Source organism: Kribbella sp. WER1, assembly GCF_054189145.1.
Genome location: NZ_CM135186.1, coordinates 3,884,291 through 3,996,239 on the forward strand (window position 1 = coordinate 3,884,291; position 111,949 = coordinate 3,996,239).

General features: G+C 69.3%; 110 protein-coding genes, 3 tRNA genes and 3 riboswitches (2 of these 116 cut by a window edge). Of the genes, 54 read left to right on the forward strand and 59 right to left on the reverse strand.

Translation table 11 applies throughout. From position 1 onward, the window contains the following. The 6 genes in view from aceB to ACXJJ3_RS18680 are tightly spaced (at most 10 nt apart) and all read right to left on the reverse strand, a layout consistent with a single transcriptional unit that may run on beyond the window. Window positions 1-212 carry the 5' end (the start) of a malate synthase A gene (gene aceB / locus ACXJJ3_RS18655; protein ID WP_458171455.1) on the reverse strand. The gene continues 1,354 nt to the left of window position 1, outside the view, so 212 of the gene's 1,566 nt are visible here — the first part of the coding sequence; it begins with the start codon at window positions 210-212; its stop codon lies beyond the left edge, outside the window. 10 nt (window positions 213-222) lie between these two features. Further along, window positions 223-2,256 carry a beta-galactosidase gene (locus ACXJJ3_RS18660; RefSeq protein ID WP_458171456.1) on the reverse strand — a complete coding sequence of 678 codons (2,034 nt, stop codon included), beginning with the start codon at window positions 2,254-2,256 and terminating at the stop codon, window positions 223-225. Further along, a complete protein-coding gene (locus ACXJJ3_RS18665; protein ID WP_458171457.1) occupies window positions 2,253-3,716 on the reverse strand; it encodes a hypothetical protein in 1,464 nt (487 codons plus the stop codon). Before ACXJJ3_RS18665 ends, ACXJJ3_RS18660 begins: the two co-directional genes overlap by 4 nt. Beyond that, on the reverse strand, window positions 3,713-4,528 hold the full coding sequence (locus ACXJJ3_RS18670) for a carbohydrate ABC transporter permease (protein ID WP_458171458.1): 816 nt from the start codon (window positions 4,526-4,528) through the stop codon (window positions 3,713-3,715). The genes ACXJJ3_RS18665 and ACXJJ3_RS18670 overlap by 4 nt, the downstream gene beginning before the upstream one ends. Next, window positions 4,525-5,460: a carbohydrate ABC transporter permease gene (locus ACXJJ3_RS18675; protein WP_458171459.1), complete on the reverse strand. Its 936-nt coding sequence runs from the start codon at window positions 5,458-5,460 to the stop codon at window positions 4,525-4,527. The genes ACXJJ3_RS18670 and ACXJJ3_RS18675 overlap by 4 nt, the downstream gene beginning before the upstream one ends. A gap of 5 nt (window positions 5,461-5,465) precedes the next feature. Then, window positions 5,466-6,767, reverse strand: a complete 1,302-nt coding sequence (locus tag ACXJJ3_RS18680) for an extracellular solute-binding protein (RefSeq protein WP_458171460.1) — start codon at window positions 6,765-6,767, stop codon at window positions 5,466-5,468. A gap of 138 nt (window positions 6,768-6,905) precedes the next feature. Between ACXJJ3_RS18680 and ACXJJ3_RS18685 the strand changes: the two genes are divergently transcribed. Together ACXJJ3_RS18685 and ACXJJ3_RS18690 are read left to right on the forward strand one after the other, a co-directional pair. After that, entirely contained in the window at window positions 6,906-7,910 is a 1,005-nt protein-coding gene (locus tag ACXJJ3_RS18685) for a LacI family DNA-binding transcriptional regulator (RefSeq protein ID WP_458171462.1), read from the forward strand. A gap of 5 nt (window positions 7,911-7,915) precedes the next feature. Then, window positions 7,916-8,491, forward strand: coding sequence for an NAD(P)H-dependent oxidoreductase (locus tag ACXJJ3_RS18690; RefSeq protein ID WP_458171463.1), 576 nt, complete (start codon window positions 7,916-7,918; stop codon window positions 8,489-8,491). Window positions 8,492-8,495: 4 nt separating this feature from the next. On the opposite strand, the gene ACXJJ3_RS18695 is transcribed toward ACXJJ3_RS18690, so the two are convergent. Genes ACXJJ3_RS18695 through ACXJJ3_RS18705 form a run of 3 tightly spaced genes read right to left on the reverse strand, consistent with a single transcriptional unit; the run spans window position 8,496 to window position 10,072 of the window. Continuing rightward, a complete protein-coding gene (locus ACXJJ3_RS18695; protein ID WP_458171464.1) occupies window positions 8,496-9,320 on the reverse strand; it encodes an LLM class F420-dependent oxidoreductase in 825 nt (274 codons plus the stop codon). Between the two features lie 60 nt (window positions 9,321-9,380). Further along, on the reverse strand, window positions 9,381-9,518 hold the full coding sequence (locus ACXJJ3_RS18700) for a hypothetical protein (RefSeq protein WP_458171465.1): 138 nt from the start codon (window positions 9,516-9,518) through the stop codon (window positions 9,381-9,383). Continuing rightward, the gene (locus ACXJJ3_RS18705; protein ID WP_458171466.1) at window positions 9,515-10,072 is read right to left on the reverse strand and encodes a TetR/AcrR family transcriptional regulator; all 558 of its coding nucleotides are present in this window, start codon (window positions 10,070-10,072) and stop codon (window positions 9,515-9,517) included. Before ACXJJ3_RS18705 ends, ACXJJ3_RS18700 begins: the two co-directional genes overlap by 4 nt. An 87-nt stretch (window positions 10,073-10,159) precedes the next feature. On the opposite strand from ACXJJ3_RS18705, the gene ACXJJ3_RS18710 reads away from it, so the two are divergent. Continuing rightward, window positions 10,160-10,657, forward strand: coding sequence for a SigE family RNA polymerase sigma factor (locus tag ACXJJ3_RS18710; protein WP_458171467.1), 498 nt, complete (start codon window positions 10,160-10,162; stop codon window positions 10,655-10,657). Next, entirely contained in the window at window positions 10,654-11,319 is a 666-nt protein-coding gene (locus ACXJJ3_RS18715) for a hypothetical protein (RefSeq protein WP_458171468.1), read from the forward strand. Before ACXJJ3_RS18710 ends, ACXJJ3_RS18715 begins: the two co-directional genes overlap by 4 nt. A gap of 39 nt (window positions 11,320-11,358) precedes the next feature. Here the strand turns inward: ACXJJ3_RS18715 and ACXJJ3_RS18720 are convergent, their stop codons facing one another. Continuing rightward, window positions 11,359-14,232 (reverse strand): S8 family serine peptidase, encoded by a 2,874-nt coding sequence (locus ACXJJ3_RS18720; RefSeq protein WP_458171470.1) that lies wholly within the window; start codon window positions 14,230-14,232, stop codon window positions 11,359-11,361. Between the two features lie 139 nt (window positions 14,233-14,371). Between ACXJJ3_RS18720 and ACXJJ3_RS18725 the strand changes: the two genes are divergently transcribed. The 6 genes from ACXJJ3_RS18725 to ACXJJ3_RS18750 all read left to right on the forward strand — a co-directional run bounded on the left by ACXJJ3_RS18725 (window position 14,372) and on the right by ACXJJ3_RS18750 (window position 19,356). Beyond that, window positions 14,372-15,037, forward strand: a complete 666-nt coding sequence (locus tag ACXJJ3_RS18725; protein ID WP_458171471.1) for a Pr6Pr family membrane protein — start codon at window positions 14,372-14,374, stop codon at window positions 15,035-15,037. Further along, entirely contained in the window at window positions 15,034-15,570 is a 537-nt protein-coding gene (locus ACXJJ3_RS18730) for a GrpB family protein (RefSeq protein ID WP_458171472.1), read from the forward strand. Before ACXJJ3_RS18725 ends, ACXJJ3_RS18730 begins: the two co-directional genes overlap by 4 nt. Window positions 15,571-15,775: 205 nt before the next feature. Next, window positions 15,776-16,828 carry a glycosyltransferase gene (locus ACXJJ3_RS18735; RefSeq protein WP_458171473.1) on the forward strand — a complete coding sequence of 351 codons (1,053 nt, stop codon included), beginning with the start codon at window positions 15,776-15,778 and terminating at the stop codon, window positions 16,826-16,828. After that, entirely contained in the window at window positions 16,812-17,945 is a 1,134-nt protein-coding gene (locus ACXJJ3_RS18740) for a hypothetical protein (protein WP_458171909.1), read from the forward strand. The genes ACXJJ3_RS18735 and ACXJJ3_RS18740 overlap by 17 nt, the downstream gene beginning before the upstream one ends. Before the next feature lie 128 nt (window positions 17,946-18,073). Continuing rightward, on the forward strand, window positions 18,074-19,015 hold the full coding sequence (locus tag ACXJJ3_RS18745) for an aldo/keto reductase (protein WP_458171474.1): 942 nt from the start codon (window positions 18,074-18,076) through the stop codon (window positions 19,013-19,015). Next, complete coding sequence (locus tag ACXJJ3_RS18750) at window positions 19,012-19,356, forward strand: YciI family protein (protein ID WP_458171475.1); 345 nt, start codon at window positions 19,012-19,014, stop codon at window positions 19,354-19,356. Before ACXJJ3_RS18745 ends, ACXJJ3_RS18750 begins: the two co-directional genes overlap by 4 nt. A 12-nt stretch (window positions 19,357-19,368) precedes the next feature. Here ACXJJ3_RS18750 and ACXJJ3_RS18755 read toward each other — a convergent pair whose 3' ends face one another. From ACXJJ3_RS18755 to ACXJJ3_RS18790, 8 genes are all read right to left on the reverse strand, one after another. Further along, window positions 19,369-19,797: a GNAT family N-acetyltransferase gene (locus ACXJJ3_RS18755; protein WP_458171476.1), complete on the reverse strand. Its 429-nt coding sequence runs from the start codon at window positions 19,795-19,797 to the stop codon at window positions 19,369-19,371. Window positions 19,798-19,808: 11 nt separating this feature from the next. Beyond that, window positions 19,809-20,957 (reverse strand): VWA domain-containing protein, encoded by a 1,149-nt coding sequence (locus tag ACXJJ3_RS18760; RefSeq protein ID WP_458171477.1) that lies wholly within the window; start codon window positions 20,955-20,957, stop codon window positions 19,809-19,811. Further along, window positions 20,954-23,125: a DUF5682 family protein gene (locus tag ACXJJ3_RS18765; protein ID WP_458171478.1), complete on the reverse strand. Its 2,172-nt coding sequence runs from the start codon at window positions 23,123-23,125 to the stop codon at window positions 20,954-20,956. Before ACXJJ3_RS18765 ends, ACXJJ3_RS18760 begins: the two co-directional genes overlap by 4 nt. After that, window positions 23,122-24,201, reverse strand: a complete 1,080-nt coding sequence (locus ACXJJ3_RS18770) for an ATP-binding protein (RefSeq protein WP_458171479.1) — start codon at window positions 24,199-24,201, stop codon at window positions 23,122-23,124. The genes ACXJJ3_RS18765 and ACXJJ3_RS18770 overlap by 4 nt, the downstream gene beginning before the upstream one ends. Then, window positions 24,198-25,601, reverse strand: a complete 1,404-nt coding sequence (locus tag ACXJJ3_RS18775; protein WP_458171480.1) for a DUF5691 domain-containing protein — start codon at window positions 25,599-25,601, stop codon at window positions 24,198-24,200. Before ACXJJ3_RS18775 ends, ACXJJ3_RS18770 begins: the two co-directional genes overlap by 4 nt. After that, window positions 25,598-26,863, reverse strand: coding sequence for an SWIM zinc finger family protein (locus ACXJJ3_RS18780; protein ID WP_458171910.1), 1,266 nt, complete (start codon window positions 26,861-26,863; stop codon window positions 25,598-25,600). Before ACXJJ3_RS18780 ends, ACXJJ3_RS18775 begins: the two co-directional genes overlap by 4 nt. 191 nt (window positions 26,864-27,054) lie before the next feature. Next, window positions 27,055-29,451, reverse strand: a complete 2,397-nt coding sequence (locus ACXJJ3_RS18785; protein WP_458171481.1) for an MFS transporter — start codon at window positions 29,449-29,451, stop codon at window positions 27,055-27,057. A 299-nt stretch (window positions 29,452-29,750) separates the two neighbouring features. Further along, on the reverse strand, window positions 29,751-30,593 hold the full coding sequence (locus ACXJJ3_RS18790; protein WP_458171482.1) for a LysR family transcriptional regulator: 843 nt from the start codon (window positions 30,591-30,593) through the stop codon (window positions 29,751-29,753). A gap of 77 nt (window positions 30,594-30,670) precedes the next feature. On the opposite strand from ACXJJ3_RS18790, the gene ACXJJ3_RS18795 reads away from it, so the two are divergent. Further along, window positions 30,671-31,570, forward strand: a complete 900-nt coding sequence (locus ACXJJ3_RS18795; protein ID WP_458171484.1) for a TIGR03564 family F420-dependent LLM class oxidoreductase — start codon at window positions 30,671-30,673, stop codon at window positions 31,568-31,570. A gap of 30 nt (window positions 31,571-31,600) precedes the next feature. Further along, window positions 31,601-32,662 carry a serine hydrolase domain-containing protein gene (locus tag ACXJJ3_RS18800; protein WP_458171485.1) on the forward strand — a complete coding sequence of 354 codons (1,062 nt, stop codon included), beginning with the start codon at window positions 31,601-31,603 and terminating at the stop codon, window positions 32,660-32,662. A gap of 22 nt (window positions 32,663-32,684) precedes the next feature. On the opposite strand, the gene ACXJJ3_RS18805 is transcribed toward ACXJJ3_RS18800, so the two are convergent. Continuing rightward, on the reverse strand, window positions 32,685-32,861 hold the full coding sequence (locus ACXJJ3_RS18805) for a hypothetical protein (RefSeq protein ID WP_458171486.1): 177 nt from the start codon (window positions 32,859-32,861) through the stop codon (window positions 32,685-32,687). 126 nt (window positions 32,862-32,987) lie between these two features. On the opposite strand from ACXJJ3_RS18805, the gene ACXJJ3_RS18810 reads away from it, so the two are divergent. Next, complete coding sequence (locus ACXJJ3_RS18810) at window positions 32,988-33,479, forward strand: DNA polymerase ligase N-terminal domain-containing protein (RefSeq protein ID WP_458171487.1); 492 nt, start codon at window positions 32,988-32,990, stop codon at window positions 33,477-33,479. 205 nt (window positions 33,480-33,684) lie between these two features. Next, the gene (locus ACXJJ3_RS18815; RefSeq protein ID WP_458171488.1) at window positions 33,685-36,807 is read left to right on the forward strand and encodes a discoidin domain-containing protein; all 3,123 of its coding nucleotides are present in this window, start codon (window positions 33,685-33,687) and stop codon (window positions 36,805-36,807) included. Window position 36,808: 1 nt separating this feature from the next. Here the strand turns inward: ACXJJ3_RS18815 and ACXJJ3_RS18820 are convergent, their stop codons facing one another. Beyond that, window positions 36,809-37,456 (reverse strand): nitroreductase family protein, encoded by a 648-nt coding sequence (locus ACXJJ3_RS18820; RefSeq protein ID WP_458171489.1) that lies wholly within the window; start codon window positions 37,454-37,456, stop codon window positions 36,809-36,811. A gap of 178 nt (window positions 37,457-37,634) precedes the next feature. Between ACXJJ3_RS18820 and ACXJJ3_RS18825 the strand changes: the two genes are divergently transcribed. Beyond that, the gene (locus ACXJJ3_RS18825) at window positions 37,635-37,913 is read left to right on the forward strand and encodes a hypothetical protein (protein ID WP_458171490.1); all 279 of its coding nucleotides are present in this window, start codon (window positions 37,635-37,637) and stop codon (window positions 37,911-37,913) included. 2 nt (window positions 37,914-37,915) lie between these two features. Here the strand turns inward: ACXJJ3_RS18825 and ACXJJ3_RS18830 are convergent, their stop codons facing one another. The 3 genes from ACXJJ3_RS18830 to ACXJJ3_RS18840 are packed head-to-tail and all read right to left on the reverse strand — an operon-like array spanning window position 37,916 to window position 40,019. Continuing rightward, on the reverse strand, window positions 37,916-38,533 hold the full coding sequence (locus ACXJJ3_RS18830; RefSeq protein WP_458171492.1) for an L-threonylcarbamoyladenylate synthase: 618 nt from the start codon (window positions 38,531-38,533) through the stop codon (window positions 37,916-37,918). An 11-nt stretch (window positions 38,534-38,544) separates the two neighbouring features. After that, window positions 38,545-39,183, reverse strand: a complete 639-nt coding sequence (locus ACXJJ3_RS18835; protein WP_458171493.1) for a class F sortase — start codon at window positions 39,181-39,183, stop codon at window positions 38,545-38,547. Between the two features lie 5 nt (window positions 39,184-39,188). Beyond that, window positions 39,189-40,019 (reverse strand): DUF4397 domain-containing protein, encoded by an 831-nt coding sequence (locus ACXJJ3_RS18840; protein ID WP_458171494.1) that lies wholly within the window; start codon window positions 40,017-40,019, stop codon window positions 39,189-39,191. A gap of 226 nt (window positions 40,020-40,245) precedes the next feature. Between ACXJJ3_RS18840 and ACXJJ3_RS18845 the strand changes: the two genes are divergently transcribed. The 3 genes from ACXJJ3_RS18845 to ACXJJ3_RS18855 are packed head-to-tail and all read left to right on the forward strand — an operon-like array spanning window position 40,246 to window position 43,244. Beyond that, window positions 40,246-40,950 carry a hypothetical protein gene (locus tag ACXJJ3_RS18845; protein ID WP_458171496.1) on the forward strand — a complete coding sequence of 235 codons (705 nt, stop codon included), beginning with the start codon at window positions 40,246-40,248 and terminating at the stop codon, window positions 40,948-40,950. Window positions 40,951-40,954: 4 nt separating this feature from the next. Further along, window positions 40,955-42,418, forward strand: a complete 1,464-nt coding sequence (locus tag ACXJJ3_RS18850; protein ID WP_458171498.1) for an MFS transporter — start codon at window positions 40,955-40,957, stop codon at window positions 42,416-42,418. Window positions 42,419-42,455: 37 nt separating this feature from the next. After that, complete coding sequence (locus ACXJJ3_RS18855; RefSeq protein WP_458171499.1) at window positions 42,456-43,244, forward strand: CPBP family glutamic-type intramembrane protease; 789 nt, start codon at window positions 42,456-42,458, stop codon at window positions 43,242-43,244. Here the strand turns inward: ACXJJ3_RS18855 and ACXJJ3_RS18860 are convergent. Then, window positions 43,217-43,999 carry a DNA alkylation repair protein gene (locus ACXJJ3_RS18860; RefSeq protein WP_458171912.1) on the reverse strand — a complete coding sequence of 261 codons (783 nt, stop codon included), beginning with the start codon at window positions 43,997-43,999 and terminating at the stop codon, window positions 43,217-43,219. The genes ACXJJ3_RS18855 and ACXJJ3_RS18860 overlap by 28 nt on opposite strands. Further along, the gene (locus ACXJJ3_RS18865) at window positions 43,951-44,694 is read right to left on the reverse strand and encodes an SDR family oxidoreductase (RefSeq protein ID WP_458171500.1); all 744 of its coding nucleotides are present in this window, start codon (window positions 44,692-44,694) and stop codon (window positions 43,951-43,953) included. Before ACXJJ3_RS18865 ends, ACXJJ3_RS18860 begins: the two co-directional genes overlap by 49 nt. Window positions 44,695-44,861: 167 nt before the next feature. On the opposite strand from ACXJJ3_RS18865, the gene ACXJJ3_RS18870 reads away from it, so the two are divergent. Continuing rightward, window positions 44,862-45,245, forward strand: coding sequence for an STAS domain-containing protein (locus ACXJJ3_RS18870; RefSeq protein WP_458171502.1), 384 nt, complete (start codon window positions 44,862-44,864; stop codon window positions 45,243-45,245). Window positions 45,246-45,308: 63 nt separating this feature from the next. Then, window positions 45,309-46,037, forward strand: coding sequence for a polyprenol monophosphomannose synthase (locus ACXJJ3_RS18875; protein ID WP_458171503.1), 729 nt, complete (start codon window positions 45,309-45,311; stop codon window positions 46,035-46,037). A 68-nt stretch (window positions 46,038-46,105) separates the two neighbouring features. On the opposite strand, the gene ACXJJ3_RS18880 is transcribed toward ACXJJ3_RS18875, so the two are convergent. Beyond that, window positions 46,106-46,456: a metallopeptidase family protein gene (locus tag ACXJJ3_RS18880; protein WP_458171504.1), complete on the reverse strand. Its 351-nt coding sequence runs from the start codon at window positions 46,454-46,456 to the stop codon at window positions 46,106-46,108. A gap of 84 nt (window positions 46,457-46,540) precedes the next feature. On the opposite strand from ACXJJ3_RS18880, the gene ACXJJ3_RS18885 reads away from it, so the two are divergent. The 3 genes from ACXJJ3_RS18885 to ACXJJ3_RS18895 all read left to right on the forward strand — a co-directional run bounded on the left by ACXJJ3_RS18885 (window position 46,541) and on the right by ACXJJ3_RS18895 (window position 46,870). Then, window positions 46,541-46,613 (forward strand) — tRNA-Glu (locus ACXJJ3_RS18885). A 59-nt stretch (window positions 46,614-46,672) separates the two neighbouring features. Continuing rightward, window positions 46,673-46,749 (forward strand) — tRNA-Asp (locus tag ACXJJ3_RS18890). Between the two features lie 45 nt (window positions 46,750-46,794). Then, window positions 46,795-46,870, forward strand: a tRNA-Phe gene (locus ACXJJ3_RS18895). Between the two features lie 102 nt (window positions 46,871-46,972). Here the strand turns inward: ACXJJ3_RS18895 and ACXJJ3_RS18900 are convergent. Further along, window positions 46,973-47,719, reverse strand: coding sequence for a phosphotransferase family protein (locus ACXJJ3_RS18900; RefSeq protein ID WP_458171505.1), 747 nt, complete (start codon window positions 47,717-47,719; stop codon window positions 46,973-46,975). 297 nt (window positions 47,720-48,016) lie between these two features. Further along, window positions 48,017-48,210, forward strand: a riboswitch (cyclic di-AMP (ydaO/yuaA leader). Window positions 48,211-48,301: 91 nt separating this feature from the next. On the opposite strand from ACXJJ3_RS18900, the gene ACXJJ3_RS18905 reads away from it, so the two are divergent. From ACXJJ3_RS18905 to ACXJJ3_RS18915, 3 genes are all read left to right on the forward strand, one after another. Then, window positions 48,302-49,816 (forward strand): CBM96 family carbohydrate-binding protein, encoded by a 1,515-nt coding sequence (locus tag ACXJJ3_RS18905; RefSeq protein WP_458171506.1) that lies wholly within the window; start codon window positions 48,302-48,304, stop codon window positions 49,814-49,816. 339 nt (window positions 49,817-50,155) lie between these two features. Beyond that, a complete protein-coding gene (locus tag ACXJJ3_RS18910) occupies window positions 50,156-51,289 on the forward strand; it encodes a hypothetical protein (protein WP_458171507.1) in 1,134 nt (377 codons plus the stop codon). Then, window positions 51,286-52,482, forward strand: a complete 1,197-nt coding sequence (locus ACXJJ3_RS18915) for a hypothetical protein (protein WP_458171508.1) — start codon at window positions 51,286-51,288, stop codon at window positions 52,480-52,482. The genes ACXJJ3_RS18910 and ACXJJ3_RS18915 overlap by 4 nt, the downstream gene beginning before the upstream one ends. Here ACXJJ3_RS18915 and ACXJJ3_RS18920 read toward each other — a convergent pair. The 3 genes from ACXJJ3_RS18920 to ACXJJ3_RS18930 form a co-directional block, all read right to left on the reverse strand. Next, window positions 52,432-52,905 (reverse strand): GNAT family N-acetyltransferase, encoded by a 474-nt coding sequence (locus tag ACXJJ3_RS18920; protein ID WP_458171509.1) that lies wholly within the window; start codon window positions 52,903-52,905, stop codon window positions 52,432-52,434. The genes ACXJJ3_RS18915 and ACXJJ3_RS18920 overlap by 51 nt on opposite strands. Before the next feature lie 123 nt (window positions 52,906-53,028). After that, window positions 53,029-54,066, reverse strand: a complete 1,038-nt coding sequence (locus ACXJJ3_RS18925) for a serine hydrolase domain-containing protein (RefSeq protein WP_458171511.1) — start codon at window positions 54,064-54,066, stop codon at window positions 53,029-53,031. Window positions 54,067-54,201: 135 nt separating this feature from the next. Beyond that, window positions 54,202-55,626, reverse strand: a complete 1,425-nt coding sequence (locus ACXJJ3_RS18930; protein WP_458171512.1) for an MFS transporter — start codon at window positions 55,624-55,626, stop codon at window positions 54,202-54,204. A gap of 95 nt (window positions 55,627-55,721) precedes the next feature. Here ACXJJ3_RS18930 and ACXJJ3_RS18935 point away from each other — a divergent pair, with 95 nt between their 5' ends. Both ACXJJ3_RS18935 and ACXJJ3_RS18940 read left to right on the forward strand, forming a co-directional pair. Continuing rightward, complete coding sequence (locus ACXJJ3_RS18935; RefSeq protein WP_458171514.1) at window positions 55,722-56,387, forward strand: TetR/AcrR family transcriptional regulator; 666 nt, start codon at window positions 55,722-55,724, stop codon at window positions 56,385-56,387. A gap of 81 nt (window positions 56,388-56,468) precedes the next feature. Next, on the forward strand, window positions 56,469-56,654 hold the full coding sequence (locus tag ACXJJ3_RS18940) for a YegP family protein (RefSeq protein ID WP_458171515.1): 186 nt from the start codon (window positions 56,469-56,471) through the stop codon (window positions 56,652-56,654). A gap of 58 nt (window positions 56,655-56,712) precedes the next feature. Here the strand turns inward: ACXJJ3_RS18940 and ACXJJ3_RS18945 are convergent, their stop codons facing one another. After that, window positions 56,713-57,075: a YciI family protein gene (locus ACXJJ3_RS18945; protein ID WP_458171516.1), complete on the reverse strand. Its 363-nt coding sequence runs from the start codon at window positions 57,073-57,075 to the stop codon at window positions 56,713-56,715. Window positions 57,076-57,170: 95 nt separating this feature from the next. Here ACXJJ3_RS18945 and ACXJJ3_RS18950 point away from each other — a divergent pair, with 95 nt between their 5' ends. From ACXJJ3_RS18950 to ACXJJ3_RS18960, 3 genes are all read left to right on the forward strand, one after another. Continuing rightward, window positions 57,171-58,139: a threo-3-hydroxy-L-aspartate ammonia-lyase gene (locus ACXJJ3_RS18950; RefSeq protein ID WP_458171518.1), complete on the forward strand. Its 969-nt coding sequence runs from the start codon at window positions 57,171-57,173 to the stop codon at window positions 58,137-58,139. Between the two features lie 277 nt (window positions 58,140-58,416). Beyond that, a riboswitch (cyclic di-AMP (ydaO/yuaA leader) is annotated at window positions 58,417-58,585 on the forward strand. Continuing rightward, the gene (locus ACXJJ3_RS18955; RefSeq protein WP_458171519.1) at window positions 58,585-59,439 is read left to right on the forward strand and encodes a C40 family peptidase; all 855 of its coding nucleotides are present in this window, start codon (window positions 58,585-58,587) and stop codon (window positions 59,437-59,439) included. It overlaps the preceding riboswitch by 1 nt. Before the next feature lie 183 nt (window positions 59,440-59,622). Beyond that, window positions 59,623-59,859 carry a hypothetical protein gene (locus ACXJJ3_RS18960; protein WP_458171521.1) on the forward strand — a complete coding sequence of 79 codons (237 nt, stop codon included), beginning with the start codon at window positions 59,623-59,625 and terminating at the stop codon, window positions 59,857-59,859. Here ACXJJ3_RS18960 and ACXJJ3_RS18965 read toward each other — a convergent pair. Then, window positions 59,856-60,512 carry a response regulator gene (locus ACXJJ3_RS18965; RefSeq protein ID WP_458171522.1) on the reverse strand — a complete coding sequence of 219 codons (657 nt, stop codon included), beginning with the start codon at window positions 60,510-60,512 and terminating at the stop codon, window positions 59,856-59,858. The two genes, ACXJJ3_RS18960 and ACXJJ3_RS18965, sit on opposite strands and share 4 nt — an antisense overlap. After that, entirely contained in the window at window positions 60,509-61,699 is a 1,191-nt protein-coding gene (locus tag ACXJJ3_RS18970) for a sensor histidine kinase (protein ID WP_458171523.1), read from the reverse strand. The genes ACXJJ3_RS18965 and ACXJJ3_RS18970 overlap by 4 nt, the downstream gene beginning before the upstream one ends. Window positions 61,700-61,841: 142 nt before the next feature. Here ACXJJ3_RS18970 and ACXJJ3_RS18975 point away from each other — a divergent pair, with 142 nt between their 5' ends. The 3 genes from ACXJJ3_RS18975 (at window position 61,842) to ACXJJ3_RS18985 (ending at window position 63,951) form a co-directional block, all read left to right on the forward strand. Continuing rightward, window positions 61,842-62,726: an ABC transporter ATP-binding protein gene (locus tag ACXJJ3_RS18975; protein WP_458171524.1), complete on the forward strand. Its 885-nt coding sequence runs from the start codon at window positions 61,842-61,844 to the stop codon at window positions 62,724-62,726. Window positions 62,727-62,753: 27 nt separating this feature from the next. Beyond that, window positions 62,754-63,560 (forward strand): ABC transporter permease, encoded by an 807-nt coding sequence (locus ACXJJ3_RS18980; RefSeq protein WP_458171525.1) that lies wholly within the window; start codon window positions 62,754-62,756, stop codon window positions 63,558-63,560. A gap of 205 nt (window positions 63,561-63,765) precedes the next feature. Continuing rightward, window positions 63,766-63,951 (forward strand): DUF3073 domain-containing protein, encoded by a 186-nt coding sequence (locus ACXJJ3_RS18985; RefSeq protein WP_131293116.1) that lies wholly within the window; start codon window positions 63,766-63,768, stop codon window positions 63,949-63,951. 334 nt (window positions 63,952-64,285) lie between these two features. Here the strand turns inward: ACXJJ3_RS18985 and purM are convergent, their stop codons facing one another. Together purM and purF are read right to left on the reverse strand one after the other, a co-directional pair. Then, window positions 64,286-65,359 carry a phosphoribosylformylglycinamidine cyclo-ligase gene (purM, locus tag ACXJJ3_RS18990; RefSeq protein ID WP_458171526.1) on the reverse strand — a complete coding sequence of 358 codons (1,074 nt, stop codon included), beginning with the start codon at window positions 65,357-65,359 and terminating at the stop codon, window positions 64,286-64,288. A gap of 40 nt (window positions 65,360-65,399) precedes the next feature. Beyond that, window positions 65,400-66,962: an amidophosphoribosyltransferase gene (gene purF, locus ACXJJ3_RS18995; RefSeq protein WP_458171527.1), complete on the reverse strand. Its 1,563-nt coding sequence runs from the start codon at window positions 66,960-66,962 to the stop codon at window positions 65,400-65,402. A 264-nt stretch (window positions 66,963-67,226) separates the two neighbouring features. Here purF and ACXJJ3_RS19000 point away from each other — a divergent pair, with 264 nt between their 5' ends. Both ACXJJ3_RS19000 and ACXJJ3_RS19005 read left to right on the forward strand, forming a co-directional pair. After that, window positions 67,227-68,210, forward strand: a complete 984-nt coding sequence (locus ACXJJ3_RS19000) for a helix-turn-helix transcriptional regulator (RefSeq protein WP_458171528.1) — start codon at window positions 67,227-67,229, stop codon at window positions 68,208-68,210. A gap of 5 nt (window positions 68,211-68,215) precedes the next feature. Then, a complete protein-coding gene (locus ACXJJ3_RS19005; protein WP_458171529.1) occupies window positions 68,216-69,202 on the forward strand; it encodes a helix-turn-helix transcriptional regulator in 987 nt (328 codons plus the stop codon). A 444-nt stretch (window positions 69,203-69,646) separates the two neighbouring features. Here the strand turns inward: ACXJJ3_RS19005 and ACXJJ3_RS19010 are convergent, their stop codons facing one another. Genes ACXJJ3_RS19010 through ACXJJ3_RS19025 form a run of 4 tightly spaced genes read right to left on the reverse strand, consistent with a single transcriptional unit; the run spans window position 69,647 to window position 73,818 of the window. After that, on the reverse strand, window positions 69,647-71,017 hold the full coding sequence (locus ACXJJ3_RS19010; RefSeq protein ID WP_458171530.1) for an NAD(P)(+) transhydrogenase (Re/Si-specific) subunit beta: 1,371 nt from the start codon (window positions 71,015-71,017) through the stop codon (window positions 69,647-69,649). Further along, complete coding sequence (locus ACXJJ3_RS19015) at window positions 71,014-71,319, reverse strand: NAD(P) transhydrogenase subunit alpha part 2 (RefSeq protein WP_344188631.1); 306 nt, start codon at window positions 71,317-71,319, stop codon at window positions 71,014-71,016. The genes ACXJJ3_RS19010 and ACXJJ3_RS19015 overlap by 4 nt, the downstream gene beginning before the upstream one ends. Next, window positions 71,316-72,440, reverse strand: a complete 1,125-nt coding sequence (locus tag ACXJJ3_RS19020) for an NAD(P) transhydrogenase subunit alpha (protein WP_458171532.1) — start codon at window positions 72,438-72,440, stop codon at window positions 71,316-71,318. Before ACXJJ3_RS19020 ends, ACXJJ3_RS19015 begins: the two co-directional genes overlap by 4 nt. A 43-nt stretch (window positions 72,441-72,483) precedes the next feature. Next, window positions 72,484-73,818 carry a M20/M25/M40 family metallo-hydrolase gene (locus tag ACXJJ3_RS19025; protein ID WP_458171533.1) on the reverse strand — a complete coding sequence of 445 codons (1,335 nt, stop codon included), beginning with the start codon at window positions 73,816-73,818 and terminating at the stop codon, window positions 72,484-72,486. A gap of 116 nt (window positions 73,819-73,934) precedes the next feature. Between ACXJJ3_RS19025 and ACXJJ3_RS19030 the strand changes: the two genes are divergently transcribed. After that, window positions 73,935-74,864 (forward strand): hypothetical protein, encoded by a 930-nt coding sequence (locus ACXJJ3_RS19030; RefSeq protein WP_458171534.1) that lies wholly within the window; start codon window positions 73,935-73,937, stop codon window positions 74,862-74,864. Here ACXJJ3_RS19030 and ACXJJ3_RS19035 read toward each other — a convergent pair. Beyond that, entirely contained in the window at window positions 74,861-76,270 is a 1,410-nt protein-coding gene (locus ACXJJ3_RS19035; RefSeq protein WP_458171535.1) for a serine/threonine-protein kinase, read from the reverse strand. The genes ACXJJ3_RS19030 and ACXJJ3_RS19035 overlap by 4 nt on opposite strands. Before the next feature lie 171 nt (window positions 76,271-76,441). Between ACXJJ3_RS19035 and ACXJJ3_RS19040 the strand changes: the two genes are divergently transcribed. The 10 genes from ACXJJ3_RS19040 (at window position 76,442) to ACXJJ3_RS19085 (ending at window position 86,020) form a co-directional block, all read left to right on the forward strand. Then, entirely contained in the window at window positions 76,442-77,602 is a 1,161-nt protein-coding gene (locus tag ACXJJ3_RS19040) for a hypothetical protein (RefSeq protein ID WP_458171536.1), read from the forward strand. 56 nt (window positions 77,603-77,658) lie between these two features. Next, window positions 77,659-78,396: a metallophosphoesterase family protein gene (locus tag ACXJJ3_RS19045; protein WP_458171538.1), complete on the forward strand. Its 738-nt coding sequence runs from the start codon at window positions 77,659-77,661 to the stop codon at window positions 78,394-78,396. A gap of 17 nt (window positions 78,397-78,413) precedes the next feature. After that, the gene (locus ACXJJ3_RS19050; protein WP_458171539.1) at window positions 78,414-79,544 is read left to right on the forward strand and encodes a sensor histidine kinase; all 1,131 of its coding nucleotides are present in this window, start codon (window positions 78,414-78,416) and stop codon (window positions 79,542-79,544) included. A 198-nt stretch (window positions 79,545-79,742) separates the two neighbouring features. After that, window positions 79,743-80,939, forward strand: coding sequence for a formaldehyde dehydrogenase, glutathione-independent (fdhA, locus tag ACXJJ3_RS19055; protein WP_458171913.1), 1,197 nt, complete (start codon window positions 79,743-79,745; stop codon window positions 80,937-80,939). A 68-nt stretch (window positions 80,940-81,007) separates the two neighbouring features. After that, window positions 81,008-81,199 carry a hypothetical protein gene (locus ACXJJ3_RS19060; RefSeq protein ID WP_458171540.1) on the forward strand — a complete coding sequence of 64 codons (192 nt, stop codon included), beginning with the start codon at window positions 81,008-81,010 and terminating at the stop codon, window positions 81,197-81,199. A 17-nt stretch (window positions 81,200-81,216) separates the two neighbouring features. Then, the gene (locus tag ACXJJ3_RS19065; protein ID WP_458171541.1) at window positions 81,217-81,951 is read left to right on the forward strand and encodes a LytR/AlgR family response regulator transcription factor; all 735 of its coding nucleotides are present in this window, start codon (window positions 81,217-81,219) and stop codon (window positions 81,949-81,951) included. Continuing rightward, the gene (locus ACXJJ3_RS19070; protein WP_458171542.1) at window positions 81,948-82,328 is read left to right on the forward strand and encodes a hypothetical protein; all 381 of its coding nucleotides are present in this window, start codon (window positions 81,948-81,950) and stop codon (window positions 82,326-82,328) included. Before ACXJJ3_RS19065 ends, ACXJJ3_RS19070 begins: the two co-directional genes overlap by 4 nt. Further along, window positions 82,329-83,870 carry a sodium/solute symporter gene (locus tag ACXJJ3_RS19075; protein ID WP_458171543.1) on the forward strand — a complete coding sequence of 514 codons (1,542 nt, stop codon included), beginning with the start codon at window positions 82,329-82,331 and terminating at the stop codon, window positions 83,868-83,870. Window positions 83,871-84,044: 174 nt separating this feature from the next. Then, window positions 84,045-84,380, forward strand: a complete 336-nt coding sequence (locus ACXJJ3_RS19080) for a DUF485 domain-containing protein (protein ID WP_458171544.1) — start codon at window positions 84,045-84,047, stop codon at window positions 84,378-84,380. Window positions 84,381-84,391: 11 nt separating this feature from the next. Then, window positions 84,392-86,020 (forward strand): solute symporter family protein, encoded by a 1,629-nt coding sequence (locus ACXJJ3_RS19085; RefSeq protein WP_458171914.1) that lies wholly within the window; start codon window positions 84,392-84,394, stop codon window positions 86,018-86,020. A 639-nt stretch (window positions 86,021-86,659) separates the two neighbouring features. Here ACXJJ3_RS19085 and ACXJJ3_RS19090 read toward each other — a convergent pair. Both ACXJJ3_RS19090 and ACXJJ3_RS19095 read right to left on the reverse strand, forming a co-directional pair. Continuing rightward, window positions 86,660-87,532, reverse strand: a complete 873-nt coding sequence (locus tag ACXJJ3_RS19090) for a hypothetical protein (protein WP_458171545.1) — start codon at window positions 87,530-87,532, stop codon at window positions 86,660-86,662. A gap of 225 nt (window positions 87,533-87,757) precedes the next feature. Then, window positions 87,758-88,504 carry an SDR family NAD(P)-dependent oxidoreductase gene (locus tag ACXJJ3_RS19095; protein ID WP_458171546.1) on the reverse strand — a complete coding sequence of 249 codons (747 nt, stop codon included), beginning with the start codon at window positions 88,502-88,504 and terminating at the stop codon, window positions 87,758-87,760. A gap of 100 nt (window positions 88,505-88,604) precedes the next feature. Here ACXJJ3_RS19095 and cutA point away from each other — a divergent pair, with 100 nt between their 5' ends. Beyond that, window positions 88,605-88,922: a divalent cation tolerance protein CutA gene (gene cutA, locus ACXJJ3_RS19100; RefSeq protein ID WP_458171548.1), complete on the forward strand. Its 318-nt coding sequence runs from the start codon at window positions 88,605-88,607 to the stop codon at window positions 88,920-88,922. 30 nt (window positions 88,923-88,952) lie between these two features. Here cutA and ACXJJ3_RS19105 read toward each other — a convergent pair whose 3' ends face one another. Both ACXJJ3_RS19105 and ACXJJ3_RS19110 read right to left on the reverse strand, forming a co-directional pair. Then, window positions 88,953-89,237 (reverse strand): hypothetical protein, encoded by a 285-nt coding sequence (locus tag ACXJJ3_RS19105; RefSeq protein WP_458171549.1) that lies wholly within the window; start codon window positions 89,235-89,237, stop codon window positions 88,953-88,955. After that, on the reverse strand, window positions 89,230-90,633 hold the full coding sequence (locus tag ACXJJ3_RS19110; RefSeq protein ID WP_458171550.1) for a hypothetical protein: 1,404 nt from the start codon (window positions 90,631-90,633) through the stop codon (window positions 89,230-89,232). The genes ACXJJ3_RS19105 and ACXJJ3_RS19110 overlap by 8 nt, the downstream gene beginning before the upstream one ends. A gap of 653 nt (window positions 90,634-91,286) precedes the next feature. Between ACXJJ3_RS19110 and ACXJJ3_RS19115 the strand changes: the two genes are divergently transcribed. From ACXJJ3_RS19115 to ACXJJ3_RS19125, 3 genes are read left to right on the forward strand one after another with little or no spacing between them, the layout of a single operon-like run. Continuing rightward, the gene (locus ACXJJ3_RS19115; protein ID WP_458171551.1) at window positions 91,287-91,556 is read left to right on the forward strand and encodes a hypothetical protein; all 270 of its coding nucleotides are present in this window, start codon (window positions 91,287-91,289) and stop codon (window positions 91,554-91,556) included. Continuing rightward, window positions 91,553-91,792, forward strand: a complete 240-nt coding sequence (locus tag ACXJJ3_RS19120) for a hypothetical protein (protein ID WP_458171552.1) — start codon at window positions 91,553-91,555, stop codon at window positions 91,790-91,792. The genes ACXJJ3_RS19115 and ACXJJ3_RS19120 overlap by 4 nt, the downstream gene beginning before the upstream one ends. Before the next feature lie 21 nt (window positions 91,793-91,813). Then, window positions 91,814-92,344: a hypothetical protein gene (locus tag ACXJJ3_RS19125; RefSeq protein WP_458171554.1), complete on the forward strand. Its 531-nt coding sequence runs from the start codon at window positions 91,814-91,816 to the stop codon at window positions 92,342-92,344. Window positions 92,345-92,536: 192 nt separating this feature from the next. Here the strand turns inward: ACXJJ3_RS19125 and ACXJJ3_RS19130 are convergent, their stop codons facing one another. Next, on the reverse strand, window positions 92,537-94,027 hold the full coding sequence (locus tag ACXJJ3_RS19130; RefSeq protein WP_458171556.1) for a CYTH and CHAD domain-containing protein: 1,491 nt from the start codon (window positions 94,025-94,027) through the stop codon (window positions 92,537-92,539). 20 nt (window positions 94,028-94,047) lie between these two features. Continuing rightward, the gene (locus ACXJJ3_RS19135; protein ID WP_458171557.1) at window positions 94,048-94,188 is read right to left on the reverse strand and encodes a hypothetical protein; all 141 of its coding nucleotides are present in this window, start codon (window positions 94,186-94,188) and stop codon (window positions 94,048-94,050) included. Window positions 94,189-94,251: 63 nt separating this feature from the next. On the opposite strand from ACXJJ3_RS19135, the gene pdxR reads away from it, so the two are divergent. Then, complete coding sequence (gene pdxR, locus ACXJJ3_RS19140; protein WP_458171558.1) at window positions 94,252-95,784, forward strand: MocR-like pyridoxine biosynthesis transcription factor PdxR; 1,533 nt, start codon at window positions 94,252-94,254, stop codon at window positions 95,782-95,784. Here pdxR and ACXJJ3_RS19145 read toward each other — a convergent pair. The 5 genes from ACXJJ3_RS19145 to ACXJJ3_RS19165 all read right to left on the reverse strand — a co-directional run bounded on the left by ACXJJ3_RS19145 (window position 95,777) and on the right by ACXJJ3_RS19165 (window position 101,287). Beyond that, window positions 95,777-96,727 (reverse strand): FecCD family ABC transporter permease, encoded by a 951-nt coding sequence (locus tag ACXJJ3_RS19145; RefSeq protein WP_458171559.1) that lies wholly within the window; start codon window positions 96,725-96,727, stop codon window positions 95,777-95,779. The two genes, pdxR and ACXJJ3_RS19145, sit on opposite strands and share 8 nt — an antisense overlap. Beyond that, entirely contained in the window at window positions 96,724-97,698 is a 975-nt protein-coding gene (locus ACXJJ3_RS19150; protein WP_458171560.1) for a FecCD family ABC transporter permease, read from the reverse strand. The genes ACXJJ3_RS19145 and ACXJJ3_RS19150 overlap by 4 nt, the downstream gene beginning before the upstream one ends. A gap of 76 nt (window positions 97,699-97,774) precedes the next feature. After that, on the reverse strand, window positions 97,775-98,800 hold the full coding sequence (locus ACXJJ3_RS19155; RefSeq protein ID WP_458171561.1) for an ABC transporter substrate-binding protein: 1,026 nt from the start codon (window positions 98,798-98,800) through the stop codon (window positions 97,775-97,777). Window positions 98,801-98,827: 27 nt separating this feature from the next. Then, a riboswitch (cobalamin riboswitch) is annotated at window positions 98,828-99,015 on the reverse strand. A gap of 9 nt (window positions 99,016-99,024) precedes the next feature. Continuing rightward, window positions 99,025-99,987: a hypothetical protein gene (locus ACXJJ3_RS19160; protein ID WP_458171563.1), complete on the reverse strand. Its 963-nt coding sequence runs from the start codon at window positions 99,985-99,987 to the stop codon at window positions 99,025-99,027. Window positions 99,988-100,000: 13 nt separating this feature from the next. Continuing rightward, window positions 100,001-101,287, reverse strand: coding sequence for an MFS transporter (locus ACXJJ3_RS19165; RefSeq protein WP_458171564.1), 1,287 nt, complete (start codon window positions 101,285-101,287; stop codon window positions 100,001-100,003). 186 nt (window positions 101,288-101,473) lie between these two features. Here ACXJJ3_RS19165 and ACXJJ3_RS19170 point away from each other — a divergent pair, with 186 nt between their 5' ends. Beyond that, window positions 101,474-102,280 (forward strand): hypothetical protein, encoded by an 807-nt coding sequence (locus ACXJJ3_RS19170; protein WP_458171565.1) that lies wholly within the window; start codon window positions 101,474-101,476, stop codon window positions 102,278-102,280. A 48-nt stretch (window positions 102,281-102,328) separates the two neighbouring features. Here ACXJJ3_RS19170 and ACXJJ3_RS19175 read toward each other — a convergent pair whose 3' ends face one another. Further along, window positions 102,329-102,673 carry a sterol carrier family protein gene (locus ACXJJ3_RS19175; RefSeq protein WP_458171915.1) on the reverse strand — a complete coding sequence of 115 codons (345 nt, stop codon included), beginning with the start codon at window positions 102,671-102,673 and terminating at the stop codon, window positions 102,329-102,331. A gap of 89 nt (window positions 102,674-102,762) precedes the next feature. On the opposite strand from ACXJJ3_RS19175, the gene ACXJJ3_RS19180 reads away from it, so the two are divergent. After that, window positions 102,763-103,392, forward strand: a complete 630-nt coding sequence (locus ACXJJ3_RS19180; RefSeq protein WP_458171566.1) for a hypothetical protein — start codon at window positions 102,763-102,765, stop codon at window positions 103,390-103,392. A 31-nt stretch (window positions 103,393-103,423) separates the two neighbouring features. Here the strand turns inward: ACXJJ3_RS19180 and ACXJJ3_RS19185 are convergent, their stop codons facing one another. The 7 genes from ACXJJ3_RS19185 to ACXJJ3_RS19215 form a co-directional block, all read right to left on the reverse strand. Beyond that, on the reverse strand, window positions 103,424-104,899 hold the full coding sequence (locus tag ACXJJ3_RS19185) for an alpha/beta hydrolase (RefSeq protein WP_458171567.1): 1,476 nt from the start codon (window positions 104,897-104,899) through the stop codon (window positions 103,424-103,426). 89 nt (window positions 104,900-104,988) lie between these two features. Further along, entirely contained in the window at window positions 104,989-105,942 is a 954-nt protein-coding gene (locus ACXJJ3_RS19190; RefSeq protein WP_458171916.1) for a PSP1 domain-containing protein, read from the reverse strand. A 180-nt stretch (window positions 105,943-106,122) separates the two neighbouring features. Next, complete coding sequence (locus tag ACXJJ3_RS19195) at window positions 106,123-107,043, reverse strand: DUF4190 domain-containing protein (protein WP_458171568.1); 921 nt, start codon at window positions 107,041-107,043, stop codon at window positions 106,123-106,125. Between the two features lie 25 nt (window positions 107,044-107,068). Further along, window positions 107,069-107,734 carry a DUF4190 domain-containing protein gene (locus ACXJJ3_RS19200; protein WP_458171569.1) on the reverse strand — a complete coding sequence of 222 codons (666 nt, stop codon included), beginning with the start codon at window positions 107,732-107,734 and terminating at the stop codon, window positions 107,069-107,071. A gap of 123 nt (window positions 107,735-107,857) precedes the next feature. Beyond that, window positions 107,858-109,066, reverse strand: coding sequence for a DNA polymerase III subunit delta' (locus tag ACXJJ3_RS19205; RefSeq protein ID WP_458171570.1), 1,209 nt, complete (start codon window positions 109,064-109,066; stop codon window positions 107,858-107,860). Then, window positions 109,063-111,048 (reverse strand): dTMP kinase, encoded by a 1,986-nt coding sequence (tmk, locus tag ACXJJ3_RS19210; protein WP_458171572.1) that lies wholly within the window; start codon window positions 111,046-111,048, stop codon window positions 109,063-109,065. The genes ACXJJ3_RS19205 and tmk overlap by 4 nt, the downstream gene beginning before the upstream one ends. Before the next feature lie 275 nt (window positions 111,049-111,323). Next, window positions 111,324-111,949, reverse strand: partial view of a pyridoxal phosphate-dependent aminotransferase gene (locus ACXJJ3_RS19215; protein WP_458171573.1) — the 3' portion only. 469 nt of this gene lie beyond the right edge of the window; the window shows 626 of its 1,095 coding nt (coding positions 470-1,095); its start codon lies beyond the right edge, outside the window; the stop codon is at window positions 111,324-111,326.

The window sequence follows — 111,949 nt, forward strand, 5'->3', positions numbered from 1 at the left end:
CACTCCGGGTCGTCGCGGATCTGCTGCGTCTCGGGCAGGAACCCCAGCTCCGTCCCGGCCGCGATCGCCGCGATCCGCTCGGCACGCCGCCCCAGCAGTTCCCGCCGGCGCGCGTCGTACGCCCGGTGCAGTGTCTCGATCAGGCCGAGCGCCCGCTCGCTGAGGATCTCGTCGTACCGCTCGTGCAGCGGGCCGGTGACGTCGACTGACACTGGGGGCTCCTTACTCCAGAACTACGATCTCGTGGTCGGTGATTCGGTATACCAGCACCGTAATCCAGCCGTCGTGCTGCTGCACGTCCGCCGTCCGCCGTGAGACGAGCAGGCGGGCGCGGGACGCGTTCACCCTGAGCGACACCGCGAACGGACCTGCGGGCGTGAGCTCCTCCAGCCGGCCGCGCCAGGCGCCGCCCTGGTCGAGGTTGACCAGGTGCAGGACGTGCCGGTCGCCCTGCCGGTACAGCTGGCAGTCGAGTACGCCGGGACCGTCGACGCGCAGCGGGATCCCGTCGTGGCGGACCAGGCTCGCCAGCAACCGCCCGTGGTCCGGGTGGTGGTGCTTCGCGTACAGCCGGTCGACGTCGGCCGCCAGGTACGCCGTCCGCTCGCCGAGCACCAGCGCCGGTACGTCGGTCCGCGGCTCCGCCATCCAGGACTTCTCCGGCGGGTAGATCGGGAACGGCGGGATCCAGGTGAGCGCCTTCCGGGCATCGGTCTCCACCACCTCCAACTGCCCGCCGAACGGCAGCACATCGGTGTCCCCGTCGAACACGTCGCGGTCCTCGATCCGCAGGTAGCTGTGCGAGTCGTACGTCTCCCAGTCGCCCACCGATCCGTCCCCGAACCGCTTGCCCTGGTGCCGTACTCCGAGCAACTCGCCCAAGGCCCAGCGATCCCGCCGATCGCCCCACGCGTCGTACAGCCCCGACTCCCCACTCACGACCAGCTTCTTGCCGGCCGCGACGTACGCCTCCAACTGCGCGCACTGCTCGTCCGTCAACACCCCGACGTTGGGCACCACCAGAACGTCGAACCGCTCATCCACCTCAGCTGTCGGCAAGTATGGAATCCGCGCCCTGATCAGCGCATCCGCCCACCCTTGATAGGGCAGCTGGCTCACCTCGACCGGCTCGTCCTTCCCATGGAAGTCGACGCTCAGCTGACTCCACAGCAGCCCGACCGTCGCCACCGGCTCCCGATCGACCAGGAACTCCTCGTACGCCGCGTGCTCCGCGAACAGCGGCCCCGCCGTCGCGTACTGCCGCCGGTCCTCGTGCACCGACCCGATGTGATGCCACCACGGCTGGATGCCGCCGGCCCAGCCCTCGAGCGCCCACATCCGCGCCTCCGGCTCCGGCTTGCTCCCGAGCCGGAACGTCGGCGTGCCCGCGTCGTACATCGCCGTGCTCTCCGGGATCAGCGTGTCCCAGCCGAGCATCCCGTGCAGCCGTTTGCCGGAGTCGGCGTTCGCCTGGAAACCGGATTCCTCGTGCCGCCATTGGGAGTCCAGCATGAAGATCTGCGCGCGGTTGCAGATCTCCGCGTCGTTCCGCAGGCGTTTGCTCTGGGAGACCAGGTCACCGCCGTTCATGCCGATCCACAGGCAGTCCGGTCCGCCCACCGTCGTCGTCACGGAGTTGTTCAGGTCCCAGACGTCGAGCCGGCGTTCGTAGCTCCAGCGGATCCACTGCTTGTACACCGGATCAGACCAGGAAACCGTGTTCGGAAGTTTCTGACCGAAGCTTTCCCGGCAGTTCGCGCAGTAGCAGATCGACTCCCGGCCGAGGCCGCTCCAGCTGTTGTCGGTGAGCCCGTCCGGCGCGGTCCGCTCGATGATCTCCTCGAGGATCCCGGTCAGGAACTCCCGGTAGTACGGTCCGGTGACGCAGGCGACGTACAGCTCGCCGGCCCGGTACGGGTTGCCGTCGGCATCGATCGCGAACCAGTCCGGGTGTGCGTCGTACAACGGTTGATGCGCGCGGTTGGAGTCCATCCGGGCGAGCACGGTCAGCCCGTCTTCCTTGGCGAGGCCAACGATCTCGCCGTACAGGTCGCGGTCCCCGAGGTACTCCGCGCGGTGCTGCAGCTCGTACCTGCTCGGGTAGTAAGCGACGATCCCGCCGGCGTTGACGATCACGCCCTGCACGTTCGTCCGCCGCCACTGCTCGCGCCACCACTCGGCGTCGTACCGAGCGGGGTCCTTCTCGGTGAGGTTGGTCTGCGCCCAGCGCAAGGTCCTGCGGTACCAGGGCTTCACGCGATGCCCCGGACCGCGTCACCGGCGCCGGAAAGGTTTTCCAGCAGCATTTCCGAGTATTTCCGGCTCAGGACGACGCCCTCGGCGCCGCCGGCGAACGCGGCCAGCGTCGCGTCCCGCACAGACTCGCGGGTGCACCGGGTCAGCTCACCCTCGTTGTCGTCCCAGTTGATCTTGGTCCCGAGGTCCCGCGGCGACTCCAGCCCGCGCTGCTTCGCGACCCCGACCGGGATGTCGATGTCGATGCCCGGGTAGATCCGGCTCTGCCCGCCGACCCCGGCGACCGCCCGCGCGGTCTCCCGCCGTACGTACTCCGAGGTGAAACCGGCCTGCGGCAGCTTCTCGTAGTCGCCCTCGTCGAGCTGCAGGAGCTTCATCATCAACGGGTACACGTCCTCGGGTTCGGCGTCCGCGAACAGCGCGCCGCAGATGCTCTTCACCCAGGTGAAGAACCGCGGCCCGGCGCAGTTGTTGTAGATCACCACCTTGATGAAGTCGGAGAACTTCGCCATCTCCGCGTAGTCCTGGTCGGCGCGATAGAACGGGCTGAACGAGATGTTGTGGTAGACGTGCCAGCCGACCTGCACCTCCGGGGAAATCGCTTTCGTCACGCCGTAGATGTCCCGGTACAGCTGCCGCTGACTCTCGGTCCAGAGCGTCTGCCAGGCCAGCACCTCGGGGAAGGTCAGCAGGATCCGCCAGAACGCCACGAACGCGCCGTCCACCGGCCGCTCGCCGGCACCGACCCGCTGGTTCCAGTCGACGAGTTCGCGGTACCCCTGCATCGCCCGGTTCACGTCGATCCCGCGTTCGGTCCCGATCGCGCGGCAGTGCCGGCAGAAGCAGCCGATCTCGGCGACGTCCGGCGTACTCTGCATCAGCAGGTTGAGCGGACCGGGCCGCTCCGAACACCAGGCGAGCCCGTCCAGCTCGTAGCTCTGCACGTAGTCCTCGACGAAGCCGAGATGCCAGTTCCGGTAGTCCGGGTTGTTGAAGCACGGCCGGCGGCCGGGCCGGTTCCAGGCGTCCACCTCGAGCACCTTGGCGAAGTTCGGGTAGGTCCGCAGCTGCCGGGCGCCGCCGCTCTCCTCCATCCACGCGAACGACTGCATGCCGCGCTCGCGGGCCTTCGGGATCACCTCCGCGAGCAGGTCCAGCTCCGGGTGTTCGGGCGCCCGGCCGGCCGAGCCGAGGACGGTGTTGCCGTAGTACTCCGGGTGCGGCGTCGCGTAGTTCCCGCCGACCCAGCCGAGGTCGTACTCCTGGCCGCCGTGGTCCGGGATCGGGTGCCCGGGGATCTGCCGGCCGCCGGTCCCCCGGGTCCAGGTCGGCGTGGCCAGGAACAGCGCGTTCACCGCGCCGCGTTCGGCCAGGATGTCGAGCGTCCGGTCGACACCTTCGTCGACGAACGAGATGGCTCCGATCTGCATGGCAACGAGCCGGTCCGGCACGGTGCTCACCCCTTCATTCCTGTCATCGTGATGCCCTGGATGAAATAGCGCTGCGCAAAGAGGAAGACAGCGATCACCGGTACGACGGACACCGTCGCACCGCACATCAGCAGACTGATCTGGGTGAAGTACTCGCCCTGGAACTGGGCGAGCGCCACCGGCAATGTCTGCAGGTTCTCGGAGTTGATGTAGATCAGCGGGCCGAACAGGTCGTTCCAGGACTCCAGGAACGTGAACACCCCGATCGCGGCCAGCGCCGGCTTGGTCTGCGGCAGCATGATCCGCCAGTAGATGCCGAACGTCGACGCGCCGTCGATCTTGCCCGCGTCCTCGAGCTCCTGCGGCACGGTCAGGAAGGACTGCCGCATCAGGAACGTCGCGAACACCGGCGTCAGCACCTTCGGCACCCACAGCGGGTACTGCGTGTCCACCCACCCGATCTGCCGGAAAACGATGTACTGCGGGATCAAATAGGCGATTCCGGGGATGATCGAGGTGGCCAGCAGCACCATGAACGCGGCGTCCCGGCCGGCGAACCTCAGCCGCGCGAACGCGTAGCCGGCCATCGACGCGACGATCAGGATGCCGATCACGTTCAGCCCGGCGAGCTTCACGCTGTTCCAGAGGAACACCGGGATCAGCTCGAACACCTGCCGGTAGTTGTCCCAGTGCGCGTCGGTCGGCAGGAACTTCGGCGGCACGCTCAGCACCTTCGCCTCCGGCCGCAGCGACGCGCTGATCATCCACACCAGCGGCGCGAGGAAAACGACGGCGAACAAGGACATCACGACGTACTGCGATGTCTTCGAGACGATTCTCATGTGTAGAACACCCACCTCTTCTGCAGCTTCCACTGCAGGTAGGTGACGGCCGCGATCACCACGAACAGGATCCACGCCATCGCCGAGGCGTAGCCGACCTTCCCGTAGCTGAACGCGTTCTGGTAAATGTTGAAGATGTAGACGCTGGTCGCATGCCCGGGCCCGCCCTTGGTCATCACGTAGATCAGGCCGAACACCTGGAACGACGTGATGAACTGCGTGATCAGCAGGAACAGGAAGTGCGGCGTCAGCAGCGGCAGCGTGACGAACCGGAACCGTTGCCAGTTTCCCGCACCGTCGATCTTCGCGGACTCGTAGTACTCGTTCGGCAGGCCCTGCAGGCCGGCCAGCAGGATGATCATCGGGTAGCCGATGCCCTGCCAGACGCTGACCATGATCACCGCCGGCATCGCCCAGCTCGAGCTCGACAGCCATTGCGGGCCGTGGATCCCGAGCTGGCCGAGCAGCCCGTTGATCACGCCGTTGTCGGGCTGGAAGAACCAGAACCAGACGAACCCGATCGCCACCACGTTCGTCACGTACGGCGCGAAGTACGCGGTCCGGAAGAACGCGACACCCTTGATCGGGCGGGCGCACAGCATCGCCAGCACCAGGCCGATCCCGATCGTCAGCGGGATGCTCGCTAGCGTGAAGTAGACGGTGTTCTTGAACGTCTGCAGGAACAGCGGATCGTCGCTGAACATCTCGGTGAAGTTCTTCAGCCCGACGAACTTCGGTGCCGAGATGCCGTTCCAGTCGGTCAGCGAGGCGCCGATCGAGACCAGGATCGGGAAGAACTGGAACGCCACCACGCCGACCACGATCGGGCTGATGAACAGCCAGCCGGTGAGGTTCCGCTTGCGCCGCGCCCGCCGGAGGTCGGCCTGCTGCACCGTGCGGGCGGTGTCGCGCGCCATCGTGATGGTTGCCATCGACCTCAACCCTTCAAGGCGTTCTCCACCTGTGGCTTGATCTGCTGGAGCACGTCGGCGACCGGCTTCTCGCAGTTGTAGGCCGTGTCCAGCGCGGGCCTGTACAGCTCGCGCGCGCCGATCGTGTTCTTGGTCTGGTTGGTCGCGGTCAGGTGCTTGGCCGCCTCGGCGAACAAGCCGATGTGCGCCGGGGACTTGCCGTTCGGCGCCAGCTCGGCGGCGGCCTTCAGGTTGATCGGCGTGAACGCGCCGCCCTGGAGCAGGATCTTGCCGCCGTCCTCACTGGCGAGGTACTTCAGCAGGTTCCAGGCCGCGTCCGGGTTCTTCGCCTTCTTCGGGACGCAGAACACGATCACGCTGGACTCGGTCTTCTGCTCCACGTCACCAGGCGGTGGAGCGACGTCCCAGGTGAAGTCCTTGATCGTCTGCCGCATGTACGGCACCGTGCCGAACGTCGCGAACATCATCGCGATCTTGCCCTGCGCGAACATCTGGTTCTGCACGTTGTCCTGCTGCAGCACGGACCACGGCGGCTGCACCTTGTCCTTGCAGGTCAGGTCGGTCGCCCACTGCAGCGCCTCGGACTCCTTCTGGCCCGGCAGCGTGAACTGCGTACCGTCCTGGGAGAAGATGCCCGTCTGGCTGCCGTGGTTCACCGTGAACGTCTGCTCGTAGCCGGTGTCCAGGTAGACGAGCGCGCCGTACTGCTGCTTCGCCGGGTCGGTGAGCTTCTTCGCCTTCGCCTCGAAGTCGGACCAGGTCCAGCCGTCCGACGACCAGGTGGTCGGCGGTAGCGGTACGCCGGCCGCCTTGAACAGGTCGACGTTGTAGAAGATCAGCCGCGGCTCGTACCCGAGGACCCACGCGGTGTGCGAGCCGTCCGGCTGCTTCGGGAACTCGAACGTCTCCTTGGCGAACTGGGACGTGTCCAGCTTGTCCTTGTCGATGTACGGCTGCAGGTCGAGCAGCGCGCCCTGCTCCGAGAAGCCGCGGACGAAGTCGTCGTTGATCCGCATCACGTCCGGCGGACTGCCGCCGGCGATCAGCGTGCGCATCTTGGTGTCGTACTCCTGGGTGACCGCGGGCTGGATCGTCACCTGCGTCCCGGACTGCTTCTCGAACGCCTGGATCGCCTGCTCCAGCGGGTTGCCCTTGACCTGCTCCCAGTTGAGGAACGTCAGGCCTTTCTTGCCACCACTGCTTGCGTTGCCGTTACCACCACAGCCGGCCAGGAGGCCGGCAGCTGTGAGTCCCGTCAGTCCGGCGAGAAACCTGCGGCGGTTCAGGTACGGAAGATGTGTCTGCACCGGAATCTCCCATCCACGGAGGGATGAATACGTATACACTCAGGCATTGAATACGTATACACACCGGTTCCGGCGTGGTCAACGGGCTGTGGTAACACTCTTCAGTAGTGTTCACACCTCGGACGAGGGGAGGCGGAGATGTCACGACCACCGACGAGCCGCGATCTGGCACGGCTGGCTGGGGTGTCGCAGGCGACCGTGTCGCGGGTGCTGACCAACAACCCGAAGGTCAACGCCGAGACCCGGGCACGGGTCCTGCAGGTGCTGAAGGACGCGAACTACAAGCCGAACGCACTGGCCCGGGCGATGAAGACCGGGCGCACCGACACCATCGGCGTGTTCATGACCCGGGTGACCAGCCCGTTCCACGCGGAGCTGCTGGACGAGATCGGCCGGGTGCTGAGCTCGATGGGCCAGCACATGATCCTGTGGAACATCGAGCACGACCCGGAGGAGGCGATCGCCGAGGTCCTCCAGCAACGGCTCGTCGACGGGTTCCTGCTCACGTCGGCGACGTACGACTCGACGCTGCACACGATGGCGCTCGCCTCCGGGACACCGACGGTGCTGCTGCACCGCGGCATCGACGGACTCGACTGCGACCAGGTCGTCGGCGACAACTACCAGGGCGCGTACGACGCCGGCCAGTACCTGGTCGGCCACGGGCACACGGACATCGGCCTGGTGACACTCACCCACACCGGGAGCACGTCCCGCGACCGCGACCTCGGCTTCCGGGCCGCGCTCGCCGACGCCGGCGTGAAGATCAAGCCGAGCAACGTCGTCTCGGTCGACGTACCGCACTCCGCCGGCCACGCGGCCGCGGTCAAGCTGCTGTCCCGGAAGAAGCCGCCGACGGCGATCTACACCGTCACGGACCTGCTCGCGTTCGGCATCCTGGACGGTGCTCGCGCGTGTGGGGCCCGGGTCCCCGACGACGTCTGGGTGGTCGGCTTCGACAATACCGAGATGGCCGCCTGGGAGTCGTTCGACCTGACCTCGGTGGACCAACCCGTCCACAGCATCGTCGAGAAGGGCATCCAGCTCCTCCGCCACCGCATCGCCGACCCCGACCGCCCCACCGAGGTGATCACGCTCCCCTGCCCACTGGCCATCCGCGGTACCACCGCCAACCGCCACTGACTCGCATGTCCCAGGTCCACCTCGTCTACGCGCACCCCAGCGCGCAAAGCTTCACCCGCGAGATCTTCGACGCCTTCGTGGCCGGCCTCCACTCTGCCGGCCACACGTACACAGTCTCGGACCTCTACGCGATGGAGTTTCGCTCCGAGCTCACACTGGCGGAGTACGAGCGGGAAACCGGCCGCGCACCGGACGCCCGCGTGCCGGACGACGTCGCCGCCGAGCAGGCCAAGCTCGCCGCCGCGGACGTCTGGGCGTGCCTCTATCCGGTGTGGTGGGCCGACTGCCCCGCCCGGCTGAAGGGCTGGTTCGACCGGGTGTGGACGGTCGGCTTCGCCCACAAGCCGACCGGCGTACGCCCGGCCCGGAAGGCACTGGTGATGTGCACGGCCGGGTACACCGTCGACGAACTGGCCGCGTCTGGGTGCTACCAGGCGATGAAGACCACGATGCTGACCGACCGCATCGGCCGGCGGGCGCAGTCGAGCGAGTTCGTCGTCTTCGGCGGTACTGTCCTGCGCGACGACGCTCTCCAGGCCGAGCACCTGGCGCAGGCGGCCGCGCTCGCGCACTCGATCTGAACCGCTAGGTGAGTTTCGGCAGGACCTCACGGAGGACTCGGGCGTGGTCCTCGGGCTTCGCGAGGCCCATGTTCATCGTGTTGACGCACAGGTGGGTCGCGCCCAGTTCGCGCCAGGCGTCCGCGAACGCGCGCCAGTCCTGCTCGGGTACGGCGCCGAGCGTCAGGCGGGCCTCGATGCCGACGGATTGTGGATCGCGGCCGGCGTCCTCGGCCGCTTGCCGAATCAGCGCGATCTGCCGGCGGGCGGTGTCGTCCGGCGCGGACTGCGGCATCCACCCGTCGCCGATCCGCCCGGTGCGCCGCAGTACGGCGTCCGCGCCGCCGCCGAACCAGATCGGGATCCGCCGGCCCGGCAACGGATTCAGGCCCGCCTCCTCGACGTGGTCGAACGTTCCGTCGTACGAGATGACCGGCTCGGCCCACAGCTTCCGCAACAGGTCGACCTGCTGACTCAGGCGGGCCCCACGCTTCTCGAACGGTACGCCGAGCGCGTCGTACTCGACCTGGTTCCACCCGATCCCGACACCGAGCCGCAACCGGCCGCCGCTCAGCAGGTCGACCTCCGCGGCCTGCTTCGCGACCAGCGCGGTCTGCCGCTGCGGGAGGACGAGGACGCCAGTGACCAGTTCGAGCGTCGTGGTGATCGCGGCCATGTACCCGAACAGCACGAAAACCTCGTGGAACAAGGACTTGTCGGTGTACCCGGTCCACCCCGGCCGGTTCGCCGGGTCCGCGCCTAGGACCTGTCTGGTAGTCCAGCGCCGTAGCGAGGAGGTGCTCGGTGCGGTAGCTCGGCGCGCGGGGGCGAAGGGGTCGATGCGGAGCATCGTTCCCTTTGCACCCGTGCGCCGAGCTGCCGTGCCGAGCGCCCCGCAGTAGGCGCTGGACTACCAGACAGGTCCTGGCACGTGGTCGTACGCGAGCGCATGGTTGTACCCGGCCGCCTCGACCGTCGTCGTCCACTCCCGGACGACCGCCGGATCCGCCCCGATCTCGAGCTGCGGGAACACCGCACCGATCTTCATTTCGCCTCCAGCAGGTCGATCAGTCCCTGAACGGCACGGTCGAACGGCTCCCGCGAACCGGCCGCACGGGCGAGCACGTACCCACCCTGCAGTACGGCGGCGATCGTCGCCGCGGTCCGCTCCGGGTCGAGCGACTCCGGATACTCGCCATCACGTTTGCCCTCGGCAACCACCTCGGCCAGCCGCTGCTGCAGCCACGCGAACGTCTCCGCGACCGGTTCCCGCAGTACCGGATCCGCCACCACCTCCGGATCCGCCGCGAGCCGCCCGATCCGGCACCCCTTGAGCACGTCCCGCTCGCGGGTCAGATACCCCACGATCCGCGCCTCCGCCGTACCGTCGCTCCCCAACTGCCCCTCGGCGGCCTCCCGCAACTCCGCCCCGGACCGCTCGATCGCCACCTTCGCCAACTCGGCCTTCCCCGCGAAGTGGTGATACATGCTCCCTTGCCCGGCCCCCGCCAGCCGCTGCACCGCCTTCGGCGAGGTCCCGACGTACCCCCGCTCCCAGAGCAACTCCTGAGTACTGCGAATCAACCGCTCGACCGTCTCCACCCCCACACTGTACCGAGAGGTACAGGAACCCCGGCTCAACGTTTCGGTCGCGCCGATCGTCCTGGGTGTGGAGGAAGGACGGTGCCGATGACCGGCTGGGAACAGGACCTGCGGGAGTTGCTGGCGGCGCGGGGCGGCGCACTGCGCGCGTACGCGTACCTGCTGACCAGCGACGCGAGTACGGCGAGCGACCTGCTGCAGGACGCATTGGTCCGGGTGCTGGGGCGACTGCGGAGCGGCGGCGACATCGACCAACTCGAGGGGTACGTTCGGCGCTCGATGCTCAACCAGTACGTCGACGGGCGCCGACGGCTACTGCGATGGAACGCGACCAGGCACCTGCTGGTCGACCCGCCGATCCACGACGACGACCGGTTCGCCGTCGCGGACGAAGTACGGCGAGCACTCGGCACGTTGGCGCCGAGACAGCGGGCCTGTGTCGTCCTGCGGTACTACGAGGACCTCACCGTGCCCGAGATCGCCGACCAACTCGGGTGCACCGAAGGAACCGTGAAGCGCCACCTGTCCGACGCGAGAGCGAACCTCGCCGGTCTGCTCGGCACGAGTGAGGAGAGTGTCCGATGACTTCTGACGACCTACGCGACCTGCTACGCAGCGCAGCCGCCGAAGGGAGCGAGACGGTCGATCTCGCCGAGGAGGCGGTCGTGCGCCGTATCGCCCGGCGCCGTACCCGGGCGGTCCGGATCGCCGCCGTCGCGGGCGCGGTGAGCGCAGTGGCCGTGGTGTCCGCGCTCGTCTGGGCGGTCCGCCCCGGCGATGCGCCGGCCGCGACCGCCCCGGTGACGAACGCCCCGGTGCCGTTCCCGAAGGACTGCGGCGCGGCTCTGACCGGTCAGCATCCGGCCGAGTCGCCGCTGCGGGTGACCATCGCCGAGCAGCGGATCGTGCGGGCGGGCCCGTACGGGCGGGTGTCCGGCGTACTGACCAACGAGTCGCGCACCGCTGTCAACGGGTCCACCGCGAGCGCGGTCCGCGTGATCGTCGTCAAGCACGGCACCGTGGTCGCCAAGACGGGGGCGATCACCGCCAACGCCCTCCAGTTGGTACTCGCGGCCGGCGCCCGCGAGACGCTGGCCATCCCGGTGCCGCTCCAGCACTGCGGCACCGCCCAGACCCCGCTGACGCCGGGCGACTACCAGCTCTACACGGAGTTCACCGTCGCCCTGAGCCCCACCGCGAACTGGACCGTCCTCCGCAGTGGGCCCTGGACGGTCGAACTGAAATAGCAACCGGCTGGGGAGGCAGCCCTCCCCAGCCGGTCGTGATCAGCTGACGGTGACGATCTTGTTCACCGTGTACGCCGTCGCGTGGTCGGCGTCGGCCGGGAACCAGACGCGGTAGGCGATCTTGCCGCGGAGGGCCGGACGGATGCCGAACGCGTACTTGCCGGACGAGCTCAGCTTCACCGACGCGATCGACTTCCACACCTTGTTGCCGTACTGCTGCAGGTAGACCGGCTTGCCCGCGTGCGCCGGTGCGACGTATCCGCTGAACGCGGTCGTCTTCCCGAGCTTGATCGCCGCCGGCGACAGCACCGCGGACATCGACGGAGCCACCTGGACGGTGATGTCGGCGGTCCGCGTCCCCATCAGGTCGGCGTTCCCCGGGAACGTCAGCATGTACACCGACGACACGGCCGGCTTCGTCACCACGGACAACGTCCCGGTCGACGTCGTCTTCGCCGCCGCCAGCAACGTGAACTTCGACGACGTCTTGGGCCGCACGTACACGTTCACCGGCAACCCGGCGTACGCCTTGTTGTCGATCCGCAGGGTGCTCCCCTTGATCGTGATCGCCCCGCCGTACGTCACCAACGTCGACGTCGTCGCAATCCCCGACTTCATCCCCAGAAGCTGCTTCACCGCGATCGGACTGTAGTGCCCCGTCCGGTCGAGCACCCAGGCGCCGTACGTGTACGTCGTGTTCTGCGCCAGCCCGGTGTTCTTCACCGACGTCCCGGTCCCGGCGTACACCAACGTCCCGGTCGTCGGCGTCGGCGCCTTGCTCCCGACGTTCCGCCGCACGATCACCTGGTCGAGATCCGGCGTCGGCGGAATCGTCCACGCCAGATTCGCCGCGAGGTAAGCACCACTACCACTGAACGCAGTCAGCTTCTGCGGCACCAGATCAACCGTCGAGAACACACTGCTCCACTGCGGAAGGTCGGCACTGGCGCTGAACTCCCGGACACCCTTGACCAGCACGCGGTACGGCGTTGCCTCCAGCAACGGCGCCGTCGACTTGATGGTGACGCTCTGGGTGTCCGCGTCGTACGCCGTCAGCGTGCTCGGAACCACCGCTCCGGTCTTCCCGTTCAGCAGCTGGACGGTGCTCGCTGTGATCGTGTCGGGGTTCATCGCGTGCGCGAACGTCACGGTTGGGGTGGCCGTCGCCGTCGCGTTCACGCTGAGGTCGGCGGGCACCACGTCCCGGACCGGATACAGCGGAAGCGGACCCGGGTTGACGGTGCCGCCGAGGCTGACGTTCAGCGTGTACGGCCGGGTGACCCGCGCCCCGTTGGTGTTGCGGACCGCGATGTAGACGTCGCCGTCCACGGACGGCGTCGCGGTGGTGGTCTTGGCCACCTGCGCGGCCCAGATCGGCCGGTCGGTTCTCGGATCGATGTCGGGGTACGGCTTCGAGGCGGAGCCGATCCCGTAGAGGTTCGCGTCGTACAGCTCGATCTGCGGGCCGAAGTTCGCCGAGTACGCGTCCCCGTTGAACTCGGGCCCGGTCAGGATCACCTGGACCGCCTGGGCGGGCGTCGGCACCCGGTACCAGTCCGTCTCGCCTTCGGTGCCGATCGTGCCGCTGACCGTGGTACCGGGGGTCAGCGTGGTCGCCCGCGCGGGCTGGTCGTTGCCGTCCGGGGCGGCGACCGGGAAGTCCGCGGTCCACTTGCCGCCGAGGGCGGCGTACGCGTCGACGATGCCGTGGCCGTAGTACGGGTCGATGCCGCGGGGGCCGGCGTCGCGGGCGAGGGTCTCGAGGCGCTGGGCTACCTGGGCGGGGGTGAAGGTCGGCCACTTGTTCCGTACCAGCGCGGCGATGCCCGCGACGATCGGCGCGGAGCAGGACGTGCCGGTGCAGTACCAGTACGGCTCATACCCGGGCGGGGTCAGCGCGCGGGAGCCGGTGCTCAGGATGTCCCAGCCCGGCGCCGCGATGTCGACCCAGTCGCCGTACGAGCTGAAGTCGGTCAACGCACCGGCGGCGTCGGTCGCGCCGACCGCGATCGCCTCGGGGTACGCCGCCGGGTACTGCAGGGCGTCGTTCCCGTCGTTGCCTGCGGCGACGACCACGGTGACACCCTTGGCGTACGCGCGCTTGACCGCGTCGTGCAGCACCGCGTTGTCGTCCGGGCCGCCGAGGGACATGTTGATCACCTTGGCGCCGTGGGCAACCGCCCAGTCGATGCCTTCGGCAATGTCGGCGTCGTACCCGCCGCCGTCGGAGGCGAGGACCTTGACCGGCATCGCCTTCACGTTCCAGCCGACGCCCGCGACGCCGACGCCGTTGTTCGCGGCCGCGGCGATGATGCCGAGCGTCATGGTGCCGTGCCCGTGGTCGTCGACCGGGTTCGGCCGGGTGCTGGAGACCGCGTTGTACCCCGGCACCAGGTGCCCGGCGAGGTCCGGATGCCCGGCGTCCACGCCCGTGTCGAGGACCGCGACGATCTGGCTCCCGGTCGACTTCGACAGGTCCCACGCCTGCGGGACGCGGACGGTGTTCAGGTATGTCTTCTGGTCGCTGGCGTAGTACTCGTCGTTCGGGACGGCCGAGATGTAACGCTTGTAGTTCAGCGAGGCGAGCTCGACCGTCGGGTCGGCCTTGACCTTCTTGAGCAGGTCAGTCGCCGGCAGGTCGCTGGTCAGCTTCACCGCATTCGACGCCACTGGGTCCTCGGCGGTCGCGCCGTACCGCGACACCGCGGCCCGCCGGTTCGCCGCCGTCGCCTTCGGCTTGAACTTCACCATCACGGAGTGCGCGTCGTACTCCCCCGCATGCTTCCCCGCCGCGAACGGCGGCCGATAAGGCCGCGGCTGCACCGCCGACCCACTCGACCCGGTGACCACCACCACGCCACCCGCAATCATCGCCGCAGGCAGCACCAGCCGCAGCAAACGCTTACTGAACACCACAAACCCCCAGGACCTCGACAGGGCGGAAAGACCACAATCGGTCTGGTCCTAAATCGTTGGGAGGCCCTCCGGCGTTACAGAACCGACCGGCCTGTCGTCCCGCCGTGACCGATTCGAGGCCTGCACACTGGGGAAGGTGGCGGATCGATCCAGAACTGCAGCAGTCTCACGGTGGTGGCACGGAGCGATCGCGGCGGTGATCCTGGCCTCGCTGGTCATCCAACTGGTGCTGATCTTCACCGGCGGCGCGGACGCGAACTCCGGCGACAGCGGCGCCGCGGTCGGGCTCGGAACGCGGCTGTGGCGGCTGTTCAGCTTCTTCACGATCCAGAGCAACCTGATCGTGCTCGCGGTAGCTGCCGGCCTGGTGCTGCGCCCTACCCGGGACGGCGCGTTCTGGGGCGTGGCCCGCCTGGACTCGCTGCTCGGGATCGTCATCACCGGCCTGGTGTTCGCAATCGTCCTCGCGCCGCAGGTCCACCTCACCGGCTGGGCGCTGGCGGCAACGATCGGTTTCCACTACATCTCCCCGTGGACAACACTCGCCGCCTGGCTCGTCCTGGGACCACGCCCGCGCTTGACTTGGCGGGCGGTCGGTCTGGCGTTCGTGTGGCCGCTCGCCTGGCTCGTCTACATCTTCACGCAGGGCGCATTCACCCACTGGTACCCGTACCCGTTCCTGGACGTGACGGACCTCGGCCTACCCACCGCCCTCCGCAATGCCACCCTCGTACTGGTCCTCGGCCTCCTGCTCGCCGCCCTCCTCAAGACCCTCGACACGAGGCTCCCCGCCCGCTCGTGATCACCATCGAGCCGTACGACGAGGCCTGGCCCCAGCGCTTCGCCGAGCTCGGCCGGGTACTGCGGGCTGCCCTCGGCGATGTCGCGCTGCGGATCGACCACATCGGCTCCACCGCCGTACCGGATCTCGCCGCGAAGCCGGTCATCGACCTCCAGATCTCGGTCGCCGCACTGGAACCGGTAGCGCCGTTCCGGGACCCGCTGCTGGCACTCGGCTACGTCTACCGCCCCGACAACCCCGAACGCACCAAGCGCTACTTCCGCGAACCACCCGGCAGCCCGCGCACCCACATCCACGTCCGGAAGCTGGGCAGCTTCTCCCAACAGTTCCCACTGCTGCTCCGCGACTACCTACGCACCCACCCCGCCGAACTCCCGCCGTACGAACACCTGAAACGCGAACTGGCCGCCGCCCACCCCACCAACCGCGCGGCGTACACCGACGGCAAGCTGCCCTGGTTCTGGCAAACCATCCAACGGGCCGACGCCTGGGCCCAGCACACCGGCTGGGAGCCGGGGCCGTCCGACGCCTGACCGACGCTGCGCTGGTCGGGTTGTTCGGCCTCGGCTGCTTGGGGAGGATTTTGGCCCGGAGCGGGACAGGATCCTCCCCAACCTGGGTATACGCGCGCGCCCGCGGCCCTCCGGCGGTTGGGTCGCGTGGGGAAGCACACATGGGAGGGGGCGGCACGCTTGGTGACTGGGTGGATGCTGGTGGGGACCGATAGTCTCGGGCGCCATGAGCACCTGCGTCGCCATTGCGGTGATTACCTTCAGGCGACCTGCTCTGTTGCGGGGGTTGTTGACGAGTTTGCAGGCGCAGGAGTTGCCGGCGGGCGGAGATTACGCGATCCGGATCGTGGTGGTGGACAACGACGCGGACGGGTCGGCGGCGCGGGTGCTGGAGGAGTTCGGGGAGGGTACGCCGTACCCGATCGAGTCGGTGGTGGAAGCGGAGCCGGGGATCCCCTTCGCGCGGGAGCGGTCCGTGGAGTTGTGCTGGAACGACGACGCGCTGATCTTCGTGGACGACGACGAGGTGGCCCCGCCGGGGTGGCTGGCGACGCTGCTGAAGGCGTGGGAGACGACCGGTGCCGACGTCGTCACCGGTCCGGTGAAGGGCAATCTCCCGGACGGCGCCCCACCGTGGAACCAGTACAGCGACGTCCACGACTCGACCGGCCGGCACACCACCGGCGAGGAGTTGAAGAAGGCGTACACGAACAACACGCTGGTCAGCCGCCGGGTGTACCACGCGGTCACGCCCGGGTTCCATCCCGCGTTCCGCTACACCGGCTCCAGCGACCTGCACTTCTTCCTGCGGGTGCACCGCGCGGGGTTCCGGATCGTGTGGTGCGAGGAGGCGTGGATCGCCGAGGACGTCCCGGCGGGGCGGACCACGTTGCGCTGGCTGGTCCGGCGGGCGTTCCGGTCGGGGAGCGGCGACACGATCAGCCGGTTGCTGATCCGCCCGGGCGCGGTCAGCTACGTACTCGTGCTGGCCTATGCTTCGGCCCGGGTGGTCTCGGCGTTCGGGCTCGCCCTCGCCGGGCTGTTGCTCGGGCGGAAGACGCACCTGCTGAAGGCAGTCCGCCGGTTCTTCTCGGGCGTCGGTAGTCTCGCCGGGATAGTTGGGATCAACCATGACGAGTACCGGGAACGGCACGGTTCGGCCGACGGTGGCGGAGCTGTGCCGGGCGATCTGGACGGTGGAGAGCGACCTGGGGCTGCTGACCTGGCAGCTGAGGGGGATGCATCCCTGGCCGATCATCCGGATGCGCGTCTTCCATGAGCTGACCCGCCGCAGCGGCATCCACGGCGCTCCGCATCCGGTACGCCGGACCCGGTACGACAAGGCGGCCCTGGTCGCGCGGCACGTGGCCGGCGTGGTGACCCGGAACCCGTTCCCCGGCCGGTACGACGCGCTGGTCGTCCCGCACCCGCGGAAACCGAACGGTGTCGAGATCTACACCGACGAGCTCCGGGCGCTGCTCGGCGACCGCGCGCTGATCCTGGACTCCGGGATCAACGGCGTACCGCTGGACGGCAGCAAGAACCTGGACTTCTTCACGTCGGCGGCGGGCGCGGTGCACGGCCGGACCGCCGACGACCGCGGCGTCCAGAAGGCGCTGGAGAAACTCACCGGTATCCGGGTCCCGATCGGCGCACTGCTGAGCCGTGAGGTGCCGAAACACCAACGGCTGCGGGCGCTCTACCGCGCGCTGCTGAAGAAGCACCGGATCGAGACCGTGTATTGCGTGGTCGCGTACTTCCACCAGCACATCGTTGGCGCGGCCCGCGATCTCGGGATCCGGGTGGTCGAGCTGCAGCACGGCGCGATCAGCCCGTTCCACCTCGGGTACAGCTATCCGGGCCGGCCGGAGGTCGCGGATCAGCCGGACGAGCTGTGGTGCTTCGGGTCGTACTGGACCGAGGTCGCGGACCTGCCCGCCGGGATGCGTACGAAGGTCACCGGCGCCCCGTTCCTCCCGGCGCCCGGGCCGAAGACGAACCGGGTGGTCGTGCTTTCCCAGGGCACGATCGGCGCCGAGCTCGTCCGCACGGCCGGGGCGATCGCGCAGCAGCATCCGGAGCTGGAGGTCCTGTACCGCCTGCACCCGAGCGAACGCCCCGCCGACTACACGGTCCCGCCCGGCGTCCAGCTGTCGACCGGCGGAAGCACGCTCGACCTGCTCGCGACCGCGACGTACCAGGTCGGCGTGTCGACGACGGCGCTCTTCGAGGGGATGGCGCTCGGCTGCCGTACGGCGGTCGCCGACCTGCCCGGCCACGAGTACCTCGAGCCCGCGATCGCCAAGGGTCACGCCATCCTGCTGGGCGACCTCACCGACGCGCCGCTGTGCGACGAACCGGAGAGTTACTACGCTCCGGGCACACTTCGGTTGTAAAAGGCGGATCCCCAGGCCATCACAATCACTCGCGGCCGGCGGCCGCAGGCGGGAACACGCGCGGAGCGGTCGATTGTGATGGCCTCGCGGTCCGCGCCTTGTCGGTGGAAGCGTCTAACCTCCGCAGCATGCGGACGGTGGAGCTGGGGCGGACGGGGTTGCGGGTCAGCGAGCTGGGGTTGGGGCTCGCGTCCGTCGGTGGGATGTTCGCGGCGGTTCCGCAGCAGCAGGCGGTGGCGACGATCGACCGCGCCTGGGAGCTGGGCGTACGGCTGTTCGACACCGCCCCGGTCTACGGGTACGGGCTGTCTGAGCAGCGCGCCGGCCTGGCGTTGCGCGGGCGTCCAAGAGACACGTTCGTGCTGTGTACGAAGGTCGGCCGGCTGATCGAGCCGGGCGGACCGGATCTGCAGCCGATCTGGGCGGAGCCGCCGGCCGGGGTCGGGCCGCGGCTGGACTACTCGTACGCGGGCACGATCCGCTCGTTCGAGGCGAGTCTGGAGCGGATGGGGATCGACCGGATCGACGTGCTGCACATCCACGATCCCGAGCTGGGCGCGTCGACCGACACGTTCCGCGCGCTGTACGAGCTGCGTGGACGCGGCACGATCCGGGCGATCTCGCTCGGTGTCAACCACGCCGACGTCGCCGCACGGTTTCTCCGGGAGACCGACGGCGGGCCGGACCTCGTGATGCTGGCCGGGCGGTACACGCTGCTCGACCAGTCCGGCGCGGACGAGTTGCTGCCGTTGTGCCGGAAGTACGGCGTGGCGGTGCTGGCGGCCGGGGTGTTCCAGGGCGGGGTACTCGCGGACACCGCGAACGGCGCGCCGCACGGGTACGCGCGGGTCCCGCGGGACGTGCTGCGGCGGATCGCCGTACTGCGGGAGGTCTGCCGGGCGTACGACGTACCGCTGCTGGCCGCCGCTCTGCAGTTCCCGTTGCGGCATCCCGCCGTACCGGCCGTGGTGGTCGGGGCGCGCAGCCCGCGGGAGATCGCCGAGGTGGCGGCGTGGCACGCGTCGAGCATCCCGGAACCGTTCTGGACCGCACTAAGGTCTGCGCTATGAGGTACATGCTGCTGCACAAGACCAACGACAACCTGGAAGCCGGGAACCCGCCCGACCCGGAGATCCTGGAGCGCGCCGACGCGGTGCTGGAGGAGATGCGCCAGGCCGGTGTGCTGGTGCTCGGCGAGGGCCTGATGCCGAGCTCACGCGGCGCCCGGGTGACGTTCCCGGCGCCGGGTCAGCCGCGGGTGATCGACGGGCCGTTCGCGGAGACCAAGGAGCTGGTCGCCGGCGTCTCGATCATCCGCGTCGACTCGAAGGAGGAGGCCGTCCAGTGGGCCCTCCGCTTCGCCGAGGCCGACCCGTACACCCCGATCGACATCCTCGAGATCGCCGGCTAGCGACTCAGGCGGCTAACGCTCCAGGTGCAGGATCGGGTACGGCTTGCCGGTGGAGTCGTGGTCGGTCCGGGACACCACGTGGAAGCCGTGGTGTTCGTAGAAGCCGATGGCCTGCGGGTTCTGCTCGTTGACGTCAACGGACGTCGCGGCGAACTCCGTGAACGCGTGCCGCAGCAGCAGGCTCCCGCCGCCGCGGCCGCGGTACGACGGGTCCAGGAACAGCATCTCGACGTTCCCGTCCTCGACCCCGACGAACCCGATCAGCCGGCCGTCCTCCCGGAGCCCCGCGAGCTGCGCGATCGCCCCGAACGACGCCCGCACCAGCGGCCGGAACACGTCCAGGTCCGCCTCGGTGACGAAGTCGTGCGTCGCCCGGACCGACGCCTCCCACAGCTCGGCCGCCCGGTCGTACTCATCGGGCCGGATTGCATCGATCTGCATGCCCTTAGTCCTCAGGTGATGTTGGTTGCTGCCCAGGTGGTGATGTCCTCGTGCCGGATCGCGGCCGCCATCAGGTCCGGGAACTGGTCCGGGGTACAGGCGAACGCCGGTACGCCGAGGCCGGCCAGTGCGGCCGCGTTCTCGGCGTCGTACGACGGGGTGCCGGAGTCGGCGAGCGCCAACAGCGCGATCACCTGGACGCCGGACTCCACGAGTGACCGCGCCCGCCGCAGCAGTTCCTCGCGGACGCCGCCCTCGTACAGGTCCGAGATCAGCACCAGCACCGTGTCGGCAGGCTTCGTGACCAGCTCCTCGCAGTACGCGAGCGCCCGGTTGATGTCCGTCCCGCCGCCCAGTTGCGTCCCGAACAGTACGTCGACCGGGTCCTCCAGCTGATCGGTCAGATCCACGACCGCGGTGTCGAACACCACGAGCGACGTGCGCAGCGTCCGGATCGACCCGAGCACCGCGCCGAACAGCGACGCGTAGACGACGGACTCCGCCATCGACCCGGACTGGTCGATCGCCAGCACGATGTCGCGCTGCACGCTGTGGTTGCGGCGGGCGTACCCGACCAGCCGGTCCGGCACGATCGTCCCCAGCGTGGGCGAGAAGTGCTTGAGGTTCGCCCGGATCGTCCGGTCCCAGTCGATGTCGGAGTGCCGCGGCCGCGACGTCCGCCCGGCCCGGTCCAGCGCGCCCGTCACCGCGGCCCGGGTCCGCTCCGCCAGCCGCGCCTCCAGTTCGGCGACGACCCGGCCGACGACCTCCCGCGCGGTCTGCTTGGTCTCCTCCGGCATCACCTCGTTCAACGCGAGCAGCGTGGACACCAGGTGTACGTCGGGTTCGACCGCGCCGAGCAGCTCCGGCTCCATCAGCATCCGGGTGATGCCGAGCCGCTCGACCGCGTCCCGCTGCATCACCTGGACGACCGTGCTCGGGAAGTACTGCCGGATGTCCCCGAGCCAGCGCGCCACCCGCGGCGCCGACGACCCGAGCCCGGCGGCCCGCTGCGTCCCCGAACTCTCCCCGGCGTCGTACAGCGCGGCCAACGCGGCGTCGACGGACTGATCGGCCTTGGACAGCGCGGTGCCCGTCTCCTCCTCGGCCTCCGCGCCGAGCACCAGCCGCCAGCGGCGCAGGCGTTCCTCCGAGTTCACGAGACCCCCAGCAGTTGCGCGACCACCGGCAGCGCGGTCGCGGCCAGCTCGGCGTCCAGCTCGTTGTCATCAGCAACGACCAGCGCGGACGGATCGCTCAGCACCCGTGCCCGGGACCCGATCGTCCGGCGCTCCGGCGCCGCGAACGTCCCGAACGTACGCCGCAGCAACGGCAGCACCTCCACGAACGCGTCGTCCGGGATCCCGCCCAGCCACGCGTCCACCAGCGCGAGCAGCCGCTCGTCGTGCACCAGCAACAACCCGCCGCCGGCGAGGAACCCCTCGACGTACCCGGCCGCGTCCGCCGTCGGCGTACCGGGCGACAACGACCGCCCGAGCCGCAGCGCGACCTCCCCGTCCGGCAACCGCGACGTGTCCAGCATCAACCGCGTCAACCGCCCGCGGATCAGCGGCGGCACCGAGGTTCGATCGCTCAACCCCTGCAGGGTGTTCAGCCACTCCGCCCGGACGTCCTCGGCCAGCAAGGCCGTCGCGTCCTGCACCCCGTCGATCAGCTCCTGTACGGCGGTCGCCGCGTCCGGATCCAGCCCGTGAACCGTCCGCGCCAGGCCCGCGCACACGCGCGACACCATCCGCCCCGCGACCGCGGCCAGCCCGGCGGTGTCGGTCCCACGGACGTCGCCGTACCGCGAGGCTCGGGCCAGCGACGGGAGGGCCGCCATCAGGTGACCGACGTCGGCGTCGGCCGCGGCGCGGGTGTCGATGCCCTGCAGCAGCGGCGGCAGCGCGTCCGCGAGGTCGGCGAGCAGCGACTTCTCCAGCGCGGCCGTGACGTCGGCCAGCGTGGTCGAGTCGGCCGCCTTCAGCATCACGGTCGTCGCGGCACCGAGCACCGTCGTACCGTGCACACCGGCGGCGACGAGCTCCACCTCGAGCCCCGGGTCCCACGCCAGCCGCCACATCTCGCGGAACGTCCCTTGCGCTCGACGCTCGTCCGTGGCCGGCACGCCCCAGTCGACGCCGAGGATCCGCAACCGGTGCAGGAGCCGGGACTTCTCCAGGTCGTTCGGCTTCCGCAGGTCCAGCTCGATCACGCGTTCGGCCGCGTCCCGCTTCATCCGCAGTCGTCGTACCTGCGCCGCGAAGTCCGCGGCGACCGGCGCCTGGGGCGTTGCCCCCGGCACCGACCCGAGCAGCTCACCGACGACCGCCTCCCGCGTGACGAGATCCAGCAGTACGTCGTTCCCGCCGCAGAGGACGGCCCGCGTGGCCTCGGTGACCTCGCTGAGCCCCGCGAGCGGACGTTCACGCAGCGCGGCGAGCGTGTCGGCGAGCCGGACCGCCTCGATCACGTGCGCGCTGGACACCGGCAGGTCCTCGGCCCGCAGTACCTGGGCGACCTTGGAGAGCCAGCGCGCGGTGATCTGGTCCGGCGCGGTGAACAGGTGGTGGTACCAGCCGGGGGACGTGATGCCGGCGCCGTACCCGCTGGTGGCGGCCAGCCGGCCGTGCGTCCAGGGCACCCAGGTGCAGGCGACCTTCCGTTTCGGCAGGCCTTTCAGGATCCGCTGGTCGTGGGTTGCCGGGGGCAACGGAACCCCGAGGGCTGGGACGTGCCAGGCGCCGCACACGACCGCGATCCGCTCGAAGCCTTCACGCAGCGCCTTCCGGATCACGGTCCGCATGTACGCCTCGCGCTGCGCCTCCCGCCCGACCGCTTCCCCACCGTGGCGCAGCTCCCGCATCGCGTCCGCGATCACCGTGAACGGCTCGGCACCGTCCCGCCGGGACTCGATCACGTCGTCCCACCAGCGCTCCGGGTCGTCGTACCCGCCTGCCGCGGCCAGCGTCGCCAACGGGTCCATCGCGGCCGAGGACCGCCCGCCGGACGAGGCGAACTGCTGCGCCGCCGGCAGGTCGCAGAACCGCACCGGTACGCCGGCCGCCAGCCCGTACCGGATCGCCTGCCACTCCGGGCTGAACACCGCGAACGGCCAGAACGCCGCCCGGGTCGAATCGTCGACGGCGTACGCGAGCAGCGCGACCGGTGGTTCCATCTCCTCCGACGCCGCCAGGTCGACGATCTTGTCGGCCTCCGGCGGCCCCTCGATCAGTACGACGTCCGGCTCGATCGCCGCCAGCGCGGCAGCCACCGCCCGCGCCGACCCCGGCCCGTGGTGCCGGATCCCCAACAGGTGAACGGTCATCCGGAGATCTCTCGGCAGGCGCGGTAGAACGGGGCCCAGTCGTCGCGCTCCCGGACCACGGTCTCCAGGTACTCCGACCAGACGACCCGGTCCGCCGACGGGTCCTTGACGACCGCGCCGAGGATGCCGCCCGCGACGTCGGTCGGCCGCAGTACGCCGTCACCGAAATGCGCGGCGAGCGCGAGGCCGCCGGTGACGACGCTGATCGCCTCGGCGGTGGACAGCGTCCCGGACGGCGACTTGACCGCGGTCCGGCCGTCCTCGGTGCGGCCGGAGCGGAGTTCGCGGAAGATCGTCACCACCCGGCGGATCTCGTCCAGCGCGTCGTCGGGCTGCGGCAGTTCCAGCGCGGAGCCGAGCTGCGCGACCCGGCGGGAGACGATCTCCACCTCGTCCTCGGCCGAGTCCGGCAGCGGCAGCACGACGGTGTTGAACCGGCGGCGGAGCGCGCTCGACAGTTCGTTGATGCCCTTGTCGCGGTCGTTGGCGGTGGCAATGATGTTGAACCCCTTGCGGGCCTGCACCTCGGTGGCCAGCTCGGCGATCGGCAGCGTCTTCTCGGACAGGATCGTGATCAGCGCGTCCTGGACGTCGGACGGCATCCGGGTCAGTTCCTCGATCCGGGCGATCTTCGCCCCGGTCATCGCGCGCTGCACCGGGCTCGGCACCAGCGCGGCCTCACTGGGGCCCTGGGCAATCAGTTGGGCGTAGTTCCAGCCGTACCGGATCGCCTCCTCGGCGGTGCCCGCGGTGCCCTGGACGAGCAGGGTGGAGTCGCCGCTGATCGCCGCCGCCAGGTGTTCGCTCACCCAGGTCTTCGCGGTACCCGGCACGCCGAGCAGCAGCAGCGCGCGATCGGTCGCGAGGGTGGCGACCGCGACCTCGATCAGCCGGCGCGGGCCGACGTACTTCGGGGAGATCTCGGTGCTGCCCGCCGTACCGCCGAGCAGGTACGTGACGACCGCGCCCGGCGACAGCTGCCAGGCGGGCGGGCGCGGCTTGTCGTCGGTCGCCCCGAGCGCCTGCAGTTCGTCGGCGTACTCGACTTCCGCGTGCGGGCGCAGTACCTCGGTCATGTCAGCTCCTCGTGCATTTCGCGGCGGAAGATCAGGGTTTCGACGAGCCGGCGGCGCCAGGTGTCCTCGTCGCCGGTCGGATCGCGGGTGATCGGATGGTCGAGTACGTCGGCCGGGACCGCGCGGGCCGCGATACTGGCGAGCCGCGCCCAGGCACGGTTGGTGCCGACCCGGACGAGCTGATCGAGCACCATCGTGCCGAGCTCGGGAGGCCACGGCACCGGCAACCCGCCGACGACCTCGGTCACGTCGGTGGTCCGCCGCAGCAGATCGACCGCAGACGCCCACTCGTCGGCCGGCAGCAACCGGACCAGCTCCGCGGGGCTTCGGCTCCCCGTGCTCGCGTTGGCTTCCAGCAGCGCTCGGGCCCAGGTCGCGGAACCTTCGCGGATCGCGGCCTCGGTCCAGGCGGACTGGAGGATCTCGGGGGCACAACCTTCGACGGGGGTCTGCAACCAGGCCGGCTCCATGGCCGACAGGGGCGTGTTGGCAACGATCTGGTGGAACCACCACGCCCGCTTGCCGATGCCCTCCGGGTTCTGCGAGTCGAGGCCGTCGCGCTCCATCGACGACGTGATGGTCCGCGGCAGGTCGACGGCCAGAACGCCCTGCGATTCCAGGAGGTGCGCATGCAGTCGCTCGGCCATGCGGACGCCGTACTGCGCGCCCGGCAACCGCGCCAACAGCCGCGCCGCGACCCGCCGTACTTCCCGCGACCGGTCGTCCAGCGCCGCCTCGAGGAACTCCTCGTCTGCCAACGACAACCCTTCGCCGAACAGGCCGAGGAAGTCTGCGCGGGTGGCGGCCGTCTCGTTCGGGAAGACCTCCGCGAGCTCCTCGCGCGCGGCCGCTGGATCCTGTCGTCGCAGCGCCAGTAACCAGGTCCGTCGTTGGACCGCGTTCCCGTGGGTCCAGGTCTGCGTTTCGTTGCCCTCGGCATCCGCCGCGTGCAGGAACCGCCACTCGGGATTCAGGTCCGCGAGCCACCGCGCTCGGCGCCCGGCCGCCGCGATCACCAGCGGACGGTACTCCGCCCGGTTGCGGGCGTAGTCGGCCAGCGCCGGCAGATGCTCCGGCGGTACACCCCAGCCGTGCGCGTCCGCGGTACGCAACCACTCGCCGAGCGCGGTGGTCTGGAACCCGCCGAGCATCGCCGCGAGCCGACGTACTGCACCTGAGCGTGGCAGCGGGCGATCCTCGCCGCCCGCGGGCTCCAGCGGGGTCAGGTCCCGTAAAGGCTTGCGTCCGGCGCGCTTGTAGACGGTCGCCAGTGCGGCGGCGTCCAGGAGACCGCCTTCGCCCAGTCGCTCCCGCACGTACTCCGGTAGCTCGTCGAAGGCCGGCGGACGCCGATCGGTCCCCAGCAGCACCGAGCTGACCAGCCCGTCCCAGCCCTTCACAGCGTCACCGGCCGATCATCACGCCAGCACGTCATCGGGCGAAGGCCCGCGCGGTTCCACTCGGCGGCGACCGTGATCGGATCGCCCGCCGAGACCGCGAGCAGCTTCAGCGGATCCCAGCCCGGCAGCATCTCCAGCCCGTCACCGGCCGCGTCCACGAGCGCCCACCCGTCGCCGTGCCGCGCGGGGCGGACGTCCTGCAGTACCAGTGGCCAGCGCTCGTTCCACGGGTCGGCGGCCAGCGCTTCGACGTACGACGCCAGCGCCTGCTGGACCGTGTGGCCGTGCGGGCGTGGTGCCTGCTGACGCGTGTCGGTCTGGGTGAGGAGTGCGCGCATCGGGAGCGCACCGGGGTAGTACACGAGCGTGCCCGGGACGGCCTCGCCCGGGCGCGCCGGAAGCGGGTCGAGCGGCCGTCCGGCGGCGGCGAACGCGAGGATCAGCCCGATCCGGCCGGTCGTTGCCCCGCGCAACCACACGCGGCGGACGGTGAGCCGGTCGTCGGGCTCGACCACCCGGCCGAGCACCAGCCAATCGTCCTCGACCTGCTCGCCTTCGAGCCGAACGCGCGCGGTCTCGGTCGGCCAGCCGATCCGCGACTGGACGGTGTCGGCGAGCGACGGCGGGAGCTCCGCGAGGCGGGCGTGGGCGGCGACGATCAGGTGGATGAGCGACAACTCCTCGAGGAGTTCGCCCGGCCAGCCGTGACCGCGTCCGACGACCCCGGCGGCTCGGCGTACCGCACCTGCCACGCCGGGGGCCTGGGCATCGACCATACGGGCGGCGAGCCGGTTGAGTTCGCCGTACGCGCGCTGGTCGAAACCGCCGAGCCCTTGCCGCACCTGATCGTCCAACCACCCGGCCAACTCCGCGAGCCCCGCCGACACCCGGTCCGCCCGGCGCGCGACCCGCTCCTGGGCCGCGATCGGATCCGCGACCTCACCCGGCTTCCGCTCCACCCGCTCGGCCCGCTGCTCCAGCCAGTCCCGCACCCAGTCGGGCTCGTCCCCGGCCGACAGCTCGCCCTTCGCCTGCAGCAGCAACAGCCCGAGCGCATGCTTACACGGAAACTTCCGCGACGGACAGGAACACTTGTACGCCGGCCCCGCCAGCTCGACGGCCGTCTGGTACGGCTGCTTCCCGCTCCCCTGACACAACCCCCAGACCGCCCGCTCGCTCGCGCCGGTCCCCGCCCACTTCTCCCCCCGAGCCAACCCCTGCCCGGCCTTGGCAGACGCAGAATCAGACGCCAACCCCAGCACCTGCTCCACGTCCCACAACCCCACACCACTCCTCACCCAAGCCGTCCCCCCAAATCCTCCCACCCACCCCCGACACCCCGCCCGCCGAGTCGTGAACATCGGCTCGAAAAAGCCGCCGTTTCTCACGAGTCGGCGAACCCTGCCCGGACCATCCGCCACGACTCGGCAATCGCTTGGGGGTTTGGGTTGGGTCAGCCGAAGGGCTGGCGGTGCTGGTGTTCCTCGGGGTAGCCGTTGCCCGCGGCGTGGGTGGGTGCGTGCGTCTGGTGGGTACCGGGGGCCGCTTGCCCGGAGCGCCCGTCCGGGTGGACCGGCTGCACCGCGGGTGCGGCGGCTGCCGCCGGAGTCGTGGGTGGGGTGGGTGCGGGTGGGGGTGGGGTGGTGGAGAGGTTGTCGCGGATGGTTGTGAGGAGGCGGCGTTCTACGGCTTCCAGTTCGGTGATGCGGTTTCGGATTTCTTGTTCTTCGGCTCGGGCTTCGGCCACCAGGTTCTCGGCGTCGGCGCGGGCTGTGGTGCGGAGGTTTTCGGCGTCGGTCTGGGCGGTGGTGCGGACGGTGTCGGCGTCGGTGCGGGCCGTTTCGCGGAGGTGGTCGGCGGTGCGCTGGCTCGCGCTCAGGACGCTCAGTTCGTAGCGGCGTAGCTCGTCGACGAGTTCGCCGGCGGGGCGTTGCGAGTCGAGGATGGCGGCTGCGGGCTGCGGGATCTCCGTGTCGGGGAGGGTGTTCTCGAGTGCCGCGATCTGCTGGTCGACGCGGGTGAACAGGTCCGCGACGTCGGTCCGCATCTGGCGGATCGTGGTCGCCGCCGCCTGCACCCGCTCGCTGGCCTCGCGTTCGCGTTCCCGCGCCGTACGCTCCGCCGACGTGATGACGTCGAGCGCGACCACCGCGGCCCGCTCGGCAGGATCGTCCGGAACGGTCTCCCGTACGACGCCCTCCGCCGGAGCCTCCTCCGCGGACGCACCCATCGCGACCGTACGCCGCAGCGGCACCTCCCGGATGAACAGCACCGCGAGCAGGCTCACCACGGCCGCACCGGCCGCGATCACGAAGATCCGCCCGGTCGCGTCGCCGTACGCGTGCCGCACGATCTCCTGCACCGGACCCGGCAGCGAGTTCACGTCCAGCACGCTGCCCGACCCGCCCTGCGCCGCCGCGGCCGCACCCGGGCCGAGTTCGCGCAGGTGTTCGGTGATCAGGTGCGTGACCCGCGTCGCCAGCACCGCGCCGAGCACGGACACCCCAACGGCACCGCCGAGGCTCCGGAAGAACGTCACGGTCGCCGACGCCGCACCGACCTCGCTGACGTCGACGGTGTTCTGCACCGCGAGCACCAGGTTCTGCATGGTCATGCCCATCCCGAGGCCCATCGCGAGCATCCCGAGGCCGACGTACCAGTACGGCGACTCGTGGTCGATGGTGCCGAGGACGCCGAGGCCCGCGGTCAGGCACAGCCCGCCGATCACGAGGTACCGCTTCCACTTGCCGAACCGGGTGATCAGCTGCCCGGACCCGACGGAGCCGAGGAACGACCCGAACATCATCGGGATCGTCAGCAGCCCCGCCTCGGTGGCGCTGTACCCGCGGGCGACCTGGAAGTACTGCCCGAGGAACACCGCGCTGCCGAACATCGCGATCCCCACCGAGAGGCTCGCGAGGATCGCCAGCGCCGTGGTCCGCTCCTTCACGACCCGCACCGGTACCAGCGGGTCGGCCGCGCGCGTCTCGACCACCACGGCCAGGATCGCGAGCACCGCCGTACCGCCGAGGTAGGCACCGGTCTGCCAGGACCACCACGGGAAGTGCTCGCCGGCGAACGACACCCAGATCAGCGGCAGGCTGGCCGCGCCCGCGATCAGCAGCGCGCCCAGGTAGTCCATCTTGACCTTGCGCTTCACCAACGGCAGGTGCAGGAACTTCTGCAGCACGATCAGCGACACCACGGCGAGCGGTACGCAGACGTAGAAGCACCAGCGCCAGCCGAGCCACGACGTGTCCACGATGACGCCACCGACCAGCGGACCGCTCACGGTCGCGAGCGCCATCACGGCACCCATGTACCCGGAGTACCGGCCGCGGTTGCGGGGCGGGATCGCCGCGCCGACGATCGCCTGCGCGAGCGCCATCAGGCCGCCCATCGCGAGCCCCTGCAGGACCCGGGCGCCGATCAGGAACGGCACGTTCTGGGAGGCGCCGGCCAGCATCGAGCCGATCACGAACGCGACGATCGCGAGCTGCACCAGCAGCTTCTTGCTGACCAGGTCGGACAGCTTGCCCCACACCGGCGTGGAGACGGTCATCGCGAGCAGGCTGGCGGTGACCACCCAGGTGTACTGCGTCTGCGAACCCTCGAGGTCCGCGATGATCGTCGGCAGCGCGTTGCTGACGATCGTCGAGCTGAGCACCGCGGTGAACAGCGCCGCGAGCAGCCCGGCGAGGATCTCCAGGATCTCCCGGTGCGAGAGCTCGGGATCACCCGCGGACGGTGGTGGTGGCGGTGCGGCCGGGGCGGACTCCGGCTCGGCATAGCGGGAGCGGTAGGTGGGGTGGCCGACCGGTGTGGCCGGCTGGGTCTGGGTGGCAGACATCAGCTTCCGTTTCGTACGGCGGGAACGCGACGACCGGAGCAGTGGCGTGCACTGCCCCGAGGCGGAAACGGCCGGCGCCGGGGGGACGCCCCAGACCTCACCCAGCCCGATATTTGGTTGCAACTATCAACTTTAATCCCGCGCCGTCAGCAACTGTTCACCGGGAGCCATCAAACGCTCGTCGGATGAATTATGAGACGGGCCCTCCTCGAAACTGGTTTTCGCCCGTACGATCCGGTGCTTGTTGAGAAATCAACACTCCGGTCTCCGGCGGAGCTGTCAGGGCCCGCCGGAGACCTTCACCCGAACGCGGCAACCAGTTCGTCCAGACAGTGGCCGTCGGCCATGATCAGCTGCCCCGGCGCACTCAGCGCGGGAGCGAACGGCCCCATCCACAGCGCGCCCTCGGCCGGCTCGCACGCGGTGCCGTAGACGACGGTCCAGGCCGGGGCGCCGGTGGACATCTCGACGATCGCCGCCTCCAGGTCGTCGGCGGACCGGCCGATCGTCGGCTCGAACCCGGCCGCGCGGCAGGCCGCCGTCAATTCGTCGCGCAACCACGGGTCGTTGGGCAACCGCAAAGGCAGCCCGGCCAGGTCGATCAGTTTCACCCCGTCGTCGGCGCGGTACGCCGCCGGGACCAGCACCGAGAGCGGGTCGCGCCAGAGTTCGACCACGGTCAGGTCGGCTGCCGCGACTTCTCCGCGGACGAACGCGACGTCGAGTTCTCCCGAACGCAGCGCAGTCAGGTACTCGGCCGTGGTCCCGGAACTGAGTTGGATCTCGAGCCCGGGCGTTCGGGCGCGCAGGGTGGTGAGGCCGCGTTCGAGGCGGGCGCGGAGGCCGGGCGCGGTACCGATGCGGAGGGTGCCGGACAGACCCGAGGCGAGCGAGGCGGCGACCTCGGCGGCCTGGTCGGCGGCGGCGAGGACGGCGCGGGCCTCGCGGAGCATCCGTTCGCCGTCGCCGGTGAGCCGGACGTGGCGGGAGGAACGGTCGAGGAGCCGGAGGCCGAGTTCGCGTTCGAGGCGGGCGACCTGCTGGCTGACCGCGGGCTGGACGATGTTCAGCTGCTCGGCGGCGCGGCCGAAGTGCAGTTCCTCGGCGACCGTGACGAAGTACCGCAACTGCCGCAGCTCCATCAGCGATCACGACTCCTTATCGCTGTACAGCGTAACTGCGTCTGGGTCAGCGCTCCCGGCGCCCGTTGACTGGTGCCATGAGGATCGGACTGTGGATCGACGAAGAGGGCAAGACGGTCGCCGAGATCGGTGCCGCCGCGCGGGCCGCCGAGGAGGCCGGCATCGACCGGATCTGGTTCAGCCAGCGGCTCGGCTGGGACGCGCTGACACTGATCGCCGGCGTTGCGCCGTACACCAGGACCATCGAGTACGCCGTCGGCGTGGTGCCGGTGTACCCGCGGCATCCGCTGGCGCTCGCGGCGCAGGCGCTCAGCGTGCAGGCGCTGATCGGGAACCGGCTGACGCTCGGCGTCGGCTCGAGCCACCCACACATGGTCGAGGGCATGCTCGGCCTGTCGATGGATCGCCCCGCGGCGTACGTCCGCGAGTACGTCGAGGCGCTCGGCCCGCTGCTCACCGGCGCGCCGACCGAGTACGCGGGTGACCGGCTGACCGCCCGCGGGCAGGTCACGGTCCCCGGCACCGAGGCGCCCGAGCTGATCCTGGCCGCGCTCGGCCCGCGGATGCTGAAGACGGCCGGCGAACTGACCGCCGGTACGACGACCAGCTGGGCGACGCCGAACGTCATCGAGGACTTCGTCCGCCCGACGATCGACCGGGCCGCGATCGCCGCCGGCCGGCCCGCGCCGCAGGTCGTCGCGGGGACCTGCGTCGCGGTCACCGACGACCCGGACGGGACCCGCGCCTGGATCCGCGATCACTACGGCGCCGCCGGTTCGATGCCGGCGTACCGCGCGGTGCTCGATCGCGGCGGGAACGCGGGGCCGGAGGACACCGCGGTGGTCGGCGACGAGGCGGCGGTGGCCAGGCAGATCCAGCAGTACCGGGACGCCGGCACGACGGAGTTCCTGTTCTGCCCGGTCGGGACCGACGCGGAGATCGAGCGGACGATCAGGTTCGCGCTCGACTACGTGTAAAGGCAGCGGCCCGTGCTACGACGTACGGGTATGGACATCCAGAATGCGGTGCAGCAGCGGATCGACGAACTGGTGGAGGCGGAGCTCGGGCTCCAGGTGGCGGCGTACCGGCACGGCGAGCTGGTCGTGGACGCGGTCGCCGGCGACGGCGTGACCCCGGACTCCCTGTACTTCGCCGCGTCCACCGGCAAGGGCGCGTCCGCGACGGTCGCGAACGTGCTGGTGGACCGCGGCGTGCTCGACTACGACCGGCCGATCGTCGAGGTCTGGCCCGAGTTCGGCGCGCACGGGAAGGAGAAGGCGACGCTGCGGCACGTCCTGACGCACTCGGTCGGGCTGCCCGCGCTGCCGCCGGACACCACGCGCGAGACCTTGCTCAGCAAGGTCGAGTACCTCGCGGCCGCCGAGCCGTGGTGGGAACCGGGCACGAAGATGACGTACCACGCGGAGACGTTCGGCCTGCTGGTCGGCGAGATCGTCCGGCGCGCGACCGGCCGGACGATCGGCGAGGTACTGCGGGAGGTCGTCGCCCCGCTCGGGATCGAGAACGACGTGTTCTTCGCACTCCCGGCCGACCAGCGAGACCGGCTGGTTCCGTTGGTCGAACCCGCGGGCGCGGAGCCGATGTTCGCGATGCTGGCCGAGCTGTTCGGCCAGGTCGCGCCGCCGGCCACGATGCCGCGCGCCGCCGTCCTGAACCAGCCGGAGAACCTCGGCGTCGAGGACCCGTCCAGCGGCGTGCTGACCGCGCGCGGGATCGCCAAGCTGTACGCCGGCCTGATCGGCGAGGTCGACGGCGTACGGCTGGTCCGCCCCGAGTCCGTACCGGTGATCACCGGGCCCGCCCTGGTCACGAAGGACGAACTGCTCGGCAACGAAGCGAAGATGGCGCTCGGCTACGCGATCGGGCGGCTGGGATCGAGCGCGGAGGAGAGCCCCGCGTCGTTCGGCTGGCCAGGGATGGGCGGGAGCGTCGCCTGGGCGGACACCCGCGCAGGCGTCACGTTCGCACTGACCAGGACGCTGTTCGACCCGGCGGGCTCGCCGTCGGCGATCGAGATCGGCAACCTGGTTGCGAAAGCTCTTTACTGAAAACCCTTTAAGGAAAGGGCTTTCAGCTCTCGCGAACCGCGCTCTGGTCGATCCATACGAGATGGCCGTGGTGACTGACGAGGACCTCGTCGGTCCCGGCCGTCCCGGTCCGGCGGCCCAGTTCCTGGCCGGCGATCCAGCGTCCGCCGATCAGGATCTGTACTGCGATCGGCCGCGCCGGTGAGGGGGCTACGGGCATGGCACCTGCTTCTGGACAGGGGCGGATGATGGAGGAAGGTTTGGGGGGCTGCTGTTCAGCCATTCGCAAGCCTACAACCGCAGCATGACAGACCGTTAGCGGTAACTCGAAATCGTCAGGAGCAACATGCCCAAGCCGATCTTCGTGGTGCAACTGCACGATGCCAGGCGGCTGCACTACGACGTACGGCTGGAGGTGGACGGCGTCCTGAAGTCGTGGGCGGTGCCGCGCGGGCCGTCGCTGGATCCGGTCGTGAAACGGCTCGCGGTGATGACCGACGACCACGACCTGGAGTACGCGTCGTACGAGGGGGTACACCGGGAGGCGAAGTACGGCAGCGGGGCGGTGATCGTCTGGGACGCCGGCGTCTACACGAACCTGACCCGCGACGACCGGCGGCAGCTCGTCGACCCGGCCGAGGCGATCGAGCGCGGGCACTTGAAAGTGCAGCTGCACGGCGTGAAGCTGAACGGCGCCTGGGCCTTCACCCGGACCGGCGGCGACTGGCTGCTGGTCAAGGTGAAGGACGCGGATGCCGACCCGGGCCTCGATCTGACGACCGCCGAACCGCACTCGGTGCTGAGTGGTCTGACCATAGAGGAAATGGCCGCCTCCTGAGACACTCGTGCGTAGGACCTGTCTGGTGATCCAGCGCCGTAGCGAGGAGGTGCCCGGTGCGGTAGCTCGGCGCGCGGGGGCGAAGGGGTCGATGCGGAGCATCGTTCCCTTTGCACCCGTGCGGCGAGATGCCGTGCCGGGTGCCCCGCAGTAGGCGCTGGATTACCAGACAGGTCCTAAATCCTCACCGCCCCGGAGGACACCAATGCGCACGCCTGCCGCCCTACTGTCCGGCGTACTCCTCGCCGCCCTGCTCCCGCTCCCGGCCACCGCCGCGCCGCCCACGGTCTGGACCCACAACGCCGCCGACCGGCTCTTCCCGTACGACGCCCGCCCGGCGAACGCCCCGACGGCGATCGACCTGTACGCCGCCCGCAACGAGACCGAGGCCGCCCAGGTCGCGATCCGCCCGGCGGCCGCGGTCCAGAACGTCTCGATCACGACCACCCCGCTGACCGGCCCCGGCGGCGCGACGCTTTCCGACATCGCGGTCCGCCGCGAGTACCTGCACCCGAACGTGGTCCCGATCGGCCCCGGCGTCGAGATCCAGGGCACCGGTTCCGCGTACTACGACGCGCTCGTCGACAACACGCCCCGGACCTTGAGCGCGAACGTCACCCAGCCGTACCACTACAGCGTCCACGTCCCGGCCGGCGCCGCGCCCGGCGTCTACACCGGCTCCGCGACCGTGCAGAGCAGCGCCGGGAACACCGTCGTACCGGTCCGGGTGACGGTCTACCCGTCGACGATCCCGCCGACGAACCGGTCGACGTTCCGGATGAACAACTGGACGACGTCGGCCGGCTGGGACTACACCGGCACGATCAAGGCGATCCCGCTGCAGTACGGCGTCCAGATGTACGACGAGAACTGGTGGCGGGTGATCACCGCGATGGCCCGCGATCACGCGAAGCACCGGAACAACGTGGTGTTCGCTGACTTCCAGGCGCTGCTGATCCCGAACACCACGATCGATGCCGCGGGCAACTACAGCTTCGGCTGGCAGTCGTTTGATCGTTTCATCAAGATCTACCAGGACGCGGGCGCGCTGCAGTGGATCCACACCCCGCACCTACTGAACGCCAGCGGCTCCGGTCACGGCCCACAGCTCGAGATGCTGCAGCGCGCCGCGGACGGGTCGACGCAGATGGTCCCGGTACCGACCGGGACGCCCGAGGCCTCGGCGTACCTGGACAAGCTGTTCGCGGCGCTCAAGCAGCACCTCGACCAGCTCGGGCTGACCGACATCTTCTACATGAGCGCGAACGACGAGACGACCGTCAACGCGGACCGGGACGCGGCGAACTGGCTGTACGCCATCTACCGCCGGCACTTCCCGAACCCGCGCCTGAACGAGGCCCAGCTGGCGATCATGAACCCGAACGCGACCGTCACCGCGAACACCCCGCTGATGGACCTGTACGAGAAGAACGCCGGCTATTTCCAGACCGACAAGCTCAACGGCACGGAGCTCTGGCTCTACAACTGCACCGTCCCGCGCGGCACGTACCTGAACCGCTTCCTGATGTCGTACCTCGCCAGCACCCGGCTGACCCCGCTGCTGGCCTGGAAGACCGGCGCCGTCGGCTATCTGCACTGGGGCTGGAACTACTGGTACGGCGGCAACGACACCCCGATCGACACGTTCGACGGCGCCCAGACCGGCGACGCGTACCTGGTCCGGCCGAACAAGGCGGCGTACGACCTCTACGACAGCATCCGCAGCGAGGCGCAACTGGACGGGATCGAGGACTACGAACTGTTCACCCAGCTCGCCGCGACCAAGCCCGTGCTGGCCAAGGCGCTCGCGAACTCGTTGCTGACCAACTCGTTCACCGCCGACAAGTCCGGTGTCGCCGCGGACACCGTGCACCGCCAGGTCCTGGACGCGCTCGCCGCCGGCGGCCCCGACCAGTCCTATCCGTACGCCGACGACTTCGCGACCGGCTCGCAGTCCTGGCAGTCCAAGGGCGGCACCTGGTCCGTCTCCGGCGGCGCGCTCACCCAGACCGACACGTCCCAGTGGGACTACGTGGCCGGCCTCGAGGCGCGGGCGTACGGCGATGTCGCTGCCTCGGTCGACCTGCAGATCCGCGGCGTGAACGCGTACGGCGGCGACACGAACTGGGCCGGGATGGTGATCCGCAACCTGAATCCGACCGACATGGACACCGGCTACCTGGTCGCGCAACGGAACAACGGCGAGGTCTTCGTGTACCGCAGCGGCAAGACCCTCGCGACCGCTGCGGCCCCTTACGTCAAGGGGCAGTGGAACCGGCTCCGGGTGGTCGCTCGCGGGTCCCGGATCATCGTGTACGTCGGCACGACGCAGGTGCTGTCCGTGACCGATTCGGCCTTCACCGCAGGCGGAATCGGGCTCGCGAGCGGCGGCGTGAACGTTGCCTTCGACAACGTCCGGATCAACCCGGACGTGAACCCGGCCGAGGGTTCGGCGGTGCAGGTGTCCTCGACGTACGACCGGGACGGCTGGAGCGCGGCCGCCGCGGTGGACGGACGGCGTACCTCGGACGCGTCCTCGATGGGGTGGACGAGTGACGTCGGCCCGAGCGCGGTCTTCAAACTCGACCTGGGTGCCGTCCGGTCGATCGGGCGGGTCGACCTGTATCCGCGGACGGACGGCGGCAACCTCGGCGCCGGGTTCCCGGTCGACTACACCGTCGAGGTGTCGGCAGACGGGGCCACGTGGACGACGGTCGCGGACCGGAAGGACCAGGCGCGGCCGAGCGGCGTACAGACGGTGCCGTTCGCGGCGCGGGACGTGCGGTACGTGCGGGTGACCGGGTCGCGGCTGAGCCCGGATCCGCTCGGGGCGACCCGGATGCAGTTCGCCGAGGTGGAGGTGGCCGGCGGGAACCTCGCGGCCGGACGCCCGGTGAGCTCGTCGACGTCCTCGGAGTACCCGAACGAGGGCTGGCTGCGAGCGAATCTGACCGACGGCGCGCGGCAGTCGCGGCTGTGGAACTCGATGGGCTGGACGAGCGAGTCGGTCCCGGCCGGGTCGCCGCAGTCGGTCCGCGTCGACCTCGGCGGGCCGAGCGTGATCGGCCGGGTGGATCTGTACGGGCGGTCGGACGGGGCGAGTACGGGTCAGGGGTTCCCGATCGACTACGCGGTGGAGACGTCGCTCGACGGGGTCACCTGGACGGCGGCCGCGACGGTCAGCGGTGCGGCGCAGCCGGGTGCGGGCCAGGTGACGCACACGTTCGCGGCGCGGACGGCGCGGTACGTGCAGGTCCGTGGCACCCAGCTGCGGCCGGACGGGGAGGGCGGTTACCGGATGCAGCTCGCGGAGCTGGAGGTGCGGTGACTCACCAGCCGTCGATGTGCAGGACGTCGTCCAACGGCTGACGGGGCGCGGGCTTGAAGTTGGTCCCGATCGTGTACGCGGTCGGGATCAGCACCGTCTGCCGGATGTCCTCGGGCAGCCCGAGCAGCTCCTGGACCTCCTGCTCGTAGGTCAGGTGCAGCGTCGTCCACGCCGTACCGAGGCCGCGAGCGCGGGCGGCGAGCATGTAGCTCCACGCCGACGGGAGGATCGAGCCCCAGAGCCCTGACTGATTCCCGGCGGGGAGCTTCTTCGCCTGCAGACAAGGGATGACCAGCACGGGGACCTGCCCCATCCGCTCGCCCAGGTAGGCGACGCTGTCCCCGACCCGCCGCTGCACCGGACCACGCTCCGGGTCCTCCGCGTGCAGCTTCCCGGCCGCACCCGGACCCGCCAGGTACTGCTCGACGGCCCGCCGGTAGTACTCACCGACCGCGGCCCGCTTCTCCGCATCCGTGATCACCACCCAGTGCCACGTCTGCCGATTACTCCCCGACGGCCCCTGCAACGCGATCTCGAGACACTCCCGGATCACCTCCATCGGCACCGGCCGCTCCAGATCAAGCCGCTTCCGCACCGTCCGCGTCGTGGTCAGCAGCTCATCAGGATTGAGATCGAGTGTGTAGGTCACGCACAGCAGTCTACAGTAGTCCCGAAGTAGATTATCTACTAAAGGATCGACCCATGCCCCTGAACCTGCCGACCGACGAACTCCTGTCCACCACCCGCGCCGAGCGGTCGCGGACATCTTCCGGCGGGCTGTCGGCCAGGCGCCGGGGCAGCCTTTGAGTGCGGACGACGTACGGCGGATGAATCACCACGCCCGGTCGACGGAGCGGGTGTTCGACAGCCTGCAGTACCTGGTGGACAACATCCACCGGGTGCCGGCGTTCGTGATCCCGGCCGTCGAAGGGCGGACCGACCGTGCGCCGACGACCGTACAGTCGGGGACATGGGGGTCGATCCTGCCGGCCACGTGGAGCTTCATGCTCGCGGCGTTCATCCCGCTGGCGTTCACGATCGGTACCGGATTCCGGCCGGCCAAGCGGGTTCCGCGCGAGGAGGTCCTGCACTGGGACCGCTGGTAGTACTACTCGAACGGTGTCGGGTCGCCGGCGCCGATGCGGACCAGTTCGGGGACGTCGTCGGAGAAGTCGACGACGGTGGTGGGTTCGATGCCGACCTCGCCCTCGATGACCGCGTCGATCTGGTTGTCGAGCTCTTCCTTGATCTCCCAGCCCTGCGTCATCGGCTCCTCGTGGCCGGGGAGCAGGAGCGTGCTGGAGACCAGCGGTTCGCCGAGCTCGGCGACGAGTGCCTGGGTGATGATGTGGTCGGGGATGCGCACGCCAACGGTCTTCTTCTTCGGGTGCAGCAGCCGGCGCGGGACCTCCTTGGTGGCCGGCAGGATGAACGTGTAGCTGCCGGGCGTGGCCGCCTTGATCGAGCGGAACACCGCGTTGCTGATGTGCACGAACTGCCCGAGCTGCGCGAAGTTCTCGCAGACCAGCGTGAAGTGGTGCCGGTCGTCCAGGTGCCGGATCGTGCGGATCCGGTCGATGCCGTCCCGGTTGCCGAGCTGGCAGCCGAGCGCGTAGCAGGAGTCGGTCGGGTACGCGATCAGCCCGTCCTCGCGCAGCAGGTCCACCACCTGCCCGATCGACCGCCGCTGAGGGTTCTCGGGATGGATGTCGAAATACCTGGCCATGGCCGTCGAGCCTACTGCGCCGGCCCGGTGGGTACCGCGGTCACCACCAGATTGTCCTGGTATCCGCCCCGGGACGCGTCGTACGCGCCCGTGCAGGTGATCAGCACCAGCCGCTGGTCGACGGTCTGGTCGAACGCCCCGCTCGTCGTCGCGAGCGCGTCCTTCCGGACCGCTTCGACCGACACCACCCGGTACGCCGCGGTGTGCCCGGAGCCCCGCAGTACGACGACCTCGCCCGGCCGTACGTCGCGCAGCCGGGCGAAGTACCCGAGGCCCTCGGTCTTCGTGTCGACGTGCCCGGCGAGGACGACCGAGCCGTACGGGTCCCCGGCCTCGGCGCCGCCGTCCCACCAGCCGACGTTCCGCGCCTGCGCGGGCACCTGCAGCTGACCGTCGACGGTCGTTGCCGTGAGCACCGATGCGTGCGCACCGCCGGGCAGGACGACCAGCTGCGGTACGAAACGGATGCGTTGGCTCGGCGCGGGCGTGCCGATCTGGCCGGGCGGCACCGACGTCCGCGAGGCCGGCGTACCGGTGGTCGGCGTACCGGTGGTGTGGAACGTGAACGGGGTCGTCGGCGCCGGCACCGCGCTGCTCGCCCCGGCCGAACATCCGGCCAGGGCGAGACAGCACGAGCTGATGACCAGCAACCGCTTCAGCGACGGACCGCTTTCCGGACGACTGCCTTGCGGGCGGCTCCGACGGCGAAGGCGAGCGCGGCGAGCAGCACCACGACCCACAGCCCGGACTGGCCGGCAGAGCTCTGCGCCTGGTCGAGCGCTGCCGCCTGTCCACCGGTGCCCGTGTTCACCACCCGCGGTTTGTCCGACCCGGTCGCCGGGACCTTGATGGTGCCGAGCGCGACCGTCATCGTCTTCTGACTCGGCGCGCCGATCGCGAACACCCGGGTCAGGTACCCGGCCCGGACCGGCAGCGGCAGCGGACCGAGCACGACCGGCGACGTCGCCCCGGTCGGCACGATCTCGACCGTGTACGTCGCGGCCGGAACCACCACGTCCAGCGATTCCCCGTTCGCGACGTTCTGGAAAAGCACCTTTCCGTTCACCCGGATGTCGGCCGGACCGACCGCCGCGTCGTGCGCGACCCGCAATCCGCCCTTGTCCTTCGGTACCGCGGTCAACTTGTTCGCGTACGTGGTGACCAACGGCGCCCCGGACGGCGACACCGGCTGATGAATGACGACGTCCAGACTCGCCCCGGACCCCGCCGTGACCTCCCGCTGGATCACCACCTTGCCGCCCTGTTTCGCGGTGATCGTCCGCTGGCCGGCCGCCACCCCGAACGGCCCGACCAGCTTCCCGCCGGCCACCCCGGCGGCCACCAGGCGCCCGTCCACGCTGATGTCCAGGCTGCGCCCGGGCAATCCCTGGACGAAGTACAGATTCGCGCCGGCAGCGGCTCCGGCCGGCGCCGGGAGCACCGCCGGGACCGCGGCGACCAGCACCGCGAGTGCCCACGAAAGCACCCTCCGAATTACCGGACCAGGAATACCCGAAACATTTTTGTGTACGGCCCGGAATGACCCGGACACCCTCCGCTCTCGCATTCTTCTCCCCCTCGGAGTTCACCTGAAAATAGCGAAACAATTCCCCCACCCAACGAATTCGGGCGTATCCTAAACAGCACTTCGAGCAGGCCGCCAGAGGACGCACCGGTCTTGTATGTCGGCGGCCCGGCCCGGTTGCGTGGGGGTGACATCGGGGGTGCACGAGCGGGCCCGACTACTGGCGGCGACCGTGCTGTTGCTGGGGTACAGCACGGCCGTCGCCTGTTCGGCCGATTCCGTAGTACCGACGGCGCCGAGTCCCGGGCTGGGCAGCGCCCGGCCACCCGTCGGGACGGCTCCGCCGACTACGCCCGGGCGGAGCACGCCCGGGGTCTCGCTCACCGTCGTACCGCAGCCGGACGGGTCGTTCGACGTCACCGAGTCGCTGCTGTTGCCGGCGGCCACGGACATGCTCACGTTGCAACTGCCGGCGTCCGGCGCGGACCTGCCCGGGATGATGTCGCCGACGAAGCCGCAGGTGACGAACCTCCGGGTGCTCGCCGACGACCAGTCCGTACCACTGGAGAACACCTCACTGCCCGGCGCCGACTACGTCCCGCTGACCGCCGCGGCCACCCGGATCCAGCTGACGTACCGGCTCTCCGGCTCGGCCGTCCTGGCGACCCCGTCGCAGACCGGGCGGGCCGGCGCCGCGATCCGGCCGCTGACCGCCGGCGCCGACGGATCACTGCCGACCGACGTCACGGTGACGACCGGGCTGCTGAACGCGGTCTGCCCGCTGCTGTCCGAACCGCGCTGCACAGTCGGCGATCCGCCGAACCTCACGATCACTCCCGGAATCCCGGCCGGAAAGGCCCTCGTCGTGCTGCAGCTCGATCTGCCACGCTGAGCGCATGGCAGAAGAGCGGATCGCGCTGGGCACGGCCCGTGGCCGGTGGGTGCTGGCCGCGACGGCGCTGGGATCGGGAATGGCGTTCCTGGACGGCACGGTCGTGAACGTCGCACTGCCGGTGATGGGCAAGGACCTGAACGCCGACATGGCCGGTCTGCAGTGGATCGTCAACGGATACATGCTGATGCTCGCCTCGCTGGTACTGCTCAGCGGCTCACTCGGCGACCGGCTCGGCCGCCGGCGGACGTTCGTCATCGGGGTGATCTGGTTCGCGGCGGCCTCGGTGGTCTGCGCGGTCGCGCCGAACCTCGAGGTGATGATCGCGGGCCGGGTACTGCAGGGCATCGGCGGCGCGCTGCTGACACCGGGCAGCCTGGCGATCCTGCAGACCACGTTCCAGCACTCCGATCGCGGCAAGGCGGTCGGCACCTGGTCGGGCCTGACATCGGTCGCGGCGGCCGTCGGGCCGTTCGTCGGCGGCACGCTGGTCGACAGCGGGTACTGGCAGCTGATCTTCCTGATCAACGCGCCGCTCGCGCTGGCGACGGTCCTCGTGACGCTGCGGCACGTCCCTGAGACCCGCGACGAGGAAGCCGGCGGCAAGCTCGACTTCAACGGCGCGATCCTCGCGACCGTCGGGCTGGCCGGGCTCACGTACGGCCTGATCAGCGCCGGCGACCACGGCTTCCGCGACCCGGCGGTCCTGACCAGCCTGGTGATCGGCGTACTGGCGTTCGCCGCGTTCGTCGAGGTCGAGCGGCGCGGCTCGCACCCGATGCTGCCGTTGAGCATCTTCGCCAACCGTCGCTTCACCGGCGCGAACCTGGTCACGGTCGTCGTGTACGGCGCCCTCGGTACGGCGACATTCCTGGTCGTGGTCTACCTGCAGACGGCGCTGCACTACTCGGCGCTCTGGGCCGGTGCGTCGCTGCTGCCGATGACCGCGCTGATGTTCGGGCTGTCCGGGTACGCCGGCGGACTGTCGGACCGGATCGGCGCGCGCATCCCGATGACCGTCGGACCGGTGCTGATGGCGGGCGGGTTCCTGCTGATGCTGCGGATCGACAGCAACTCCAGCTACGTGACCGCCGTACTGCCGGCCGTCGTCCTGCTCGGACTCGGTCTCGTCGCGACGGTGGCACCGCTGACCGCGACCGTGCTGTCGTCGGTCGAGGACCACCACGCGGGCATCGCCTCCGGCGTGAACAACGCGGTCGCCCGGTCGGCACAGCTGATGGCGGTCGCCGCGATCCCGATGGCAGCGGGCATCACCGGCGACGCGTACCGCAATCCCGTTGCCTTCCACAACGGCTTCGGCAACGCGCTGGTGATCTCGGCGGTGCTGGCCGCGGCCGGGGGCGCGATCGCCTGGCTCACACTCGGCGACCGCGCCCGCCCGGGCGTGGTGCACCACCACCCGCACTGCGCGCTGGAGGCCCCGCCGTACGCGGACAGCAAGAACTGATTTGTCGACTTGTCCCCAGCGGTTTTAAGATACGATCGTGCGGAAAACGAGCAGGATCTGGGGGCGGGCCGCGTTCGGCGCGATCGCGATGGCGGTCGCGCTCGGTGCCGCGGGGGCGGTGGCGGAGCTGATCGGCAACCGCTACGTACCGGCAGCGGTCTGCGCGCTGGTCGCCGTACTGCTGATCCGCCCGCTGCGGCGCCGGACCGAGCTCGGGCTGGTCGACGGGCTGCGCGGCTTCGGCACCGGGGTGGCCGTGACCGGCGGCAGCGCGATCGTCGTCCTCGGCCTCGGAACCCTTGCCGGCTGGATCTCCTGGGGCAGCTTCCACCTCGGCGACGTGCTCGTCTTCGTGATCACCAACGCGGTGATCGCGACGCTGCTCGAGGCGTTCCCGGAGGAGATCTGCCTGCGCGGCCACACCTGGACGACGTTACGCTCGCGGTACCGCGCGGCGGTCGCGGCCATCGGTACGACGTTCCTGTTCCTACTCGTCCCCGGTCTGTCGTCCGTGGTCCAGGCGATCCTGACCGCGTCGCCGGAGACGGTGCGCCTGGTGCCCGCAGGCCAGGAGCCGGCGTCGTACCTGATCCTGCTGACCGTCTTCGGGTTCACGTTGATCGCGGCCCGGCGGGCGACCGGGTCGTTGTGGACGAGCATCGGCACCCACCTGACGTTCCTCACCGTGAACCGGCTCAGCATCGACGGCGCCGCCCGGGACGCCGGCTGGTCCGCCGACCTGGCGAGTCCCGACGTACTGCTGCTGATCCCCGGCTATTTGTTGCTCGCGGCAATTACCTACCGGATCCTCGGGACCGCGAGGTAGTGCTTGCGGCTGTCCGGGTCGAGGCGTTCGATCGCGTAGCGGAGCATGGTCCGCGGCATCCGGCCGGCGTACCGGTCGAGGAACGCGCGGAGCTCGGCCTCGTCGACGCGTTTGCCGGCCTCGCGGAGCATCCACCCGGACGCCTTGTGGATCAGGTCTTCTGGGTCGTCGAGGACCTCCGCGGACAGCCGGTACGTGTCGGCGGTCTGGCCCTGGTTGATCAGGTACTGCGTGGCGACCAGGGCGATCCGCCGTTCCCACAGGGACGTCGAGCGGACGAGTTCGTCCAGCGGGTCCCGTGCCTTGTCGAGCAGGTACCCGCCGACGACCTGCGGGGCGCTGCAGTCGACCAGGTCCCAGTTGTTGATGTACGCCGTACCGCGCAGATAGAGCTCGTACACCGCGTGCAGCTCGTCCGGGTTCGCCGTCCGCGGCTTGAGCGCCCGCGTCGCGCGATCGGCCAGCACGCACAGGATCGTCAGGCGGTGCTCGTGGATCGGGCTGCGCAGCGCCTGCTCGAGGTCGTCGAGCGGTAGGGGTTCGCGCAGGTACGGCTTGAGGATGCCGCGGATCGTGGACAGCTTCACGCCGATCATCCGGTCGCCGTACCCGTACTCGCCCGGCCCGAGCTTGAAGTAGCGCGCGAGAATCTCCGCGGCCGCCGGGTCAGCGGCCGCGTCGACGTCGGCGAGGAGCTGCTGCGTACTCAGACCAGCATCCCGCCCGTCGCCCGCAGGTTCTGCCCGGTGATCCAGCGCGAGTCCGGACCGGCCAGGAACGCCACCACGTCGGCGACCTCGGCCGGTTCACCCATCCGCCCGAGCGCGGTGATGCCGACCAGCAACTGCTCGGCCTCGGGCGGGTTGTGGTCGTGGAACATGTCGGTGTCGGTCGCGCCCGGCGACACCGTGTTGACGGTGATCGCGCGCGGTCCGTACTCGCGGGCCGCGATCTTGACGAACTGCTCGAGCGCGGCCTTGCTCGCGGCGTACAGCGAGATCCCCGGGCCCGGCATCACCGTGTTCAGCGTCGACAGCGCCACGATCCGGCCGCCGTCGGCCAGCACCCGGCCGGCCCGCTGGATCGCGAAGTAGGGGCCCTTCACGTTCGTCGCGAACAGCTGGTCGTAGTCGTCGACCGTGACGTCCGCGATCGGCTTCACCATCGACCGCGCGGCATTGCAGACCAGGATGTCCAGTACGCCGGTCGGCTCGGCCGCCCGGTCGAACAGCCCGTCGATCGCGGACAGGTCGGCCTGGTCCGCCCGTACGGCGATCGCCCGGCCGCCGGCGGCCTCGACGTCGGCGACCACCTGGTCCGCGGCCGATCCGCTGCTCGCGTACGTGAACGTGACCACCGCGCCGTCCGCGGCAAGCCGGCGTACGATCGCCGCCCCGATGCCCCGGGAACCGCCGGTGACCAGCGCTGCCATGCCGTCGAGAACGCCCATGAGGCCCTTGTCTACCACCAGCTCAGGTCGGAGAGGTCACGCTCCGGGTTCCATCGAGGTGACACCCGTTGTGACGCCTGCGCGATCAGGCATACGGTGTGAGGGCAGGGCAGTTCCATTTCCGCCAGGACCCGCGTTCGTGGCGCTACCCCGGGGGAGATACCCGCGTGACAAGCCAGCCAGAGCCGCGGGACGGCGACATGATCAAGACCACGTTCGACGCGGTCACCGAAGAGCTCGAAGCCGGCGTCCTGCTGGTCCGGATGTCCGGCGAGATCGACATCGCGAGCACCGAGTTCGCCGCCGCCGCGATCCACGCCGCGATCGCGCCGCCCGCCCGGCTGGTGCTGATCGACCTGTCCGCCGTCACGTTCTGCAGCTCCGCCGGCCTCGGCAACCTGGTCGAGGCCCGCAACCTCGCCGGCCAGCACGACATCACACTCGCGCTGGTCGGCGTCGGCCGCCCCGTCGACCGCCCGCTCACCGTCACCGGCCTCGGCGGGCAGTTCCGGATCTACGGCACCGCGAGCGAGGCACTTGCGGACTTGTGAGGTCGTTGAACCTTCGAGGCCACCGGGTGCGGTAGCCTCCGGTGTCTCCGACGAAGGAAAGTCATGGGTGAGCTAGCCAAGATCGTGGTCGTCGTACCGACCTACAACGAGCGGGACAACCTGCCTGTGCTGGCCGGACTGCTGTCCGACCTGAACCTGCCCGGCCTCGAACTGCTGGTTGTCGACGACAACTCCCCCGACGGGACCGGCGACGTCGCCGACGACCTGGCGAAGAAGTCGCCGGACAAGGTCGGCGTACTGCACCGGACCGTGAAGGACGGCCTCGGCCGCGCGTACGTCGCCGGGATCACCCGCGCGCTCGACGAGGGTGCCGACATCGTCATCCAGATGGACGCCGACCTGTCGCACCCCGCCTCGGTCGTCCCGACCATGGTCGAGATCCTGCGGACCACCGACGCCGGCGTCGTGATCGGCTCCCGGTACGTCCCCGGCGGCTCCGCCGCGGCCGAGTGGGGCTGGCACCGCCGGGCACTGTCCGCCTGGGCCAACTTCTACGTGAACGCGATCCTGCGCCTGCACGTGAAGGACGCCACCGCCGGCTTCAAGGCCTGGAAGGCCGACACGCTGCGCTGGATCGACGTCGCCTCGATCGCCAGCAACGGCTACTCGTTCCAGGTCGAGATGAACTACCGGACCGTCAAGCGCGGCCTGAAGATCGCCGAGACGCCGATCCGCTTCGAGGAACGTACCGAGGGCGTCTCCAAGATGTCGCTCAAGGTCCAGCTCGAGTCGGCGCTGATGCCGTGGAAGCTGTTGTTCGGCCGCTCCTGAGCTCTGCGCGATGTGCCCGCCGCCGTGCGTCGTCGTACGGCGGCTTCGGCATGCCGCCGTACCCGAGCTCAGCCGTACCCGAGCTCGTGCAGCCGCTCGTCGTCGATACCGAAGTGGTGCGCGATCTCGTGGACGACTGTGATGTGCACCTCTTCCACCACGTCGTCGACGCTCTCGCAGATCTTCAACGTCGGATTCCGATAGATCGTGATCCGGTCCGGCAGCACGCCGCCGTAGTAGTGCCCGCGCTCCGTCAGCGGCACGCCCTCGTAGATCCCCAGCAGCTCCGGATCCCCCGCCGGCGGCTCGTCCTCCACGAACACCGCCACGTTGTCGATCAACGCCGCCAACTCCACCGGCACCTCGTCCAGCGCCTGCCCGACCAGCTCCTCGAAGGCCGCCCGGCTCATCTCGATCACCCTCCCAGTATCTCGTTTTGGAAGCTGGCGCGGACTCCTCTATGCTTACGGCTGTCCCTGGAGCTTCGGCTCCCGCGGGTCCGAGTCCCCATCGTCTAGTGGCCTAGGACGCTGCCCTTTCAAGGCGGTAACGCGGGTTCGAATCCCGTTGGGGATACGGCCGAAAGGCCGGTGCAAAACCTAGCTCGAAGATGCTGTAGGATCATCGAGTCGCAAGGCCCAGTGGCGCAGTTGGTTAGCGTGCCGCCCTGTCACGGCGGAGGTCGCGGGTTCGAGTCCCGTCTGGGTCGCCAGGAGAAGGCGGCGGTGTCCACACACCGCCGCCGAATTTTCTCCCCGGTCAGGTAGCTCAGCTGGTAGAGCGTCCGCCTGAAAAGCGGAAGGTCGGCGGTTCGAGACCGCCCCTGACCACCACAACCCTCTCCACCAACCGGAGAGGGATTTTTCTTTTGTGGGCGAGTTGTATAAGGGTTTACAGACCCCGGCCGAAGGATCAGGCGGACTTCGATCGGCGTACTAGAGCTGGGCTTTTAGTACGTCGATGGCGCCGCCTGGGGTGGATGGGTTGTAGCCGTGGGCGGTCAGCCAGCGGACTACGAGGAGGGTGCGCAGGGACCACCAGGCGTGGATCACGTCGAGGTCTACGGATGCGCCGTAGCCGGTGAGTACGTCGTTGAGGTGGTTCTGGTGGGCGACCGTCAGGCTGGCCAGGTCGTAGAGGGGATCGCCGCCGCCGGCTTCGGACCAGTCGATGATGCCGGTGATTTTGTTGCCCTCGGCGAAGACATGGGCGATGTGGAGGTCGCCGTGGGTGAAGGTGGGCGTCCAGGGGCGGAGGGCGGTTTCGGCCAGGTCGCGGTTGTGGGTGACGAGGGCGACGGGGAGTACGTCGGCGGCGATCAACCGCTCGCATTCGCGGTCGAGGTCCGTCGTGAGTTCGTCGAGCGGGCGGCCGGCTCGACCGCGCCACGGTGGTGCGGGTACGTCGTGCAGCACGCGGAGGGCGGCGCCTGCCGCGGCCCACGCTCCGGGGGAAGCGGTCGACGGCCGGCCGATCCGGCCGAGCACGGTGCCCGGTACCGCCGACAGCGCCAGCACGGGTGGCTCTCGCCACAGGACGTTCGGGGTGGGCACCGGCGCCAGGCTCATCGCCTCCACCTCGCGGTCGATCCGCGCCCGGTCGGGGTCGACCTTCAGGAACAGGTCGCCGACGCGCACGGTCGCGCGCTCGGTATGGGCGGCTACGACTCGGACCTCGCTCACGGACCCCCACTATGACGGCGAAACCGTCCGGAATGCGAAGGAATTCAGGGGGTTCGGCCGGGACGGACTGTCACAGGCAGTACGCCCCGGCATCCGATTATCGGGGTGGTACGACGGACCGTGGTGTGCCGAGTGGGACGGGGCCGTGGACGTCGTCACACTGCGCCGATCGGCCGGTCGAATCGTCACGAACAGTGGCCGCGTTACGGGTTTGAGACCTCGCCAAAAGTGTGCGTATGCTCTGGCCTGCGCTTCGGGACTGGGGACCGGATGCCGTCAGAGCAAGGACCACCCCGCCGACCCGCAACGCCGAGTTCCGCCCTCCGGGTCGGTGGCCCCTCCCACAGCATCCGAGGGCGGAAGTGGGGAACCCAGGTTCTCCGGACCGGCCGTGTGCTGCGGCCTGTCCTCGGGGCGAAGTCGCACCAGCGACCGGGCATCTTCCGGCCCGAGCCCGACAGCTAACCTCACAGGCGTGCAGGAAGGACTGTCCCCATGCGGGATGCATTCTCGGCACGACATCGCGCCGCTGATTCCTCCGGTGGAACGCGACAACCGGCCGCGAAGGCCCACCGCCGCGCAGTGATCCCTGTCGTCGCGGGCCTCTCGCTGCTCGCCACCACCGCCGGGATCGGCGCGGCGATCGCCGCCGACAACTCCTCGTCGCCGGTCAGACTCACCGCCGACAGCACCCCTTCTCCGGTCAGCCTCACCGCGACCGCCGACACCTACGTACAGGTCGGGTCAACGTCCCGGAAGTACGGCCGATCCACCCGCCTGGTCGTGAAGCGGAACCAGTCGACCAGCCTCGTCCGGTACGTCGTACCTCCGGTGGCGCCCGGCTACGAACGGAAGGCCACGCTCGTACTGCACCGCATGACCACGAGCAGCCCGGCGAAGATCGCGGTGTCGAACGTGTCGGGCCGATGGAGCGAATCCACCACCTACGCGAACGCGCCTCGGCCGGGTACTCCGTTCGCGACCGCGGCGGACGACGGCCGGTCGACGCAGCTGCGGATCGACGTGTCGAAGGGCATCACCGCCGCCGGCGAGCTGAACCTCGCGCTGACCCAACCGGTCGGTACTGCGGCCACCGTCTACGGTTCGCGCGAGGCCGGGGCGAAGCAGACCAGGCTGGAGATCGCCTACGTCCGCGCGGGCACCGGCCCGACGACATCTCACAGCTCGACGCCGACGAGCGCGGGACCGACCGGATCGCCGACAACAACGAGTACGCCGACCCAGTCCCCGACGTCCACGCCGACCACCGCCTCACCCAGCACCCCGGCTGCCTCGAACAGTACCCCGACCGCCTCTCCGAGCACGCCGGGTACGCCGAGCACACCGCCGAGCACACCGCCGACCACGACCCCGCCGGCGACCCCGACGACGACCGAACTCGCGCCGTCCTGGAGTCCGACCGGTTCGCACCGGCTGACGTTCGACGACGAGTTCAGCGGCACCGCGGTCGACACCACGAAGTGGGAGACCGGCTGGTTCAAGGAAGGCATCTCGGACGGCGTCAACAGCGACAACCTCCAGTGCTACGACAGCAAGCAGGTCACCGAGTCGGGCGGCTTCCTCAACCTGACTCTCGCGCAGCGCCAGGCGACCTGCCGCGGCGGCACGAAGGACTACGTGTCCGGCCTGGTCAACACCCGTAAGTCGTTCAGCCAGCTGTACGGCTCGTTCGAGGCCAGGGTCTGTCTGCCGGACGCGAACGGCGACGGCAAGGTCGACGGGTTCCCGGCCTGGTGGACGAACGGACCCGCCTCGGTCCCGTGGCCCGACCACGGCGAGATCGACGTACTCGAGGGCATCAGCGGCGGGACGAAGGCCTCGCTCCACTACGCGAACCCGCTCTACGACGGCGGCACGTACTCGTCCACGCCGCTGGTCGGCTGCCACAACTTCGGGTCGCAGTGGACGAACGGCAACGTCACCTTCTACTACGACGGCAAGCCGCTGTGGTCGCACGCGTTCAACGCCACGCTCCCGCAGTTCCTCATCTTCAACTACGCGATCCGGCAGCACGCGGACGAGGCGATCACGCCCGGCAGCGCCCTCCGGGTCGACTGGGTCCGCGTCTGGGCGTGACCCACCGCTCCCCGTCGTACGGTCGTCTCCACGGCCGTACGACGGGCCGGCCGGCTGCGAGATTCCCCGATCCGCCCGCGTGCCGCGTGGCTTCAGCTGGCTTCAGGTCGACTTCGGTACTACGGTAGAGCTACGGTGTAACTACGGTCAATCGCCAGTTTGTCAGGAACAACGGGCGAGCGATCTCAGGCCGGAGCCCCCTCGAACCACAGTCGGCACGACGGACGAGCGACCCTCGGACGCCGCACTTCAATGGGGCTCGGTGAAGTCGGGTAGAGCCGGGTGTACGATCAGCCGATCCGCCGCACCCGCAGTTGGTCGACCATTTCGGGAGTGAGAGTGGCCCCCTCTCCAGAGGCCGTACGACTCGCCAGGCGACTCCGGGACCTTCGGGAATCCGAGCGACTGACCCAGAAGGACCTGTCGAACGCGTTGAGCGCCGGCGAGGTCCGCGTCGCGGTCGCGACGATCAGTTCCTGGGAGTCGCAGTCCAATCCGAAGCTGCCCCCGGAAGAGCGGCTGCGCTCGTACGCACTGCTGTTCGCGATGACGGTCGTCCCCGAACGCGTACCGCGTGAAGGCGACCTGAACACCGCCGAACGCGAACGCTTCAGCGCCCTGCACCGCGAACTCGTAGGCCTCCGCGACGAGATCCGCCATCACCAGACCGGCACCCCCACCTCCAGCGGCTCCTACACCTTCGACTTCGAATCCGGCCGCATCACCCTGATCTGCCCGGAGATCCCGGAGGACAGCCGGTCGTCGCTCGCCGAGCCGGACAACCCGAACTTCACCAAGCTCTACCGATACGCCGACCTCGACGCGCTGATCGAGATGTGGGGCCACGTCCGGGCGTCCAACCCGGAGCTCCGGGTCCGGCACCGGCTGCCCTCCGAGGTGAGCGCGGACCACCTGTCCGGCCACCTCGTCCTGATCGGCGGCATCGCCTGGAACCGGGTCACCAGCCGGCTGTTGCGGGTACTCGACAACCTCCCGATCCGGCAGCTGTCGGTCCCGGACCTGGTCGACGGCGAGATCTTCCGGTCCCGCGACGGCCAGGAGTACCGGCCGGTGTGGGAGGAGCGCAAGGACTTCGACGTCGACGCGGACGGGGCGCCGTCGAAGGCCGCCCTCGAGGCGGACCAGGCGCAGGACGCATGGCGGGGCGACAAGCCGCGCGAGCTGGTCGAGGACGTGGCGTTGTTCGCCCGGCTGCCCAACCCGTTCAACCACAGCCGCACCATCACGATCTGCAACGGCGTCTACAGCCGCGGCGTACTGGGCGCGGTCCGGACGTTGACCGACGACGCCGTCCGCGAACGCAACGAGGCGTATCTGGCGAGCCGCTTCCCGGGCGGCGTCTTCGGCATGCTGATGCGCGTCCCGGTGGTGAACGGCGAAGCCGTCACGCCCGACCTGGAGATCGAGGACAACCGGCTGTTCGAATGGTCACCGGAGGACGACACCGAATGAGCCGCCGGTCCCCACAAATCCGCGCGTCGCACGCGGGCCTGCTCTGCGACGGCTCCGCGCCCGCGGATCCGTCGGCGAGCACCAAACTCGACGCGATCGTGGTGCCGGCCGCGCGCCGGGCGGCCGAGCTGCAGCCCGTGATCACGCTGGCCGCCGACCAACGCGTACCGCTCGTCATCCTCTGCAGCCGCGAAGCGCTGCTGGACAAGGTCGTCGAGCGGGTGAAGAGCACGCTGTACGCCCAGGCCCTGGTCATCCAGGTGCCGGAGGACTACCGGCCGCCGTGCCCGACCCCGAAAACCTCGGCGCTGAGGTTCCAGGAAGCCTCGGCCAACCGGTCCAGTGACCTCAGCGCGAAACGCAACCTCGGCCTGCTGTACGGCCGGTTGCGCGGCTGGAACAAGATCCTGTTCGTCGACGACGACATCCGCGGCCTCAGGTCCCCGGACGTCGATCGGCTGACCGGCTACCTCGACCGGCATCCGGTCGCCTCGATGGCCAGCCGGAAGTTCCCCGACAACTCGGTCGTCTGCCACGCCCGCGGGAAGGTCGCGCCGCAGGACGTGTTCGTCAGCGGCGCCGTCCTCGGGGTCGACCTGCAGCGCCCGGAGCTGTCCTTCTTCGCCGACATCTACAACGAGGACTGGTTCTTCTTCGCCCGGTACGCCGCCCGGCGGGCGATCCCGAAGATCGGCGAGGTCCGGCAGCTCGAGTACCACCCGTTCGCCGATCCGCAGCGGGCCGCCCGCGAGGAGTTCGGCGACCTGCTGGCCGAGGGGCTCTACGCGGCGTTCGAAGGCCAGCCCGGGATGCCGTTCGAGGAGCAGTTGCGGATCGCGATGCGGACGACGTACTGGGATCGGTTCAAGGCGATCCGGCTCGCGACGATCGAGGACACGCTCGCGGCCATGTGGAGAGCGGAGGCGTCGATCGACGAGTTCCACCGCGTCGTCCGGTCGCTGGAGACCGCGCGAGCGTGGACGAACCGCATCTCGGCCGAGCTTTGTGCGGACTTCATCAAGAGCTGGCAGGAGGACGAGGAGCTCTGGCAGAAGATGCTCGCCAACCTCCCGTCCGGGCTGCGCAAGGAGGACGCGCTGAGCCAGCTGCAGCTGACGAACTGGGTTTCCTGCGGGTACGGGCTACCGACCGAATCGCAGGCGGATCTCGCGGCGGCCGGAGCCGTCTGCTAGGAGTTGGCGTTCGCCGGTGGGGTTGAAGCCGAGGCGGTCGTAGACGTCGCGGGCGATCGTGTTGGTGTCGAGGACCCAGACCCGCCATTCGGTGACGGCGGGTTCGGCGGCGGCGAGTTGGGCGAGGATGGCCCGCAGTACGCCGTTGCGGCGGTACCGCGGGTCCACCCAGACCGACTCGATGTGACGTTCGTACGACGGGCGGCCGTCGACGCGGACCGAGCTCGCCAGGCCGACGATCCGGGCGGTGTCGCGGGCGACGACCCAGTGCATCCGGGTGAACCGCTCCCGCCAGCCGTCCTCACCGACGGTCACCTCGTCCTCGTAGTCGGCGATGTACGCCGACGGTGAGTCCTTGAGGGCCCGGAGGCGTACCTCTCGGGCGATCGGCCAGTCGTCGGCACCGAGCATGGCGAGTTCCAAGGTCCCCGGACCCCTTCGGGAGATGGCAGCACAGCATCCATACCAGTGTCGCCGTTTCGCCCCATCATCAAACAACCCAGCACCAAACCGTCACGCCCACAATGTCACATAGTGTGATCGTCCTCAGCGGCAGATCGCCCGGTCGACGAACGCGTCGACGGCGGCGTCCGGGTTGGCCGTGAAGTCCGGGGTGACGGCAACGGTGACCTGCCGCCGGGTGTCCTCGGTGGCGTACGAGTACGCCTGGTACGCGAGCGCGTCGCCGTCGTTGCCGTATACCCGTACCTTGCAGCTGGTGTCGTGCCAGGACAGCCCGAGCCCGTACGTCCCGCCTTCGACGCCCGGCGTCTTCATCTCGTGGAGCAGCCGCGGCGGGAGCAGCCGGCCGCCGAGGAGTGCGGCGAAGAACCGGTTCAGGTCGTGCGTCGTCGAGATCAGCTCGCCGGCGGCGCCGAAGAGCGACGGGTTCATGTCGGTGAAGTCGACCAGCCCGCCGTCCTTCGGGACGTACCCGTGCATATGGGCGCCGAGGATGGCCGTCGACGTCCCGGGCATCGACGTACCGCGGAGACCGAGTGGTCGGATCAGCCGGCGCTCGATCTCGACGCCGTACGTGTGTCCGGTGACCTTCTCGATGATCTCGCCGAGCAGCAGGTAGTTCGTGTTCGAGTAGTTGAACTGCGACCCGGGCTTGTCGAACACCGGCGGATGCGCAACGGCCCGCGCGATCTGCTCGGCCGCGGTCCAGGTCCGGTACTGATACGTGTAGAACTCGGCGTTCGGCGGCATCGCCAGCGTGTTCTTGTAGTCGTAGATCCCGCTGGTGTGGTTGAGCAGCTCGCGCACGGTGATGTTCTCGCCGTTCGGCACGACCCCCGGCAACCATCGCTCGACCGAATCGTCCAGCCGCATCCGCCCCTCACCGACCAGCTGCAGTACGACGGTCGCCACGAACGTCTTACTGATACTCCCCGCCCGGAACCGCCCCTGGGCCGGAACCGCCCGCGACGTCCCCAACTCCGCAACCCCACTGGTCCCCCGCCACACCCGCCCGCCGTCCCGCACCTCAGCCACCACCCCGACCGCAGGCACATCCGGCAAACCCCCGGACGGAACCGCAGCCAACACCGCAGCAGTCACCAACGCCACCAGCATCCCCATCTCCTCACCTAGTTCGTTGCCCCAACCCTCCCGTCTCAGAACCCCGTGAACATCAGGGATCACCCCGTGATGCGACTGCGCGATCCACCCACTTGTCCAGCAGTCGCACCCTCGGGATGGTTGCTGTGTGCAACGTCAGGCGGCGGCGGTGGCTTCGGTGAGTTGGTCGGGGGTGGGTTGTAGTTGCGGGGTTGCGAGGGTCAGGAGGACGTTGGCGATCGCGAAGGCGGCGGCTGCGAGCAGGCCTCGTTCGTAGCCGGCTTGGAGGGCCTGTACCTGGGTGGCGCCGTGGGTGAGTTCGTGGGTGGTGTGGGAGATGGAGAGGGTGGTGACGATCGCGAGGCCGAGTGCGCCGCCGACCTGGTACATCGCGTTCACCACGCCGGACGCGGCACCCGCTTCGACCGGGCGTACTTCGGAGACCGCGTTGATCTGGCCCGGTACGCCGACCCCGATGATGCCGAAGCCGAACACGATCAGGCCGGGCAGGAGCTGGCTCGCATAGCTGCCCGTGGCGTCGGCCTGGGAGAGCAGGAGCAGACCGCCGACGCTCAGCACCGCGCCGGCCAGCTGCACCGTGCGGGTGCCGAAGCGCTGCACCAGCTGCGACGCGAGGACCGCGCCGACGATCGCCGCGCCGCCCATCGGCAGGAAGTGGATGCCGGCCTGGAGTGCGCTGTCGCCGCGGACCTGCTGGAGGTAGATCGCGGTCAGGAAGAACATCGACAGGAACCCGGCCCCGTTCAAGGCGAGCGACGCGCCGGAGACGCTCAACGCCCGCGACCGGAACAGCCGCAGCGGCACCAGCGGCGCCACGGACCGCGACTCCACGAACACGAAGGCCGCCAGCAACACAACGCCCGCGGTCAGTACTCCGACCACCTCGAAGGAACCCCACCCGGACGGCTCCGACCGTACGACGCCATAGACAACAGCCATCAACCCAGCAGTGCCGAGAAGAGCGCCGAGCGTGTCGAAGGTACGGCGCCCCGTCGAGTGCCGCACGTCCCGCACGAAAACGGGGATCAGGGCAACCAGGGCGAGCACGATCGGGACGTTCACGAAGAACACCCACTGCCAGCTCAGGGAATCGACCAGGATCCCGCCGGCGACGACGCCGAGGGTGCCGCCCAGTCCGGCGAGGCCGCCCCAGACGCCCATCGCGATGTTGCGCTCGCGGCCGTGGGCGAAGGTCATCGTCAGGATGGCGAGCGCCGACGGTGACAGCAGCGCGCCGCCGAGCCCCTGGACGGCGCGGGCACCGATCAGGAACTCGGGCGAGTTGGACAGCCCCGCGATCAGCGAGGTGGCGCCGAAGAGCAGCAGGCCCGCGGTGAACACCCGGCGCGGCCCGAGCAGGTCGGCCATCCGCCCGCCGAGCAGCAGGAAGCCGCCGAAGAGCAGTGTGTACGCGTTGATCACCCACTGCAGTGAGTCGGCGGAGAAGTGCAGGTCCGCCTGGATGTGGGGCAGCGCGACGTTCACGATCGTCACGTCGAGCACCACGATGAACTGCGCGAGGGCCAGCACCGCCAGGGTGGCCCAAGGACTGCGTCGCATCGCCGTACCTCATTACTCGGAGTGATGTCTACGCCGTATGTATACGGCGTAAGCTTACGCAGTAGACGGTAGGTCTACGGTGTAGACTTGTCAACGTGATCAGCAAAGAGACCGTCCGCCGCCTCGATCCGAAGAAGGTCGTGGACACCGCCGTGGCGATCGCCGACGACGAGGGACCGGCCGCTGTCTCGTTCCGGAAACTGGCCGCACAGCACGACGTCACCCCGATGGCGCTGTACCGGCACTTCAAGGACAAGGACGACCTGCTCGCGGCGCTGGGCGATCACCTGCTCGCGGACGTCGTCCTGCCGGCGCCGACCGACGAGCCGTGGGACCAGCAACTGCACACACTGCTGACCGCGTTCGTCGACGCGCTCCGGGCGCATCCGCGGCTGGCGGACCTGACGCTGGCCCGGATCCTGGTCGCCGAGCCGGGTCTCGCGCTCGCCGAGCGCGCGCTGGGCCTGCTGGTCGAGGGCGGCTTCCCGATCGACGACGCCGCCGAGGTCGGACGGCAGTCGATCTGCTCGCTGATCGCGCTCGTCACCACGGACCCGGTCGCCCGCGAGGTGAGCGACCCGGAGGCCCGCGAGGCGTCGCTGCGCCGCAAGCGCGCGTCGCTGAGCGCGCTGTCGCCGACGCAGTACCCGCTGGTCACCTCGGCCGCGGGCGCGCTGGTCTGCCCGTCGTCCCAGGACCGGTACTACGCGGTCGGCGTCGATCTGGTGGTCGCCGGGATCCGCGGCGTCCTCGATCAGTGATGTGTGTCTGACCGCACGAAGCGGTTCGGGAGGACTACGCTCCGAGACGGAGCAGTACCACTCTCTATGGAGGTACATCGAATGGCGGGGAAGTTCGAGCTGTACAAGGACAAGTCCGGCGAGTTCCGGTTCCGCTTGAAGGCCGGCAACGGCGAGGTGATCGCCACCAGCAGCGAGGGCTACAAGACGAAGGCCTCCGCGCTCAACGGGATCGAGTCGATCAAGAAGAACGCCGGCGAGGCCAACGTCGACGACCAGACAGACTGAAACCCCAAGAAAACAAGGGGGTTCTCCACGATCGAGCGGAGAACCCCCGCAGTACTTCTCAGAGTCCTTCCGAGAACACCACGCCGCGGATCTCGACGCCCAGGCCCTCGATGCCGGCGTCCGGGATCATCGCCGCCAGCTCGCAGGCCCGCTCCTTGGACGCCACGTCGATCAGGTAGAACCCGCCGAGGAACTCCTTCGACTCCACGAACGGCCCGTCGGTGACCGCCGGTACACCGTTGCGCACCTTGACCACCGCCGACTCGGCCGGCTGGGTCAGCGCGAGCGTGCTGACGAACTCCCCGGACGCCTTGATGGTGTCCATGAACTTCTGGTGCCCGGCGCCGATGGCCTGCTGCTCCGCCTCGGGCAGCGCCTCGAGAATCTCGGTGTTGATGTTCAGGACCAGTAGGTACTTCACGGTGTCTCCTTCGGGACCGGCCCCCGCCGATCGGGCGCCTTCATCCATCAGTACGGAGCGGGCGGGCGCTCCTTGACATGCTCTAACTTCTTTCCATGACCGGGCTGAGTCTCACAGATGTCCAGGCCGCCGCCGACCGGCTCGCCGGGGTGGCGCACCGTACGCCGGTGCTCACCTCGCGGACGCTCGACGAACGGGTCGGGGCGCAGGTGTTCCTGAAGGCGGAGAACTTCCAGCGGATCGGCGCCTTCAAGTTCCGGGGCGCGTACAACGCGATCAGCCGGCTCGGCCCGGAGCAGCTCGCGGCCGGCGTGGCGGCGTACTCGTCGGGGAACCACGCGCAGGCCGTCGCGCTGGCGGCCCGGCTGGCGGGTACGTCGGCGGTGATCCTGATGCCGGAGGACGCGCCCGCGACGAAGCTGGCGGCGACCCGCGGGTACGGCGCCGAGGTGGTGACGTACGACCGGTACACGCAGGACCGGACCGCGCTGGCGCAGGAGCTGGCGGCGGACCGCGGGCGGACGCTGATCCCGCCGTACGACCACTGCGACGTGATGGCCGGGCAGGGCACGGTCGCGCTCGAGCTGATCGAGGAGGTCGGGCATCTCGGCGCGCTGCTGGTCCCGGTCGGGGGCGGCGGGCTGATGGCCGGCTGCGCGACCGCGGCGACATTGATGTCGCCGGGGATCCGGATGATCGGCGTCGAGCCGGCCGCTGGCGACGACCACGCCCGGTCGCTGGCGGCCGGCGAGCGGGTGCGGATCGACGTACCGCGGACGATCGCGGACGGGCAGGCGGTCGAGTCGCCGGGCGAGCTGACGTTCGCGGTGAACCGGCGGCTGGTGGAGTCGTTCGAGCTGGTCAGCGACGCGGAGATCGTGGCGGCGATGGCGTTCGCGTTCGAGCGGCTGAAGATCGTCCTCGAGCCGAGCGGGGCCAGCGCGCTGGCGGCGTTGCTGGCCGGGCGGATCCACGGGCTGCCGGAGCGCGTCGGAGTGGTGCTGTCCGGCGGGAACGTCGGCCTGGAGCGCTTCCTGGAATTGCTGAAAACTCAAGAACTTTAGGGTGCCCTGAGCACGTTCTGTGCCCGTTGTCACAGAAAGCCACCGGCGAATGTGACCGAGGACACATCGAATCGCTCAGTGGGCGCCTGAGCCCCGCTCGGACGCGCTCAGGACACCTGGTGTTCATCCACACTTGCTGACCCGTCAGAGGACCGTTGAGGGCCTTTTGAGAACGACTTTGTGGATTGAAGGGTTTGCGTCGTGATCGTTCTGTTATACAGTCGTCGGCGGTTCGGTAACCAACACGAACCGCACACGAGTCAACGCCGAGCTCCGCCAGGCTCGTGTGCTCCCCTCGAATACCAATGGCGGAGGTGGGGGACCCAGGAAGTTGGGTCTCGACCGTGAGTGGTCGAAACCCTGGGGTGAAGTCCGCGGGAGCGGACCGGGCTATGAATCCCAGCCCGAACCCGACAGCTAACTTCACAGGCGTCGGGAGACAACCATGCCCGTCACTGCCCGACGGACGACGCTTTCGCGCGCCGTCACCGCTGAGACCAGTACCGACCGGCCCGTCGGCCGGACCCTGGCGAAGCACCGCAAGACCAGCAAGTCCGGTGCGCCCCGCGCCGCAGCCGCCGTCCTCACGGTCGGTCTCGCTGTCGGTGGTGGAGCCGCGCTGAGCATCGGCGCCACCCCCGCGACCGCGTCCGCGGCCGCCATGACCGCCGCCCAGCAGCGGGGTCACACGAGCATCCCGAGCCGGCCGCTGCTCCGGAAGGGCGACTCCGGCCCGACCGTGAAGTACGTCCAGAAGGCCCTGCACCTGGGACCGGACGGCTACTTCGGCAACAGCACCGTCGCGGTGCTGAAGAAGTTCCAGACGTCCTGGGGCCTCAAGGCCACCGGCTACACCGACAAGAACACCTGGGGCCGGCTGACCTGGGCCGCGAAGCACAAGGTGCTCTACGGCAACCACGGTGCGAGCTCGGCCTCGGCCGCCGTCGGTACGTTCCGGACCAAGGTGCTCAAGGAAGCCGCCAAGCTCAAGGGCACGCCGTACCGCTACGGCGGCACGAGCACCAGCGGCTTCGACTGCTCCGGCTACACCGGCTACGTGTACAAGTACGCCGGGCACAAGCTGCCCCGCACGTCGCGTCAGCAGTACGCCGCGACCAAGCACATCAGCCGCAGCGCCGCCAAGCCGGGCGACCTGGTGTTCTTCCACAACGGTGGCGGCGGTGTGTACCACGTCGGCATCTACGCGGGCGGGAACATGCTGTGGCAGGCCTCGAAGCCGGGACGTCCGGTGGCCAAGTCGAAGATCTGGAGCAGCAGCGTCTCCTTCGGGCGCGTCTGATCCCTGACCGGCGGCCGCCCTGCCCCCATCGGGCGCCGCCGGTCGTCAGCGTCCCTCCCCCAGGCACGCTGGCTTCCGAAACCGGCCCGGGCCGTCGCCCCCACCCCTCCGACGGTCCTGGCCGGTTTCCTTTTGTTCACCCGCGGCTCCTACGCTGACCGCTCTTCGACAGCGGAGGCGTGCGTGAAGCGACTGGTGATAGCGCTCTGGGCCGTCTCGATCGGCCTCAGCACTTACGCCTACACGCGGGCACTCGTGGAGCGGTCACACGAAACCGGCAAGTCCCAGCTCCGGGTCTTCCTCACGTCCGGTGACGAGATGGTCATCTGGCACCAAGCCCCGGGCTGGTTCTACCCGGTGCTCTGGCCCCTCTCGATCCTTACGTTCGTGCTCACGATCATGTACGTGCGCAACCGCTAGTCGTCCAGGAGGCCGGCCTCGTAGGCCAGGATCGCGACCTGGACGCGGTTGCTCGCGTCGAGCTTCACCAGCGCCCGGGAGACATGCGCCTTCACGGTCGCCTCGCTCATGAACAGCTTGCGGCCGATGTCGGCGTTCTGCAGGCCGCGGCCGACCTCGACCAGCACCTCCCGCTCGCGCTCGGTGAGTTTGCTGATCCGTTCCTGCGCGGTCCGTCGGCGGTCGGCGCGCGGGTCGCCGGCGAAGTGCCCGATCAGCCGCCGGGTCACCGCCGGCGAGAGCATCGCCTCGCCGGCCGCGACCACCTTGATCGCCTGCACGAGCTCGCGCGGCGGCGTGTCCTTCAGCAGGAAACCGCTCGCCCCGGCCTGCAACGCCCGGAACACGTAGTCGTCCAGGTCGAAAGTCGTCAGGACGACGATCTTCGGCGGATCCGGCAGCGCCTGCACCTCGCGGGTCGCGGCCAGCCCGTCCAGCCGCGGCATCCGGATGTCCATCAGTACGACGTCCGGCTTGTGCTCCTTGACCATCGCGGCCGCGTCCGCGCCGTCGTCGGCCTCGGCAACCACCTCGAGGTCGTCGTCGGACTCGAGGATCATCTTCAGCCCGGCCCGCACCAGCGCCTCGTCGTCCACGATCAGCAGCCGCGTCATCGTTCTCCCTCGTCCACGAGCACCGGCTCGCTGTCCTGCCGATGGTCGTCCCACGGTATCCAGGCCTCGACCCGCCAGCCGCCGTCGGCCGTCGGGCCTGTGGACAACCGCCCGCCGGCCAGCTCCACCCGCTCCCGCAGACCGACCAGCCCGGCGCCGGCCCCGGGCAGCAGTGAACCAGCAGCCACCGGCCGTACGTTCGTCACCCGGACCGTCACGCCGTCGCCGCGGGCGCCGTACACCTCGACGTCGGTCGTCGCGCCGCGGGCGTGCTTGTGGACGTTCGTCAGCGACTCCTGGACGACCCGGTAGACCGTCCGCCCGATCGCCACCGGTACGTCGTCCGGCAGCGTCCCGGCGTACCCGACGGTCACGCCCGCGTCCCGGGACGCGGTGACGAGCCGCTCCAGGTCGGAGGCCTTCGGGACCGGGGCCAGGTCGGCGCCCGCCACGCTGACGTCGGTCCGCAGTACGCCGAGGACCTCGCGGAGATCCTCCATCGCCTGCCGCGCGGTCTCCCGGATCAGCCGGGCGGAGCCCTCGACCTTGTCCGGGCCGACCGTCGGATTCACCTCCAGGCCGCCGGCGTGCAGGGCGATCAGCGAGACCTTGTGCGCCAGGACGTCGTGCATCTCCTGGGCGATCCGGGACCGCTCGCCGAGTCGGGCCTGCTCGCTGCGCAGCTCGCGCTCGGCCTCGGCCCGCTCGGCCCGGTCCCGCAGCGACACCATCAGGTCGCGGCGGGCCCCGACGTACGCGCCGATCGCGATCCAGGTGCCGACCAGGAACGGGCCGGTGAAGATCGAGACCCAGATCTGGTTCCGCTCACCCCAGCCGCTCAGCACGTACGCCGCGTACGCGGCCAGGCCGAGGATCGCCAGCACCAGGTCGCGGCGGCGGATCGCGAGCGTCAGCAGCGCGAGGCCCATCGGGACGAAGATCGAGCCGGTCAGCATCGCGATCACGGTGATCGCGGTGACCGTCACCGGGAACCGCCGGCGCCAGATCAGCGCGAGGGACGCGACCGTGCCGGCGCCCAGGACGTACCAGTCCTTGATGCCCCAGCCGCCGGCGCCGGATGCGGCCTGGGCGACGATCGTCAGCAGGCTGAAGCCGGTGTAGAGGATGTCGCGCAGCCGCGGGGCATGCCTGATCCACCAGGCGTACCACCGGCGCAACCGTCGCATTCAGTCACTCTAGTTCGACCGGCGACGCGAACACGTCGTCCTTCTGGCTAGGTTCCCCGCCCGGAGCGGCGACTTTCGTAGGGGGTCGGAGCAGCCGCTCGTCCGATGTGCGGAGGGGGTCCCGGACGGTTGACTCGTTGCCATGATCACCGTCGAGAACCTGACCAAGCGCTACGGCAGCACCACGGCTGTCCAGGACGTCTCGTTCACCGTCCAGCCGGGCAGCATCACCGGCTTCCTCGGGCCGAACGGGGCCGGCAAGTCCACCACGCTGCGGATGCTGACCGGGCTGACGCCGCCGACCTCGGGCACCGCCACCATCGGCGGCAAGCGGTACGTCGACCTGCCGAACCCGGGCCGCGTCGTCGGGGTCATGCTGGACGCCGCCGCGCAGCACCCGGGCCGGACCGGCCGCGAGACGCTGCTGCTGAACGCGAGCCTGCTCGGCGTACCGAAGGCCCGCGTCGACGAGATGCTCGAGGCGGTCGGCCTCAGCCACGCCGCGAAGCGCCGCGTCGGGCAGTACTCGCTCGGCATGCGGCAACGGCTCGGGATCGCGGGCGCGCTGCTCGGCGACCCCGCCGTACTGATTCTCGACGAGCCCGCGAACGGCATGGACCCCGAGGGCATCCGCTGGATGCGCGGGCTGCTCCAGGACTTCGCCGCCCGCGGCGGCACCGTAATCCTGTCCAGCCACCTGCTCGGTGAGGTCCAGGCGACCGTCGACCGGCTGGTCGTGATCGGCGGCGGCCGGATCGTGGCCAACGGCTCGCTGGACGAGCTGCTCGCCGGTTCCGGCACCCTGGTCCGCGGTCTCGACCCGGCCGGGCTGCGCGCCGCACTGACCGCCGCCGGGCTGGCGGTCGACGCGGCGGCCGACGGTGCGCTCCGCGTCGACGCCACCGCCGAGCAGGTCGGGCGGGCTGCCGCCGCTGCCGGTCAGATCCTTCTCGAACTCCGCCAGAGCGACGGCGCCGGCCTGGAGGACCTGTTCTTCCAGCTCACCGCGACGCCCGCGGCCGCCTGATCACCCCACCTTCTTGGAGACAGTGAAATGACCACCGTGACCGACGTCGCGCCGGCGACGAACGCCAAGCACCGCAGCGAGGTGGCGACCAGCCTGCCGCCCGCCCGCGGCCAGTCCTTCCTCAAGCTCGTCACGATCGAGCTCCGCAAGTCCGTCAACACCCGCAGCGGCCGGGTACTGATCGCCGCGATCCTGCTGATCGCGCTCGCCGCGCTCGCCTGGCAGCTGACCCACCTGCCGTCCGGGACCGTCGGCTTCGACTTCTTCCTGGGCGCCGCGATCACCGGCGTGATGCTGTTGCTGCCGGTGATCGGCGTGATGACGATGACCTCGGAGTGGACCCAGCGGACCGCGCTGACCACGTTCACGCTGTCGCCGCGCCGGGTCCGCGTACAGCTGGCCAAGTTCGTGTCGGCGATCGTGCTGAGCGCTGTCGTGCTGACCGGGGTCGTCGTACTGGCGCTGACGACCACGGCGCTGACGGGTGCGGCCACCGACCACGCCACGACGTACGCCGGGTTCGGCGGGCAGCTCGCCGGGGCGTACCTGACGGTCGCGCTGAACGTCGTGATGGGTGCCGCGTTCGGTGCCGTCGTACCGCAGACCGCGGTCGCGATCCTGATGTACTTCATCGCTCCGACCGCCTGGTCGCTGGCCGGGCCGGCGCTGTTCAAGGACAACGCGAAGTGGCTCGACGTGTTCGGCGCGCTCGGCCGGATCGCGGAGCGCGACCTGCACGGAATGGCCGCGGAGACGCTCACCGCGGTGGGGGTCTGGATCGTCCTGCCGACCATCGTCGGACTGTGGGCAAGCTCACGTCGCGAGGTCAAGTAGCAGGGACCGGACGCGGCGAGGTGGGCCGGTTTGAGGGGATCGGCCCACCTCGCCGATGCTGTGATCGGACCTCTGAGGGGCCCGACGAGGGGGCGGTGCGTGTGTCGATCCGCCGCTCCGGGTATCCTTGAACCACGATTACTGACGACTGATCCGTGGGCGCCACGCAGCGTACCCGGTTGACTTGTGCGAGGGGGTCGACGCTATGGGGCGCGGCCGTGCAAAGGCCAAGCAGACGAAGGTCGCACGCGACCTGAAGTACCGCACCTGGGACACCGACTTGGACCAGCTCAAGCGTGAGCTGTCCGGTGACCAGGGTGGCGACCGTTCTGCGAACGGTGACAACGACGGCGACGGAGACGACGCCGACGACTACCACCCCCGTCGGTAAGAGGGCGTCCAGGGGCTCTGCGCCGTAGCGAGCAGGTGCTCGGCGGAGTGCCTCGGCGAACTGGAGCGGAGGGGTCGATGTGGTTTCATCGTTCCCTCCGCTCCAGTTCGGCGAGGTGCCCGCCGAGTGCCGCGCAGTAGGCGCAGAGCCCCTGGGCGGCCTCGCAGGATTAGCCCGGCTGAGCTGCTCAGGCGCCCCTCGCGGGGTGGCTGAGCAGTTCACCGTGCGCCCGACGCGTTCCACACACCAGAACCACCTGTGGCGGACCACCGGTTCGGGCAGCCCGAGGCGTCGGACTGCTCGAACGGACCCGCCCGCAGGTGGCGCGGTGCACTTACTTGGCGTACGTGCCTTCCAAGGTCACGGTGCCGCCCGCGGTCGCGGTGACTTCGCCGCACACCCAGGCGGGAATGTCGCGGGCCGCCAACGCCTGGATCGCGGCATCGGCCGACGACGGGTCCAGCACGGCGACCATGCCGGCGCCCATGTTCAGCGTCTTCTCGAGCTCCGGCAGCGGTACGTCGCCGAGCAGTCCGACGAGCCCGAAGATCGGATCCGGCGTCCACGTCGACCGGTCGATCCGGACCGACAGTTCGGCCGGGATCACCCGCGCCAGGTTCGCCGCGAACCCGCCACCGGTGATGTGCGACATCGCGTGCAGAGGCTTGGCGTCGGCGTCGTTCAGCTCCTGGATCAGCTCCAGGCAGTGCTTCGCGTACACGCGGGTCGGCGTCAGCAGCACCTCGCCGAGCGACGTTCCCAGCTCGGGCACTGTGCGGTCGAGCGTCCACTTGGCGCGGTCGAAGAACACGTGCCGGACCAGGCTGTACCCGTTCGAGTGCAGCCCCGACGACGCCATCGCCAGTACGACGTCTCCCTGGCGTACGCGCTCCGCTCCGAGGACCTCGTCCGCCTCGACGACTCCGGTCGCGGCGCCGGCCACGTCGTACTCGTCGGCCTCCAGCAGGCCCGGGTGCTCCGCGGTCTCCCCGCCGACCAGCGCCGTACCGGCCTCGACACACGCCTCCGCGATCCCCTTCACGATCTGCGCGATCGTCTCCGGGACCACCTTGCCGGTGCAGATGTAGTCGGTCATGAACAGCGGCTCCGCGCCGCACACGACCAGGTCGTCGACGACCATCCCGACCAGGTCGAACCCGATTGTGTCGTGCTTGTCCAGCTTCTGCGCGATCGCGACCTTGGTCCCGATCCCGTCCGTCGACGTCGCCAGCAGCGGCCGCCGGTACGACGTCAGCGCGGTCGCGTCGAACAGCCCGGCGAACCCGCCGAGCCCGCCGACCACCTCCGGCCGGGTCGCCTTCGCCACCCACTCCTTCATCAGCTCGACGGCCCGGTCCCCGGCCTCGATGTCGACCCCGGCGGCGGCGTAGCTCGCCCCTTCAGTCACTGTTCTTCTCTTCCTGTCGCGGCTCTGGGTCCCGTACGTACTACGGGCGGCTGAGGGCGTCGGCGGCGCCGGCTCCACCGGCCACCGTCGCGAGTCCGTCGGCGTCGGTCCGCAGCGGGTCCTCCAGCAGGTGCTTGCCGAGCCGCTCCGGATCCGGCAGCGCGACCGGGTACACCCCGTCGAAGCAGGCGCGGCAGAGCCGGTCCATCGGGACCGTGGTCGCCTCGACCAGGCCGTCCAGGCTGATGTACCCGAGCGAGTCGGCGCCCAGCGAGCGGCAGATCTCCTCGGTGTTCAGCCCGTTCGCGATCAGCTCGGCGCGGCTGGCGAAGTCGATCCCGTAGAAACACGGCCACTTCACCGGCGGCGCGGTGATCCGGACATGGATCTCCTTCGCGCCGGCCTCCCGCAGCATCCGGATCACGGCCCGCTGGGTGTTGCCGCGGACGATCGTGTCGTCGACGACCACCAGCCGCTTGCCCTCGATCACCTCACGCAGCGGGTTCAGCTTCAGCCGGATCCCGAGCTGGCGGATCGTCTGGCTCGGCTGGATGAACGTCCGGCCGACGTACGCGTTCTTGACCAGGCCGGAGCCGTACGGGATACCGGACTCTTCGGCGTACCCGATCGCGCCCGGCGTACCGGACTCGGGCGTCGCGATCACCAGGTCGGCGTCCGCCGGGTGCTCCTGGGCGAGCTTGCGGCCGATCTCGACCCGGGTCGAGTAGATCCGCTGCCCGGAGATCTGGGTGTCCGGGCGGGCCAGGTACACGAACTCGAACAGGCAACCCTTCGGATCCGGCTCCGCGAACTTCGTCGACCGCAGCCCCTCGGCGTCGATCGCGACGATCTCCCCCGGCTCCACCTCACGGATGAAGCTCGCGCCGACGATGTCCAAGGCGGCGGTCTCGCTGGCGATCACCCAGCCGCGCTCCAGCCGGCCCAGCACCAGCGGGCGGATGCCCTGCGGGTCGCGGGCGGCGTACAGCGTGTTCTCGTCCATGAAGATCAGGCTGAACGCACCCTTGACCTTCGGCAGGATCCGCGCCGCGGCCTGCTCGATCGTCAGATCCGGGTACCCGGCCAGCATCGACGTCAGGATGTCGGTGTCGCTCGAGGCGTTGTGCTTGGCGTTCGCCTTCGCATGGTCCACCTCGGCGTCCAGACCGAGATCCAGATCACCCTCACCGGCGAGACTGGCCGCCAGTTCGCTGGTGTTCGTCAGGTTCCCGTTGTGCCCGAGCGCGATCGACCCCGTCGCCGTACTCCGGAACGTCGGCTGCGCGTTCGCCCAGACACTGGACCCGGTCGTCGAGTACCGGCAGTGACCGATCGCGATATGCCCCTTCAGAGACGCCAACGTCGCCTCGTCGAAGGCCTGGCTGACCAGCCCCATGTCCTTGTAAACGAGAATCTGATTCCCGTTACTGACCGCAATCCCCGCCGACTCCTGCCCCCGATGCTGCAAGGCATAGAGCCCGAAGTACGTCAGTTTGGCAACCTCTTCACCCGGCGCCCAGACCCCAAAGACGCCACAAGCGTCCTGCGGACCCAGATCCTGCGGGTCGAGTTCATGAGTAAGCCGACCATCGCCACGAGCCACACGAGCAGTCTACGGGACGCCCCGGGAGCAACGACCAGCGACTACCAACAGGTCTGGAGCGGCCCGCAGGCGGGCTCAGATGGGCTGACAGCCGATGCCGGAGCCGCCGAGGCGGCCGCAAGAAGCAGCGCAGATGCGGCTACACTCAGCAACTTCTTGATCACGTTTCGGCCTTTCGAAATAATCCGGAACCTGCCGTTGGGTCCTCTTTGTCGACGCTGTCTGTATATGGTCGGTTCCGACAAGTTCTGAAGGAGAGGGATCGTGCTCGAGCCGCTGGGGGTGGACGAAGCCACTTTTGCGGTCTACCACGCCCTGCTCAGCCATCCAGACAGTACGCCCGAGCAGATAGCGGCGCTAGTAGATCGCTCGACGAGCGAAGTCCATGAGTTCATGGACAAGCTCCGGCGGCTCGAACTGTTGGTGCCGACGTGGACCAACCCGGATGGCGAACACGCGGTACATCCCCGCGTTGGGCTCACGGGCCTTGCCGAACGGCGACGTACCGAGCTGAACAAGGCGCTCGGCGAGTTGAGAGAAGCCGAGGCCTCCGCAGAAGTCATCGCAGAGCAGTACAACGAACTGCTGACGTCGCGGAGCAGCGGGGACGTCGAGGTACTCAAGGGTCGCGCGAACGCATCGCGTCGGATCGAGGAACTCGCACTGAAGGCCAAGGACACGTTCTGGGGGCTGGTGCCCGCTCACTTCGACGACTCGGTCCCGAAGTCGGAGCGGTCGCCCGACTTCGAGCACCTGGGGCGTGGGCTCAAGATGCGAACCGTGTACCTCCAGAGCATGACCGCGTCGAAGCAGGCGCTGGAGTACGCCGCGACGATGCACAAGCTCGGCGGCGAGGTCCGGATGACGCCGACACTGCCTATGCGCTTGCTGATCTTCGATCAGGAGATCGCCGTCATGCCGATGGACCCGGACAACCCCACCGCCGGCGCAGTGATCCACCGGACCCCCGCTGTCGTGTCGGTTGCCCTCGCGCTCTTCGACTCGTACTGGTCCCGCGCAACGGAGATGTTCGACGCCGACGACCGCGACGACGAGACGCCGCTGACGCCTCACGAGTCCGAAGTACTGCGGCTGCTGGCCGGTGGGGCGAAGGACGAGCAGGTGGCGCGGCTTCTCGGGATCTCGCTTCGTACCGCGCGTCGTATCACCGCGAACCTCTCCGAGCGGCTCGACGCCGCCAGCCGGTTCGAGCTCGGGGTCGCGGCGGCGAAGCGCGGCTGGGTCTGACGCCGTTGTTCGACTCGTCGGGCCTGACGGAGGATCTGCTCGCGGTCTACCGGGTCTTACTGCAGCGGCCGGACCTCGGCAGGGCGACGCGGCTCGATGAACTCGCCGCGGAGGTCGGCCGTACGACGGACCAGACGGCCCGGGACATGCAGCAGCTACGTGCGATGGGGTTCGTGGTACCCAGTTGGTTCGAGGGCGTGGAGTACCCGCTCGATCCAGCACTCGCATTCGGCGGTCTTGCCGACAGTCGGCAGCGGCAAATTGACGCGCTGAGTGAAGAACTGCGGTCAGACAAACTCGCTGCGGACAGATTCACGGCAGGCCTTGCGAACTTCCTGACTCAGCGAACTGCCCACGATGTCGAGATCCTTGAAGGTCTCGAACTCGCCAACCAGAGAATGCAGCGCTTCGAGCCGAGGACATCGATGTGGGCATTCCTGCAAGACGCAAGCATCGGCAATTGGGATCCGGAGACCTTCCCTGATCGCCCGCATCTCGAACGCGGAGTGGAGTTGCGCTATCTCATCCCGGAAGCAACACGTAAACGACCGGGGTCACGCGAGATTCTGGAATTCATCGTGAGCCTTGGCGGCAAGGTTCGCATCGCGCCGTCGGTTCCGTTCCGAATGATCATCTTCGACAACGAGTCCGTGGTGGTTGGGATCGATCCTGATGACACCACAGTCGGCGCGGTGGTGCACCACAGCCGTGCTGTCGTGCGGTTGGCAACGGAGCTCCATCGGAGCTACTGGGACCGGGCGTTCGAGCCGTTTGCGGAGGAGCAGTGGGCTCGGAATGGGGGGATTGGGGCTCAGGAGCGGGAGTTTCTTCGGCTGCTGGTGCGTGGGGGTACCGATGAGCAGGTCGCGCGGAAGTTGGGGGTTTCGTTGCGGACTGTGCGGCGGATTGCAGCGAAGCTGAGTGAGCAGGTGGGGGCTTCGGGGCGGTTTGAGTTGGGGGTTCGGGCGGCGCAGCGGGGGTGGGTGGATTAGCCCCAGTCCCAGGCTTGGGAAAGGGTCTTCACAGGGCAGGACAAAGCGTTCTCCTTGATCGGGGGAAGGGTGAGAGGAATGGGTGCGCCGCCCGTTCGCCTCTCGGTAGGAGAGTCAAACAGAGGGTGTGGGGTGGGGCAACGAGCGACGCTGGCCGGGGGAGGTCGTTGGCCGGGGGCGGCCAGGTGTGCCGTGGGCGAGGGCAGGACGCGTACCCGTGCACCGGGAGCGAGCGCCGCGCGGTCGAGCAGTCGAACAAGTCCGCCGGGGAGTACGTCGCCTTCTTGCTGGGGGACACTGGGTCGCCGGGCGGGGGTCGGCTGCCCGGTCGCGGCGTACACATTCTGTCCGAGGCGGGCAGCCGAGCCGTTATGCGGAAACTTTCTGGCGCCAGGTGACGAATAGTTTCCGCACAGCGGCTCGGACCGGTCAGCGGGCCGGCGCCTAGACCGTTTTGAGGGCTGCCAGGAGTTTGGTGAGGGAGTCTCGGGCGTCGCCGAAGAGGAGGGTGGTTTTGGGGTCGTACAACAGCTCGTTTTCGATGCCGGCGAAGCCGGGGCGCATGGAGCGTTTGAGGAAGATGACTCGTTGGGCCTCGTCGGCGTTCAGGATCGGCATGCCGTAGATGGGGGCCGAGGGGGTGTTGCGGGCGGCGGGGTTGACGACGTCGTTGGCGCCGACGACCAGGACCACGTCCGTGGACTTGAAGTCGCCGTTGATGTCGTCCATTTCCTTGAGTTGGTCGTACGGGACCTGGGCCTCGGCGAGCAGGACGTTCATGTGGCCGGGCATCCGGCCGGCCACGGGGTGGATGGCGTAGTCGACCTTGACGCCGCGGCCCTGGAGTTCCTCGACGAGATCGCGGAGGGTGTGCTGGGCCTGTGCGACGGCGAGGCCGTACCCGGGCACGATGATGACCTTGTTCGCGTACCCGAGCAGGATCGCGACGTCTTCCGGTCCGCCCGAGATCACCGGCCGGTCGGACGCCGTACCGGCGCCGAGGGTGGAGCCGCCGCGGACGGCGCCGAACAGGATGTTGAAGACGGACCGCCCCATCGCGTCGGCCATCAGCTTGGTCAGCAACGTACCGGCGGCGCCGACCAGCGTGCCGGCGACCAGGAGCAGCGTGTTGCCGAGCACGTACCCGCCGGCCGCGACGGTCAGACCGGTGAAGGCGTTCAGCAGTGAGATGACGATCGGTACGTCGGCACCGCCGACCGGCAGCACCAGCATCACGCCGATCGCGAGGCCGACGAGGCAGAGCAGTACGCCGACCCACACGCGCGGGTCCGACACCAGCCACACGCCGAGCGCGACCCCGCCCAGCAGCGACGCGACGAACAGCACCGGAAGACCGGGGAACGTGACCGGCCGGGTGGTCATCAGCTCCTGCAGCTTCGCGAACGTCACCACCGAGCCGGCGAAGCTGATCGCCCCGACCAGGATCGTGAAGGCGGTGGCGATCGCCGCGACGGTCGCGTCCGCCGTCACTTCACCGAGTTCGAGCAACGCGACCAGCGCGGCCGCCCCGCCGCCGACACCGTTGAACAAGGCAACGAGCTGCGGCATCTGTGTCATCTGCACGCGCCGGGAGCCGATCACACCGCCGATCGTGCCGATGATCAACGCGATCAGGATCGGCGCCAGGTGGTTCGGTTTGTACGCCGCGAACGTGATCAGCACCGCGAGCACGGCACCGGCGGCGCCGATCAGGTTGCCGGTCCGGGCGCTGCGTGGCGACGACAGCGCCTTCAGCGCGACGATGAAGCAGACCGCGGAGACCAGATAGCCGATCTGGGCCCAGGTGGGGATCACTTGTGCAGCTCCTTCTTGCGAGCCCCCGGACCTTTGAACATCTCGAGCATCCGGTCGGTGACCACGAAGCCGCCGACCATGTTCACCGTCGCCAGTACGACGGCCAGCAGCCCGACGATCATCACGATCACCGAGTCGGTGGCGCCGGTGACGATGATGGCGCCGACCAGGATGACGCCGTGGATGGCGTTCGCCCCGGACATCAACGGGGTGTGCAGCGTCGAGGAGACCTTGCTGATCACCTCCACGCCGACGAAGGCCGCGAGGACGAAGATCGTCAGCAGCGCAATCGATTCACTCATGCCTGGGGTCCTTCCAGCAGGGCACGGGTCGGCTCGTGCAGCACGCTGCCGTCGTGGGTCACGCAGCAGCCGCGGACGATCTCGTCCTCGAAGTCCGGGTCGAACGCGGCGTTCCGCGTCATCAACCGGATCAGGTTCGCGATGTTCTGGCCGTACAGCCGGGACGCCGGGCCGGCCATCTGCGACGGGACGTTCGCGCCGCCCCAGACGAGCGCGTCGCCGATCGTCAGTTCGGTCCCGGCGACCGAGCCCTCGACGTTGCCGCCCTGCTCGGAGGCGAGGTCGACGACGACCGATCCGGGCTTCATCTGTTCGACCATCGACCGCGACACCAGCATCGGCGCGGTCCGGCCCGGGACGGCGGCGGTGGTGATCAGCGCGTCCGCGGCGGCGACGTACGGTGTGAGGAGTTCGCGCTGGAGTTGCGCGCGTTCCGGGGTCATCTCGCGGGCGTATCCGCCTGCTCCGTCGAGCGTTCCGAGTTCGAGCTCGATCGGGACGGCGCCCATCGACGCGATCTCCTCGGCGGCGGCGGTGCGGACGTCGTACGCCTTGACGACCGCGCCGAGGCGCTTCGCGGTGGCGATCGCCTGCAGGCCGGCGACCCCGGCGCCGAGGACGACGACCTGGGCCGGCGGGACGGTGCCGGCCGCGGTCATGTTCAGCGGGAAGAACCGCGGCAGCCGCTCGGCGGCGACGATCGCGGCCCGGTACCCGGCGACGAGCGCCTGCGACGACAGCGCGTCCATCGACTGGGCCCGGGAGATCCGCGGGATCAGCTCCATCGCGAACGCCGTCAGCTTGGCCCGCGTTGCGGTACGGACCACGTCCGGCGGGTTCGTCGGCAGGAACGACATCAGCGCCGTACCGGCGTGCAGCCGCTGCAGGCGTTCGCGTTCCAGCGGTTGCACCGACGCCACCACGGTGGCGGCGTGATCGGCGCCCCAGGCAACCTCGGCGCCTGCCTCCCGGTACTGGTCGTCGGAGAACAGCGCGCGTTCACCGGCGGCCGGCTCGACCGCGACCTCGTAGCCGAGCTCGATCAGTTTCGCGACATGTTCCGGCACCAGTGCGACCCGGCGCTCGGCCGGCCTGGTCTCCCGTACGACTGCGATCTTCACTCGCCGAAACCTATGCCAAACTGTGGGTCGCCGGAAAGCCTGGTCACGCCTGGTTTGCGAGGTTCTGCAGCAACAGGGCTTCCGCGAGGCAGACCTTGCGGAACTCGGCGAGGTGCAGGCCCTCGTCGATGCCGTGTGCGCGGGTGTCCGGATCCTCGACGCCGGTGACCAGGATCGTCGCCGCCGGGAAGGCCTGCTGGAACTCGGCGATGAACGGGATCGAGCCGCCCATCCCCATGTCGATGGGCTCCACACCCCACGCTTCCTGGAAGGCCGAACGGGCGGCTTCGTAGCCGGCGCCGCGGGCGTTCACGCTGCACGGCTGGCCGGTCTGGCCCTCGGTCACGGTGACCTGCGCGCCCCAGGGCGCGTTGTTCTCCAGGTGGTCACGCAAGGCGGCGCTGGCCTTCACGGCGTCGTCACCGGGGGCCACGCGCAGGCTGACCTTGGCCCGCGCGACCGGTACCAACGTGTTGCTGGCCTCGGCCACGGACGGCGCGTCGATGCCGACCACGGCGACCGCCGGCCTCGTCCACAGCCGGTCGACGAGTGAACCCGAGCCGGTCAGCCGGACGGAGTCCAGGACCGACGACTCGGCCCGCAGCCGGTCCTCCGGGTACACGACGTCCGCGGCGCGGGACGCGTGCAGGCCGTCGACCGCGACGTCGCCCTTGTCGTCGTGCAACGTCGCGAGCAGCCGGCACAGCGCCGACAGCGCGTCCGGGATCGGGCCGCCGAAGAGCCCGGAGTGGACGGCGTGATCAAGCGTTCGAACCTCGACGTACGACTCGACCAGGCCGCGCAGCGAGACCGTCAGCGCCGGGTGGCCGACCTCCCAGTTGCCGGAGTCGGCGATCACGATCGCGTCCGCGGCGAGTTCGTCGGCGTACTCGTCGAGCAGCTGCAGCAGGGTCGGCGAGCCGATCTCCTCCTCGCCCTCGACGAACACCGTCACGCCCACCGGCAGATCGTTGCCGAAGGCCCGTACGGCGGCCAGGTGCGCGGCGATCCCGGCCTTGTCGTCGGCGGCGCCCCGCCCGTACAGCCGGTCGTCCCGCTCGGTCGGCTCGAACGGGTCCGACGTCCACTGCCCGACGTCGCCGGTCGGCTGCACGTCGTGGTGCGCGTACAGCAGGACGGTCGGCTTCCCGGCCGGGGCCGGCTTCTTCGCGATCACCGCCGGCGCACCGTCGCCCGCACGGACGATCTTGACCGTGAACCCCTCGGCCTCGAACAACGCCGCGGTCGCCTCGGCGGACCGCTGGACGTCGGCCGCACGGGCCGGTTCGTAACTGACCGACGGGATCCGGATGAGGTCCTCGAGGTCGGCACGGACACTGGGCAGAACGCGGTCGATCGCCGCGGACAGATCGGTCATGCGACAACCGTACGGCGTCCGTTCGCGAAGCCGACGCCCAGTTCACCTAGCCACGTCAATATTTGCCGTCTTACTCTGAAATTCTCGAAGGTTTCCGCCCAACCGAAGAGGATCTCATGACCAGACTTGCGATCGCCCTCGTCGTCACGGCCGCCGCCCTCACCCCGGCGCTGCCGGCGAGCGCCGCCATCAGCTGCGACACCGCCACCACCGGCGGATCGACGTTCTACGACGGCCCGTCCGCCTCGAAGAAGTACGACGCTCGGTTCAGTAACAGCGCGAGCATCCCCAACCTGAGTACCTACACCCCGCAAGGCGCCGGTACTTGGTACAACTGGGACGGTTCCGGGAAGAACCTGCTGCTGGTAGCGGCGTACCGTGCCGGTGCCGACTCGGAGATCTACGGGATCGATCCGGCGACCGGGTCCACGGTCGGGGTGGTTGCGATTGCCGAGTCGCATGTCGGTGGGATCACCGTCAGCAAGGGCTGGGCGTTCGTGTCCGGGCAGGGCAGCAGCATCCGGAAGTACCGGCTGACGGATCTGCGGGACGCGTTGAAGGCCGCCGGTACGCCGTACCTCGGGCAGGTCGGCACCGCCCGGGACGTGGCCGGCTCGTCGTTCATCGGGAGTTACGGGGACTCGTTGTTCGCCGGGACGTTCAACGACACCGGGCGCGGGACGATGTACGAGTACAAGATCGCCGACGACGGCACGCTGACCACGGTCGCCGGCGCGTGGGAGATCCCGACGAAGACGCAAGGCCTCACGGTGACGGCGAACCACTTCATCTACAGCACGTCGTACGGGCGGGGCAATCGCAGCAACATCTACGTGGTGAAGCGCGGCCAGAAGGACCTCGATGCGGCGGCGCTGAGCTGTTTCCGGGCGCCGAGCATGACCGAGGGAATCACGGAGTACAACGGGACGGCGTACCTGGTGTACGAGTCCGGGTCGCACCTGTACGCGTCGGATCCCGCGACGCTGAACGTGATCCCGCGCCTGCACAAGGCGTCGATCTCGTCGCTGACCGCGCTGGTCCCCTAGGGAGCCGTGTAGCGCACCGAGTTCAGTACGTCGGTCCGGGTCGACGCGTCGGCGGCCCGGACCTGGATGTGCACCTGTACGCCGTTCTCCTGGCGGTACTGCTCCACCACCGCCGGTCCACGGCCGCAGGTGAGCTGGAACGTCGCCTTGGCGCCCTGCACGTCCTGACCGCTCACAGTACAGCCGTCCGGAGGCGTGACCGTGCGCGGCAGCGTGCTCGCCTGCACCAGGCCGACATACACGCCCTCGACGCTCGCGTTCGACTGCCAGGCTCGGGTGTCCGAGCTGACCAGCAGCGAGGTCTGGTCGTCGACCGCCTTCTGACCCCAGTCCCGCGGAACCTCGACGGAGAAGGGGGGATCGGCCACCTTCACCGGCCGGGTCAGCACGTACTCGTACCCGCCGTACCCGCCGCCCGCTGCGAGCACCACCGCGGCCAGCGCGGTGATCACCCCGGCCCGTCGGCGCCTCGGCTTCGCCGCGACCGTCCGCTCGTTGGCGTTGGACAACGCGGTCGCCTGGTCGACCGGAGCGGTGGTCCCGGTCGGCGCGGGCATCTCGGCTGCCGGCACCAGCCGCGCCGGGACCTTGCCCGTGGTGTGTGCCTCACGCAGCGCGTCGAGGAAGCTGTCCAGATCCGGCCAGCGCTGGTCCCGGTCCGGCTCGAGCGCCCGGCGTACGACGACGTCGATCGCGTCCGGGACGTCCGCGCGCAGCGTGGTCATCGAGGGCGGCGGCTTCTCGATCTGCATCACCGCGCCGAGCGTGGCGACCCCGTGCGGCGCCCGGCCGGTGAACGCGGCGTACGCGACGGCGCCCAGCGAGTACAGGTCGGCGCGATGGTCGAGGCGTTCGCCCATCACCTGTTCGGGCGCGACGTACGCCGGGGTGCCGCCGGGCAGCGTGATCCGGGAGACCTCGGCGAGCGACTTGCCCAGCCCGAGGTCGGACAGCATCGCGCGGTCACCGTTCGGGTCGGAGCGGAACAGCACGTTGGCCGGCTTCACGTCCCGGTGCAGGACGCCGCGGGCGTGCAGGTGCTTGAGGCCGCGGCCGACCTGGGTGATGACCCGGACCGCCTCGCCGAACTCGAGCGGCCCGGCCTTGATCCGGTCAGCGAGCGTGCCGCCGTCGGCGTAGGTCAGCACCATGAACGGGCGGCCGTCGTCGGCCTCGCCGATGTCGTGCACGCCGACGACGTACAGCGAGTCGACCTTGCGGAGGAATCGGCCCTCGGCCAGGAACCGCCGGCGGACGTCCTCGTCCTCGACCCAGTTCTCGGACAGGATCTTGACCGCGACCTCGGCGTCGAGCTGGTCGTCCCGGGCCAGCCAGACGGTCGCGAAACCTCCGGCACCCACCCGGCGGACCAGGGAGTACCGGCCGATCCGGTCAGGCTGGTCCATGGCGCAATTATGCTCGATCTGACCTGCGACCCGTTCGCGGGAGTGAACAAAGCGGCATTTCCGGGCGTCACAGTCCCCGACGGCGGGGGCCTGGCTCCCGCTCCGACCGTGGTCCGCCGCACGGTCCGCTACCGACCGTGACCAGACCATGACTGTGCAAGGAGATCGCCGATGCGCGTGCCGAACGGCGGACTGGCCGCCCTCGTCGCTGCTGTCGCCGTAGCCGCCGTGGCGGGCGGCGGAGCGCTCGCCTACCGCCAGGGCCCACAGCCGGCCGACGCCTCGGCGGCCGTCCCGCTGTCGACGTCCCCGTCGGCGGCAAGCACCCCGAGAGCGACCACCAGCGGTACGCCGAAACCGGCCGCGACCCCAACGCCGTCGACCAGCACGCCCACGAGCGGTCCGACGACCAAGATCGACCTGAAGAAGCTCGCCCAGGGCCGCGCGCCGCAGGTCGCGTACCTGAGCGGCCGCACGATCCGCGGCGGCGCCGGCAACGACGTCACGATCCCCGGCACGATGGACATCCAGCAGGTCGCCCGGCTCGGCATCACGTCACTCGCAGTGGTCAGCAAGGGTTTCGGCAACGAGCTCCTGACCTTCGACGACAACGGCAAGATCGTCCGGCACACGCCCGATGTCACCCAGATCGTCACCACCGACGACGGCACCGCCGCGGCGTACCTGGGCAGCAAGCTGAAGTCCACGGGCGAACAGACCGCCGGCGCGATCGTGTACGCCGAGGACGCCAAGACCCAGAACGTCCAGAAGGTCGAGGTCCCGGGCGTCTGGAACACGATGCTGCGCGGCTACGCCAACGGCACAGTGTACTTCGACGCGTCGACCACGCAGGACGGGACCACGAACCTCTACGCGTGGACGCCCGGCGACTCGAAAGCCACCCCGATCAAGGCGGTCCCGTCGGCGACAGCCGTCTCGAGCATCGGCACCGCGGGCTCGCTCACCACTCTGGCGAATCAGAACAGCTGCAGCAGCCTGCTCGCCATTCCGACCGGGAAACGGCTCTGGCGCACCTGCGACTACATCATTGCAGGCTTCACCCCGGACGCCTCGACGGTCATCGCCGGCCCGAAGTACGAGGACGGCTACGGCCAGGGCATCGCGGCCGCACTGGATGCCAAGGGCGGCGGCCTGATCCACGAGTGGACCGGGGTGTTCCGGCAGACGGTCCCGGAGGACGACCAGCACCTACTGCTGCTGGCCGACAACGGCGAAGGTACGCCGGCTGCCATTGTCCGCTGCACGATCGCAAGCGGCGCCTGTGAGCTCGCCACGACACCTGCGAAGGGTGAGCTGCAGATCGGCGCCTGATCTGCCCTGAGCGAATCAGGCATTGTTGTAGGGACGTTGGGCAGCAGACTGGCGGCATGGAGCGGATTGCTGTGCTTGCGGATGTCCATGGCGTGCTGCCGGCGCTGGAGGCTGTGTTGGCCGAGCCTGAGGTGCAGGCGGCTGATGCTGTGGTGCTGGCGGGAGACATAGCCAGCGGGCCGATGCCTGTGGAGACGTTGGACGTGCTGACGGGCCTGGGCGATCGGGTCGTCTGGGTACGGGGCAATGCGGACCGCGAGCTGGTGGAAATGGTCCGCGGGACGTACGACGAGGAACCGCCGGACGCCGTGTCTCCGTGGGCCGCCGAGCAGCTGCGGGCGGATCAGGTGGAGCTGCTGGGGGCGCTACCGCTCACGGTGACGATCGGGGACGTGCTGTTCTGTCACGCCACGCCTCGGGACGACGTAGAGATGGTTCTTGTGGACAGCCCGATCTCCCGGTGGGCGCAGGTGTTCTCTGGACTGCCGGAGGAGGTCAGGACTGTCGTTTGCGGGCACACACATATGCCTTACGCACGACAGGTCGACCGTCGGCAGGTGGTGAACGCGGGCAGCGTTGGGATGCCGTACGGCGCACCTGGTCCCACCTGGGCGCTCCTGTCCGAAAACGGCGTACAACTGCGCTACACGCCGATCGACGCGACGAAAGCGGCCGAGCGGATCGTCGGCGAGTCGACGTACCCGGGGCGTAGCCAATGGGTCGAGGAGTATCTGCTGCACACGTACTCCGACACGGAGGCGCTGGAGGCGTTCAGGCCGCGCGCGGAGGGCTGAGCGGCTACCGTCAGGGGGTGTTCACCCGCCGGCGGAAGCATTTCGGGACCCCGGCCGACAAGGCGACGTACGCGACCCTGCACACCGCCTCGTTGGCCAGCCCGCACCTGCGCGAAGGCCTGACGCCTGCCGCGGCCGGCAAGGCCAGCCGCCACCTCCGGGACCTCCTGGGTACGGCGGCCATCGCGATCTGCGACGCGTCCGGCGTACTGGCGTGGGACGGTATCGGCGGCCCGTACGAGAGCAACCACCGGCGGGACGCGAAGGACCTGTCCGCGCCGACCCTGCGCTCCGGGCGGACCGCCGTACTGGGTGCACACGACGTGGCGTGCGGTGATCCGCAGTGTCCGATCCGTACGGCGGTGGTTGCGCCGATCGTCACCGAAGAGCGGGTTGTCGCGGTGCTGGTCGCTTACAGCAACAGCACGTCGGCCGCGCTCGTCAGAGCGACGGACGAGGTCGCCCGCTGGGTTTCGGGGCAGGTGGAGCTGGCTGAACTTAACAAGGAGCGTACGCGCGCCATGGAGGCTGAGCTGCGGGCTTTACGTGCTCAGATCAGCCCGCACTTCATTTACAACGCCCTGGCGGCTATTGCGTCCTTTGTCCGCACGGACCCTGAGCGGGCGCGGGAGCTGCTGCTGGAGTTCGCTGACTTCTCCAGGTACGCCCTGCGGCGTGGAGGCGAGTTCACGACGCTGGCGGACGAGCTGCGCAACGTCGAGCGGTACCTGGTGCTGGAGCAGGCCCGGTTCGGTGAGCGGCTGAAGGTTTCGTTGCAGATCGCTCCTGAGGTACTGCCGGTAGTTATCCCGTTCCTGGTGGTGCAGCCGCTGGTGGAGAACGCCGTACGACACGGGCTCGAAGGTACGACGGGGGTCGGGAACATCACGATCCGTGCCCGGGACCGGATCAACGAGGCCGAGATCAGCGTCGAGGACGACGGCGCCGGCAGCGACCCGGAGGTGATCCGCGCGGCCCTGTCCGGCGTCGCCAGCGGCGACTCGGTCGGCCTCGGCAACGTCGACGCCCGGCTCCGCCAGGTGTACGGCGACCCGTACGGGCTGATCGTGGAGACGGCCGTGGACGCCGGCACCAAGGTGACGTTCAGAATCCCGAAGTACTCCTCGGGTGTGCACGCCACGCCGTAGGAAACCCTTGTTTCGTTGACGGTTCCGAGTGTGCGGACTAGCGTCGGCAGCATCCCGGAGATGACATCGACCGGGGCAGGCGACGACCGGATCGCCTTCTCTCCCAGCGGCGATCTCGGCCTGCGACAGCGCACGTCTCCACCGTGCGCGGTGGGGAAACCCTGGAGAGGAGCACGACCCGTGCCAGGAAACAGGGCAGTGATCTACAAGGGACCAGGCTCCGTGGCGGTCGAGACCATCGACTACCCGACCCTGGAACTCAAGGACGGGCCGGGTGTCAACCCGGCGAACGTCGGCCGGCAGATCCCGCACGGCGCGATCCTGAAGGTGGTCGCGACCAACATCTGCGGCAGCGACCAGCACATGGTCCGCGGCCGCACCACGGCGCCGTCCGGGCTCGCGCTCGGTCACGAGATCACCGGCGAGGTGGTCGAGGTCGGCCGCGACGTCGAGTTCATCAAGGTCGGCGACCTGGTCTCGGTGCCGTTCAACATCGCCTGCGGGCGGTGCGTGAACTGCAAGGAGGGCAAGACCGGCGTCTGCCTGAACGTGAACCCGGACCGGCCGGGGTCGGCGTACGGGTACGTCGACATGGGCGGCTGGGTCGGCGGTCAGGCGGAGTACGCGCTGGTGCCGTACGCCGACTGGAACCTGTTGCGGTTCCCCGACAAGGCGCAGGCGCTGGAGAAGATCCGCGACCTGGCGATGCTCGCGGACATCTTCCCGACCGGGTACCACGGCGCCGTCACGGCCGGCGTGACCACGGGGTCGACCGTGTACGTCGCGGGCGCCGGTCCGGTCGGACTGGCCGCGGCGACGGCGTCGTTCCTGCTCGGTGCCGCGGTCGTGATGGTGGCCGACCTGCAGAAGGAACGGCTCGACCAGGCGCGCAGCTTCGGGTGCGAGGCGATCGACGTGTCGCGGGGCGACCCGAAGGATCAGATCGAGCAGCTTCTCGGGATGCCCGAGGTGGACTGCGCGATCGACGCGGTCGGGTTCGAGGCGCACGGCCACGGCAGCGACGCGAAGGCCGAGCGGCCGGCGACGGTGCTGAACACGGTCATGGACGTCACCCGGGCCGGTGGTGCGGTCGGCATCCCGGGGCTGTACGTCACCGGTGACCCGGGCGCCGGGGACGAGGCGGCGAAGACCGGTTCGCTGTCGATCCGGCTCGGCCTCGGCTGGGCGAAGTCGCTGGCGTTCACGACCGGGCAGTGTCCGGTGATGCGGTACAACCGTCAGCTCATGCAGGCGATCCTGCACGACCGGACGCAGATCGCGAAGAACGTGAACGCGACGGTCATCTCGCTGGACCAGGCGCCTCAGGGGTACGCCGAGTTCGACCACGGCGCGGCGCGCAAGTACGTGCTGGACCCGCACGGACTGATCAAGTAGCCGGACCGCCCGGCGGGAGCGGCGAGGTCCCGCTCCCGCCGGGCCGAGTCCTGCTGGGATGAGGCTGTATGGCCAGTGACGGCCGGCTGGACCTCGAGTTCGCGTACACGAGCTACGACGACTCCTGCAAGGACCTGTACTCGCCGTACTACTTCTGCCGGCGCCCGCGCGGGCACGACGGTGTCCATGCGGCCGGCTTCGGCGCACACCGGCTGCGTTGGGAGCACCCGCCCGATCATCTGCCTCACATGCTGTCGTAGGAGCTAGTGTTCGCAGCATGGCCGAGACTCCCCTGCGCGTGCTGGTTGCGGACGACGAGGAGCCTGCGCTGGCCGAGCTGGTGTACCTGCTGGGGCAGGACCCGCGGATCGGAGAGATCCGGACGGCCGCGAACGGGCCGGATGCGTTGAAGATCCTGCAGGCGACCGATCTGGACGTGGTGTTCTGCGACATCAAGATGCCCGGGCTGGACGGGATCGACCTGGCGCGGGTGCTCTCCAAGTTCGCCAGCCGGCCACAGATCGTGTTCGTGACGGCGTACGACGAGCATGCGGTCGCGGCGTTCGACCTGGAGGCCACCGACTACGTGATGAAGCCGGTCCGCCAGGAACGGCTGGCAGAAGCGGTCCGCCGAGTGGTCACCCAGGGCGCACCGGCCGCCCTGCAGACTCCGGACGAGACCGACGACGAGGTGATCCCGGTCGAGCTGGCCGGCATCACCCGGTTCGTCCAGCGCTCCACAGTCCGGTACGTCGAGGCCCAGGGCGACTACGCGCGTCTACACACCGGCCAGAACTCCCACCTCGTACGCATCCCGCTGAGCACACTGGAGGAGCGCTGGCGGGACGCGGGCTTCACGCGGATCCACCGGAGCACCCTGGTCGCTCTGCAGCACGTGGACGAGATGCGGGTGGACGGCGGGCGCTGCGCGGTCCGGGTCGGCGACGACTGGCTCCCGGTGAGCCGACGGCATACCCGCGAGCTCCGTGACCTCCTGGTCCGCTCCCGATGAGTACGCCTGACGGACCGCGCCGGGTCCGCGTCACGAGCCCTAGAGCGAGCGCAGCCCGGCGTCCGCTGACTCCTACGGGCACCAGGGAGATCGACGAGCAGACACGGCTCGGCCAGGTCTACATGCAGTCGTTGGTCCAGTCCCAGCTCCGGCTGACGCTGGCTGTCATCGGCAGCGTCCTGCTCGTGCTGGGCAGCATCCCATTGCTGTTCTGGCTGGTCCCTCCAACGCGCACACTGTCCGTCCTGGGCCTGCCACTGCCCTGGGTGATCTTGGGCATCCTCGTGTACCCCGTGGTGTACATCGCGGCACGCATCTACGTCCGTAACGCAGAACGGATCGAGGCGGAGTTCACAGAGTTCGTAGGGCGGCAGTAGGTGTCCCCGGCGCTCAGCGTGACCGCGATCAGCCTGGTGGTCGTGGCCACGATCGGAATCGGCCTGTTCGGTCTCCGCATCTCCCGGACCACCAGCGACTTCTACGTCGCCAGCCGGGCCGTCTCGCCGCGTTGGAACGCATCCGCAATCAGCGGCGAGTACCTGTCCGCCGCGTCCTTCCTGGGCGTAGCAGGACTCGTACTGGTGAACGGCGCCGACATGCTGTGGTTCTCGGTCGGCTACACCGTCGGCTACCTGATGCTGCTCGTCCTGGTCGCCGCCCCGCTCCGCCGCTCCGGCGCGTACACGTTGCCCGACTTCGCCGAGACCCGCTTCGAGTCCGCCGCCGTACGACGAATCTGTGCCGGGCTCGTGGTCGGTATCGGGACGCTCTACCTCCTCCCCCAGCTGCAAGGCGCCGGCCTGGCCGTCCAAACGGTGACCGGCGCGCCGCCGCAGGTCGGGGCCGCGGTCGTCACGGTCATCGTCGTGATCAACGTCGCCGCCGGCGGGATGCGCTCGATCACGTTCGTCCAGGCGTTCCAGTACTGGCTCAAGCTGACGGCGTTGGCCGCACCCATCTTCGTCATCCTGCTGCTCTGGCATCAGCCGACCGACGTCCTCGACTCGCTGCACGGAGCCGCCGCCACGTGGGCCGAGCCGCTGTCCCGCGCGGGTGGCCGCGACCACCCGCTGTACGCGACGTACTCGTTGCTCTTGGCCCTTTGTTTCGGGACGATGGGCCTCCCGCACGTCCTGGTCCGCTTCTACACCAACCCCGACGGCCGCGCGGCCCGGCGTACGACGGTGGTCGTACTGGCGTTGCTCGGCCTGTTCTACCTGTTCCCGCCGATGTACGCCGTCCTCGGCCGGACGTTCGCGCCGGACCTGGTGAGCACCGGCGGCGACACCGTCGTACTCGAGCTGCCCGGCCGGGTTTTCCCTGGTACAGCAGGGGATCTGCTCGGTGCACTGGTCGCGGCGGGTGCGTTCGCGGCGTTCCTGTCGACGTCGTCCGGGCTGACCGTCGCGATCGCCGGGGTGATCGACCAGGACCTGTTGCGGAGCCGCCTGCACCGGTGGACCAGCGGGGACTACGTCGCGGTGAACAGCTTCCGGATCGCGGCGCTGATCGCGATGATCGTGCCGTACCTCGCGTTCACCGTCACCGGCGCGTTGAGTCTCGCGGACACCGTCGGACTGGCGTTCGCGCTCGCGTCGTCGACGTTCTGCCCGTTGCTCGTCCTCGGGATCTGGTGGCGGCGGATGTCGACGACCGGCGCCGCGGCGGGGCTGGTCGTCGGCGGGATCGCGGCCAGCGCCGCCGCACTGGTGAACGTGTCCGGCGGCCCGCAGGGCGGATGGCCGCGCGCGCTCGTCGGACAGCCGGCCGCGTGGACGATGCCGCTCGCGTTCCTCACCGTGGTCGTGGTCTCGAAGCTCACGCCGAACAAGATCCCGGCCGGCACCGCCCGCAGCATGGTCCGCCTGCACACCCCGGAGGCCGTCGACGTCGACCGCGGGCTGCCGTCGGCGCGCTGACCGTTCGTCGCGGGATTCCTACCGTTCACCGCAGTTCAGTGATCCACCGAACGACTGGTGTGCTCCGCTGAGCGACCGGTGCGCGCCGGTGCTGTCGGGACGGCAGTGACCCACGACACAGTACGGGGCAGCCGGCTCCCTACCGCCCGGCGTGATCCCCGTTGGAGGTCCCGCATGAGTGAATCCACTCGCGAACCGGAACTCACGACGTACCGGGATGTCCAGGTGTCACCGGACTTCTCCGAGCTGCGTCGCCGGTTCCGGCGTTTCGTGTTCCCGATGACCGGACTGTTCCTGGTCTGGTACTTCGTCTACGTCCTGCTCGCCGACTACGCGCACGGCTTCATGTCGCACAAGATCGGCGGCAACATCACCGTCGCGCTACTGCTCGGCCTCGGCCAGTTCGTGTCGACGTTCGCGATCACGATGATCTACGTCCGCTGGGCAGACCGCCGGATCGACCCCGACGCCGAGAAGCTCCGCCACCAGCTCGAGGGAGACCCGCAGTGACCGCCCCCCTGATGTTGCCGTTGGCAACCGTAGGCAACCCGACCGTCAACATCCTGATCTTCGGGCTGTTCGTGCTGGCCACGCTGGCGATCGTCTTCCGGGCCTCCCGGAACAACAAGACCGCGGCCGACTTCTACGCCGGCGGCCGGAACTTCACCGGCCCGCAGAACGGCATCGCGATCTCCGGCGACTACCTGTCCGCCGCGTCGTTCCTCGGCATCGCCGGCGCGATCGCGCTGAACGGGTACGACGGCTTCCTGTACTCGATCGGCTTCCTGGTGGCGTGGCTGGTCGCGCTGCTGCTGGTCGCCGAACTGCTGCGGAACACCGGCCGGTTCACGATGGCCGACGTACTGTCGTTCCGTCTCAAGCAGCGGCCGGTCCGGATGGCGGCCGCGATCTCGACCCTCGGCGTCTGCTTCTTCTACCTGCTGGCGCAGATGGCAGGCGCCGGGGGTCTTGTAGCCCTCCTGCTCGGCGTCAGCAGCAAGACCGGTCAGAGCATCGTGATCGCCGTGGTCGGCCTGCTGATGATCGTGTACGTGCTGGTCGGCGGCATGAAGGGCACCACCTGGGTGCAGATCGTCAAGGCCGTACTGCTGGTCATCGGCGCCGGGATCATGACGCTCTGGGTGCTGGCGAAGTACACCTTCAACCTGTCCGGCCTGCTCGGCGCCGCGGTCGACAAGAGCCCGGCGGCCGGCGAGAAGCTGCTGAACCCGGGCCTGCAGTACGGCCTCACCGGCGTCACCAAGCTGGACTTCATCTCGCTCGCGCTCGCCCTGGTCCTCGGCACCGCCGGCCTGCCGCACGTGCTGATGCGGTTCTACACGGTGCCGGACTCGAAGGAGGCGCGGCGCAGCGTCAGCTGGGCGATCTGGATCATCGGCATCTTCTACCTGTTCACGCTGGTCCTCGGGTACGGCGCGGCCGCGATCGTCGGGCCGGATCGTATCAAGGCGGCCCCCGGCAAGGCGAACTCCGCCGCCCCGCTGCTCGCCTACGAACTCGGCGGCGAGGTGCTGCTCGGGATCATCTCCGCGGTCGCGTTCGCCACCATCCTCGCGGTGGTGGCCGGGCTGACGATCACCGCGAGTACGTCGTTCGCGCACGACATCTACGGCCAGATCATCAAGAAGGGCCAGATCAGCGGCGACGGCGAGGTCCGGGTGGCGCGGCTGACCGCGGTCGTGATCGGCATCGTCGCGATCATCGGCGGCATCTTCGCGAACGGGCAGAACATCGCGTTCCTGGTGGCGCTCGCGTTCGCGGTCGCCGCCAGCGCGAACCTGCCGACGATCCTGTACTCGCTGTTCTGGCGCCGGTTCAACACCCGCGGCGCGCTCTGGAGCATCTACGGCGGCCTGGCCTCGACGATCATCCTGATCGTGTTCAGCCCGGTCGTCTCCGGCAAGGTCGACAAGAAGACCGGCGCCAGCCTGTCGATGATCACCGACACCGGGATCGACTTCCATTGGTTCCCGCTGGACAACCCGGGCATCATCTCGATCCCGCTGGCCTTCCTGCTCGGCTGGCTCGGCACGATCACCAGCAAGGAGCCGGTCGACGTCGACAAGTTCGCCGAGATGGAGGTCCGCTCTCTCACCGGCGCCGGCGCCGAAAAGGCGGTGTCGCACTAGAAGACCTGTCAGGCAGGCTCTGCTGAGTCGACGCGAACCTGCCTGACAGCCCCAAACAAAAGATGGTAAGAAGAGAAATGGAGATGGGAGAAGAACAAAAGAAGATACAAGAGAAGAGATATAGAGTGGTGGTCACCTTCGGCACTGACCCTAAGGTTTCCAAGGCCACGAAAGAAAGAACATAGAAAAGAAGATTAGAGTGGCCGGGCGTCGGTTGAGTTGGCGGTGCGCCCTCGGCTGGGTTGGTGGCCGGCCACTCCGCTCATCAAGGCGAGAGTCGAACTGGCGGGTGGCCAACCGCAACGGGAATTGCGTGCTCTTCCAGGCAATCGTTCAACTCCAGGAACTGAAGCAGAGCATCACGAAGTTCGCCCGCTCTCAAGACATCGGTCGCGGTGTCCGCACACTGAGCCCGCGCGGCCGCTGAGGGCGCCCCGGCAAGTTGTCCGACTGTGCATCCTGTAGCGTGCGCGATCAGCACCATCTCCGGCAACTTCGGCACTCGATCACCTGCGATGATCGCTGCACGCGCCGAACTCGACAGACCCGTCGCCATCTGGAGTCTCATAGGGCTCAGATCGGCAACCGTGACGACTGCCGAGCGCAGCGCTTGGTGGCGGATTCTCCCGGCAACATCGGTCACCCATCGTGGAAGAGGCTACTTACCCAACCGGGGCTGACGAGGCTCAGGAAATAGCCAGCCAGGAGGTTGATCACCCCGATCAAGATGCCACGAGCCGTTGGCGTGCGGTGTGCCTCCTTGATCTGCTCGGTGAGAACTGCGAGTTGCTCGTCTGACAGGTCCGCGATCGACATGGCCTTGCTGGCTTCATCGCGCAGTTCACCGATCAGCTTCTTGTCTGCTTCGATCGCTAGTTGCAGTTCCTCGGACAGGCTCGTCGCTTCGTGCAACACCTGCTCCAGCGCCCTCGTCTGATCCTGGAGCCGATAGACCCGATCCATCTGCGGCGGCGTCCGATTCGCGAACGTCTCGAGACAGTCGGCACGACTGGTTCGATACACCCACACGCAGTAGACGCAGATAGCGAAGGCTCCAACAACGAAGACGGTCCAGAATACGGTCGGAGTCGGCCGCAACTCGAAGGCAAGATTCCATGCGCCGAGCAACGAGAACAACGCGCCGAACCAGACCGTGGTCAGGCCAAGGAGGGAGCCAGAGGTCTGAGAGATCGCCTCCAATCGCGCCCTCCGTGACCACTCAGACCGCAGAGGTCTGGGAAGAGCTCGCGGAGCCATACCGTCGGCTGCGTGCCAGATCCGCTCGCGCCACCAAAACACGCCCGCGGGAATCAACACAAGGTTGACCGCCAGCACAAAGAACCTCTCAGCGTCGTGGCTGGCGAACCTGTCCAGCGGGCCGAGCAGCATGAACGTTGCGAACTCTGCTACCGCACCGGTCATCGAGAGCAAGGCGATCCGGCGTATCCACATCGCGCGATCACTCAGGCTCGGTGTCCTGCCACCAGGGCGTCGGATCACTGGAACGCTCAATTCATCTCCTCTTCGTCACACCTGTGTAGCTCGGAGCGTCGACTCGGTCACTCTAGGTGTGGACGCGTAGCGATGAAAGCCGGTTCCCTGCAGACGAAGACATGCCAGCTGTCCTGACCGGCAACATCACCTCTTAGCGATCAGAACACCTGCGCGGTGCGTCACAGATCGACAGATAAGAACCAACACATCAAGGCCGCGACACAGCGCGCCGTCATCGCTGGGTCAGCGGCTGGATTCGGCGCCGCCGTTGACCTGGATGACCTGGGCGGTGATGTGACCCGCGCCGTCGGACGCAAGCCAACGCAGGGTTTCGGTGACGTCGCTGGGGAGGCCGACGCGTCCCGTGGCGGTTTCGGCCGCGCGGGCGAGACGCCGTTCGTCGGTCATGGAGCCGGCGAAGAACGGGGTGTCATCGATAAGTCCTGGCGCGACGGCGTTGACGGTGATGCCGCGGGGGCCGAGTTCCCGAGCGAGCGCGAACGCGTACGGATGGAGGGCGGCCTTAGCCGATCCGTAGGCGACGCGGCCCGAGCCTCGGTAGGCTGAGATCGAGCTGAGGAAGAGCACCCGTCCGCCAGGAGAGGCGAGGTACTCCTTGAGCGCTTCGGTGAGCAGGACAGCGGTGAGAGTGTTGAGCCGGAAGTTCAGAGTCCAGTCGTGAGCCACTGCGTCGAGCGGGTCTGGGTGGTCGACCTGCTCCTCCAGGCCACCGTTGCCGCCCGCGCTGTGAACCACGACATCGACGGTGCCGAACTCCTGCTTGACGAAGTCGGCAACGCGCCGTGCTCCTACGGGCTCGCTCAGATCGGCTGCGCAGAACAGCGATCCCGGCACCTTCTCTGCCGCCTCGGCCAGAACCTGCTCGCGACGTCCCACGAGGACGACCTGGTCGCCCTCGGCCGCGAATGTCTCCGCGGCCGCGAAGCCAATTCCAGTTCCGCCGCCGCTGATCACCACGATGCGCGCCATGCGCTCGATCTTACGAGCGGCCGTGAGCCTGCAGACCGCCAGGTCGTCAGCCGGACAAGATGACCGCACTTTCTGTGATCAGCCCTCTACACTCGGTGTCATGGACGGCTACGTGCAGGTCTCGACAACGGTTCCGAGCCGCGAGGACGCCGAGCGTCTGGCTGGCAGGGCGGTCGCAGAATGCTTCGCAGCGTCCGCGGAGGTGTCTGGGCCGATCACAACATTCAACTGGCATCCCCGCGGCCATCGTGCAAGTAGCGGCTGGCGGGTCAATCTGACGACGACCCAACGCAGATACCCGGCACTGGAGACATACCTCCTGGCCGGCCATCCAGCGACAGACCCGGACATCATCGCGTTACCTCTGTCGGGTCCGGCCATGTGTTTGGATCGGCTCGACAGGATGACCTTCGCCTGATCGACGGGCTTGCATTCGAAGCCAGTCCGGTCAGCCCTTGGCAGCGGGGCGCAGTGGATCGACCGTGATCGTGATCGCAACTGCGCGGTCGATCCAGTCCAGCACCGTCAACCGGACGTCGGCATTTGTACAGCTGGGGTTCTGCTTCAGCCGGAGTGGTGCTTGAGAGAGTAGATGCTGAAGAGCTTGTAGGGACGCAATAGGATTGGGCGCGGTGGCGTGGATCATGCTGCCGAGTTGCCCGACTCTGGCGCCAGATTCCCTGAGCAGTAGGCCGACCTGCGCATACAGTGGGTCGGCATCGGCGTCATGCATTGCTGAGTTCCTGTTGGTCATCGCCCCGAAGTGTGGCAGTGATTTCACGGCGTAGTGCGGCAACTTCGTGGTGCGAGTCGCGAAGCTTCGTGGTGGCGCGATGGACCTCTCCGAGGTCGTCGAGCACGCGCATCGAGCGAACTTGCCGTGCTTCGGCGAGTGCTCGCCGGCCGAGGGCAACTCCCTCGTCAGGATCTCCCTGATGCAGCGTCAAAGCTGCCAGCCGGGCGATGCAGAACAGCCGGGAGCGGGCGTAGGTGTCGGGGTAGCTGTCGATTGCAGCCGACAGCCGTTGTGCGGCGTTCGCAGTCTCGAGCCCGTGTACTGCAACCGCCCACAGACCATGCCCGGTGTCGCCGTTGAGTTGTGCCTCGGAGAAGAACTCCGAGTACAGCTCCCAATCGGGGTCGCCCCGGTCGTCAGCCTCGCTGAAGAACTGCACTGCGCGGTCGACTGAGCGAGCAGCCTCGCGTGCCTCGCCCAGCTCGCTGAACGCGCGAGCTTCGACAATGCACAAGGCTGAACGCCGCAACGACGACAGCCGGTCCTCACGGATTTTCGCGGTACCGATCAACGTCAGCGCGTCATCGGCCCTTTCGAGATACACAGCCTGGCGCGCCATATGCGTGAGTACGTCAGCACGCAGCCACCACGCTCCCGCCTGCTCCGCGTTGTGAAGACCAATCCGGAAGTACTGGTCGGCCTCCCAATGGCAGCCGGCGTCGAACTGCGACCACCCGATGACATTGGCCAAGCGTCCCACCGCAACCTGCATCGCCACCTTGGTCTCGCGATCAGCCTTTGCCTCCAGCAACCTCAACGCATGCTGCAACTGCGCCGCCATCGCTTCGCTCGCAATCGGATGTCCGGCATGGTCAGCGACCCGGAAGACATTCGCGATCTGTGTGATCTGATGAACGTCTTCGCGTCCGATCCGTTGCGGCAGGCCAGCACGGGTCGGCTTCAGTCCGGCAGTGCACTGTGAGCTTCCAAGGAGTGCCGGTGGCAGGCCAGTCACCGGAGGCGCCGCCGTCAGGTTGCGCAGGAACTCGACGCGCCGCAGATTTTCGCCGTCCTCCTCGAAGTCCTCGACAGGCTTGGGACCGGAGCGTTTGGGCCGAAACCCAGCCTCTACCTCAGTCACACCAAACAAACCGCAGATCGCAGCCCGGTACGGCGCGTGTGGCCACGTGACTGCTCCACGAGCCAACCGCCGGACTTGCTCCTCGCCGTACTTGCCTGGCCGCCCAGTGATCCGCTCGTACTCAGCGTTGATCAGCTCAGCTGTCCGGGCCTGGGTCCAGCCTTGATCGGCGACGAGCCGCTGAAAGCGGACGTTCGGTGCACCTGCGCCTTCGGAAGCCATCGGCACGATCCCCTTCCCCAGCTTGCTCACTGTCAACGCTAAACCACGATCTGTACCGAACGCGTCGCCCGGCAGCGAAGAACAGAGGGGTATTTGGAGGGGTTGACCGTCCTGTCACCAGCCCGATGGGAACCGCGAAGATCAGTTACCAAGAGCAACGGAGAGTTGCTCACCAGAATCCACAAGTTCATCGTCATCCAAAGTCTGGGGCGGGATCACGCGGGACTCCTCACCCGCACCTTCGAACCAGCTCGGCGCATCCTCCCGCCGAGCCTGATCCCGCCCCTCCTACGGGAACCCTCGGCCTGTGCCGACTGCCAACAGCCGGCAGCAGACCCCCCGAGGTCGAGGGCTCCTTCCCCTGCCGGTGTGGCGGACGTGCGACCTGCGTCCGTCACACCGCTCCCAATCCGTCTCACAAAGGAGAGCTTTGTCATGGACCGCGATGGCCAAACGGCGACCACCTGCCCAGTAGCTTCGGTCTCACTCGCTGGTGGCCGTTGCAGGGTCAGAGTGTGGTTTGGCGACCATGCGATCGCGGACTACACGGCTGAGCCCGCTCTCGCGCTGCGCTACGCCGCCGCGATGGAGCGCCGCTTCCTTGGCCTCCGGGTCACGATCGACCAAGAGGCACAAGGTGGGACGCCATTGCCCGCTGAACATTGGTGGGCGGTGGCGCCGCAATGATCACGACGCTCAGAACCAATTCGCCGGATACGGCGGTGCCTGATGCACCGCGCAGGTTCGTTCTACAGCGTGATGTCGATGTCAGCGGGATCAGCGGCACCGGAGACATCGCCGAGGGAGTCGAGTGGTCGGACGGAACGGTCGCGCTGCGGTGGCGGGGGAAGTGGGCAACCACGGTGGTGTGGGACTACGGCCTCGATGCCTTGCTGGCAGTCCACGGCCACGGCGGCAAGACCTTCGTGCGGTGGCTCGACGCCAACAGATGAACGAGCGACAACTGTGGAGCGTCCAGCTGTGGCTGGGTGAGTACTTGATCGAGGAGCACATCGCCCCGGCTGCACTCGCCGAACAGTACGCGCAGGTCATCAGCCTGCGCATCCACGGCCTACCGGGCCGGCACCTGCGGTGTCAGCGGATCACCGACACCACAGCCCAAAGCCGGCCGGCGCGGGACGAGATAGCGAGTCCGTCCTGGGCCGGCCGTTCCAAACCCAACCCATGAAGGAGAAAATCATGAGCAACGATGCGAAGGATCGTTACAACGATCGTCGGGACGTCACTCCTGATCGGCGCCGAGAAGCAACCGGACGGAGTCGTCCGTGGCCGTGTCCAACCAGATCCGGCCACGTTCATGCGTACTCGCCGGGAGACTGACTATCCCGCCCGCCTCGATGGCGTGTACGACGCTGCGCGCGACCAGCCAGGCGACGAGATCCGTCAGCTGACCGGTCCCCTACCCGATCTGTGGGAGGACTGGGAACTGCGATGCCTGTACGAACTCGACACTCCCGACATCGAGAACCGATCCGCGACCCGCGACGACGGCACCCAACTCCTGTGGCTCCTTGCGGCTGACGGATCCTGGGCAAGGGTCGACAGTAGCCATCGGGCTATCCACCAGAGTGGTCCCCGGCGTTTGTGGGACGATTTGGAGCGCGTCCAGGCCCGATGGGAAGCGGCCGGGCGTTTCCCACTCCATGACATGGTCGTCGAGTTCGGCCCAGACCAGAGCAAGATCATCGGCGCCGATGCCAAGTGGACGTTTGAACTCTAGATCCCGTCTAGAGAACCACGGATCTCGTCGCTCCAAGTGCAATCGGGGGACGACGACCGTGAATCATCGGCAGTCCTCGCGTCGTGCGGTCCGCACCGCTAGTGCGGCGCGTGCGCACAGCCACGGGTGGGCGGGAGCGGCGCGTAGATCGGCGACGAAGGAGCCGGGCTGCGCGCCGCGGGGTCGGAGCAGTCAGATTTTGAATTCGAGGGTGGGCCAGAGTTCGTAGAAGGCCTCTCGGGAGGTGTTGCCGCGGTACTCCTCCGCGGCGTGCAGGCGGCCGTAGGTGAAGGGGTTGCCGCCTTCGGCGTAGACCTGGAGGGCGAGGGCGCGGAGGAGGTTGCGGGAGACGACCGAGTCCTGGTGCTCGCCGAGGATCTCCTGGACCTGTTCGGCGCGGGCGGCGAGTGCGGTGGCCTCGTCGTCCAGCACCGGTACGGCGGACTCGGCGGCGTAGCGGAGGCGCTTGGCGGACTTGCGCACTTCGTGGAGCTGGTGGTCCTGTTCCGCGGTGGTGTCTGCCTGTTGGGAGCGGCGTACGGCCTTGCTCATTCGGTCGTAGTCGTGGGCGAGGAGGTCGCCGATCTGCTTCGCCGCCTTCCGGTCGTCGCCGGTGATCGGGGGGTTCGCGATCAGTTCGTCCAGGGCGTCGAGGAGCTGGAAGTACCGCGGGCTCTCCAGGGCGGCCAGCGCACCGGTGCGACCGTCGCGGTAGACGCGGCGGAGGTGGTCGTCGATCCGGCCCGCGACGCGGCCCATCACCAGCTCGACGGGCTGCTCGGCGACCTCGGCCGCGAAGTGTTCGCGCTGGACCTCGGCGTCCCGCGCGACCCCGAACTCACCGGCGAGCCACTTCAGCTCCGCCCGCAGCTCGTCGCCGCGGGCCCGGTCGACCACCTGACGGTACGTCGCCAGCGCCGACCGCAGCCGCCGCGTCGCGACCCGGAACTTGTGGATCGAGTCCGGCACGTCCCGCCGTACCTCAGGATCCCGTTCCCGGATCGCCCGCACCTGCGCACCCGCGTACGCCCGGAACAGGTCCGACGTCCGCGGCTTCTTCGGCAAGGTGCCCTCGTCGTACGCCGGGACGCGGTCGCCGAGCGCCCTCGCCAGCTTGCTCGGGCCGGCCGCCGGACGGGCGCCCGCGTCGATCAGCAGATCACCCGCGGCCGACAGCAGCGCGCTGTCGCCGTCGACCAGCTCGACCTCCCACTCGCGCCAGCTCTCCGGTTCGGCACCCGCGACCGTCGCGGTCACGTGGTCGTCGGCCAGCTCCGCGAGCACCGCGCCGTCCGTGTCGAGCAGCCGGTGCACCACCCGCCGGGTCGCCAGCGTCACCACCGGCTCCAGCGCGCGGTCCCGGACGTGGACCCGGACCGTCCGCACGACTGCGATCGGGACGTTGCGCACCGACCGGCCGAGCGGATACCGGACCTCGACCCGCCCGGACGTCCCCGGGAACTTCACGTGCCAGCCGTCGTCCTCGCCGCCGGTACGCCGCCGCAGCGTGACCTTGTGGGCAGCCAGGTCCAGGGCGGCGGTGTCGTAGTACACCGCCTTCAGGCCGAGCTCGACCGGCTGCGCGACACTCGCGACCCCGGGCAGCTCGTGCAACGCCGGCACGATCGCGTCCTCGCCGACGTCGTACTTCGTCTCGATCTCGAGCTGCTCAGTCGGGGCCATCTCCCTTGTTTACCAGGCGTTCATGAACAGGACCTCAGATCGTCTACCAATCGTTGCAGATCCCGATCGGTGACACCGCCGAGCGTCGGGCGGAGCTGACGGCGGCGGTTGCGGTTCAGGGCGCGGCAGATTGCGGCGATCAGGATCAGGAAGGCGATCATCTTCGGTCCGGTGGGTCGGGGTGGTGGATTCCCATCCCTCCACGGTCGCGCCACAATGGTCCAGTGAACAGGTCCAATCCGGCACCAAGTGGCCGGTCCATAGGCGGTGCGGACTTCCTGCAACTGGATCCGTCCGAGGCGCCGCCCGGCGGTCTGGCCGACTGGCTCACCGAACGCCTTCGCACGGCCATCGCCGACGGACACCTTCCGATCGGCACCCGCCTCCCCGCGACCCGCACCTTGGCTTCCGACCTGGGCATCTCCCGAGGTGTCGTCACCGAGTCCTACCAACGACTGACCGAATACGGCCAACTATCAGGCCAAGGCCGTGCCGGCACCATCGTGGTGGCAGCCCCGCTCCCGCCAACAAGAAGAACAGCAGCGGAGGGAAGCCGCCCAGCAAGGCGTGCAGTTGCTGGTGGAGCAGGTGGTGGCAGCCGGTCAGCACGTGGTGGTCCCGGCCGTGCAGCAACTGGTGGGGTGGTGGGGGCTCCTGGGGTGGAGGTTTTTGATTGGTTGCGAGGGGTCGACGTTCGGGTGGATCTGACGCCAGGGGTGCCGGATTTGGCGGCATTTCCGCGCGCGGCTTGGTTGCGGGCCGAGCGGGCGGTGCTGAGTGATCTGGGGGCTGGGGAGTTCGGGTACGGCGATCCCGCCGGGACCATGGCGCTCCGGCGGGCGGTGGTGGGGTGGTTGGCGCGGTATCGGGGGATTGCCGCCGAGCCGGAGGATCTGATCGTGGTCGCGGGGGTGGCGCAGGCGCTCGCGCTGGTCACGCAGATGCTTCAGCGGCACGGGGTGCACGAGATCGCGGTGGAGGATCCGGGGTCGCTCGGTTCGCGGCAGCATCTGCAGAGCTGGGGGATGGCGACCCCGCCGATCCCGGTGGACGACCGCGGCCTGCAGGTCGACGTACTGCGGAAGTCCGAGGCCGCGGTGGTGATGACGACCCCGGCGCACCATTTCCCGACCGGCGTGGTCCTCGACGGGGAGCGCCGCCGCGAACTCGTCCAGTGGGCGAACGACGGCGGCCTGATCCTCGAGGACGACTACGACGCCGAGCACCGCTACGACCGGCCACCGGTGCCGGCGATCCGGGCGATGCTCCCGGATCAGGTGTTCTACGTCGGCAGCGTCTCCAAGCTGCTCGCGCCGGCGCTGCGGATCGGCTGGATGCTGGCGCCCCCGCAGTACAAGGAGGAACTGATCGCCCGCAAACGGCTCGCGGACCTCGGCAACGCGGCGCTCCCGCAGCTCACCCTCGCGCACCTGATGGAGTCCGGCGAACTCGAGCGCCAGCTCCGGCTGCTCCGCCGCCGGCACCGGACCCGCCGGGACGCGATGGTCGCCGCGATCCGCAACCATTTGCCAACAGCAACCATCCACGGCGCGGCCGCCGGCCTGCACCTGACGATCACGTTCGACGAGGCGGACGACGTCGCGCTCGCCGCGGCCGCGCTGGAGGCCGGGGTGAAGTGCCACCCGCTCTCCTGGCACTGCCAGCTCCCGCACGCCCCCGGCCTCGTCCTCGGGTACGCCGCCCGCACCCCGACCGAGATCACCGACGCGATCGCCACCATCGCGAAGGTCAGCTAGGACGACGAGTCAACAGATACAGCAGGTACGGCGCCCCGAAGAACGCGGTCACCACCCCGACCGGGAGGACCGTCGGCGCGACCACCGTCCGCGCGAACAGATCCGACGACACCACCAGCAACGCCCCGATCGTCCCCGGAACCAGCAACCCGGGCCGCGCCACCAGCCGGCGCGCCAACTGCGGCGCCACCAACGCGACGAACCCGACCGGCCCGGCCGCCGCCGTCGCGAACGCCGCCAACCCGACCCCCAACCCGATCAACGCCCCACGCGCCAACTCGACCCGTCCCCCGAGCGCCCGCGCCAAGTCGTCGCCCAGCTCGAGCAACCGCAGCTGCCGCGTCAGCACCACCGCAGCCGGCGCCCCGACCGCGAGCGTCACCCCGATCAGTACGACATGCGTCCACGACCGCCCGGCGAGACTCCCCGCGAGCCACATCGACGCGCTCTTCGCCGTGTAGATGTCGGCCAGCGTCAGCAGGTACGCCGTCAACGACCCGAGGATCGCCGTCACCCCGACCCCGACCAGCACGAGCCGATTCCCCGACATCCCGTTCCGATAGGCCAGCGCATACACACTGACCGCCGCCAGCAACGACCCGAGCAAGGCGCCGAGCGGGATCCACCCGCTGCCGATCACGGTGATGATCAGTACGGCGGCCAACGCGGCGCCCGCGTTGATGCCGATCAGGTCCGGGCTGACCAGCGGGTTCCGGGCGAGCTGCTGGAAGATCGCGCCGGAGATCGCGAACGCCGCCCCGACGCCGATCCCGACCAGTACGCGGGGCAGCCGGTTGTCGACGACCACGTCGTACGTGATCAAGGTGCCGTGCCCGGACAAGGTCCGCAGTACCTCGGCGAGCGGCAGCGTGTAGTCGCCGCGGGTCAGGGCGTACGCACCCACGACGACGGTCAGCACGGACGCCACCACGCCGACCTTCACAGCGCAGCCATCCGCCGGCGCCGGACCAGCGCGATGAACAGCGGGGCGCCGATCAACGCGGTCACGATCCCGACTTGCAGCTCCGCGGGACGCGCGACGACCCGTCCGGCGATGTCGGCGAGCAGCAGCACGATCGGCGCGAGCAGCATCGACCACGGCAGGATCCGGCGCTGGTCCGGTCCGACGATCAGCCGCGCGACGTGCGGTACGGCGAGCCCGAGGAAGCCGATCGGTCCCGCGATCGCGGTCGCCGTACCGGCCAGCACCACGACCGCGGCGCCGGCGAGGACCCGGACCGCGGCGACCCGGGTACCGAGCGCCTGGGCGAGGTCGTCGCCGAGTGCGAGCTGGTTCAGCGACCGGCCGAGGACCAGCGCGAGAACGATGCCGACAGCAACGAACGGGACGGCCTGGACGACAATCCCGTGGTCGGACAGTGACAACGAGCCGACCACCCAGAAGCGGTACTCGTTCAGCGTCGACAGGTCGAGCAGCGTCGCCGCGGACGTGATCGACCCGAGCAGCGCGGAGATCGCCGCACCGGCCAGCGCGAGCTTCACCGGCGTCATACGGCCGACGGCGCCGACCAGGTAGACGGCCACGGTGGCGACGAGCGCCCCGCCCATCGCGAACCAGACGTAGCCGGTCAGGCTGTGGATGCCGAACACCCCGATCGCCGCGACGACCGCCACCGCGGCGCCGGCGTTCACGCCGAGGATGCCGGGGTCGGCCAGCGGGTTCCGGGTGACGGCCTGCATCACCGCGCCGGACAGCCCGAGCGCGGCGCCGACCAGCAGCCCCGCGACGGTCCGCGGCATCCGCAGGTACCGGACGACGCGGTCGCTGTCGCTGCCGCTGAAGTCCGCGAGCGCCCGGTACACCTCGCCCGGCCCGATCCAGTGCTCGCCGACGCACAGCGACAGCACCACGACGGCCGCCAGGACGACGAGCAGGCCGGCGGCCCGCTTCACTTGACCAGGGCGTGTCTGGTGATTCCGCGCCGTAGCGAGGAGGTGCCGTGCCGGGTGCCCCGCAGTAGGCGGGGAATCACCAGACACGCCCCGGGTCGGGATGCAGGATGTGGCCGAGGTTCTCGGTCGTGTACGCGCCGCGGACGCCGGCCGAGTGGTTCGCGAACAGCCACGGTACGACGTGCTTCGCGCGCACTGCCTTCAGGTTCGCGAACGCCGGATCGACGAGGATCTTCCGGACGTCCGGCTGCGATGCCGCGGGGGTCAGCCCGGCGTCGCAGCACCCGCTGATCAGCACGTAGTCCGGGTCACGCTTGATGAACTCCTCGACGCTGATCTTCACGTTCCGCTTCGAGGTCAGGTCGGCGAACGCGTTCACGCCACCCGCCTGCCGGATCAGGACCGTACCGAAGTCCGGGCCGCCGGACACCGTCATCCCGCCGCCCTCGAGACCCGGGCGGATGATCGCCACCGTCGGGCGCGGCGCGTCCTTCACGGCGCCCTCGACGGCCGCGATCCGCTTCTTCTGGTCGGCGATCACCTGCTCCGCACGGTCCTGGACGCCGAACAGCCGGCCGAGGTCGCGCAGGTCGGCGTACACGTTGTCCATCGAGACCGTCGACGGGTCGATCGCCTCGTCGCCCTTGCCGTCCGCGGTCGGGCAGAGCGGGCTGAAGATCCACGTCTGCACGCCGAGCTCGGCCAGACCCTTCCGGCTGCCGAAGCTCCCGTCGCTGCCGGCCGCGCTGAACACGTCGTTGAACCCGGACAGCACGAAGTCCGGGTTCAGGCTGAGCAGCTCCTCGCGGCTCGGCAGGTTCTTGAAGTACTTCGCCTTCGACTGCGCGGCGGTGTACTCCGGCAGCACCTGGGAGTCCAGGTACGCGGTCCCGACCAGGCGGTCCGAGATGCCGAGCGCGTGCGCCATCTCGATGGCCGGCTGGTACGCCGCGAACACCCGCTTGGGCGGGCCGTCGACGGACACGTCGATCCCGCAGTTCTGCACCGTGGTGGCGGCCGCGGGCTTCTCCGCGGCGGACGGCGCGCAGCCGGCCAGCACACTCAGCGACAGGGCAACAGCAAGCACACGTACGACGGCCATGGGCGGACCGCTCCTCCAGCACCTCGTGGACGGGTCAGCGCCGTGGCCGGTCTCCTGGCTGACGGGTACCGCGTCCACCAGCCTGACCTTCCCAGCCGCTCACACGACCAGTGGTCCCCCTCACGGAGTACGACAGGTGCACATCCCGATCACAGTGGCGAGGGCCGCGCCGGTACTTCACCGGCTTCCCGAACACCACGGCGCGGCCACCCTAACACCCGGCCTCAGTGGGTATAGAGCGACGAAAGCGCGAGCGCGAACTGGGTCATCAGGTCCGGGTTGACCGCGCGGGCCGGCAGCGGGACCAGGTCGACGAGCTTGTTGTCGCCGACCCGGATCGTGGTCCGGCCGGTCGCGGTGTCGATGTACCCCTCGTCGCCGAGCGGGATCGACTGCGAGGTGGCGGCGTTGCGGAGCGGCGCCATCAACGCCTTCGCGTCCGGCTCCCGGCGGACCGACGAGTACAGCACGCTGGTCGCGGTGATCCAGCCGCACACCGGGTCGCCGACCAGGGTCTCCCCGTCGCGGCGGGCCGTCGCCGCGACACCCATCACCTTCTCGGCCGCGTCCGATCCGCGGTCGCACTCCGGCCGGGTGATCTCCAGCGCCGGCACCGACAGCCCCGGCGCCTGCCGGGCGACCTCCTGGCCGATCACGACGTACTTCGCGAGCGTGGCCTGCGGGCCGGTGATCTTGTAGAGCCGGTGGTCGAGCAGGAACACCACGAACTGGCTCGTGCCGTACCCGCCCTCGCCGAGGTTCGCGGCCACGGCCGGCTCGCGCCCGTGCGCGGCGTACGCCTTCCGGGCCGCCGCCAGCGTCGCCGCCGTCGCCTGCAGCACCGAGACGCCGACCCGCAGCACCGGACCGCCCTCGGCGGCGCTGAGGCTCAGCTGGCAGACGTCGTACGACGGGATGTCGATCTCGGCCGGCGGATTCTGCCGGTCGATCTTCACCACCGGCACCGCCAGCGTGGTCCGGACCAACGTCTCGTCCATCCGCTGGCACAACGTGTCGGCCGGAGTCGCGGACGCGGTCGGCGAGGGTGTGTCCGACGGGGTCGCCGACGGAGTGTCGAACCCGCTGACCGAAACCAGCGGCGCCACACTCGGCGCAGTCTCCTGCCCGTGTCCACCACACCCCGCGAGCAGTACGACGGCCAGCCCGGCGGCGATCAGGGTACGCATGATGTGTGTGACTCTAACCGGCGGTGCGGAGTTGCCTTTCGCGGACGGCGTGTTCGTCGGTGCGGGCGTCGTACCGCCAGAACTCGCGGAGCCAGAGCGAGGTGGCGACCACGCCGGCGACGCACATCACCCCGCCGCTGACGATCGCCGTACGGACGCCGGTGAGGTCCGCGACCAGGCCGGAGCGGGCCTGGCCGCCGAGCGGGCCGAGCGAGTAGCCGAGCATCTCGATCCCCGCCAGCCGCCCGCGCATCTCGTCCGGGATGGTCTGGTTCCAGATCACCGAGCGGAACAGCACCGAGACCATGTCGCAGGCGCCGGCCAGCGCGAAGAACCCGATCGCGAACCAGATGTTCGGCGCCAGCCCGGCGATTCCGACCGCGGCGCCCCAGCCGATCGTCGCGAGCACGACCGCCCGCCCCTGGTGGTGCACGTGCTTGGCCCACCCGCTGGTCAGCGACGCGCACATCGCCCCGATCGCCTCCGCGCTGTACAGCAGCCCGAGCAGCTTCGGCTCCTTCAGGACGACGGTCGCGAACGCCGGGAACAGCACGATCGGCATCGCCAGGAACATCCCGACCATGTCCACCAGGTACGTCGCCAGCAGGTCCTTGCGGCGGAACGCGTACACGATCCCGCCGCCGATCGCCCGCAGGCTCGGCGCCGTCGTGTGCTCTCCCGACCGGTACGACCCGAGTCGCGCGTACAGCAGCGTCGCGAACACGATCCCGGCCAGCTCGACCGAGAACGCCCAGGTCACGCCCACCGAGCCGACCAGTACGCCACCCAGCGCCGGGCCGGCGAGCTGCCCGATCTGCGAGGTCAGCGAGCTGAGCGCGACCGCGGCCGGGATCTCCGCGTGTTTCACGACCCGCGGCAGCAGCGCCTCGCGGGACGGCCGCTGCAGCGACGAGGCGACCGCGTTCAGCGCGCCGCAGACGTAGATCAGCCAGACCTGCGGGTGCGCGAGCAGCGTGTTCACCACCATCAGCGCGGAGATCACCACCTGCGCGATCCCGGTGCCGACCAGCAGTTTCCGGCGTTCCACGTGGTCGGCGAGCGCACCGCCGTACAGGCCGAACACGACCAGCGGTGCGATCGTCACCAGGCCCATCGCGCCGACCGCGAAGTTCGAGCCGGTGAGCTGGTACAGCTGGTACGGCAGGGCGACGTACCCGACCATGCCGCCGAGGAAGAAGACCGAGCCGGCGACCAGCAGGATGCGGAAGTCGCGGGAACCACGCCACGGGGTCAGATCGACACGCAACCGGGCCAGCCGCGCGCGGAGACTTGCTGCCACCGGAACATGGTGACAGGTCCGACCGCCCGGACGAACCTGATTAACCGCCAGCCTTTCCACCAGCATCGAAAGGATCCGGGAGCGACCCGGCGCCGTCCTAGCGTGACAACCGATTGGTTGCCCAAGGCGTCAATCTCGCCGGTCGGGAAAACCCCGGCCGATCCTCGGGAATCGGAGAACAACCGCATGATCTCGATCAAGTCGGCCGGTACCAGGCTGCTCGCCACCCTCGCCGTCGGCGCAGCGGCCGGTACCACCCTGCTTGTTCCGTCGGCCGCGCACGCCGCCCCCGCGTCGCAGACGGCCACCACCAACGCCACTGCTGCCACCGCTGCCACCGCCACGCCCTCGGGCGGACTGCTGCGGCCCGGTCAGTACCTCAAGCCCGGTCAGTACCTCCGGTCGCTGAACAAGGTCTACACGCTGGTCATGCAGACCGACGGCAACGCGGTCCTGATCAAGGGCCGGACGCCGATCTGGGCGACCATGACCAACCGCAAGGCGTCCTCGCTGATCATGCGCCCCGACGGCAACCTGGTCGTCGTCTCCGGCCGTACGGTCGTCTGGGCCAGCGGCACCGGCGGCAGCACCGGCGCGATCCTGAACGTCCAGAACGACTCGAACCTGGTGCTCTACAACGTCCGTCGCAAGGCGGTCTGGTCCCGCTACATGGTGATGGTCAACCTGTACCCGGGCCGCGTCCTGGCCTCGCCGGTCGCCCTGTACTCGCAGAACCGGGTGTACCGGGCGCAGATGCAGGCCGACGGCAACCTGGTCGTCGTCCGGTACGGCAAGACGCCGATCTGGAGCACCAAGACGGTCAGCAAGGGCGCGTTCGCGACCATGCAGACCGACGGCAACTTCGTCGTGTACAGCGCGGCCAAGAAGGCGCTCTGGGCCACCAAGACCACCCGTAAGGGTTCCGTGCTGCAGATGCGCGACGACGGCAAGCTAGCGATCGTCTACGGTCGCACGGTCGTCTGGACCAGCTGAGAATCTCCTCAGGTCTGAGCCGCGGGTTGCCCTTTCGGGCACCGCGGCTCAGTCGTTCGTGAGCGGCAGCAGCCCGGTCAGGTCGGTCCGTTCGCCGCTGGCGCGGAGTTTTCCGGACACCCGCGCGTCCGCCCAGCTGATCCGGCCGAGCGCGACGTCGATCCACAGTTCGACCGGCATCTCGATCACGGCGCCCGGCGTACCGCGGGTGTGGCGCGGGCCCTCGATGCACTGCACCGCGCCGTACGGCGGGATCCGTACCTCCACCGCGTGCCCCGGCGCCTTCGCGACCAGGCGGTTCAGCAACGTCTTGGTCAGCAGCTTCAGCTCGGCGCGTTCCGCCGTACCGTCGTCGTAATGCCGCAAGGCCTGCTGGAAAGCGGTGTCTGACATCTCCACGACGTGCCAGCGTACGCGGCGGTTTGCGGAGACGCCCCTCTTGTCAGGGATAATCTGCCGGGAGAGAGGGAAGCGAGGTCGGGATGCTCACGCCCAGGCACCAGGCGCTGCTGATGACGCTGGCGGGAATGACCGTCGGCGTGGTCGCGTTCGGCACGGTCGTCGCCGTCCACGGCGGCAACCCGTTCACAGCGCACGACGAGCCAGTGAGCATCGTCAGCCCGACCCCGTCGAGTACGCCGAGTCACGGCGACGGCCTGCAGGCGGACGGGCTGCAGTACGTCGTGCAGAACTTCGGCACCGACAACGACCCGGTGTCCGCGGAGGTGCCGACCGGCTGGAAGAGCTCCCAGAGCGGCACCCGGCCGAAGTTCGTCGACTCGACCGGCGTCTGGCAGATCCGGTTCGACACCCGGGGCAGCAAGCAGAGCCCCGAGGAGCTGGTCCGGGGCCGCGAGCGCAGCATCGAGGAGAAGGACCTGCAGGTGATGAGCCGCGACAACGGCCTGCTCGTCTACACCTACGTCGACAAGACCCGCGGACCGCGGATGGGCCTGTCGCGCTGGATCTCCCTCGACGGCGGCAAGTCGTCAGCCGTCGAGATCACCGTCGGCGGGCGCCCCCAGGACGAGGCCGGCCTCCGCGCCGTCCTCCAGCACGCCGTCGACACCCTCAAGGTGCCCGTCGCCCCCGGCGACAACCGGCCCAACTAGGGCACGTCTCGCGGGGCCGGGAAACGTGCCCTCAGCACTTGATGTCGGCTGCCGGGGTGTTGCCCTGCACCAGGTAGCTCTCGACGACGTTCTTCACGCAGGCGTTCCCGGACAGGTATGCCGTGTGGCCGTCGCCGTCCCGGGTGACCAGGACACCGCTTTCCAGCTCGTGCGCCAGGCCGACCGCCCACTGGTACGGCGTCGCCGGGTCGCGCGTCGTACCGAGCACCATGATCGGCTTGGCACCGGCCGCCTTGATCGGGTGCGGCGTGTTCGTCGGCTTCACCGGCCAGTTCACGCAGGACACCGACGACCAGGCCATGAACTCGCCGAACCGCGGTGACGCCGCCTTGAACTTCGGCACCTCCGCCTGGATCTGCGCGATCGAGGTGGCATCCGGGCGGTCGCTGCAGTTGACCGCGATCTGCACCTCGTTCGAGTTGTCGGCGTACCCGGTCGGCTTGCGGTCGGTGTACTCGTCGGCCAGCGCGAGCAGCCGGCTGCCGTCGCCGGACAGCCCGGCCGCGACCGCGTCCTCGAGCCGCGGCCAGAACTCCTTCAGGTACAACGGGTAGACCAGGCCGAGCATCGCCAGCGCCTGCGTGACCTTGCGCTGCCCGTCGCCCGGGAGCGGGGTCTCGTCGGTGTTCTTCAGCAGCTGGTCGACCTTCGCGAGCACCTCGTCCTTGCTGCTGCCGAGCTTGCAGGACCGCTGCGCGCAGTCCTCCGCGAACGCGTCCAGCGCCTTGTCGAAGCCCTTCGCCTGCTCGATCCCCATCTCCTCGGACGTGATCGCGGGGTCGACCGCGCCGTCCAGTACCATCCGGCCGACGTTCTTCGGGAACTCCTCGGCGTACGTCGCGCCCAGGTACGTCCCGTACGACATGCCGAGGTAGTACAGCTGCTTGTCGCCGACGATGCCCCGCAGTACGTCGATGTCGCGGGCCGCGTCCTTCGTATTCACGTGCGGCAGCAACCGCCCCGAACGCTGCTCGCAACCGGCCGCGAACTCCTTCGACTGCCTGTCCAGGTCGGCGATCTCGGCCGCGTTGTCCGGACTGCCGTCGGCCGCGATCATCGCGTCCAGCTGCGCGGTGTCCAGGCACTTCACCGGCGTCGACTCGCCGACCCCGCGCGGGTCCCAGCCGATCACGTCGAACTTCCGCAGTACCGACGATCCGAACAGCATCGGCGCCTGCGCCGCCAACTCCTGCCCGCTCGCGCCCGGGCCGCCCGGGTTCACGAACAGCGTGCCGATCCGGCCGCCGCGGTCCTTCGCGAGCACCTTCCGGGCGCGCAGCTCGATCGTCTGACCGGCCGGCTTGGTGTAGTCCAGCGGCACCTGGATCGTCGCGCACTGCTGGTTCGTGCCGCAGCGCTGCCAGTCCGGCCGCTGCTGGTAGAACTTCTCCAGCCCGGCCGGGATCGGCCCGACCGGTCCGCTCGGCGGGTTGCTGCCGACGCCCGGCGCCGTACCGTTGCCCGCGTCCTGGGCCCGGCTCGCCACCCCACACCCACTCACGCCCACCGCAAGAGTCGCCAGCAGTACGGCCGCCCCGCCCCGGGCGAAGCGAGGGGCGGGGCGAGTGCGGAATCTCACTGGGCGGTGTCTCCCTCGTCGTCGTGGTGCAACCGGCGCCGCCGGCGCGGTTTGCGGGCGCGACGCTCCTCGCGCGTCTCTTCCGGTACTTCGTCGGGTACGACGGGCGGCGCGTCCGGGGTCGTCGTCGCGGACGCCTCGTACTGCTGCCGCGGCGAACACACGTCCGCCCGGCTGCACGCACACCGCCGGCCCGAAGCCGCCAGCCGGACGACCACGGTGTCGCTCGGCACGTTGTGCCCGACCACCACTCCATCACCCGCGGGGGTCTCCACCGCGGATCCGAGCGCCGGGGCCTTCGCGTTGAACTCCTGGTACAGCGGGTGCTCGTACTTCAGGCAGCACATCAGCCGGCCGCAGGCACCGGAGATCTTCAACGGGTTCAGCGGCAGGTCCTGGTCCTTCGCCATCCGGACGCTGACCGGCTCGAAGTCCTTCAGGAACGTCGCACAGCACAGGTCCCGCCCGCACGGCCCGATCCCGCCCTGCAGCCGGGCCTCGTCCCGCGCGCCGACCTGCCGGAGCTCGATCCGCGCCCGCAGCGCCCGCGCCAGGTCCCGGACCAGCTCCCGGAAGTCCACCCGGTGCGGCGCCGAGAAGTACACGATCACCAGCTGGTCGATGTCCGGCCGCCGGTCGACGAAGTCGATCCCGACCACCTTCATCGGCAGGTCGTGCTGCCGGATCGTCCGCTTCGCGATCACCCGCGCGTCGGCGCGCCGCTGCCGGTTCTGCTCGTCCCGCTCGAGATCCTTGGACGTCGCCAGGCCCGCACAGGCCGGCAGCCCGCCGACCTCCTCGGTCACGAACTGCGGCGCCCAGACACACTCCGCAACCTCGGGCCCGTCGTCGGTAGGCACCAGCACCTTGTCCCCCACCCGAGGCCGAAACTCCCCCGGATCAAGGTAGTAAAGCCGCCCGTACCGCTCGAACGACACCGCCATCACCATGCCCACGCGGCCAGACTACTTGCAGATGCCCGCACAAGCCCCCACACAGCCCCAGGAACAGCCGCGGGGTTCTCCCTTGGTGTTGCCGGTTCTCTGCTGGTGTCAAGGGCGGAGAAGGGGCAACGCGAGCGGATAACCCTCCTTGTCGGACGGCGCCGTTCCTGTTGCTGGGGGCAAGGGTCAGCGGTGGGTGTTCTTGACGGTGCCGGTGAGTTTGTCGGTGCCGGGGCCGTAGGCGGCGCAGAGGACGCGGCGATCGCCGGAGTTCCAGGTGCGTTTGTCGGGGGTCCACCAGGCGAGGTCGAGCTCGGACTCGTCGCGGGACTTGCCGACGTACGAGCCGAACGGGCCGGCGCAGGCGCGATCGGCGGCGTCGTCGATGGCCCTGTCGCCGGGGTAGGCGCCGGGCGGGAGCGTGACGCTGGCGACGATTTCGCCGTCGTGTTCGACGGGGCAGTCGCGGCGGAACACCTCGTCCTCGACGCCGGTCTCGTCGAAGCAGTCGCCGATCGCGAGCTCGTCGACGTACACCTTGGATCCGGGGCTCGGCGCACCCGAGTCGTCGGTGGAGGAGCCGAACGCGAACGCCAGCGCGATCAGCGCCACGTAGCCGAGCGTGACCAGCGAACCGATCACCACCCCGGCGATCGCCATTCCCTTGCCGGCCTGCGGGCGTCGGCGGATCTGCACGAGCGCGGCGATCCCGAGCCCGATCGCGACCGGCGCGGAGATCCCGACGACGATCCCGCCCAGCCCGGTCACGAGGGAGGCGGTTGCCAGCCCGTTCGTCCCGCCCTGCCCACCCGCGTACCCGTACCCGTACCCATATCCGTACGGCTGTTGCCCATAAGGCTGTTGCCCGTACTGCGGCTGCCCATAGGGCGGCTGTTGCCCGTAAGGCGCCTGCCCGTACGGCTGCTGTCCATAAGGCTGTTGCCCGTACGGCTGCTGTCCGTACTGCGGCGGCTGCCCCGGCGCCGCCCACGGCGTACCACTCGGTTGCTCCGGGCGCCCATAGCTCGGGAACACCCGCGTCGGGTCGTGCGGCCGGTCCTGCGGCCGTTCCGATGGCGGCTCGGATCCGTACGGCGGCTGAGTCACGTCGTCTCCCACTCCCCCGCAGGCGCTACCGCTGCGCTCCGCGCATCGTACCGCTCAGGTGCATTCCCGGCATCCCGAGCAAGCAGAGGACGTTGCCGTCAGCAACGGCGTGGTCCTCGAGCACCACGTAGTACATGTCCAGCTCGGACCGTTCGTAGGGCTTCCCGACGAAATCCACGAACGCGCCCGCGCACTGCTGGGTCGCCTCCGCGCCGGTCTGCGCGCCGGTCAGCCCGACCAGCGCCGCCTGCACCTTCGCGTACGCCTCGCCGGTGTGCGGCCCTGCGCAGTCCGCGATCCGTACCAGCCGCAGCGCGTCCGACTCCAGGTCCGCGTCGAAGCAGCGGCCGACGTCCACCTGCGAGATCGACACGGTCCGGCCGATGCCGCGGCGGTGTTCGGCGATCAGGTTGAGCGTGACCGCGGTACCGATCGCGAGCACCCAGCACAGCGAGACCAGCAACGCGCCGTACGCGAGCCGCTTCCCGTGCCCGCCGGCCCGTTTGATCCGGCGCAGCGCGACACCGGCCAGCACGACCGCGATCGGCACCAGCCCGGGCAGGCTGACCGCGAGCGCGGCGATCGCGTACCCGTCCTGGCGTTTCACCGGATCCGGGACGCCCTCCAGCCAGGATTCGGCCGGCGGCAGTGGTTGCCGCACCGGCTGGATCGGGGAGGAGGGCTGGGTCATCGACGTCCGTTTCGGGAGGTGGCGCCGGGCTACCCCGGACACCCCCAGTCATCGGACCCGCCCGTCTCGGTGTTACAGCTGCCGCCCAGTTATCGGACGTGAGTCACGTCTCGACGGCAGTTCTCAGCGCAGCACCCGGCGCGGAATCGTGAACCCGTCGCTGCGACCCTCGAACAGCGAGACCGTCATCGCCTCGAGCGCGACCAGCGGCGCCACGTTCGCCTCGATCGCCTCCCGGCACATGCCGATCGCGTCGATCCGGCGGATCGTCTGCTCGGGCGTGGTCCGGGCCGCGAACTGCTGGATGTTGCGCTCCAGCTCGGCGTTGATCAGCTCGCCGCCGGCCCGGGTCTGCACCATCAGGACGTCCCGGTAGAGCGCCATCAGGTCGACCAGCGAACGGTCCAGGACGTCGCGCTCCCACCGCTTCGCACGGGCCTTCTGCTGGTCCTCGAGCTCCTTGAGCGCGGCGTTCGCCTCCCGCGGCTTGGCGCCCTTGGTGCCGACGCCGAGCGCCTGCTCGAGCGCGGCGCGCTCCTTCTCGTCGACCTTCTCCGCGCTCGCCTTGGCCTCTTCCTTGGCCGCGTCGACCAGCCGCTGCGCGGCCTTCAGGCAGGCGCCGAGGTCACGCAGCGCGAACGGCACCTCCAGCACCCGCGTCCGCCGGTCCCGTACTTCGGCGTCCCGCGCGAGCGCCCGCGCCCGTCCGATGTGCCCCTGCGCGGCCCGGGCCGCGAACCACGCCAGGTCCGCGTCGACGTCGAGCTTCGCGGTCAGCATCTCGGCGACCGCTGCCACCGGCGGCGTCCGCAGCACGAGCAGCCGGCAGCGCGAGCGGATCGTCGGTACGACGTCCTCGACGGTCGGCGCGCACAGCACCCAGACGGTCCGCGGCGCGGGCTCCTCGATGCTCTTCAGCAGCGCGTCCGCGGCCTGCTCGGTGAGCCGGTCCGCGTCCTCGACGACCATCACCTGCCAGCGGCCCTGCGTCGGGCTCATCGCGGCCCGGCGGACCAGTTCGCGGACCTCGCTGACCCGGATCGACAGCAGTTCGGTACGGATCAGCGATACGTCCGGGTGCGCGCCGCTCATCGCCGTACGGCACTCGTTGCACTCGCCGCAGCCGTTGTCCGCGCACTGCAGCGCGGCCGCGAACGCACGGCCCGCGTTCGACCGGCCGGACCCGGGCGGCCCGGTGATCAGCCACGCGTGCGTCATCCCGTGGACCGCGGCGCCGGACTCACCTCGCAGTACGGCAGCCGCGCCGTCCACGGCCTTCCGCAGTACGGCGACGGCAGGCTCCTGCCCGACCAGGTCGTCCCAAACACTCATAGGTCCACCTTCGGGAGCATCGGTTGCAGGCGTGCCCGGATCTGCCGGGCAATGTCCTCGCGGTCTTGGGAGGCGTCCAGGACCAGGTAGTGCTGCGGCTCGGCGGCGGCCAGTTCGAGGAACGCATGCCGGACCCGCTCGTGGAACTCGTCGCCCTGGGCCTCGATCCGGTCCCGCTCCCGGAACCGGCCGAGCCCGCTCTTCGGCGGCAGGTCCAGCAGGATCGTCAGGTTCGGCCGGAGGTCGTCGGTGGCCCAGCGGTTCACCCGCTCGACGTCGGACAGGTCGAGGTCCCGCCCGGAGCCCTGGTAGGCGAGCGCGGAGTCGACGTACCGGTCGGTGATCACGACGGCGCCGCCCTTCAGCGCGGGTTTGATCACCGAGTCGACGTGCTCGGCCTTGTCGGCGGCGTAGATGAGGGCCTCGGCGCGGTGCGAGATGTCGCCGGTGGCCGGGTCGAGGACGATCTGGCGGAGCGTCTTGCCGAGCTCGGTCGCGCCGGGCTCGCGGGTCAGCAGCACCTGCTGGCCCTGGTCCTCCAGCCACTTCACCAGCAGCGCGGACTGCGTCGACTTGCCGGCGCCCTCACCGCCCTCGAGCGCGACGAACAGCCCGGTTGTCGGGTAGTGACCGCGGGTCTTGCCGAAACTCCGCCGGACGTCGCGCCAGAACGGCACGCCCGGCCGGTCGTCCATCTGCCGCCAGGCGAGCAGCCCGATCACCCCGGCGACCACGGCGGCGATCACCATCGTCATCGAGGCTCCGTTGTACGTCGCCGAATGCCCGGCGATCGTCCAAGTGTGCCGCCCGATCGCACCCGCGGCGAACGGCGCGATCGCCAGCGTGACCGCGAGCACCGTGCGTACGGCGGACTGCACGAACGCGAACGTCCGCCCGCGCACCGCGTCCGGCACCTCGAGCCCGAGCAGCGTGTACCCCGACACCCACGAGCCGCCGGCGCAGAACCCGAGCAGGATCGCGATCATCGTGGCGATCTCGATCTGCTGGATCAGCGCCAGCGCGGCCAGGCAGATCCCGGACCCGACCAGCCCGGCCGCGAACAGCCGGCGCCGGGACAGCCCGGAGAAGATCCGCTGCGCGAACCCCATCCCGAGCGCGAGCCCGCCGAACACGGCCCCGAACAGCAGGCCGTACCCCGGGTCGCCGGCGCCGAGGTCCTCGACGTACGTCCGGCCGAGGCCGACCACCACCGCGCCCGCCGCGAACGCCCCGGAGATCCCGACCACGAGGCCGCGGACCACCGGCGTGCCGGTGACGTACGACCAGCCCTCGACCATCGTCCGCCACAGCGTCGGGTGGTCCTCGTGGTCATGCACCGCGCGGCCGATCTCGGCGACCGACACGATCGCGAACGCCGAGATCGCGAACGTCGCGGCGTTCACGTACACGGCCAGGTCGATGGCGAAGTCGCCGGCCCAGCGCGAGACCAGCGTGATCGTGGTGAAGATCGCCGCCGCCGGGAGCGCCGAGCCGTACGTCGTGATCAGGCTGAGCTGGTTGGCCGCCTCGAGCCGGTGCCGGGGCACCAGGTTCGGCACGCTGGCGTCCTTGGCGGGGCCCCAGATCAGGCTGACGACCTCGATCAGCACGGTCGCGACCAGCAGCCAGGTGAGGGTGTGCACGATCGGGATCGTGACGAAGAACGCGGCCCGGACCAGGTCGCCGACGATCATCGTCGAGCGCCGGTCCAGCCGGTCCGCGACCCAGCCCGCGACCGGTCCCATCACCAGCGCCGGCAGCACCCGGAGGAACAGCACGCCGCCGATCGCGAAGTTCGCCAGCTGGTAGTTGTCGCCGGCAAAGGACTTCGCCATCGCGGTCAGCGCCAGCAGGCCGATCCAGTCGCCCAGGCTGGACAGCCCGAACCCGATCCACAGCCGCCGGAACGCCCGAATCCGCAGCACCGCGCGCACATCGTGCGCCGGTGCAGGGTCTGTCAGCGGGTCATAGGCCTCCGGCACACCGCAAGCCTAGTGGGCAGCGCGGACAGCCCGACACGCATCCCGATCGCAACTCTCCGGGACCAGGTCCACACTGAAAGTAGTCGAGCGTTCGGGGAGCCGATGAGCCACGTCAAAGCACACCACAGCAGACATCGAATGCCTCGACGCGGCTCGGGCGCACCCGTCGGCGTCGCGGCGATCGCGACCCTCGTCGGGACCGTCGGCCTCGCCGGGACCGCCATCTTCAGCCCGTCCGGATCGACGCCGCCGAAGCCGCACCCGAGCCCGACCGTTCAAATCCCCAAGGCCGCCTGCTCCAAAGCGCCGGTCAACGCGTGCAACGCAGCCTTCAACTCGGGCACCGGCAAATAGCCGAACCCGAGCCGGAACACCCGCGACTCGTCCCCGAACCAGTCCCCATCGGCCAGCCGTACGCCGTGTTTCGCTGCCGCCTGCTTGAACCGCATTGGGTCGACCTTCACCCGCACCACACACAAAGCCCCCGCCGAAGGCCGAACCCACTCCACAAGCCGACTGTTCGCGTTCACCCAGTCCTGCGTGATCAGAAGGTTCTGCTCCAACCAGCTGCCGCGTTCTGCAAGGTCTTCCGTCTCGAACACGCGCGCCGCGAGCGCCTCACACACCGGTGACACCGACACGACCGTGCTGAACTTCGCCGTCACCAGCCGCTCCACCAACGCCGCGTCCGTACTGATCACCCACCCGACGCGCAGCCCAGCCGCCCCGTGGCACTTCGACAACGACGCCACCGACACCACACGATCCCCAAGACCCACGGCCGTCTCCGCAACGGCATCCGCGCCGTACGTCGCCATCCGGTACGTCTCGTCCACCAGCAGATACGCATCCGGGCAGACCACCGCCATCGCGTCGACGATCTCCCTCAGCACCGGCAGCG

Bases quoted from the DNA above. Each gene is read 5' to 3' on its own strand.
- ACXJJ3_RS18785 (WP_458171481.1), bottom strand. From the start codon at position 29,451: ATGTCTGCCACCCAGACCCAGCCGGCCACACCGGTCGGCCACCCCACC.
- ACXJJ3_RS18795 (WP_458171484.1), top strand. From the start codon at position 30,671: ATGAGGATCGGACTGTGGATCGACGAAGAGGGCAAGACGGTCGCCGAG.
- ACXJJ3_RS18710 (WP_458171467.1), top strand. From the start codon at position 10,160: ATGACCGGCTGGGAACAGGACCTGCGGGAGTTGCTGGCGGCGCGGGGC.
- ACXJJ3_RS19060 (WP_458171540.1), top strand. From the start codon at position 81,008: ATGGCCAGTGACGGCCGGCTGGACCTCGAGTTCGCGTACACGAGCTAC.
- ACXJJ3_RS19045 (WP_458171538.1), top strand. From the start codon at position 77,659: ATGGAGCGGATTGCTGTGCTTGCGGATGTCCATGGCGTGCTGCCGGCG.
- ACXJJ3_RS18745 (WP_458171474.1), top strand. From the start codon at position 18,074: ATGCGGACGGTGGAGCTGGGGCGGACGGGGTTGCGGGTCAGCGAGCTG.
- ACXJJ3_RS19105 (WP_458171549.1), bottom strand. From the start codon at position 89,237: ATGCATGACGCCGATGCCGACCCACTGTATGCGCAGGTCGGCCTACTG.
- ACXJJ3_RS19205 (WP_458171570.1), bottom strand. From the start codon at position 109,066: ATGAGTGTTTGGGACGACCTGGTCGGGCAGGAGCCTGCCGTCGCCGTA.
- ACXJJ3_RS18715 (WP_458171468.1), top strand. From the start codon at position 10,654: ATGACTTCTGACGACCTACGCGACCTGCTACGCAGCGCAGCCGCCGAA.
- ACXJJ3_RS18670 (WP_458171458.1), bottom strand. From the start codon at position 4,528: ATGAGAATCGTCTCGAAGACATCGCAGTACGTCGTGATGTCCTTGTTC.
- ACXJJ3_RS18925 (WP_458171511.1), bottom strand. From the start codon at position 54,066: ATGGGGATGCTGGTGGCGTTGGTGACTGCTGCGGTGTTGGCTGCGGTT.
- ACXJJ3_RS18970 (WP_458171523.1), bottom strand. From the start codon at position 61,699: ATGCGACGGTTGCGCCGGTGGTACGCCTGGTGGATCAGGCATGCCCCG.
- ACXJJ3_RS19040 (WP_458171536.1), top strand. From the start codon at position 76,442: ATGCGCGTGCCGAACGGCGGACTGGCCGCCCTCGTCGCTGCTGTCGCC.
- cutA (WP_458171548.1), top strand. From the start codon at position 88,605: ATGGACGGCTACGTGCAGGTCTCGACAACGGTTCCGAGCCGCGAGGAC.
- ACXJJ3_RS19115 (WP_458171551.1), top strand. From the start codon at position 91,287: ATGATCACGACGCTCAGAACCAATTCGCCGGATACGGCGGTGCCTGAT.
- ACXJJ3_RS19175 (WP_458171915.1), bottom strand. From the start codon at position 102,673: ATGTCAGACACCGCTTTCCAGCAGGCCTTGCGGCATTACGACGACGGT.
- ACXJJ3_RS18750 (WP_458171475.1), top strand. From the start codon at position 19,012: ATGAGGTACATGCTGCTGCACAAGACCAACGACAACCTGGAAGCCGGG.
- ACXJJ3_RS18875 (WP_458171503.1), top strand. From the start codon at position 45,309: ATGGGTGAGCTAGCCAAGATCGTGGTCGTCGTACCGACCTACAACGAG.
- ACXJJ3_RS19065 (WP_458171541.1), top strand. From the start codon at position 81,217: ATGGCCGAGACTCCCCTGCGCGTGCTGGTTGCGGACGACGAGGAGCCT.
- ACXJJ3_RS19080 (WP_458171544.1), top strand. From the start codon at position 84,045: ATGAGTGAATCCACTCGCGAACCGGAACTCACGACGTACCGGGATGTC.
- ACXJJ3_RS18740 (WP_458171909.1), top strand. From the start codon at position 16,812: ATGCGCGTCTTCCATGAGCTGACCCGCCGCAGCGGCATCCACGGCGCT.
- ACXJJ3_RS19095 (WP_458171546.1), bottom strand. From the start codon at position 88,504: ATGGCGCGCATCGTGGTGATCAGCGGCGGCGGAACTGGAATTGGCTTC.
- ACXJJ3_RS19085 (WP_458171914.1), top strand. From the start codon at position 84,392: ATGTTGCCGTTGGCAACCGTAGGCAACCCGACCGTCAACATCCTGATC.
- ACXJJ3_RS18950 (WP_458171518.1), top strand. From the start codon at position 57,171: ATGACCGGGCTGAGTCTCACAGATGTCCAGGCCGCCGCCGACCGGCTC.
- ACXJJ3_RS18810 (WP_458171487.1), top strand. From the start codon at position 32,988: ATGCCCAAGCCGATCTTCGTGGTGCAACTGCACGATGCCAGGCGGCTG.
- ACXJJ3_RS18940 (WP_458171515.1), top strand. From the start codon at position 56,469: ATGGCGGGGAAGTTCGAGCTGTACAAGGACAAGTCCGGCGAGTTCCGG.
- ACXJJ3_RS18700 (WP_458171465.1), bottom strand. From the start codon at position 9,518: ATGAAGATCGGTGCGGTGTTCCCGCAGCTCGAGATCGGGGCGGATCCG.
- ACXJJ3_RS19120 (WP_458171552.1), top strand. From the start codon at position 91,553: ATGAACGAGCGACAACTGTGGAGCGTCCAGCTGTGGCTGGGTGAGTAC.
- ACXJJ3_RS18930 (WP_458171512.1), bottom strand. From the start codon at position 55,626: ATGCGACGCAGTCCTTGGGCCACCCTGGCGGTGCTGGCCCTCGCGCAG.
- ACXJJ3_RS19070 (WP_458171542.1), top strand. From the start codon at position 81,948: ATGAGTACGCCTGACGGACCGCGCCGGGTCCGCGTCACGAGCCCTAGA.
- ACXJJ3_RS19180 (WP_458171566.1), top strand. From the start codon at position 102,763: ATGCTCACGCCCAGGCACCAGGCGCTGCTGATGACGCTGGCGGGAATG.
- ACXJJ3_RS19025 (WP_458171533.1), bottom strand. From the start codon at position 73,818: ATGACCGATCTGTCCGCGGCGATCGACCGCGTTCTGCCCAGTGTCCGT.
- ACXJJ3_RS19130 (WP_458171556.1), bottom strand. From the start codon at position 94,027: ATGGCCCCGACTGAGCAGCTCGAGATCGAGACGAAGTACGACGTCGGC.
- ACXJJ3_RS18805 (WP_458171486.1), bottom strand. From the start codon at position 32,861: ATGCCCGTAGCCCCCTCACCGGCGCGGCCGATCGCAGTACAGATCCTG.
- ACXJJ3_RS18965 (WP_458171522.1), bottom strand. From the start codon at position 60,512: ATGACGCGGCTGCTGATCGTGGACGACGAGGCGCTGGTGCGGGCCGGG.
- ACXJJ3_RS19125 (WP_458171554.1), top strand. From the start codon at position 91,814: ATGCGAAGGATCGTTACAACGATCGTCGGGACGTCACTCCTGATCGGC.
- ACXJJ3_RS18980 (WP_458171525.1), top strand. From the start codon at position 62,754: ATGACCACCGTGACCGACGTCGCGCCGGCGACGAACGCCAAGCACCGC.
- ACXJJ3_RS18695 (WP_458171464.1), bottom strand. From the start codon at position 9,320: ATGCTCCGCATCGACCCCTTCGCCCCCGCGCGCCGAGCTACCGCACCG.
- ACXJJ3_RS18765 (WP_458171478.1), bottom strand. From the start codon at position 23,125: ATGACCGTTCACCTGTTGGGGATCCGGCACCACGGGCCGGGGTCGGCG.
- ACXJJ3_RS18675 (WP_458171459.1), bottom strand. From the start codon at position 5,460: ATGGCAACCATCACGATGGCGCGCGACACCGCCCGCACGGTGCAGCAG.
- ACXJJ3_RS19135 (WP_458171557.1), bottom strand. From the start codon at position 94,188: ATGATCGCCTTCCTGATCCTGATCGCCGCAATCTGCCGCGCCCTGAAC.
- ACXJJ3_RS18815 (WP_458171488.1), top strand. From the start codon at position 33,685: ATGCGCACGCCTGCCGCCCTACTGTCCGGCGTACTCCTCGCCGCCCTG.
- ACXJJ3_RS18985 (WP_131293116.1), top strand. From the start codon at position 63,766: ATGGGGCGCGGCCGTGCAAAGGCCAAGCAGACGAAGGTCGCACGCGAC.
- ACXJJ3_RS18955 (WP_458171519.1), top strand. From the start codon at position 58,585: ATGCCCGTCACTGCCCGACGGACGACGCTTTCGCGCGCCGTCACCGCT.
- ACXJJ3_RS18915 (WP_458171508.1), top strand. From the start codon at position 51,286: ATGAGCCGCCGGTCCCCACAAATCCGCGCGTCGCACGCGGGCCTGCTC.
- ACXJJ3_RS19170 (WP_458171565.1), top strand. From the start codon at position 101,474: ATGATCTCGATCAAGTCGGCCGGTACCAGGCTGCTCGCCACCCTCGCC.
- ACXJJ3_RS19155 (WP_458171561.1), bottom strand. From the start codon at position 98,800: ATGGCCGTCGTACGTGTGCTTGCTGTTGCCCTGTCGCTGAGTGTGCTG.
- ACXJJ3_RS18865 (WP_458171500.1), bottom strand. From the start codon at position 44,694: ATGGGCGTTCTCGACGGCATGGCAGCGCTGGTCACCGGCGGTTCCCGG.
- ACXJJ3_RS18800 (WP_458171485.1), top strand. From the start codon at position 31,601: ATGGACATCCAGAATGCGGTGCAGCAGCGGATCGACGAACTGGTGGAG.
- ACXJJ3_RS19035 (WP_458171535.1), bottom strand. From the start codon at position 76,270: ATGGACCAGCCTGACCGGATCGGCCGGTACTCCCTGGTCCGCCGGGTG.
- ACXJJ3_RS18755 (WP_458171476.1), bottom strand. From the start codon at position 19,797: ATGCAGATCGATGCAATCCGGCCCGATGAGTACGACCGGGCGGCCGAG.
- ACXJJ3_RS18690 (WP_458171463.1), top strand. From the start codon at position 7,916: ATGTCCCAGGTCCACCTCGTCTACGCGCACCCCAGCGCGCAAAGCTTC.
- ACXJJ3_RS18825 (WP_458171490.1), top strand. From the start codon at position 37,635: ATGAATCACCACGCCCGGTCGACGGAGCGGGTGTTCGACAGCCTGCAG.
- ACXJJ3_RS18850 (WP_458171498.1), top strand. From the start codon at position 40,955: ATGGCAGAAGAGCGGATCGCGCTGGGCACGGCCCGTGGCCGGTGGGTG.
- ACXJJ3_RS19160 (WP_458171563.1), bottom strand. From the start codon at position 99,987: ATGCGTACCCTGATCGCCGCCGGGCTGGCCGTCGTACTGCTCGCGGGG.
- ACXJJ3_RS19030 (WP_458171534.1), top strand. From the start codon at position 73,935: ATGACCAGACTTGCGATCGCCCTCGTCGTCACGGCCGCCGCCCTCACC.
- ACXJJ3_RS19190 (WP_458171916.1), bottom strand. From the start codon at position 105,942: ATGGTGATGGCGGTGTCGTTCGAGCGGTACGGGCGGCTTTACTACCTT.
- ACXJJ3_RS18770 (WP_458171479.1), bottom strand. From the start codon at position 24,201: ATGACCGAGGTACTGCGCCCGCACGCGGAAGTCGAGTACGCCGACGAA.
- ACXJJ3_RS18830 (WP_458171492.1), bottom strand. From the start codon at position 38,533: ATGGCCAGGTATTTCGACATCCATCCCGAGAACCCTCAGCGGCGGTCG.
- ACXJJ3_RS18735 (WP_458171473.1), top strand. From the start codon at position 15,776: ATGAGCACCTGCGTCGCCATTGCGGTGATTACCTTCAGGCGACCTGCT.
- ACXJJ3_RS19015 (WP_344188631.1), bottom strand. From the start codon at position 71,319: ATGAGTGAATCGATTGCGCTGCTGACGATCTTCGTCCTCGCGGCCTTC.
- ACXJJ3_RS18790 (WP_458171482.1), bottom strand. From the start codon at position 30,593: ATGGAGCTGCGGCAGTTGCGGTACTTCGTCACGGTCGCCGAGGAACTG.
- ACXJJ3_RS19200 (WP_458171569.1), bottom strand. From the start codon at position 107,734: ATGACCCAGCCCTCCTCCCCGATCCAGCCGGTGCGGCAACCACTGCCG.
- ACXJJ3_RS18685 (WP_458171462.1), top strand. From the start codon at position 6,906: ATGTCACGACCACCGACGAGCCGCGATCTGGCACGGCTGGCTGGGGTG.
- ACXJJ3_RS18975 (WP_458171524.1), top strand. From the start codon at position 61,842: ATGATCACCGTCGAGAACCTGACCAAGCGCTACGGCAGCACCACGGCT.